At 61.9% G+C, this 112,299-nt stretch carries 102 protein-coding genes and 1 riboswitch (2 of these 103 cut by a window edge); of the genes, 45 read left to right on the forward strand and 57 right to left on the reverse strand.

Translation table 11 applies throughout. From position 1 onward, the window contains the following. Positions 1-857 carry the 3' portion of a FecR family protein gene (locus tag ACZRMO_RS07380; RefSeq protein ID WP_463972398.1) on the forward strand. 91 nt of this gene lie to the left of the window's left edge, so the window shows 857 of its 948 coding nt (coding positions 92-948); the start codon falls outside the window, past its left edge; the stop codon is at positions 855-857. A gap of 132 nt (positions 858-989) precedes the next feature. Beyond that, positions 990-3,431, forward strand: coding sequence for a TonB-dependent siderophore receptor (locus tag ACZRMO_RS07385; protein WP_463972399.1), 2,442 nt, complete (start codon positions 990-992; stop codon positions 3,429-3,431). 299 nt (positions 3,432-3,730) lie between these two features. Here ACZRMO_RS07385 and ilvD read toward each other — a convergent pair whose 3' ends face one another. Continuing rightward, positions 3,731-5,572: a dihydroxy-acid dehydratase gene (ilvD, locus tag ACZRMO_RS07390; protein WP_017734762.1), complete on the reverse strand. Its 1,842-nt coding sequence runs from the start codon at positions 5,570-5,572 to the stop codon at positions 3,731-3,733. Positions 5,573-5,849: 277 nt separating this feature from the next. On the opposite strand from ilvD, the gene ACZRMO_RS07395 reads away from it, so the two are divergent. Beyond that, positions 5,850-7,583, forward strand: coding sequence for a DUF4153 domain-containing protein (locus ACZRMO_RS07395; RefSeq protein WP_463972400.1), 1,734 nt, complete (start codon positions 5,850-5,852; stop codon positions 7,581-7,583). On the opposite strand, the gene ACZRMO_RS07400 is transcribed toward ACZRMO_RS07395, so the two are convergent. Then, complete coding sequence (locus tag ACZRMO_RS07400) at positions 7,558-8,733, reverse strand: MFS transporter (RefSeq protein ID WP_463972401.1); 1,176 nt, start codon at positions 8,731-8,733, stop codon at positions 7,558-7,560. The two genes, ACZRMO_RS07395 and ACZRMO_RS07400, sit on opposite strands and share 26 nt — an antisense overlap. Positions 8,734-8,962: 229 nt before the next feature. Beyond that, complete coding sequence (locus ACZRMO_RS07405) at positions 8,963-10,159, reverse strand: class I SAM-dependent rRNA methyltransferase (RefSeq protein ID WP_017734765.1); 1,197 nt, start codon at positions 10,157-10,159, stop codon at positions 8,963-8,965. 267 nt (positions 10,160-10,426) lie between these two features. Between ACZRMO_RS07405 and ACZRMO_RS07410 the strand changes: the two genes are divergently transcribed. Then, positions 10,427-11,239 (forward strand): HDOD domain-containing protein, encoded by an 813-nt coding sequence (locus tag ACZRMO_RS07410; protein WP_463972495.1) that lies wholly within the window; start codon positions 10,427-10,429, stop codon positions 11,237-11,239. 22 nt (positions 11,240-11,261) lie between these two features. Further along, the gene (mutM, locus tag ACZRMO_RS07415; RefSeq protein ID WP_463972402.1) at positions 11,262-12,074 is read left to right on the forward strand and encodes a bifunctional DNA-formamidopyrimidine glycosylase/DNA-(apurinic or apyrimidinic site) lyase; all 813 of its coding nucleotides are present in this window, start codon (positions 11,262-11,264) and stop codon (positions 12,072-12,074) included. A 133-nt stretch (positions 12,075-12,207) separates the two neighbouring features. Here mutM and ACZRMO_RS07420 read toward each other — a convergent pair whose 3' ends face one another. The 5 genes from ACZRMO_RS07420 to ACZRMO_RS07440 all read right to left on the reverse strand — a co-directional run bounded on the left by ACZRMO_RS07420 (position 12,208) and on the right by ACZRMO_RS07440 (position 17,020). Continuing rightward, entirely contained in the window at positions 12,208-12,459 is a 252-nt protein-coding gene (locus tag ACZRMO_RS07420; RefSeq protein ID WP_017734768.1) for a YfhL family 4Fe-4S dicluster ferredoxin, read from the reverse strand. Between the two features lie 216 nt (positions 12,460-12,675). Continuing rightward, complete coding sequence (gene coaD, locus ACZRMO_RS07425) at positions 12,676-13,155, reverse strand: pantetheine-phosphate adenylyltransferase (protein ID WP_003176711.1); 480 nt, start codon at positions 13,153-13,155, stop codon at positions 12,676-12,678. A 103-nt stretch (positions 13,156-13,258) separates the two neighbouring features. Continuing rightward, on the reverse strand, positions 13,259-14,854 hold the full coding sequence (locus tag ACZRMO_RS07430; protein ID WP_463972403.1) for a GMC family oxidoreductase: 1,596 nt from the start codon (positions 14,852-14,854) through the stop codon (positions 13,259-13,261). 164 nt (positions 14,855-15,018) lie between these two features. Next, positions 15,019-15,564 (reverse strand): twin-arginine translocation pathway signal protein, encoded by a 546-nt coding sequence (locus ACZRMO_RS07435; protein WP_463972404.1) that lies wholly within the window; start codon positions 15,562-15,564, stop codon positions 15,019-15,021. A gap of 28 nt (positions 15,565-15,592) precedes the next feature. Then, the gene (locus ACZRMO_RS07440) at positions 15,593-17,020 is read right to left on the reverse strand and encodes a coniferyl aldehyde dehydrogenase (RefSeq protein WP_124526775.1); all 1,428 of its coding nucleotides are present in this window, start codon (positions 17,018-17,020) and stop codon (positions 15,593-15,595) included. A gap of 147 nt (positions 17,021-17,167) precedes the next feature. Here ACZRMO_RS07440 and ACZRMO_RS07445 point away from each other — a divergent pair, with 147 nt between their 5' ends. Together ACZRMO_RS07445 and ACZRMO_RS07450 are read left to right on the forward strand one after the other, a co-directional pair. Continuing rightward, the gene (locus tag ACZRMO_RS07445; RefSeq protein ID WP_463972405.1) at positions 17,168-17,839 is read left to right on the forward strand and encodes a TetR/AcrR family transcriptional regulator; all 672 of its coding nucleotides are present in this window, start codon (positions 17,168-17,170) and stop codon (positions 17,837-17,839) included. A 33-nt stretch (positions 17,840-17,872) separates the two neighbouring features. Beyond that, on the forward strand, positions 17,873-18,727 hold the full coding sequence (locus tag ACZRMO_RS07450) for a sulfurtransferase (RefSeq protein ID WP_463972406.1): 855 nt from the start codon (positions 17,873-17,875) through the stop codon (positions 18,725-18,727). Between the two features lie 120 nt (positions 18,728-18,847). Here the strand turns inward: ACZRMO_RS07450 and ACZRMO_RS07455 are convergent, their stop codons facing one another. From ACZRMO_RS07455 to ACZRMO_RS07470, 4 genes are all read right to left on the reverse strand, one after another. Continuing rightward, complete coding sequence (locus ACZRMO_RS07455) at positions 18,848-19,843, reverse strand: hydrolase (RefSeq protein WP_463972407.1); 996 nt, start codon at positions 19,841-19,843, stop codon at positions 18,848-18,850. Between the two features lie 161 nt (positions 19,844-20,004). Further along, positions 20,005-20,622: a 16S rRNA (guanine(966)-N(2))-methyltransferase RsmD gene (rsmD, locus tag ACZRMO_RS07460; protein ID WP_124526771.1), complete on the reverse strand. Its 618-nt coding sequence runs from the start codon at positions 20,620-20,622 to the stop codon at positions 20,005-20,007. Further along, positions 20,622-22,112, reverse strand: a complete 1,491-nt coding sequence (locus ACZRMO_RS07465) for a M16 family metallopeptidase (RefSeq protein WP_124526770.1) — start codon at positions 22,110-22,112, stop codon at positions 20,622-20,624. Before ACZRMO_RS07465 ends, rsmD begins: the two co-directional genes overlap by 1 nt. Continuing rightward, on the reverse strand, positions 22,105-23,460 hold the full coding sequence (locus tag ACZRMO_RS07470) for a M16 family metallopeptidase (RefSeq protein ID WP_124526769.1): 1,356 nt from the start codon (positions 23,458-23,460) through the stop codon (positions 22,105-22,107). The genes ACZRMO_RS07465 and ACZRMO_RS07470 overlap by 8 nt, the downstream gene beginning before the upstream one ends. A gap of 234 nt (positions 23,461-23,694) precedes the next feature. Here ACZRMO_RS07470 and ftsY point away from each other — a divergent pair, with 234 nt between their 5' ends. The 4 genes from ftsY to rpoH all read left to right on the forward strand — a co-directional run bounded on the left by ftsY (position 23,695) and on the right by rpoH (position 27,751). Next, positions 23,695-25,080 carry a signal recognition particle-docking protein FtsY gene (gene ftsY, locus ACZRMO_RS07475; RefSeq protein ID WP_463972408.1) on the forward strand — a complete coding sequence of 462 codons (1,386 nt, stop codon included), beginning with the start codon at positions 23,695-23,697 and terminating at the stop codon, positions 25,078-25,080. Continuing rightward, the gene (gene ftsE / locus ACZRMO_RS07480; protein WP_017737950.1) at positions 25,077-25,748 is read left to right on the forward strand and encodes a cell division ATP-binding protein FtsE; all 672 of its coding nucleotides are present in this window, start codon (positions 25,077-25,079) and stop codon (positions 25,746-25,748) included. Before ftsY ends, ftsE begins: the two co-directional genes overlap by 4 nt. After that, positions 25,745-26,770: a permease-like cell division protein FtsX gene (gene ftsX, locus ACZRMO_RS07485; RefSeq protein WP_017737951.1), complete on the forward strand. Its 1,026-nt coding sequence runs from the start codon at positions 25,745-25,747 to the stop codon at positions 26,768-26,770. The genes ftsE and ftsX overlap by 4 nt, the downstream gene beginning before the upstream one ends. Before the next feature lie 126 nt (positions 26,771-26,896). After that, the gene (rpoH, locus tag ACZRMO_RS07490) at positions 26,897-27,751 is read left to right on the forward strand and encodes an RNA polymerase sigma factor RpoH (protein WP_016972967.1); all 855 of its coding nucleotides are present in this window, start codon (positions 26,897-26,899) and stop codon (positions 27,749-27,751) included. Positions 27,752-27,889: 138 nt separating this feature from the next. Here the strand turns inward: rpoH and mtgA are convergent, their stop codons facing one another. Beyond that, positions 27,890-28,612: a monofunctional biosynthetic peptidoglycan transglycosylase gene (gene mtgA, locus ACZRMO_RS07495; RefSeq protein WP_463972409.1), complete on the reverse strand. Its 723-nt coding sequence runs from the start codon at positions 28,610-28,612 to the stop codon at positions 27,890-27,892. 70 nt (positions 28,613-28,682) lie between these two features. Between mtgA and ACZRMO_RS07500 the strand changes: the two genes are divergently transcribed. From ACZRMO_RS07500 to trmB, 4 genes are all read left to right on the forward strand, one after another. Then, entirely contained in the window at positions 28,683-29,060 is a 378-nt protein-coding gene (locus tag ACZRMO_RS07500) for a DUF423 domain-containing protein (protein WP_207040463.1), read from the forward strand. A gap of 71 nt (positions 29,061-29,131) precedes the next feature. Then, a complete protein-coding gene (thiS, locus tag ACZRMO_RS07505) occupies positions 29,132-29,332 on the forward strand; it encodes a sulfur carrier protein ThiS (RefSeq protein ID WP_026136943.1) in 201 nt (66 codons plus the stop codon). A 52-nt stretch (positions 29,333-29,384) separates the two neighbouring features. Beyond that, positions 29,385-30,179 carry a thiazole synthase gene (locus ACZRMO_RS07510; protein WP_003234615.1) on the forward strand — a complete coding sequence of 265 codons (795 nt, stop codon included), beginning with the start codon at positions 29,385-29,387 and terminating at the stop codon, positions 30,177-30,179. A gap of 8 nt (positions 30,180-30,187) precedes the next feature. Then, positions 30,188-30,913 (forward strand): tRNA (guanosine(46)-N7)-methyltransferase TrmB, encoded by a 726-nt coding sequence (gene trmB / locus ACZRMO_RS07515; RefSeq protein ID WP_463972410.1) that lies wholly within the window; start codon positions 30,188-30,190, stop codon positions 30,911-30,913. Positions 30,914-31,054: 141 nt separating this feature from the next. On the opposite strand, the gene ACZRMO_RS07520 is transcribed toward trmB, so the two are convergent. The 9 genes from ACZRMO_RS07520 to ACZRMO_RS07560 all read right to left on the reverse strand — a co-directional run bounded on the left by ACZRMO_RS07520 (position 31,055) and on the right by ACZRMO_RS07560 (position 37,753). Then, the gene (locus tag ACZRMO_RS07520) at positions 31,055-31,378 is read right to left on the reverse strand and encodes a DUF3392 domain-containing protein (protein WP_010207241.1); all 324 of its coding nucleotides are present in this window, start codon (positions 31,376-31,378) and stop codon (positions 31,055-31,057) included. Positions 31,379-31,396: 18 nt separating this feature from the next. Then, positions 31,397-32,599: a radical SAM family heme chaperone HemW gene (gene hemW / locus ACZRMO_RS07525; protein WP_463972411.1), complete on the reverse strand. Its 1,203-nt coding sequence runs from the start codon at positions 32,597-32,599 to the stop codon at positions 31,397-31,399. Next, positions 32,596-33,192, reverse strand: coding sequence for an RdgB/HAM1 family non-canonical purine NTP pyrophosphatase (rdgB, locus tag ACZRMO_RS07530; RefSeq protein ID WP_176996771.1), 597 nt, complete (start codon positions 33,190-33,192; stop codon positions 32,596-32,598). The genes hemW and rdgB overlap by 4 nt, the downstream gene beginning before the upstream one ends. Then, complete coding sequence (locus ACZRMO_RS07535; protein ID WP_124527316.1) at positions 33,189-33,623, reverse strand: DUF4426 domain-containing protein; 435 nt, start codon at positions 33,621-33,623, stop codon at positions 33,189-33,191. The genes rdgB and ACZRMO_RS07535 overlap by 4 nt, the downstream gene beginning before the upstream one ends. A gap of 21 nt (positions 33,624-33,644) precedes the next feature. After that, the gene (gene metW / locus ACZRMO_RS07540) at positions 33,645-34,265 is read right to left on the reverse strand and encodes a methionine biosynthesis protein MetW (RefSeq protein WP_017735309.1); all 621 of its coding nucleotides are present in this window, start codon (positions 34,263-34,265) and stop codon (positions 33,645-33,647) included. A gap of 7 nt (positions 34,266-34,272) precedes the next feature. Then, positions 34,273-35,412: a homoserine O-succinyltransferase MetX gene (gene metX / locus ACZRMO_RS07545; RefSeq protein WP_463972412.1), complete on the reverse strand. Its 1,140-nt coding sequence runs from the start codon at positions 35,410-35,412 to the stop codon at positions 34,273-34,275. Positions 35,413-35,599: 187 nt separating this feature from the next. After that, entirely contained in the window at positions 35,600-36,187 is a 588-nt protein-coding gene (locus tag ACZRMO_RS07550) for a YggT family protein (RefSeq protein ID WP_463972413.1), read from the reverse strand. Positions 36,188-36,214: 27 nt separating this feature from the next. Beyond that, a complete protein-coding gene (gene proC / locus ACZRMO_RS07555; RefSeq protein ID WP_463972414.1) occupies positions 36,215-37,033 on the reverse strand; it encodes a pyrroline-5-carboxylate reductase in 819 nt (272 codons plus the stop codon). Between the two features lie 33 nt (positions 37,034-37,066). Further along, the gene (locus ACZRMO_RS07560; RefSeq protein ID WP_124527312.1) at positions 37,067-37,753 is read right to left on the reverse strand and encodes a YggS family pyridoxal phosphate-dependent enzyme; all 687 of its coding nucleotides are present in this window, start codon (positions 37,751-37,753) and stop codon (positions 37,067-37,069) included. Positions 37,754-37,810: 57 nt separating this feature from the next. Between ACZRMO_RS07560 and ACZRMO_RS07565 the strand changes: the two genes are divergently transcribed. Beyond that, positions 37,811-38,845 carry a type IV pilus twitching motility protein PilT gene (locus tag ACZRMO_RS07565; protein ID WP_463972415.1) on the forward strand — a complete coding sequence of 345 codons (1,035 nt, stop codon included), beginning with the start codon at positions 37,811-37,813 and terminating at the stop codon, positions 38,843-38,845. Positions 38,846-38,966: 121 nt separating this feature from the next. Here ACZRMO_RS07565 and ACZRMO_RS07570 read toward each other — a convergent pair whose 3' ends face one another. Further along, complete coding sequence (locus ACZRMO_RS07570) at positions 38,967-39,593, reverse strand: C40 family peptidase (protein WP_463972416.1); 627 nt, start codon at positions 39,591-39,593, stop codon at positions 38,967-38,969. A gap of 249 nt (positions 39,594-39,842) precedes the next feature. Between ACZRMO_RS07570 and ACZRMO_RS07575 the strand changes: the two genes are divergently transcribed. Further along, on the forward strand, positions 39,843-40,271 hold the full coding sequence (locus ACZRMO_RS07575; RefSeq protein WP_017737767.1) for an NINE protein: 429 nt from the start codon (positions 39,843-39,845) through the stop codon (positions 40,269-40,271). Between the two features lie 134 nt (positions 40,272-40,405). Here the strand turns inward: ACZRMO_RS07575 and ACZRMO_RS07580 are convergent, their stop codons facing one another. The 7 genes from ACZRMO_RS07580 to gshB form a co-directional block, all read right to left on the reverse strand. Next, positions 40,406-41,677: a dihydroorotase gene (locus ACZRMO_RS07580; RefSeq protein WP_463972417.1), complete on the reverse strand. Its 1,272-nt coding sequence runs from the start codon at positions 41,675-41,677 to the stop codon at positions 40,406-40,408. Further along, positions 41,674-42,678: an aspartate carbamoyltransferase catalytic subunit gene (locus ACZRMO_RS07585; protein WP_124527306.1), complete on the reverse strand. Its 1,005-nt coding sequence runs from the start codon at positions 42,676-42,678 to the stop codon at positions 41,674-41,676. Before ACZRMO_RS07585 ends, ACZRMO_RS07580 begins: the two co-directional genes overlap by 4 nt. Before the next feature lie 23 nt (positions 42,679-42,701). Further along, positions 42,702-43,208, reverse strand: coding sequence for a bifunctional pyr operon transcriptional regulator/uracil phosphoribosyltransferase PyrR (pyrR, locus tag ACZRMO_RS07590; protein ID WP_463972418.1), 507 nt, complete (start codon positions 43,206-43,208; stop codon positions 42,702-42,704). Positions 43,209-43,281: 73 nt separating this feature from the next. Then, entirely contained in the window at positions 43,282-43,719 is a 438-nt protein-coding gene (gene ruvX, locus ACZRMO_RS07595) for a Holliday junction resolvase RuvX (RefSeq protein WP_463972419.1), read from the reverse strand. Further along, on the reverse strand, positions 43,719-44,288 hold the full coding sequence (locus tag ACZRMO_RS07600; RefSeq protein WP_463972420.1) for a YqgE/AlgH family protein: 570 nt from the start codon (positions 44,286-44,288) through the stop codon (positions 43,719-43,721). The genes ruvX and ACZRMO_RS07600 overlap by 1 nt, the downstream gene beginning before the upstream one ends. A 172-nt stretch (positions 44,289-44,460) precedes the next feature. After that, positions 44,461-45,366 (reverse strand): energy transducer TonB, encoded by a 906-nt coding sequence (locus tag ACZRMO_RS07605; protein ID WP_463972421.1) that lies wholly within the window; start codon positions 45,364-45,366, stop codon positions 44,461-44,463. A gap of 77 nt (positions 45,367-45,443) precedes the next feature. Then, positions 45,444-46,397: a glutathione synthase gene (gene gshB, locus ACZRMO_RS07610; RefSeq protein ID WP_448185884.1), complete on the reverse strand. Its 954-nt coding sequence runs from the start codon at positions 46,395-46,397 to the stop codon at positions 45,444-45,446. A gap of 239 nt (positions 46,398-46,636) precedes the next feature. Between gshB and pilG the strand changes: the two genes are divergently transcribed. From pilG to trhA, 8 genes are all read left to right on the forward strand, one after another. Then, positions 46,637-47,044 (forward strand): twitching motility response regulator PilG, encoded by a 408-nt coding sequence (gene pilG / locus ACZRMO_RS07615; protein ID WP_026137140.1) that lies wholly within the window; start codon positions 46,637-46,639, stop codon positions 47,042-47,044. Between the two features lie 46 nt (positions 47,045-47,090). After that, positions 47,091-47,456 (forward strand): twitching motility response regulator PilH, encoded by a 366-nt coding sequence (gene pilH / locus ACZRMO_RS07620; RefSeq protein ID WP_124527300.1) that lies wholly within the window; start codon positions 47,091-47,093, stop codon positions 47,454-47,456. Positions 47,457-47,468: 12 nt separating this feature from the next. Further along, complete coding sequence (locus tag ACZRMO_RS07625; RefSeq protein ID WP_017739428.1) at positions 47,469-47,993, forward strand: chemotaxis protein CheW; 525 nt, start codon at positions 47,469-47,471, stop codon at positions 47,991-47,993. Beyond that, complete coding sequence (locus tag ACZRMO_RS07630) at positions 47,990-50,041, forward strand: methyl-accepting chemotaxis protein (RefSeq protein WP_463972422.1); 2,052 nt, start codon at positions 47,990-47,992, stop codon at positions 50,039-50,041. The genes ACZRMO_RS07625 and ACZRMO_RS07630 overlap by 4 nt, the downstream gene beginning before the upstream one ends. A gap of 185 nt (positions 50,042-50,226) precedes the next feature. Then, positions 50,227-56,046, forward strand: a complete 5,820-nt coding sequence (locus ACZRMO_RS07635) for an Hpt domain-containing protein (RefSeq protein ID WP_463972423.1) — start codon at positions 50,227-50,229, stop codon at positions 56,044-56,046. Then, positions 56,039-56,494, forward strand: a complete 456-nt coding sequence (locus ACZRMO_RS07640) for a chemotaxis protein CheW (protein ID WP_207040479.1) — start codon at positions 56,039-56,041, stop codon at positions 56,492-56,494. The genes ACZRMO_RS07635 and ACZRMO_RS07640 overlap by 8 nt, the downstream gene beginning before the upstream one ends. A gap of 478 nt (positions 56,495-56,972) precedes the next feature. Next, on the forward strand, positions 56,973-57,218 hold the full coding sequence (locus ACZRMO_RS07645) for a DUF6124 family protein (RefSeq protein WP_463972424.1): 246 nt from the start codon (positions 56,973-56,975) through the stop codon (positions 57,216-57,218). A gap of 129 nt (positions 57,219-57,347) precedes the next feature. Next, the gene (gene trhA / locus ACZRMO_RS07650; RefSeq protein ID WP_463972425.1) at positions 57,348-57,965 is read left to right on the forward strand and encodes a PAQR family membrane homeostasis protein TrhA; all 618 of its coding nucleotides are present in this window, start codon (positions 57,348-57,350) and stop codon (positions 57,963-57,965) included. A gap of 53 nt (positions 57,966-58,018) precedes the next feature. On the opposite strand, the gene ACZRMO_RS07655 is transcribed toward trhA, so the two are convergent. Further along, positions 58,019-58,921, reverse strand: a complete 903-nt coding sequence (locus tag ACZRMO_RS07655) for a LysR family transcriptional regulator (protein ID WP_463972426.1) — start codon at positions 58,919-58,921, stop codon at positions 58,019-58,021. Between the two features lie 106 nt (positions 58,922-59,027). On the opposite strand from ACZRMO_RS07655, the gene ACZRMO_RS07660 reads away from it, so the two are divergent. Both ACZRMO_RS07660 and ACZRMO_RS07665 read left to right on the forward strand, forming a co-directional pair. Beyond that, the gene (locus tag ACZRMO_RS07660; protein ID WP_463972427.1) at positions 59,028-60,272 is read left to right on the forward strand and encodes a D-amino acid dehydrogenase; all 1,245 of its coding nucleotides are present in this window, start codon (positions 59,028-59,030) and stop codon (positions 60,270-60,272) included. Positions 60,273-60,368: 96 nt separating this feature from the next. Continuing rightward, positions 60,369-61,208 carry a transporter substrate-binding domain-containing protein gene (locus ACZRMO_RS07665; RefSeq protein ID WP_463972496.1) on the forward strand — a complete coding sequence of 280 codons (840 nt, stop codon included), beginning with the start codon at positions 60,369-60,371 and terminating at the stop codon, positions 61,206-61,208. 145 nt (positions 61,209-61,353) lie between these two features. Here ACZRMO_RS07665 and ACZRMO_RS07670 read toward each other — a convergent pair whose 3' ends face one another. Continuing rightward, positions 61,354-62,073, reverse strand: coding sequence for a 16S rRNA (uracil(1498)-N(3))-methyltransferase (locus tag ACZRMO_RS07670; RefSeq protein ID WP_463972428.1), 720 nt, complete (start codon positions 62,071-62,073; stop codon positions 61,354-61,356). A 135-nt stretch (positions 62,074-62,208) separates the two neighbouring features. After that, the gene (locus ACZRMO_RS07675; protein ID WP_463972429.1) at positions 62,209-63,615 is read right to left on the reverse strand and encodes an adenosylmethionine--8-amino-7-oxononanoate transaminase; all 1,407 of its coding nucleotides are present in this window, start codon (positions 63,613-63,615) and stop codon (positions 62,209-62,211) included. A gap of 250 nt (positions 63,616-63,865) precedes the next feature. Between ACZRMO_RS07675 and ACZRMO_RS07680 the strand changes: the two genes are divergently transcribed. After that, positions 63,866-64,417 (forward strand): cytochrome b, encoded by a 552-nt coding sequence (locus tag ACZRMO_RS07680; protein WP_124527287.1) that lies wholly within the window; start codon positions 63,866-63,868, stop codon positions 64,415-64,417. 32 nt (positions 64,418-64,449) lie between these two features. Then, entirely contained in the window at positions 64,450-65,028 is a 579-nt protein-coding gene (locus tag ACZRMO_RS07685; protein ID WP_159958029.1) for a YceI family protein, read from the forward strand. Positions 65,029-65,084: 56 nt separating this feature from the next. Here the strand turns inward: ACZRMO_RS07685 and ACZRMO_RS07690 are convergent, their stop codons facing one another. The 10 genes from ACZRMO_RS07690 to ahcY form a co-directional block, all read right to left on the reverse strand. After that, positions 65,085-65,825 carry a hypothetical protein gene (locus ACZRMO_RS07690; protein ID WP_463972430.1) on the reverse strand — a complete coding sequence of 247 codons (741 nt, stop codon included), beginning with the start codon at positions 65,823-65,825 and terminating at the stop codon, positions 65,085-65,087. A 16-nt stretch (positions 65,826-65,841) separates the two neighbouring features. Further along, positions 65,842-66,657, reverse strand: a complete 816-nt coding sequence (locus ACZRMO_RS07695; protein WP_463972431.1) for an acid phosphatase — start codon at positions 66,655-66,657, stop codon at positions 65,842-65,844. A 14-nt stretch (positions 66,658-66,671) separates the two neighbouring features. Next, on the reverse strand, positions 66,672-67,475 hold the full coding sequence (locus ACZRMO_RS07700; RefSeq protein WP_463972432.1) for a MipA/OmpV family protein: 804 nt from the start codon (positions 67,473-67,475) through the stop codon (positions 66,672-66,674). An 11-nt stretch (positions 67,476-67,486) separates the two neighbouring features. Beyond that, positions 67,487-68,524, reverse strand: coding sequence for a DUF1254 domain-containing protein (locus ACZRMO_RS07705; RefSeq protein ID WP_463972433.1), 1,038 nt, complete (start codon positions 68,522-68,524; stop codon positions 67,487-67,489). 103 nt (positions 68,525-68,627) lie between these two features. Further along, complete coding sequence (locus tag ACZRMO_RS07710) at positions 68,628-69,611, reverse strand: helix-turn-helix domain-containing protein (RefSeq protein ID WP_463972434.1); 984 nt, start codon at positions 69,609-69,611, stop codon at positions 68,628-68,630. A gap of 149 nt (positions 69,612-69,760) precedes the next feature. Beyond that, the gene (locus ACZRMO_RS07715) at positions 69,761-71,650 is read right to left on the reverse strand and encodes a DEAD/DEAH box helicase (RefSeq protein ID WP_017735707.1); all 1,890 of its coding nucleotides are present in this window, start codon (positions 71,648-71,650) and stop codon (positions 69,761-69,763) included. Positions 71,651-71,872: 222 nt separating this feature from the next. Beyond that, positions 71,873-72,664, reverse strand: coding sequence for a substrate-binding periplasmic protein (locus ACZRMO_RS07720; protein ID WP_463972435.1), 792 nt, complete (start codon positions 72,662-72,664; stop codon positions 71,873-71,875). A gap of 63 nt (positions 72,665-72,727) precedes the next feature. After that, entirely contained in the window at positions 72,728-73,810 is a 1,083-nt protein-coding gene (locus tag ACZRMO_RS07725) for a hypothetical protein (RefSeq protein ID WP_463972436.1), read from the reverse strand. Positions 73,811-73,893: 83 nt separating this feature from the next. After that, positions 73,894-74,739 carry a methylenetetrahydrofolate reductase [NAD(P)H] gene (gene metF, locus ACZRMO_RS07730; RefSeq protein ID WP_124527283.1) on the reverse strand — a complete coding sequence of 282 codons (846 nt, stop codon included), beginning with the start codon at positions 74,737-74,739 and terminating at the stop codon, positions 73,894-73,896. Positions 74,740-74,945: 206 nt separating this feature from the next. Continuing rightward, positions 74,946-76,355 (reverse strand): adenosylhomocysteinase, encoded by a 1,410-nt coding sequence (gene ahcY / locus ACZRMO_RS07735; RefSeq protein WP_463972437.1) that lies wholly within the window; start codon positions 76,353-76,355, stop codon positions 74,946-74,948. Positions 76,356-76,376: 21 nt separating this feature from the next. Then, a riboswitch (S-adenosyl-L-homocysteine riboswitch) is annotated at positions 76,377-76,483 on the reverse strand. 198 nt (positions 76,484-76,681) lie between these two features. Here ahcY and ACZRMO_RS07740 point away from each other — a divergent pair. From ACZRMO_RS07740 to ACZRMO_RS07755, 4 genes are all read left to right on the forward strand, one after another. Continuing rightward, positions 76,682-77,074, forward strand: coding sequence for an acyl-CoA thioesterase (locus ACZRMO_RS07740; RefSeq protein WP_016977737.1), 393 nt, complete (start codon positions 76,682-76,684; stop codon positions 77,072-77,074). A 100-nt stretch (positions 77,075-77,174) separates the two neighbouring features. Continuing rightward, on the forward strand, positions 77,175-79,088 hold the full coding sequence (locus tag ACZRMO_RS07745) for a patatin-like phospholipase family protein (RefSeq protein ID WP_463972438.1): 1,914 nt from the start codon (positions 77,175-77,177) through the stop codon (positions 79,086-79,088). A gap of 55 nt (positions 79,089-79,143) precedes the next feature. Then, positions 79,144-80,040 carry a formate/nitrite transporter family protein gene (locus tag ACZRMO_RS07750; protein ID WP_463972439.1) on the forward strand — a complete coding sequence of 299 codons (897 nt, stop codon included), beginning with the start codon at positions 79,144-79,146 and terminating at the stop codon, positions 80,038-80,040. Between the two features lie 79 nt (positions 80,041-80,119). Continuing rightward, the gene (locus tag ACZRMO_RS07755) at positions 80,120-84,745 is read left to right on the forward strand and encodes a dermonecrotic toxin domain-containing protein (RefSeq protein ID WP_463972440.1); all 4,626 of its coding nucleotides are present in this window, start codon (positions 80,120-80,122) and stop codon (positions 84,743-84,745) included. Here ACZRMO_RS07755 and ACZRMO_RS07760 read toward each other — a convergent pair. Further along, positions 84,739-86,004, reverse strand: a complete 1,266-nt coding sequence (locus tag ACZRMO_RS07760; protein WP_463972441.1) for a cation:proton antiporter — start codon at positions 86,002-86,004, stop codon at positions 84,739-84,741. The two genes, ACZRMO_RS07755 and ACZRMO_RS07760, sit on opposite strands and share 7 nt — an antisense overlap. A gap of 194 nt (positions 86,005-86,198) precedes the next feature. On the opposite strand from ACZRMO_RS07760, the gene ACZRMO_RS07765 reads away from it, so the two are divergent. Beyond that, positions 86,199-86,585, forward strand: a complete 387-nt coding sequence (locus ACZRMO_RS07765) for an MAPEG family protein (RefSeq protein WP_463972442.1) — start codon at positions 86,199-86,201, stop codon at positions 86,583-86,585. A gap of 159 nt (positions 86,586-86,744) precedes the next feature. Here the strand turns inward: ACZRMO_RS07765 and mltA are convergent, their stop codons facing one another. After that, positions 86,745-87,932: a murein transglycosylase A gene (gene mltA / locus ACZRMO_RS07770; protein ID WP_463972443.1), complete on the reverse strand. Its 1,188-nt coding sequence runs from the start codon at positions 87,930-87,932 to the stop codon at positions 86,745-86,747. Positions 87,933-88,061: 129 nt separating this feature from the next. Here mltA and ACZRMO_RS07775 point away from each other — a divergent pair, with 129 nt between their 5' ends. Then, positions 88,062-88,511 (forward strand): c-type cytochrome, encoded by a 450-nt coding sequence (locus ACZRMO_RS07775; RefSeq protein ID WP_028618262.1) that lies wholly within the window; start codon positions 88,062-88,064, stop codon positions 88,509-88,511. A 6-nt stretch (positions 88,512-88,517) separates the two neighbouring features. On the opposite strand, the gene ACZRMO_RS07780 is transcribed toward ACZRMO_RS07775, so the two are convergent. The 5 genes from ACZRMO_RS07780 to ACZRMO_RS07800 form a co-directional block, all read right to left on the reverse strand. Continuing rightward, positions 88,518-88,913 carry a DUF1090 domain-containing protein gene (locus ACZRMO_RS07780; protein ID WP_207040500.1) on the reverse strand — a complete coding sequence of 132 codons (396 nt, stop codon included), beginning with the start codon at positions 88,911-88,913 and terminating at the stop codon, positions 88,518-88,520. A gap of 41 nt (positions 88,914-88,954) precedes the next feature. Beyond that, on the reverse strand, positions 88,955-90,619 hold the full coding sequence (gene ligB, locus ACZRMO_RS07785; RefSeq protein WP_463972444.1) for an NAD-dependent DNA ligase LigB: 1,665 nt from the start codon (positions 90,617-90,619) through the stop codon (positions 88,955-88,957). A gap of 95 nt (positions 90,620-90,714) precedes the next feature. Next, positions 90,715-91,065, reverse strand: a complete 351-nt coding sequence (locus ACZRMO_RS07790) for a hypothetical protein (RefSeq protein WP_124527239.1) — start codon at positions 91,063-91,065, stop codon at positions 90,715-90,717. A 219-nt stretch (positions 91,066-91,284) separates the two neighbouring features. Continuing rightward, positions 91,285-92,475 carry a methionine adenosyltransferase gene (metK, locus tag ACZRMO_RS07795; protein WP_017735693.1) on the reverse strand — a complete coding sequence of 397 codons (1,191 nt, stop codon included), beginning with the start codon at positions 92,473-92,475 and terminating at the stop codon, positions 91,285-91,287. Positions 92,476-92,494: 19 nt separating this feature from the next. Continuing rightward, complete coding sequence (locus ACZRMO_RS07800; protein WP_463972445.1) at positions 92,495-93,490, reverse strand: ArsR/SmtB family transcription factor; 996 nt, start codon at positions 93,488-93,490, stop codon at positions 92,495-92,497. 260 nt (positions 93,491-93,750) lie between these two features. Between ACZRMO_RS07800 and tkt the strand changes: the two genes are divergently transcribed. From tkt to fba, 6 genes are all read left to right on the forward strand, one after another. Further along, entirely contained in the window at positions 93,751-95,748 is a 1,998-nt protein-coding gene (gene tkt, locus ACZRMO_RS07805) for a transketolase (RefSeq protein ID WP_017735691.1), read from the forward strand. A 159-nt stretch (positions 95,749-95,907) separates the two neighbouring features. Beyond that, positions 95,908-96,963, forward strand: coding sequence for an erythrose-4-phosphate dehydrogenase (gene epd / locus ACZRMO_RS07810; protein WP_463972446.1), 1,056 nt, complete (start codon positions 95,908-95,910; stop codon positions 96,961-96,963). 17 nt (positions 96,964-96,980) lie between these two features. Next, the gene (locus tag ACZRMO_RS07815) at positions 96,981-98,144 is read left to right on the forward strand and encodes a phosphoglycerate kinase (protein ID WP_463972447.1); all 1,164 of its coding nucleotides are present in this window, start codon (positions 96,981-96,983) and stop codon (positions 98,142-98,144) included. A 29-nt stretch (positions 98,145-98,173) separates the two neighbouring features. Beyond that, positions 98,174-98,401, forward strand: coding sequence for a hypothetical protein (locus ACZRMO_RS07820; protein WP_124527234.1), 228 nt, complete (start codon positions 98,174-98,176; stop codon positions 98,399-98,401). A gap of 47 nt (positions 98,402-98,448) precedes the next feature. Next, entirely contained in the window at positions 98,449-98,784 is a 336-nt protein-coding gene (locus ACZRMO_RS07825; protein ID WP_463972448.1) for an MliC family protein, read from the forward strand. A 279-nt stretch (positions 98,785-99,063) separates the two neighbouring features. After that, positions 99,064-100,128 (forward strand): class II fructose-bisphosphate aldolase, encoded by a 1,065-nt coding sequence (gene fba / locus ACZRMO_RS07830; RefSeq protein WP_032884050.1) that lies wholly within the window; start codon positions 99,064-99,066, stop codon positions 100,126-100,128. A 72-nt stretch (positions 100,129-100,200) separates the two neighbouring features. Here fba and ACZRMO_RS07835 read toward each other — a convergent pair whose 3' ends face one another. From ACZRMO_RS07835 to ACZRMO_RS07845, 3 genes are all read right to left on the reverse strand, one after another. Continuing rightward, positions 100,201-100,821 (reverse strand): hypothetical protein, encoded by a 621-nt coding sequence (locus ACZRMO_RS07835; RefSeq protein WP_463972449.1) that lies wholly within the window; start codon positions 100,819-100,821, stop codon positions 100,201-100,203. 168 nt (positions 100,822-100,989) lie between these two features. Then, complete coding sequence (locus ACZRMO_RS07840; RefSeq protein ID WP_463972450.1) at positions 100,990-101,283, reverse strand: fructose-bisphosphate aldolase; 294 nt, start codon at positions 101,281-101,283, stop codon at positions 100,990-100,992. A 469-nt stretch (positions 101,284-101,752) separates the two neighbouring features. After that, the gene (locus ACZRMO_RS07845) at positions 101,753-102,418 is read right to left on the reverse strand and encodes a polysaccharide lyase family 7 protein (RefSeq protein WP_463972451.1); all 666 of its coding nucleotides are present in this window, start codon (positions 102,416-102,418) and stop codon (positions 101,753-101,755) included. A gap of 310 nt (positions 102,419-102,728) precedes the next feature. On the opposite strand from ACZRMO_RS07845, the gene ACZRMO_RS07850 reads away from it, so the two are divergent. The 3 genes from ACZRMO_RS07850 to ACZRMO_RS07860 are packed head-to-tail and all read left to right on the forward strand — an operon-like array spanning position 102,729 to position 105,693. Beyond that, entirely contained in the window at positions 102,729-104,834 is a 2,106-nt protein-coding gene (locus tag ACZRMO_RS07850) for a putative bifunctional diguanylate cyclase/phosphodiesterase (protein ID WP_463972452.1), read from the forward strand. 42 nt (positions 104,835-104,876) lie between these two features. Then, positions 104,877-105,377, forward strand: coding sequence for a M48 metallopeptidase family protein (locus ACZRMO_RS07855; protein ID WP_017735682.1), 501 nt, complete (start codon positions 104,877-104,879; stop codon positions 105,375-105,377). Positions 105,378-105,396: 19 nt separating this feature from the next. Further along, a complete protein-coding gene (locus tag ACZRMO_RS07860) occupies positions 105,397-105,693 on the forward strand; it encodes a winged helix-turn-helix domain-containing protein (protein ID WP_124527228.1) in 297 nt (98 codons plus the stop codon). A 115-nt stretch (positions 105,694-105,808) separates the two neighbouring features. On the opposite strand, the gene ACZRMO_RS07865 is transcribed toward ACZRMO_RS07860, so the two are convergent. Continuing rightward, a complete protein-coding gene (locus ACZRMO_RS07865; RefSeq protein WP_124527227.1) occupies positions 105,809-106,261 on the reverse strand; it encodes a GNAT family N-acetyltransferase in 453 nt (150 codons plus the stop codon). Positions 106,262-106,438: 177 nt separating this feature from the next. Here ACZRMO_RS07865 and ACZRMO_RS07870 point away from each other — a divergent pair, with 177 nt between their 5' ends. Continuing rightward, positions 106,439-107,176 carry a substrate-binding periplasmic protein gene (locus tag ACZRMO_RS07870; protein ID WP_124527226.1) on the forward strand — a complete coding sequence of 246 codons (738 nt, stop codon included), beginning with the start codon at positions 106,439-106,441 and terminating at the stop codon, positions 107,174-107,176. A 104-nt stretch (positions 107,177-107,280) separates the two neighbouring features. On the opposite strand, the gene yccS is transcribed toward ACZRMO_RS07870, so the two are convergent. From yccS to dbpA, 3 genes are all read right to left on the reverse strand, one after another. Beyond that, on the reverse strand, positions 107,281-109,464 hold the full coding sequence (gene yccS, locus ACZRMO_RS07875; protein WP_124527225.1) for a YccS family putative transporter: 2,184 nt from the start codon (positions 109,462-109,464) through the stop codon (positions 107,281-107,283). 215 nt (positions 109,465-109,679) lie between these two features. Then, complete coding sequence (locus ACZRMO_RS07880) at positions 109,680-110,858, reverse strand: BaiN/RdsA family NAD(P)/FAD-dependent oxidoreductase (protein WP_463972453.1); 1,179 nt, start codon at positions 110,856-110,858, stop codon at positions 109,680-109,682. Between the two features lie 132 nt (positions 110,859-110,990). Continuing rightward, on the reverse strand, positions 110,991-112,299 hold the 3' portion of the coding sequence (gene dbpA, locus ACZRMO_RS07885) for an ATP-dependent RNA helicase DbpA (protein ID WP_235865629.1). The gene runs 29 nt beyond the window's last position; the window shows 1,309 of its 1,338 coding nt (coding positions 30-1,338); its start codon lies off the right edge, out of view — the gene reads right to left on this strand; its stop codon occupies positions 110,991-110,993.

Below are 112,299 nucleotides of genomic sequence, written 5' to 3' on the forward strand. Positions count from 1 at the left end.
TGGACGCCTTCGCCGCCTGGCTCGGGCAAGGCCAAGCTCAAGATGAAGCCTGGCAGGAAGTGCAAGCGCTGCTCGGCGGCCTGCGTGAGCCGGCCCGGGTGATCCGCCGCGCCGAACAGGCCGCGTGGCGCAAACCGCTGCGGCGTTGGGCCTGTGCCGCCGCTGTGTTGCTGGCGGTTGGGCTGACCGTGCAAAACACGCCCTGGCTCGATCGCCTGCGCGCGGATTATGCGACCGGCACCGGCGAGTCGCGCACGGTGGAATTGGCCGATGGCTCCCAGCTGCAACTCAACACCGACAGCGCGATTCAAGTGCGCATGAGCGGCGGTGAGCGTCAGATTCGTCTGCTGAGGGGCGAAGGTTTTTTCAGCGTGACCAAAGATCCGGCTCGGCCCTTCGTGGTGCAGTCCGGTGATGGCTGGGTCAAGGTGGTCGGCACCCAGTTCAGCGTGGCGCGGCGCGATGCGCAGACGCGGGTGCAAGTGGCCCAGGGCAAGGTGCAGGTCAGTGCGGGCAGCGGCACGCCGGTGTATCTGGAGCCGGGGCGGGCGGTGGAGTATCAGGGCCAGCACCTTGCCGAGGTCCACGGCTTCGACCCGGCCAGCGGTTTTGCCTGGCGCCAGCGGCAGTTGGTATTCCGCCAGCAACCGCTGTCGGAGGTGGTCAGCGAGTTGAATCGCTACTGGCCTGGCAAGACCCTGGTGCTCGGCGATGCGCTGCGCAATCGCGTGGTCTCCGGCGTGTTTGAAATCGACAAGCCTGACGCGGTGATCAAGGCGCTGGAATACACCCTCAACCTGCGCGCCGAGCACTACACCCCGTATTTGCTGGTATTGCGCGAAGGCAAAGCGTCCTGAGTGCAACTTTCTCAAAATATTTTCAGGGTTTTCCCACAGGGCATCGTCCTTGATCACTGAGGCGTAAATAGTAAGCACTCTCAAGTAGTGCGGCGCCGATCACCGACTTTTTTGCACCGGGGAGCACCATCCATGGCACACCGATACGCCGCACGGCCCTTGCTGGCACTGGCCATTTCCATGGCCAGCGGCACCGCACCGCTGTACTTGCAGGCTGCTGAGACCACGCAGGCCCAGACTTACCGCTTCGATATCCCAGGGCAAAGCCTGGATGGCGCGTTGGCGGCGTTTTCGGCGGTGACGCGGATTCAGGTGTTGGTGTCCGGGGAGTTGACCCAAGGCGTGACATCCCCAGGTGTGCGCGGCAACTTGGGCCAGCGCGAGGCGCTTGGCTTGTTGCTGGGTGGCACGGGGTTGAACGCGGCGTTTATCAATGCCGATACCGTGACCCTGGAAAAACCCGTGGCCAGCGGCGGTGCCCTTGAAGTCGGCGCCACCACTATCAGCGCCGAACGCCTCGGGGCTACCACTGAAGGTACAGGCTCCTACACCACCGGCGCGGTGACCCTGGGCAAGGGCGAGCAGAAACTCAAGGACATCCCGCAATCGGTCAGCGTCATGACCCGCAAGCAGATGGATGACCAGAACACCACCAAGCTCTCCGAAGTGGTCAAGCGCACCCCCGGCCTGACGGCGACCAAATCCCCCGGCCCCGGCATGTTTATCTTCTCCCGGGGTTTCGAGATCGGCACCCTGCAATACGATGGCGTTGGCATCCCGCGTAACACCTACACCCTGGGCAGCTACCTCACCGAAAACATGGCGATCTACGACCGCGTCGAAACCCTGCGCGGCCCGGCCGCGTTGCTGCAAGGCGCCAACAGCCCCGGCGGCACCATGAACCTGGTGCGCAAGCGCGGCCAGCAGGCGCCGACGGTGACCATCACCGCCAAGGCCGGTTCGTGGGACCACTACGGCACTCAAGTCGACGTCGGCGGCCCGATGAATGCCGAAGGCACCTTGCGCGGGCGCTTTGTAGCGGATTACGACACCACCGACTCCTTTGTCGACTACGCCGGCGGCTGGAATCAGACGGTCTACGCGGCGGTGGACTACGACTTCACGGCCGACACCACCGTCGGTGTCGGCATCAGCAACCAGAAAGGCCATTCGCGGCCCAACTTCATGTCGTTGCCGCGTTACGCCGACGGCAGCGACATCGGCCTGCCGCGCTCGACCTTTGTCGGCGCCAGCTGGAACCGCAACGTCAACAACCAGACCCAAGTATTTGCCGACCTGGAGCATCGTTTCAACGATGACTGGAAAGTGAAGGCCGCGTTGGTGGCCATGGACGAGCACAACGACGCAACCTACCAGGCGACGTGGGACACAATCCCCAACGGCGGCGGCACCGTGCGTTATATCGATTGGGTCACCGACTTCAACACCAAGAGCCGCGGCGCAGATGTGTACGTCGATGGCAAGTTCGACGGCCTGGGTTTCCAGCAGGAAATGATCCTGGGCGCCAACTATTCCAAGCTCACCACCGACGACCTGTGGGCGCGGGCTGCCACGCCGGGCGCGGATATCTTCAACATCGACCACAACCGCCCGCAGCGCGACAAATACCAACTGTTCAGGGACGGTTGGGGGTCCAAGAGCTGGTATGACGTTCGCCAGAAAGGCATCTATGGCACCTGGCGCGTGAAGCTGCTGGACCCGTTGACCCTGATCGTCGGCGCGCGCACCAGCTGGTATGACTTCTCCTATATCGGCCAGAGCGGTATCAAGGGGACTTATGGTGCGCCTGAAGCCAGCACCACCCAAACCAACGGCAAGGTCACGCCCTACACCGGCCTGGTCTATGAGCTGAATGAGCAATGGTCGGCCTACGCCAGCTACGCCGACGCGTTTGAACCACAGACCAACCAAACCACGTCCCACGCGATCCTCAAGCCCATCGAAGGCAAGAACTATGAGCTGGGGATCAAGGGCGAATTGGCCGATGGCCGCCTCAACACCTCGTTTGCGATCTTCCGCTACGACCAGGAAAACCGCGCCGCCCAGGACCTGCAAGGGCCGATGAACTGCAACGGTTGGTACTGCTCGGTGGCCTCGGGCAAAGTCCGCAGCCAGGGTTTTGAAGCCACGTTGAGCGGCGAAGTACTGCCGGGGTTGCAGCTCAATTCGAGCTACACCTACAACACCACCAAATTCCTCAAGGACGACGACTACGAAGGCAAGATCTTCAGCACCTGGACGCCCAAGCATTTGCTCAAAGTGTGGGGTGATTACCAGTTGCCGGGTGACTGGCAGAAATTCAGCGTCGGCGCCGGCGTGACCGCGCAAAGCAGCACCGAGGCCTACGACCGCACGTTCAGCGTGCCGGGCAACGCACTGTGGGATTCGCGGGTGGCGTACAAGATCAACCAGGAATTCAGCGTGGCGGCGAACCTGAACAATATGTTCGACAAGAAGTACTACATCCCGGCGTATAACGCGAACTGGGGCAGTAACTACTATGGCGACCCGCGTAATGTGATGTTCACCATGACCTACACCCCGCAGTTCTAAAACCCTACATAGAGCCAATGTGGGGGTAAGCCTCAATGCAGTCAGTTAAGGGTTAGAAAGGCTAAAAGCGAACCTGTGGCGAGGGAGCTTGCTCCCGTTGGACTGCGCAGCAGTCCCATCTTTGGGGCCGCTACGCGGCCCAGCGGGAGCAAGCTCCCTCGCCACAGTGCGGTGTTCACCCTTTAACTGACTGGCCTCAGGGCAAGCCAGCTCCCACAGTTTGAACTTCATTGTTGATGGGGTTTTGGCCAGGCAAAAAAATGCCCCGCACTTGGCGGGGCATTTTTTATGGGCGGGGCTTACAGTCCGTCAAGCATCGCCTTGTTACGCACAGCACCCTTGTCAGCACTGGTGGCCAGCAACGCGTAGGCCTTCAGCGCGGTGGTGACTTTGCGCGGACGCTTTTCCACCGGCTTCCAACCCTTCTTGTCCTGCTCGACCCGGCGCGCGGCCAGTTCTTCGTCGCTGATCAACAGGTTGATCGAACGGTTTGGAATGTCGATCAGCACCTTGTCGCCATCTTGCACCAGGCCAATCGCGCCGCCGGCAGCGGCTTCTGGCGAAGCGTGGCCGATGGACAGGCCCGAGGTGCCGCCGGAGAAACGGCCGTCGGTGAGCAAGGCGCAGGCTTTGCCCAGGCCTTTGGACTTCAGGTACGACGTCGGGTAGAGCATCTCCTGCATACCCGGGCCGCCTTTCGGGCCTTCGTAGCGGATGATCACGATGTCGCCTTCTTTCACTTCGTCGGCGAGGATGCCGCGCACCGAGCTGTCCTGGCTTTCGTAGATCTTGGCGCGGCCTTCGAAGACGTGGATGGATTCATCCACACCGGCGGTTTTCACCACGCAGCCGTCGAGGGCGATGTTGCCGTACAGCACGGCCAGGCCGCCTTCTTGCGAGTAGGCGTGCTCGACACTGCGAATGCAGCCGTTTTCACGGTCGTCGTCGAGGGTGTCCCAACGGGTCGACTGGCTGAACGCAGTTTGCGTCGGGATGCCCGCCGGGCCGGCCTTGAAGAAATGATGCACGGCTTCGTCGTCAGTCTGGGTGATGTCCCATTTGGCGATGCCTTCAGCGAGGGTCTTGCTGTGCACGGTTGGCAGGTCGGTGTGCAGCAGGCCACCACGGGCCAGCGAGCCGAGGATCGAGAAGATCCCGCCGGCGCGGTGCACGTCTTCCATGTGGTACTTCTGGATGTTTGGCGCGACTTTGCACAGTTGCGGCACGTTGCGGGACAGGCGGTCGATGTCGCGCAGGTCGAAATCGATCTCGGCTTCCTGGGCCGCAGCCAGCAAGTGCAGGATGGTGTTGGTGGAACCGCCCATGGCGATATCCAGGGTCATGGCGTTTTCGAACGCCTTGAAGTTGGCGATGTTGCGCGGCAGCACCGACTCATCGTTGTCGTGGTAGTAACGCTTGCACAGCTCGACGATGGTGCGGCCGGCCTGCAGGAACAGCTGCTCGCGGTCGCTGTGGGTGGCGAGGGTGGAACCGTTGCCCGGCAAGGCCAGGCCCAGGGCTTCCACCAGGCAGTTCATCGAGTTGGCGGTGAACATGCCGGAGCACGAACCGCAGGTTGGGCACGCGCTGCGCTCGTATTCCGCGACCTTCTCGTCAGAAGCGCTGGAATCGGCGGCGATGACCATGGCGTCCACCAGGTCGAGGCCGTGGGAGGCCAGTTTGGTCTTGCCGGCTTCCATCGGGCCGCCGGACACGAAGATCACCGGGATGTTCAGGCGCAGGGAGGCCATCAGCATGCCGGGGGTGATCTTGTCGCAGTTGGAGATGCAGACGATGGCGTCGGCGCAGTGGGCGTTGACCATGTACTCCACGGAGTCGGCGATGATCTCGCGGCTCGGCAGGGAATACAGCATGCCGTCATGGCCCATGGCGATGCCGTCGTCCACGGCGATGGTGTTGAATTCCTTGGCTACACCGCCAGCGCGTTCGATCTCGCGTGCGACCAGTTGGCCCAGGTCCTTGAGGTGGACGTGGCCCGGTACGAATTGGGTGAACGAGTTGGCAATCGCGATGATCGGCTTCTTGAAGTCGTCATCCTTCATCCCCGTGGCACGCCACAGTGCGCGGGCGCCGGCCATGTTGCGGCCGTGGGTGGATGTTTTCGAGCGGTAATCTGGCATGGAGCACTCCGGGCGGCTAATCGGTATCAAAAGGGAGTGAGCTTCTATTGACGTCTGGAACACCCGAAAAATGGCCGTGTGTCCGGAAGTTGCCACTCGCGTCGCGGGATCGCCGCTTGCTTGGGCCTCGAGCTCATAAACCCGCCGGGGGATGACTGGCGATGAATAGGGCCGATTCTACACCGCTGGCGGCTGGAGGGAACGGGGCAATACAGGGCCTGCGGCTTTGTTTAGACTGGCGGCCTTTTTTGTCCCTCCCCACTCCAAAGGAACTGGAATGCCCGGTATCAATCGTTTTCTTGGGTTCTATCTGCTGATCGGCCTGGTCCAGGGAATCGCCTTCTATTACTCCGACCAGCTTTATCGCTTAAACGAAGCGCTGTTTTTTGTCACCTACACCCTGGTCCTGGTAGGCGGCACCACCTTGCAGTTGCTCGGGGAAAAAGCCCGACACTGGCGTTCGTTGTTGCCGACGCTGGTGTTCACCCTGCTGATGGGCGGCATGACGCTGTGGGTGTGTTATGGCGTCGAGCATATCGGCGACAAGCGTTGGGCGATCAACTCGTGGTTTATCAGCGTGGTGGTGCTGAGCTACGTCTGCGCCAGTTTCCTGTTTGCCTGGCCCTCGGCCAAAGGCGAGCGCTGGCGCTATGAAGACCTGTTCCAGCAAGCCTGGAACAGCGTGTTCATCGTGCTCTACGCGCTGATCCTGGTGGCGCTGTTCATGGCGTTGCTCAAGCTGTGGAGCCGCCTGTTCCTGATGCTGGGCATCGAGTTTTTCGAGCGGCACTTCTGGAGTGAGTTGTTCCTGTGTTTCGCTCTGCCGCTGGTGTTCGCACTCGGCATGTATTTGGCGGCGCGCAGCGAGAAGGTCATTGGCCAGATGCGCAGCATGCTGCTCAGCGCCTGCGGTTTGCTGCTGCCGTTGATCGCGCTGATCAGCGTGCTGTTTACCTTGGCCCTGCCGTTTACCGGGCTGGGGCGGATCTGGGCCACGGGCTACTCCACGCCGATTTTGCTGGTGCTGGCCGGTGCACAGTTGTTCCTGCTCAATGGGGTGTTCCAGGATGGCCGGCAGCCGCGGCCCTATCCCCAGTGGCTGACGCGGTTTATCGAGTTGAGCTTGTTGTGCCTGCCGGTCCTCGCGGCGCTGGCGTTTTATTCGAGTTGGCTGCGGGTCGAGCAATACGCGTTGTCGCCGCAACGTTTCATCGCGTTGGCGGCGGCGTTGTTGTGTGGTTTGTATGGCCTGGCGGCGGTGTGGGCGGTGGTGCTGCGTTCGCCGGTGTGGCTGGGCAACTTGCGCGTGACCAACCCGGCACTGGCGTTGCTGTTTTGTGCGCTGGTGGTGTTGATCAACACGCCGTTGCTCAACCCGGTACAGATCAGTGTGAATGATCAGGTGCAACGCTTGCTCGACGGGCGCACCAAGGCCGAGGCTTTTGATGCGCACTACCTGCGATTTGGCCTGGAGAAGGCCGGCGAGGAGGCTTACGCCCGGTTGCAGGAGGATCTGGATAAAGAGCGCATTCTTGACGCAGACTCGCGCCGCATCTTGCGCGAGCGAATGGACGACACGGCGCTGAGTTTCAGCGAGCAATACGCCAAGGAGCGCGCCCAGCGGCCCAAGGCCGAACTGGAATGGATCGGCCCCAAGCCCAAGGGCAGCGAACAGTTTGCCGAACTGAGCCTGGATACCGACTCACCGTGCGAGTCCAACTGTGTGTTGTGGGCGGTGGACCTCGACCTGGACGGCCAGCCCGAAGTGCTGGCGATTCCGAACACCGGCTACCGCCACGACTTCAAGCCACCGCGCATCTTTGCCCTGGACGAGAAGGGCAAGTGGGACGATCGCGGCCCGTTGGTCTGGACGCAACTACCGGACGGTTATGTGGACACCGAGACGCTGATCCACGACATCCGCATCGGCCGGATCGAACTGGTCAAGCCGCGTTACCGGCAACTGCAGACCAGTGACATGCTGCTCACGCCGGTAATGCGTGAGCCGTAGTCTGCCGGTTGGTCAGCAGCCCCCAGAGGCTGAGTACGATAAAACTGAGGGCGATGGTCAGCAGCAGATGCTCGCCCGCCTGGGCCAGCGCCGCGCTGCTGACGGCGGCGGTGAGAAACATGATGCTGTTGCCCGCCGACGCCGCCGTGCCGGCGCTGCTGGAAAACAGCAGCATCGCTGCGGAAATGGCTGCAGGTCGCACCAGGGTCACGGCCAGCGCGCTGATCAGCATCGGGATCAGCAAGGTCACCGTGGTGATGGCGTGCAGGCTGACCATCAATGTCAGCAGTAACCCGGCAATGCTCAGCAAGCCGAGGCCGATGTTGATCTGCCGGGACAGCGTGATGCGCTTCTGCAAATACGACGCCGCGACGCCGCCGAGCAGGTAGGCCACGCCGTACACCATCAGCACCAGCGCGTATTGGTATTCGGAGAGCTGCAGCGTGTCCATGAAGATCAGCGGTGTCACGCTGATCAGCGCGAAGTAGCAGGCGAACACCAGCGCGGCAATCCACCAGTAGCGTAGGAAATCACGATTTTTGCCGACGGCTTTCAGCGTGCCGATGATGGAAACGGCGGCACGGTGCGGGCTGGCAGACTTGGACGGCAGGATGCAGGCCGCGTGGATCAACATGCCCAGGGCCATCAGCGCGAACCCATAGAAGCTGCCTTGCCAGTCGAAGGTGGTTTGCAGCCAGGAGCCGATCAGCGGTGACAGCGCGACAAACGAGCCGCTCAAGGTCATGTAATACAGGCGCACGCGGGCGCGGTCTTGCTCGTCGAACAGGTCTTCCACCAGCGCGTGGCCCAGTACGAAAAATCCACAACCCATGGCCTGCACACTGCGAAACAGCAGGAAGCTCAGGTAGTCCGGCGCCAGTGCGCAACCGGTGGCGCCGAGGATCGACAGGCTGATGCAGCCAATCAGCACTTCCTTGCGTCCCCATTTATCCGACAGCGGGCCGGCGACCAGTTGGGACATCGCAAAGACCAGCGTGAACAGGCTGATGGACAGCGCGACGTCGGCGGTGGGCGTATCGAAATGGGCGGACAGGGCGGGGAAGGAGGGCAGCAGGATATTGATCGGGAAGAAGCTGATCAGGGAGATGCAGGTGATGAGGATGAAGCGCGAGAGGGTGGGCCCAGACATTGTTTTTGTTTTCCGGAGTTGAACCAGAAACCGATACTAGTCTGCGGAAAATGGAATTCAATCAAAACCGTGAGGAGATCTTCCGTGCGCCGCAAAACAATGTGGGAGCGGGCTTGCTCGCGAATGCGGTGTGTCAGTTACAGAGTTGTTAACTGACAGACCGCATTCGCGAGCAAGCCCGCTCCCACACAGGCCCGCTCCCACATTTTGATCTGCGTTCTAACTCTACTTAGCTGTTAGGCAGCAGGCGGCACGTAATGCTCTTTATGTACCGCGTCTCGGCAATCGCCGGGTGCACCGGATGGTCCGGGCCCTGGCCGCCACGTTCCAGCATCTGGATATTACGGTCCAGGTGGCGGGCGCTGGTCAGCAGGATGTTTTGCAGGTCGTCTTCCGGCAAATGCATGGAGCACGAAGCGCTGACCAGGATGCCGTCCTTGCTGAGCAGGCGCATGGCTTGCTCGTTCAGGCGACGGTAGGCGCCTTCGCCGTTCTTCATGTCTTTTTTGCGTTTGATGAAGGCCGGTGGGTCGGCGACGATCACGTCGAAGCGTTCTTCGCTGGCTTTCAGTTCTTTCAACGCTTCAAACACGTCGCCTTCGATGCAGGTCATCTTCTCGGCAACGCCGTTCAGCGCGGCGTTGCGCTCCACGCCGTCGAGGGCGAAGGCGGAGGCGTCGACACAGAACACTTCACTGGCGCCAAAGGCCGCGGCTTGCACGCCCCAGCCGCCGATGTAGCTGTACAGGTCGAGCACGCGTTTGCCTTTGGCATACGGGGCCAGGCGCGCGCGGTTCATGCGGTGGTCGTAGAACCAGCCGGTTTTCTGGCCCTGAATCACCGGGGCTTCGAATTTCACGCCGTTTTCTTCCAGCGCCACCCACTCTGGCACCAGGCCGAACACGGTTTCGACGTAGCGGTTGAGGCCTTCGGCGTCGCGGGCGGCGGAGTCGTTCTTGAACAGAATGCCGCTTGGCTTGAGCACTTGGGTCAGTGCGGCGATCACGTCTGCTTTATGGGCTTCCATGGTCGCCGAAGCGATCTGCACCACGAGGATGTCGCCGAAACGGTCAACCACCAGGCCTGGCAACAGGTCGGAGTCGCCGTAGACCAGGCGGTAGAACGGCTTGTCGAACAGGCGGTCACGCAGGGACAGGGCGACGTTGATGCGGTGCACCAGCAGCGACTTGTCCAGCGGCAACTTGATGTCGCGCGACAGCAGGCGCGCGCAGATCAGGTTGTTCGGGCTCATGGCCACGATGCCCAGGGTCTTGCCGCCGGCCGCTTCCAGGATAGCCTGGTCGCCTGCCTGGAAGCCGTGAAGTGGGGTGGCGGCCACGTCGATTTCGTTGCTGTAGACCCACAGGTGGCCGTTGCGCAAACGACGATCGGCGTTGGCTTTGAGACGCAGGCTTGGCAGGGACATGACGTCGCTCCGGAAAAAAGAGCGGGAGTATACCTGTTGCGGCGCGGTTCATGTGGGAGCTGGCTTGCCTGCGATGCAGACGGCGCGGTGTATCTGACGTACGGCGGTGAGGCCATCGCAGGCAAGCCAGCTCCCACATTGGATCGGGTTTTTGAGGTGTCGGTCAGGTTCCCATAGAGGTTAGAATCCTCGCCTAGTCCAGAGTAAGTACTTATGTCCCAAGAGCTATCCGCCGAACAGATCCAACAGGCCCTGCAAGGCATCAGTGTGCCGCCCCAGCCGCAGATCATGGTGGATCTGCAGATGGAGCAGTACATGCCCGACCCGGACCTGGAAGTGATCGCCCGGTTGATTGCCCAGGACCCGGGCCTGTCCGGCGCATTGCTGAAGATCGTCAACTCGTCGTACTTCGGCTTGAGCAACAAGATCGCCTCGATCCAGCGTGCGGTGAACCTGTTGGGCAGCCGTTCGGTCATCAACCTGATCAACGCGCTGTCGATCAAGGGCGAGATGAGCGATGACACCATCGTCACCCTCAACCGCTTCTGGGACACCGCCCAGGACGTGGCCATGACCTGCTTGACCCTGGCCAAGCGCACCGGCGCCCAGGCAGTGGACGAAGCCTACGCCCTCGGCCTGTTCCACGATTGCGGCGTGCCGCTGATGCTCAAGCGTTTCCCCAATTACATGGCGGTGCTCGAAGAGGCCTATGCCAGCGCCGGCCCCGACTGCCGCGTGGTGGATACCGAGAACAATGCGTTCAACACCAATCATGCCGTGGTCGGCTACTACACCGCCAAGTCCTGGCGCCTGCCGCAGCATGTGACCGACGCCATCGCCAACCACCACAACGCCCTGGCGATTTTCAGCGATGAATCGTCGCGCAATCCGCAGCTGAAAAACCTGCTGGCAATCCTCAAGATGGCCGAGCACATCTGCTCCTCCTACCGCGTGCTGGGCAACCAGGCGGTGGACCATGAGTGGAATGCCATCAGCCACCTGGTGCTGGACTACGTGGGCCTGTCGGACTACGACTTCGAAAGCATGAAGTTGTCGATCCGCGAACTGGGCGCACACTGACCCTTCCGTTTACGAGGTACCTATGCCCGAGTTGCCCGAAGTCGAAACCACCCGGCGCGGTATCGCACCGCACCTGGAAGGCCAGCGCGTCAGCCGCGTGATCGTGCGCGAGCGGCGCCTGCGCTGGCCGATCCCGGAAGACCTTGATGTGCGCCTGTCCGGGCAGCGCATCGTGTTGGTGGAGCGGCGGGCCAAGTACCTGTTGATCAACGCCGAAGTGGGCACGCTGATCAGCCATTTGGGCATGTCAGGCAACCTGCGGCTGGTGGAAGTCGGGCTGCCGGCGCTCAAGCATGAGCATGTGGATATCGAACTCGAATCCGGCCTGGCCCTGCGCTACACCGACCCACGGCGTTTTGGCGCCATGCTCTGGAGCCAGGACCCGCACAACCACGAACTGCTGATCCGCCTGGGGCCCGAGCCGTTGACCGACCTGTTTGATGGCGAGCGCTTGTTCAAACTGTCCCGTGGCCGTTCGATGGCGGTGAAACCGTTCATCATGGACAACGCGGTGGTGGTGGGCGTGGGCAATATCTATGCGACCGAAGCGCTGTTTGCGGCGGGGATCGATCCGCGTCGGGAGGCGGGCGGTATTTCGCGGGCGCGTTATTTGAAGCTGGCGATCGAGATCAAACGCATCCTGACCGCCGCGATCGAGCGGGGCGGTACGACATTGCGCGACTTTATCGGTGGGGATGGGCAGCCGGGGTATTTCCAGCAGGAGCTGTTCGTTTATGGCCGGGGGAATGAGGCGTGCAAGGTGTGTGGGACTGAGTTGCGCAATGTGATGCTGGGGCAGCGGGCGAGTGTGTTTTGCCCTAGGTGCCAGAGCTGATTGTATGAACCGCTCGTTCCCACGCTCCGCGTGGGAACGCATCCCGTGACGCTCTGCGTCACCCTTGCAGTGGTGGGACGCGGAGCGTCCATGGCGGCATTCCCACGCGGAGCGTGGGAATGATCAGAGACGCTCAGGCCTTGCCAGTAATCTTGCGGTACTTGTCCATCAACTGCTCTTCCGTCTCCGGATGAGCCTCATCCAACGGAATGCAATCCACCGGGCAGACCTGCTGGCACTGAGGTTCGTCATAGTGGCCGACACACTGCGTGCACAGGTTCGGGTCGATCACGTAGATCTCTTCACCTTGGGAAATGGCAGCGTTCGGGCACTCGGGTTCGCAGACGTCGCAATTGATGCAATCGTCGGTGATGATCAGGGACATGGAAACTCCTGCCAGGGCTGTCAGCCAGGGCATCTGAAAACTAATGCGCGCAATTGTGCCGCATTGGCGCCCGCAGTGCGAGCCTGTGGCAAACCCTAGCGACGAGCGCAGTCCCTGTGGCGAGGGAGCTTGCTCCAGCTGGGCTGCGAAGCGGCCCCAAAATCCTGGGAGCGCTGCGCACTCCAGCGGGAGCAAGCTCCCTCGCCACAGTGAGTCTTACTTCTTGAAGCGCAACGTCAGCGCATCGGCCACGGCGGGGTGGACGAACTTGGTGATATCTCCGCCCAAAGCGGCGATTTCACGGACCAACGTCGAGGAAATGAACGAATAACGTTCCGACGGCGTGAGGAACAGGCTTTCCACGTCCGGCGCCAGTTGGCGGTTCATGTTGGCCAGCTGGAATTCGTATTCGAAGTCCGACACCGCGCGCAGGCCGCGCAGGAACACATTGGCGTTCTGCTCTTTGGCGAAGTGCGCAAGCAGCGTGGAAAAACCCACCACTTCCACGTTGGGCAGGTGCTTGGTGACCTCGCGCGCCAGTTCCACGCGCTGTTCCAGGGGAAACAGCGGGTTTTTCTTGGGGCTGGCTGCGACCGCGATGATCACATGGTCGAACAAGCGCGAGGCGCGTTCGACCAGATCGCCATGGCCTTTGGTAATCGGGTCGAAGGTACCTGGGTACAACACTCGGTTCATCGCGTCGTCCTGGCGGAGTCCGTTGGGGAACCGGATGGTATCGCAGCCATCCCGGTCGGCCAAGTCAACTTATGTAGAAGAAACCACGATAGACCGTGTTTTTTCACGCCGTTTTCAGACGTTCGGCCAACGCGGTCGCCAGTTGCGCGGTCAATCCATACACCGATAATTGCGGGTTGGCCCCAATGCTGGTGGGGAACAGCGAACCGTCGTGGATCGACAGGTTGCGCAATTGATGATGGCGCCCGAGGCTGTCAGCCACTGCATTTTTCGGGTCTTCGCCCATGGCGCAACCGCCCATCACATGGGCGCTGCCCAGGCAGGTGCGGTGCAGTTCCAGGTTGAGTTCGTCGATCATCGTGCGGGCTTCGCCCAGGGTTTTCACGTAGCGCGCATCATGGTGCAGCGGCTTGACCGACTTGGCGCCCGCCGCGAACTGGATCTCGGCCATGCTGTGGAAGGCCCGGCGCAGGCCGTCCCAGGCGTAGTCCGAAACCTGATAGTCGAGCACCGGCGTGCCATCACCGCGCAAATCCACGGTGCCACCGGGGCTGTCGGGGTGAAAACCGTCCCGCAACAGCGCGAGCATGGCGTGGGTGTTGGGCAATTGGCTCATGTCCAGGGCGTTCTGTTCGCCGTAGCCGCCCAGCAGGGTGCTGGCCAACGCTGGATGTAAGGGCGGCGCCTCCAACTTGTACGACATTTTGCCGGTGGTGCCGTCCTGCCACTGGAAATGGTCGGAATAGATCGACTGCGGCGCACCATAGAACGGGTTGATCACTTCGTCGAACAGCCCAGCAGAGAAATTCACCAGGTGCAGAAAAGTGCGTTTGCCCACCCGCGAATGCGGGTCGGGGGCATCCGAGCGCATCAGCAGCGCCGGGCTGTTGATACCGCCGCCGGAGAGCACGTAGTGCTTGGCTTTCACCGTAATCTTGCGACCGGTCGGTGCCACGCACAGATCGTCCATGGCCACGCATTCCAGGCTGCTGATGGTGTCGCCGCTGTACTTCAGGCGTTCAGCGCGGGCCAGGTAGAGCAGCTCGCCGCCGGCTTCCAGGGTGGACGGGATGGTGGTCACCAACATCGACTGCTTGGCGTTGACCGGGCAACCCATGCCGCAATACCCCAGGTTGAAGCAGCCACGCACATTGCGCGGGATCACATGCCAGCTGTAGCCAAGCTTTTCGCAGCCTTTGCGGATCACGTCGTTATTGGGGTTGGGCGGCATAGCCCACGGCGCGATGCCCAGGCGTTGCTCCATTTTTTCGAACCACGGCGCCATCTCGGCGCTGCTGTGGCCCTTCACCGCGTATTCGCTGGCCCAGTGGGAAAGGGTGGCGTCCGGCGTGCGAAAGCTCGACGTCCAGTTGATCAACGTGGTGCCACCCACCGCCCGGCCTTGCAGGATGGTGATCGCCCCGTCCTTGCTCATACGGCCGATGCCTTCCTGGTACAGGCTGGTGTAGGCCTCGTCCTCGAGCAGCTTGAAATCGCTGCTGGTCTTGAGCGGGCCTTCTTCGATCAGCAGCACCTTGTAGCCGGCGGCGCTGAGGATCTCGGCGGTGGTGCCGCCGCCGGCGCCACTGCCGATGATGGCGACGTCGGCTTCCAGGGTCAGGTCGCTGTCGAGGGCGGCGCCGTTGTGGGTTTTCCAGCCACGGGCGAGGCCATCACGGAACAGATCGGGTACGGGCATGGGCGTGCACTCTTGTTGTTATAGGTGTCGGTCGCTACGAAGTTGCGATCTAAATGTGGGAGCGGGCTTGCTCGCGAAAGCGGTGTATCAGTGACGGATTATTTGACTGACCCACCGCTTTCGCGAGCAAGCCAGCTCCCACAGTTTTGATTGGGTTATCAAGGCTAGATCTTGGGAGGCCCGGGATAGCCGCAATGGGCCCAGGACGCCGGCTGGAAGTACCACGCCATGATCACCAGCTTGAGCAACGAACCCTGGCCCATGCGCAGCAGGTTCAGGTAGCTGTTCTCCCAGCGATGCAGGAAGTTGCGGATCTGTTCGCTGCTGGCGTTTTCCCAACTGCCCCAGATTCCGGTCAACGGCCCACGGGTGATGCCCATGCCCAGCACGTCAAACAGTTGCTGGGTGAGCTTGAACATCTCCGGCGACAGGCGTTGCAGGCTGAAATCAAGCTTTTTCAGGGTGTCTTCGATCCCGCGGGTGACGGCCTCGGCGCTGGCCACGCCTTCGAGCAGCACCGGGATCACGGCGCGCAGGAACGGCAGGTCACTGCTGCGCAACATCACAAAGCCGCTGGCGGGCGTGCTGCTGGAGCAGCCGCTGAGGCTGGCGCCGAGCCCGGCGGTGGCCAGGAAAGCGCTGGCGCACAGGCCGATTTTCAAGACGCCGCGCCGTGACAGCGCGGGTGTTTCAGTCAGGCTGGGGTTCATTTTTATTGTTATCCCGAGAGTGGTGTTATCAGCGGATAAACAGCTTCTGGATCAACGTCTGGATCGCCTTGCCATAAGGCGGGTAAATCAACTTCGCCGCGTTCAGGCGTTGTTTCACCAGCACACCCTTGGCTTTGCTGAACGTGAGGAAACCTTCGTGGCCGTGGTAGTGACCCATGCCCGAGGGGCCGATGCCGCCGAACGGCATGTCGTCCTGGGCCACGTGCAGCAGGGTGTCGTTCAGGCACACGCCGCCGGAATGGGTCTCGTGGAGCACGCGGTTCTGTTCGCCCTTGTTGTAGCCGAAGTAATACAGGGCCAGCGGGCGAGGGCGCTGGTTAATGTAGGCAAACGCCTGGTCAAGGCCGCGATACGGCACGATCGGCAGCAGCGGGCCGAAGATTTCGTCCTGCATCACCGTCATGTCATCGCTGACATTCAGCAACAGGCTGTGGGCCATGCGCCGTGCCTGGCCCTGATCAAACAGCGGGATCAGGGTGGCGCCCTTGTCGGTGGCGTCCTTGGCATAGGCGTTGAGCCGCGCCAATTGCCGTTCGTTGATGATGGCGGTGTAGTCCGGGTTGTCGGCCAGGGTCGGGTAAAACCCGCGAATCGCTTGGGTGTAGGCCTCGACGAAGCCCTCCACGCGATCTTCCGGCACCAGCACGTAGTCTGGCGCCACGCAGGTTTGCCCGGCGTTCAAGGCCTTGCCGAAGGCGATGCGTTCGGCGGCGTCCTTGAGCGGTACATCGGCAGAGACGATGGCCGGCGACTTGCCGCCCAGCTCCAGGGTGACCGGCGTGAGGTGTTCGGCCGCCGCGCGCATCACATGCTTGCCGATGCTGGTGGCGCCGGTGAACAGCAGGTGGTCGAAGCGCAGCCTGGAAAACGCGATGCCCATATCGGCCTCGCCGAGCACCACACACACAAGGTCTTCGGGGAAGATCTTCGCCAGTAGCGTCTTGAGCAATTCGCCGGTGGCAGGCGTGGATTCGCTGAGCTTGAGCATCACCCGGTTACCCGCCGCCAACGCCCCAACCAGCGGGCCAATGGCCAGATACAGCGGGTAGTTCCACGGCACGATCACCCCGACCACGCCCAGCGGTTGGTAGATGACTTTGGCGGACGCGGGCTGGAAGGCAATGCCCACGGCGCGGCGCGAGGGTTTCATCCAGCCTTTGAGGTGTTTGCTGGCGTAATGAATGCCATGCAGGCTGGGCATCAGTTCGGCGAACAGGGTTTCGTCGGCGCTGCGGTGGCTGAAATCCTGGCTGATGGCGTTGATCAACGCCTGGCGTTCGTCGCTGAGCAGGTCACGCAGGGCCTTGAGCCATTGCTGGCGTTGGCCGGCTGGCGGCATCGGGTTGGCCGCGTAGGCGCGTTGTTGGGCGTCGAACAGGTCCTGGAGGTGTTCCAGCGCCTGGGAATCTTGCAGGTAGGCAACGTTGGCAGACATGGCGCAGTTCCCGGTTGTTATAGGTCTGCCTGGATTTTTAGAGTCATTGCTCTAAATTGTCAAATAACATTGCAGCAACATGCAGTTTTATCCCGGCCTGGATAGGCCGTAAGATGCCCCATCACGTGTATAGAAGCTGATTCCCCTATGGCACCACGAGTAAAGACCAGCGAGCGCATTGTGCAAACCAGCCTGGAGCTTTTTAACCAGCAGGGCGAGCGCAGTATCAGCACCAACCATATTGCTGCCCATATGGAAATTTCCCCGGGCAACTTGTACTACCACTTCCCCAACAAGCAGGCGATCATCGCCGTGCTGTTTCGCGAATACGAAGCCCTGGTGGACAGTTTCCTGCGTCCGCCCCAGGGGCGCGCCGCCACCGTTCAGGACAAACGCTTCTACTTGCAGGCCTTGCTGGCGGGCATGTGGCGCTATCGTTTCTTGCACCGCGACCTTGAACACCTGCTGGAAAGCGATCCGGAACTGGCCACCGGCTACCGGCGTTTTTCCCAGCGCTGCCTGATCCAGGGCAATGCGATCTACCGGGGGTTTGTCGACGCAGGCATCCTCAATATGGACCCGATCCAGACCGAAGCCCTGACCCTCAACGCGTGGATCATCCTCACGTCGTGGGTGCGCTTCCTGTGCACCACCAATGAAAATTCCGACCGCTTGAGCGCCGAGGCGATCAAGCGCGGGGTGTATCAGGTGCTGGTGCTGGAGGCCGGGTTTGTCACGCCCGAGGCCAAGGACGCGGTAGACGCGTTGTTCAAAGAGTTTTACGTGCCGTTGAATCAGGCACTGGAAGAAGTGAAGTAGGACCTTTCCCGAATCTGTCCACAGGAGTCCGTCATGCCGCTTGCCCAACTGATCAGCCCCCAGCCATTGGCCGAGCGCCAACAGTCGCCCGGGCTGGTGATCCTTGATTGCCGCTTTGCCCTTGAAGACCCGGATTATGGGCGTTGCAGCTACGCCGAAGGGCATATCGAGGGCGCGCAATACGCCGACCTGGAGCGCCACCTCAGTGGGCCGGTGACCAAGGGCGTGACCGGTCGTCACCCGCTGCCAGCCGCGCAGACGTTGGTGCAGCAACTGCGGGCGTGGGGCATCAATGCCGACACCGACGTGGTGCTGTATGACGACGGCCCCGGCGCGTTTGCCGCCCGGGCGTGGTGGTTGCTGGCGTGGTTGGGCAAGCGTGACGGTGTGTTTATCCTCGATGGCGGCCTCAAGGCCTGGCATGCCGCAGGTTTTCCATTGAGCCTGGATGCGCCGGTGATCGAGCCCGGCACGTTTGCCGGCACGCCGGATAATCATTTGTTGCTGGACGCCGAGCACCTGCAAAAACGCCTGGGCCAGCCGGGTTTGACCCTGATTGATGCCCGCGCCCAGCCGCGCTTTCGCGGTGAGGTGGAGCCTATCGACCCGGTCGCCGGGCATATTCCGGGGGCGCAGTGTGCGGCGTTCAGTGAAAACCTGGGCAGCGATGGGCGTTTCCTGCCGGTTGGGCAGCTCAAGCAACGGTTTGCTGATCAGTTGAAAGGCCGTTCACCTGATGAGCTGGTGGCGTATTGCGGTTCGGGGGTGACGGCGTGTCATAACCTGTTTGCCTTGAGCCTGGCGGGGTATCCGTTGGGCAAGTTGTATGCGGGGTCTTGGAGTGAGTGGATTACTGATCCACAGCGGGCGATTGCGACAGGCGACTGAGTTTTTCGACCTGTAAACACGGTCGAAATGTGGGAGCTGGCTTGCCTGCGATAGCGGTGTGTCAGCTACCCATGCATCAACTGACACACCGCCATCACAGGCAAGCCAGCTCCCACACTTTTAATTGTGTTGTGTCAGTAGCCATTGGGGGATGCGGTGTTCGAGGTAGTAGCTTGGGCGCTTGAGCGATCCGCCGACAAATCCCACGTGACCGCCTTTTGCCAGTAATTCAAATTCGGTGCAGTCCGCTAACTCGCTAGCCTCAGGCAAGCTGTGAGCAAACACAAACGGATCATCCACCGCATGAATTATCAGCGTCGGTGTACGAATCTCGCCCAGGTAATAGCGACTCGACGCGCGGCGATAGTAATCCTCGGCACTGAGAAACCCATGCAACGGCGCCGTCACCCGCCCATCGAAATCCCAGAACGTGCGCATCTTCTCCAGCGAACCCAAGGCCTCCAGGGTCTTCAGCCCGTCCGCGCGGCCGTCCTGCAAGAACCGGTGCTGCTTGACACGGATATACGCCAGCATTTCACGCATGAAGTGCTTCTGATAAACCCGCGAAAAGCCCAGGCCGATACGGTCCGCGCATTGATCCAGGCGAAACGGCACCGACACCGCCGCCGCGCCCTGCAAGCCCGATGCCCTGCCGGTTTCACCCAGGTGCTTGAGCAACACATTGCCCCCCAGCGAATAACCCACCGCATACAGCGGCGCCAACGGTCGTTTGGCCCGTAGATGAGCAATCGCGGCGGCGAGGTCTTCGCTGGCGCCCGAGTGATAGCTGCGCGCCAACAGATTCGGCTCCCCCGAACAGCCACGCCAGTTCAACGCGGCGCTGGCCCAACCTTGGCTGGCGAGGGCTTTTTGCAGGCCGGCCACGTAGGGCGAGTTGGATGAACCGGTCAGCCCGTGCAGCACCAGCACCAACGGCGCTCGCGCGTCGTGGGGGCCGTGCCAGTCGAGGTCGAGGAAGTCGCCGTCTTCCAGCCACAGGCGCTCGCGTTGGCGTTCGATGTGGGTCGTGGGGCGCCACAGCGGCCCCCACAGCGTTTGCAGGTGGGGGTTGCCGAGGCCGAAGGCGGGGGTGAACAGGTCGGAAGAAGGCTGCATGACACGCTCGGTGGCAAGTGAACTCACTGTGGCGAGGGAGCTTGCTCCCGCTGGGCTGCGCAGCAGCCCCATCAAGAACACCGTATGTATTCAGTCATAACACTGTTGCCGGTTTTGGGGCTGCTTCGCACCCCAGCGGGAGCAAGCTCCCTCGCCACAGGTTAGGCGGCGCTTTCGACCAAACGGTGCCACAACGCGTAATACACCCGGCCGGACTTCTGTTCCCGGTGCAGGCGCCAGGCACCCGGCAGGCCGAGTGTGGAAGGCGCGGTCTCGCTTTCAGTGTAGATCCACGCATCCGGCGCCAGCCATTGGCGTTCTTCCAGCAGCGCACACACGGTCGGCAGCAGGTTCTGGTTGAACGGCGGGTCGAGGAACACCACGTCGTACTCGCTGGCCGGCTGGGTTTCCAGGTAGCGCAGGGCATCGGCGGTTTGCACCTGGCCGTTGGTGCAGCGCAGGGTGCCCAAGTGTTCCTTGAGGCTGGACACCGCCACGTTGCTTGCATCCAGCGCCTGGGCCTGGGCCGCGCCACGGGACAGCGCCTCGAGGAACAGCGCGCCGCTGCCCGCGAACGGGTCCAGCACCTTGGCCCCGCCGATGTACGGCGCGAGCCAGTTGAACAGGGTTTCACGCACGCGGTCTGGCGTTGGGCGCAGGCCCACGACGTCGGGGAAGCTCAGCTTGCGGCTGCCCCATTCACCGCCAATGATGCGCAGTTGGCCCACACCGTTGTGTACGTTGTGGACGGGTTTTTTCGGGCGAGATGAACTGGCCATTAATGCTCCGGAACCCCGAGCGGCTGCTCGGCGGGTTTATCAGTGGGGGGCGGTAGTGGCTTTTGCGCAGTGGTCGGGCCGGCGGTCACGATGACCATCTTGTCGGCGCTCAAGTGTTTGTTCATTGCAGCCTTGACCTGCTCTACGGTCAGGGCCTGGGATTGTTTCATGAAATCTTCCAGATAGCTCAGCGGCAGGTTGTAGAAACCCATCGCGCCCAGCTGCCCGACGATATCGGCATTGCTCGCGGTAGACAGCGGGAAGCTGCCGGCCAGCTCGCGCTTGGCGTCATCCAGTTCCTTCTGGGTCGGGCCGGTCTTCAGGTAGTCAGCCACCACCTCCTCAACCAGGCGCAGGGTGCCGCCGCTCATTTCGGCGCGGGTCTGCAGGTTGATCATGAACGGGCCGCGCACCTGCATCGGTGAGAAACCGGAGTAAACGCCGTAGGTCAGGCCGCGTTTCTCGCGCACTTCACTCATCAAGCGCGTACCGAAGCCACCGCCGCCGAGGATCTGGTTGCCCAGGGACAAGGCCGCGTAGTCCGGGTCGGCGCGGTCGATGCCGAGTTGGGCGAACAGCAAGTGCGTCTGCTTGGACGGAAACTCGATATGGCTCAGGCCGGCTTTAGGCTCGGTCGGCTGGGCGATCTTCGCCAGTGCCGGGCCTTTGGGCAGCGATGCCGACACCTTGGCTGTCATGGCTTCGGCTTCGGCGCGGGTCAGGTCGCCGACCACCGCAATCACCGCATTGCCAGCGGCATAGGCCTTGGCGTGGAAGCCCTGCAACTGCGCAAGGTTGATCTTCGGCACGCTCTCGGGCGTGCCTTCACTTGGATGCGCGTAAGGGTGGTCGCCGTACAGGCGCTTGAACAACTCCAGGCTGGCCAGCTTGGCCGGGTTCTGCTTCTGGTATTCGAAGCCGGCGAGAATCTGGTTCTTGATGCGCGCCAGGGAGTCGGCCGGGAAGGTCGGCTTGCCGATCACGTCATCAAACAGCGACAGGGCCGCGTCACGCTTGTCGCCGGCGCTCAGGCTGCGCAGGGACACCAGCGCCATGTCGCGGTAGGCACCATTGCCAAAGTCGGCGCCCAGGCCTTCGAAGTCGCGGGCGATCTGGCTCACATCCTTGCCCGGCACGCCTTCGTTGAGCATGGCGTTGGTCATCAGCGCCAGGCCCGGCACGTTGCCGTCCTGGCTGCTGCCGGCGGCGAACAGGATACGCAGGTCGAACATCGGCAGTTCATGGGCTTCGACGAACAGCACCTTGGCACCTTCGGCGGTGGTCCAGGTTTGCACGTCGAGCTTGCGGTTGGTCGGCGCCTTGCCGTCCAGCTCGGCCAAGGATTGCAGCTTATTGGCCGACTGGGCCTTTTCCAGCGCCGGGCTGGCGATGGATTCGCTCGGGCGCAGGAAGTACACGGCGCCGGCGGCGATCAGGGTGACGGCGATCAGGCCGGGGAAGATCAGGCGGCTGCTTTTGCGATCACTCATGAGCGGTCTCCTCAGGCAGGACATGGGCGACGCTGAGGCGTTCGCGGGTGAAGTAGGTGCGCGCGGCTTTCTGGATATCTTCCGGGGTCACGCTTTGCAGGTCGGCAAGCTCGGTGTCCATCAGCTTCCAGGACAGGCCGACGGTTTCCAGCGAGCCGATGGCCGTGGCCTGGCTGGTGATGGAATCACGCTGGTAGACCAGGCCGGCAATGACCTGGGCGCGGATGCGTTCCAGCTCGGCGGCGGTGGGTGGCTTGGCCTTGAGTTCGTCCAGCAGGCGCCACAGGCCGGCTTCGGCTTGGGCGATGGTCTTTTTCTTCTGCTGGTTCGGCGTGGCCGACAGGGTGAACAAGGTGTCACCACGGGTGTAGGCGTCGTAGTTGGTGGAGGCGGCGGAAACCAGCTCTTCACCGCGCTCCAGCTGCTCGGAGATACGTGCGCTGTAGCCGCCATCCAGCAGGGCGGAGATCAGGCGCAGGGCCTGGACCGAACGTTTGTCTTCGGCGGTGACCAGGCCCGGCACGTTGAAACCGAGGATCACGCTGGGCAGTTGGGTCTGTACACGCATGGTCAGCAGGCGTTCGCCGGGCTCGGCCAGCTCCATCGGCACCTTGGCCGGTGGCACGTCACGCTTGGGGATCGGGCCGAAGTAGCGCTGGGCCAGGTTCTTCACCTCGTCCGGGGTGACGTCGCCGACCACCACCAGGGTGGCGTTGTTCGGCACGTACCAGGCTTGGTACCAGTGGCGCAGCTCTTCGACCTTCATGCGCTCCAGGTCAGCCATCCAGCCGATGGTTGGCGTGTGGTAGCCGCTGGCCGGGAAGGCCATGGCCTTGAAGCGCTCGAAGGCTTTGGACATGGGATTGTCGTCGGTGCGCAGGCGGCGTTCTTCTTTAATGACCTCGATTTCGCGGCTGAACTCGTCGGCCGGCAGGCGCAGGCTGGCCATGCGGTCGGCTTCGAGTTCGAAGGCGACGCCCAGGCGGTCACGGGCCAGCACCTGGTAGTAGGCGGTGTAGTCGTCGCTGGTGAAGGCGTTCTCTTCGGCGCCCAGGTCGCGCAGGATCAGCGAGGCTTCGCCTGGGCCGACCTTGGCGCTGCCCTTGAACATCATGTGTTCCAGGGCGTGGGACAAACCGGTCTGGCCCGGGGTTTCGTAGCTTGAACCGACCTTGTACCAGACCTGGGAAACCACCACTGGCGCGCGATGGTCTTCGCGTACGACGACCTTGAGGCCGTTATCCAGGGTGAATTCATGGGTGGGTTGTGGATCGGCAGCCAAGGCTGAAAGAGGCAGACAAACTGTGCTGAACAGCAGGCCTGCGGCGCGGCGGGCTAGAGCATTCATTCGTTTTTAAACCTGTTGGGCTGCCCGCTTGGTCTTAGCGTCGGCGGGCGAGGAGGTGCTAGGATACTGGTCGGATTTACGGACGGCCACTGCGGCAGTCCTGTTAAGGCCCTATTTAGGCCTTACAAGATGTTGCGCATGAACGAGCTGGCTAAAAAACAGTCTGTTACGCATCGAATTTTATTTACCGACGCGCCCCTCTGGCGCGTCGCTACCTTGAGATAGCCGTCCTCCATGTTTGGTTCCAACGACGACAAGAAGACCCCAGCTGCGGCTGGCGAGAAGAAAGGCCTGTTCGGATGGCTGCGCAAAAAGCCGCAGGAAACCGTCGTCGAACAGCCACAGGTTCAACCTGAGCCTATCCCAGAGCCCATCGTAGAAGCCGAACCGGTCGTAGAGACCCCGGCGCCAGTGGTGTTGCCGCTGGTTGAACCGGTGTTGCAGCCGGTGGTTGAGGCCGAGCCGGCGCCAGTCGTTGAGCCAGAGCCAGAGCCAGAGCACAAGCCATGGCCCGAGCTGCCCGTGGCAGAAGAGCCGGTGGCGCTGGTTGAAGATGTACAGGCTGAACACGTCGCACCACCGATCCCTGCCGTGGTTGAACCGGTGGCTGTGGTGGTTGAAGCCGCGCCAGTCGTCGAAACAGCCGTTCCTGCTGTGGTTGAGCCCGAACCGGTTGCCGCCGAAACCAGCAAGACCGGCTTCTTCGCCCGTCTCAAGCAAGGCCTGAGCAAGACCAGCGCCAGCATCGGCGAAGGCATGGCCAGCCTGTTCCTCGGCAAAAAGGTCATTGATGACGAGCTGCTGGAAGACATCGAAACCCGTCTGCTCACCGCCGACGTGGGCGTCGAAGCCACCGCCGTGATCATCCAGAGCCTGACGCAGAAGGTCGCGCGCAAGCAGTTGACCGACGCCGACGCTCTCTACAAATCCCTGCAAGCCGAGCTGGCCGCCATGCTCAAGCCGGTGGAAGCACCGCTGGTGATCACCCCGAACAAGCCGTTCGTGATCCTGGTCGTGGGCGTCAACGGCGCCGGCAAGACCACCACCATCGGCAAGCTGGCCAAGAAGCTGCAGTCCGAAGGCAAGAAAGTCATGCTGGCGGCGGGCGACACCTTCCGCGCCGCTGCGGTAGAACAGCTGCAAGTGTGGGGCGAGCGCAACAAGATCCCGGTGATCGCCCAGCACACGGGCGCCGATTCCGCCTCGGTGATCTTCGATGCCGTGCAAGCCGCCAAGGCGCGCAACATTGATGTGCTGATCGCCGACACCGCCGGTCGCCTGCACACCAAAGACAATTTGATGGAAGAGCTGAAGAAAGTCCGCCGCGTGATCGGCAAGCTCGACGCAGACGCCCCGCACGAAGTATTGCTGGTGCTCGACGCCGGCACCGGGCAGAACGCCATCAGCCAGGCCAAACAATTCAACCAGACGGTGCAACTGACCGGCCTGGCATTGACTAAGCTCGACGGCACGGCCAAGGGCGGCGTGATCTTCGCCCTGGCCAAGCAGTTCGGCCTGCCCATTCGTTATATCGGCGTCGGTGAAGGTATCGACGACCTGCGTACCTTTGAAGCCGAACCCTTTGTCCAGGCACTTTTCGCCGAGCGGGAGCGTCCATGATTCGATTCGAACAGGTCGGTAAACGCTATGCCAACGGGCATGTGGGCTTGCATGAGCTGAGCTTTCGAGTGCGTCGCGGCGAATTCTTGTTTGTCACCGGGCACTCCGGCGCCGGTAAAAGTACCTTGTTGCGCCTGCTGCTGGCCATGGAACGCCCGACCACCGGCAAACTGCTGCTGGCCGGCCAGGACCTGGCCACCATCAGCAATGCGCAGATTCCGTACCTGCGCCGCCAGATCGGCGTGGTGTTCCAGAACCACCAGTTGCTGTTCGATCGCACGGTGTTCAACAACATTGCCCTGCCGTTGCAGATCCTCGGGCTGTCCAAGGCCGAGATCGTCAAACGCGTGGACTCGGCCCTGGAGCGCGTGGCGCTGTCGGACAAGACCGACCTCTATCCCGGCGACCTGTCCACCGGCCAGCAACAGCGCGTCGGTATTGCCCGCGCCATCGTCCACCGCCCGGCCTTGCTGCTGGCGGACGAACCCACCGGTAACCTCGACCCGCGTTTGGCCGCAGAAATCATGGGCGTGTTCGAAGACATCAACCGCCTGGGCACCAGCGTATTGATCGCCAGTCACGACCTGGCGCTGATCGCCCGCATGCGCCACCGCATGCTGACCCTGCAACGCGGCCGCCTGATCGGTGACGGGGAGGCTGGCGTATGAGTGCTACCCGCAGCCCTAAAGTCTCCGAACGCGTGGCGCCGAAACCGGCCGACCCGCAACCGCAGAAAAAGAAAAAACACGACGAAGACGACGGCCCGGATTTCGGCACGCTGCTGCGCGCCTGGATCGAAAGCCACCGCGCCAGCCTGCTGGACAGCCTGCGTCGCCTGGGCAAGCAGCCAATCGGCAGCTTTTTCACCTGCCTGGTGATGGCTGTGGCCCTGAGCCTGCCGATGGGCTTGTCGCTGCTGCTGAACAATGTGGAGCGCCTCGGCGGTTCCTGGCAGCGTGCGGCGCAGATTTCGCTGTACCTCAATATCGATGCCAGCACCAAGGAAGGCGAAGGCCTGCGTGACGACATCAAGAACCTGCCGGGCGTAGCGGATGCCGAGTACATCAGCCGCGACCAGGCCCTTGAGGAGTTCCAGCAACAGTCCGGCCTGGGCGAGGCGCTCAAGGAGCTGCCGCAGAACCCGCTGCCGGGCGTGGTGTTGGTGACGCCGAATGAAGTCGACAAACCTGCATTGGAAGCCCTGCGACAAAAACTCGCAGAGATGCCCAAGGTGCAACAGGCGCAACTTGATCTAGTCTGGGTGGAGCGCCTGGCGGCGATCCTCAAGCTGGGTGACCGCTTTGTGTTCGGCCTGACGGTGCTGTTGGTGTCTGCATTACTTTTGGTGATAGGTAATACCATTCGTCTTCATATTGAAAACCGTCGCACCGAGATAGAAGTGATTAAACTGGTCGGCGGCACGGACAGCTATGTGCGTCGGCCTTTTCTGTACATGGGCGCGCTTTATGGCTTCGGCGCCGGGATTTTGTCCTGGGGCGTGCTGGCATTTGGCTTGGACTGGCTGAACGACGCGGTTGTCGGGCTGGCTGGCTTGTACGGCAGTGATTTCGCCCTGGCGGGCGTGCCGGTAGCCGATGGTCTGAGTCTCTTGCTTGGCGCAGTGCTGTTGGGGTATATCGGTGCTTGGATTGCGGTCGCTCGTCATTTACGCGAGCTGGCACCGAAGTAGTTAATGTCAGATTAATGTGGTTTCGTTTGTATTGACCGTATCAGTGGTTTAGGGAACTTGTCCTACGGTTCCCGGTCAATTTTCGCAGTGCTGAACTGCACGAGTTATGTAAGTCGGAGGTTTCGTATGACCACTTCTTTGCAACCTGCTTATGCTCTGGTCCCAGGTGCAAACCTGGAGGCGTATGTGCACACGGTCAACAGCATTCCATTGCTGACGCCCGAGCAGGAGCGTGAACTGGCCGAGAGTCTCTACTATGAGCAGGATTTGGGGGCGGCTCGGCAGATGGTGCTCGCCCACCTGCGTTTTGTTGTACATATCGCCCGTAGCTATAGCGGCTACGGCCTGGCGCAGGCTGACCTGATCCAGGAAGGCAACGTCGGCCTGATGAAGGCGGTGAAACGCTTCAACCCTGAAATGGGCGTGCGTCTGGTGTCGTTTGCCGTGCACTGGATCAAGGCGGAAATCCACGAGTTCATCCTGCGCAACTGGCGCATCGTGAAAGTCGCGACCACCAAGGCCCAGCGCAAACTGTTCTTCAACCTGCGCAGCCAGAAAAAACGCCTGGCGTGGCTGAACAACGAGGAAGTCCACCGCGTGGCCGAAAGCCTCGGCGTGGAGCCCCGTGAAGTGCGCGAGATGGAAAGCCGCCTGACCGGCCATGACATGGCCTTCGACCCAGCCGCCGAAGCGGATGACGACAGCGCCTTCCAATCGCCGGCCAACTACCTGGAAGACCACCGCTACGACCCGGCGCGTCAACTGGAGGATGCGGACTGGAGCGACAACTCCAACCACAACCTGCACGAAGCGCTGGAAGTGCTGGACGACCGCAGCCGTGACATCCTCTACCAGCGTTGGCTGGCAGAAGACAAAGCCACGCTGCACGACCTGGCGCAGAAGTACAACGTGTCGGCCGAGCGGATTCGTCAGCTTGAGAAGAGCGCGATGAACAAGCTGAAACTGTCGATCGCTGCCTAAAGCGCGGGTTTCGAAACCAACACGATCGAAATGTGGGAGCGGGCTTGCTCGCGAAGACGGAGTCTCAGTCGCCAGAAATGTTGACTGATACACCGCTTTCGCGAGCAAGCCCGCTCCCACATTTGTTTCTGTGTTGTGTCAGTCGGACCAGGGGGCTTTGCGGGCGTTGTTGAGCTCAAGCAAGTAGCCATCACCCCCCAACTGACTCATCTGCTGACGAATCCACGCCGCGCGCCGTGCCACATACGCCGTCGGATGGCTGGCACTCCACACCCGCGGGTTGGGCAGCACCGCCGCCAGATAGCTGGCCTGTTGGCGGGACAGCGCCTTGGCACTCACGCCAAAGTGGTGCCGCGCCGCCGCTTCTGCGCCAAACACGCCTTCATCCCATTCCACGCTGTTGAGGTACACCTCAAGAATCCGCTGCTTGGGCCACAGGATTTCGGTCAGCGCGGTAAACCAGGCCTCCAGGCCTTTGCGCAGATAACTGCGGCCGGCCCACAGGAACAGGTTTTTCGACACCTGCTGGCTCAAGGTGCTGGCGCCGCGAATCGAACCGCCGCGCTCGTTGTGCAGGATCGCCGCCTGGATCGCGCCGAAGTCAAAGCCCCAGTGCTGCGGGAAGCGCTGGTCTTCACCGGCCATCACCGCCACTTTCAGCTCGTCGGAGATCTCATCCCACGGCACCCAGGTGCGTTGCAGGTCAATGGGCTCGCCGTCGAACCAGGATTCGATCTTGCGCTCTACCATCAGCGCGGTGAACGGCGGCGGCACGACACGCAACAGCAGCACCAGCAGGACACTGCCGATGGCAAACCATTTCACGACTTTGAGAAAACGACTGAAGAGGAGACGCAGCATAGAGATGGCTTGGCCGAACCCGTTGAGCGGGCCATTATACAGACCCTGCCCCTTGTGACTGGAGTTCCTCATGCTGCGTGGCTTTCTGATGTTGGCGGCCTTTTTCGGCTTCACCGGTGTCGCCCTTGGCGCCTTCGCCGCCCATGGCCTGAAAAACCGCCTGAGCGCCGAATACCTGGCGATCTTCCACACCGGCGTCACCTACCAACTGGTGCACACCCTGGCCCTGTTCGGCGTGGCGCTGCTGGCGGCGCACCTGCCGGGGCGTTTGGTCACGTGGGCAGGCGTGTCGTTCGTGGTCGGCATCCTGCTGTTCTCCGGCAGCCTGTATGTGCTGACCATGACCGGCATCAGCAAGCTCGGCATCATCACTCCGTTTGGCGGCCTGGCGTTCCTGCTCGGCTGGTTCCTGCTGGGCCTGGCGGCGTTCCGCTTGCAAGCCGCCTGACCAAGGGACTTGGGTCAGCCACGTTGATCGGGCTAGAATGCTGGCCCCTAAAAACGATGGCGGCCCGCGGCATGCGCATTCAGTTGAACGGCGAACCCTTTGAACTGCCCGACGGTGAAACCGTTGCGGCCCTGCTGACCCGCCTGGACCTGACCGGGCGTCGCGTCGCAGTGGAGCTCAACCTGGATATCGTCCCGCGCAGCCTGCACGCCGAGACCGCGCTCAGCGAAGGTGACCAGATCGAAGTGGTCCACGCCATCGGCGGCGGCTAGTCGCGCAACTTCCTGAATTCTGCAGAACCTCACCCCATTCCGAGGATTTCCCATGAGCATCGTTCGTAGCGACAAGCCCTTCGTCCTGGCCGGTCGTACCTACCAGTCCCGTCTGCTGGTCGGCACCGGCAAGTACCGCGACATGGAAGAAACCCGCCTGGCCATCGAAGCCTCGGGCGCCGAGATCGTCACCTTCGCCGTGCGCCGCACCAACCTGGGCCAGATCGAAGGCGAGCCGAACCTGCTCGAAGTGCTGTCGCCGGATCGCTACACCTTCCTGCCGAACACCGCCGGCTGCTACGACGCCATCGAAGCCGTGCGCACCTGCCGCCTGGCCCGTGAGCTGCTCGACGGCCACAACCTGGTGAAGCTGGAAGTGCTGGCCGACCAGAAAACCCTGTTCCCCAACGTGATCGAAACCCTCAAGGCCGCCGAGACGCTGGTCAAGGAAGGCTTCGACGTGATGGTCTACACCAGCGACGACCCGATCATCGCCCGCCAACTGGCAGAAATCGGCTGCATCGCCGTGATGCCGCTGGCCGGCCTGATCGGTTCCGGCCTGGGGATCTGCAACCCGTACAACCTGCAGATCATCCTCGAAGAAGCCAAGATCCCGGTGCTGGTGGATGCGGGCGTGGGCACTGCCTCCGACGCGACCATTGCCATGGAGCTGGGCTGCGACGCGGTGCTGATGAACTCGGCCATCGCCCACGCCCAGCAACCGATCATGATGGCTGAAGCCATGCAACATGCGATCGTCGCAGGCCGCCTGGCCTACCTCGCCGGGCGCATGCCGAAAAAACTCTACGCCAGCGCCTCTTCGCCGCTGGATGGTCTGATCAAGTAAGAGCCATGATGACTGAATCAAACGAAACGCCGAACACCGTGGAAGAGGGCGACGAGTCCAAGCACCGCCGCATCAAGAGTTTTGTGATGCGCGCCGGTCGCATGACCGAAGGCCAGCAAAAGGGCCTGGAGCAAGGTACGCCGCTGTTCGTGTTGCCGCTGGCGGATACGCCGGTGGACTACGACCAGGTGTTCGGCCGTTCGGCCCCGCGTTCCCTGGAAATCGGCTTCGGCATGGGCCACTCCCTGCTGGAAATGGCTGCGGCCGCGCCGGAGCAGGATTTCATCGGCGTTGAAGTGCACCGCCCGGGTGTGGGCGCGCTGCTCAATGGCGTGCTGACGCAAGGCCTGACCAACCTGCGGGTCTACGACTGCGACGCGATTGAAGTGCTCAACCGCTGCATCGCCGACAACAGCCTCGACCGCCTGATGCTGTTCTTCCCGGACCCATGGCACAAATCCCGTCACCACAAGCGCCGCATCGTCCAGGCCTCCTTCGCGGAACTGGTGCGCAGCAAGCTGAAAGTGGGCGGCATCCTGCACATGGCCACCGACTGGGAACCGTATGCGGAATACATGCTGGAAGTGATGGATGTAGCGCCTGGCTATCGCAACCTGGCCGAAGACGGCAAATGCGTGCCGCGCCCGGCCGAGCGGCCGATCACCAAGTTCGAACGTCGCGGCGAGCGACTCGGGCATGGGGTGTGGGATTTGAAGTTCGAAAAGCTGGCTTAACCAGCTAGAAATTTGAAATGCAATCAACTGTGGGAGCGGGCTTGCTCGCGAATGCGGTGGATCAGTCGACAACTTCAGTGACTGATACTCCGCATTCGCGAGCAAGCCCGCTCCCACATTTGCTTCTCGGTGTGCTCGGGGTCAGCGGCGGTCGGCGACTACGCCAATCAGTACCAATACAACCACTAGCACCGGCGCCAGGCTGTAGTTATTGAACTGGCTCAACCCCCGCACAATCCACGGCGTGGCGTAGATCAACGCCGCACCGCTGCCAATCATGCACAGCAACGCCATCAACGGGACGCGCAACGCACCGGCCACGCTGCCCAGGCGGGCTTCGACCCAGCCCTTGATGTCGGCACCAAACAGCACCAGCAAGCAGCCCACCAGGGCCAGGGAGATTTCCGATAGGTTGCTACGGCTCCAGCGGGATACGGTGGCGAGCAGGTCGAGTACCAAATCCATTCGATTTCCTTAAGAGCTTCAGCTCAAAAACGTCTGCAACAGGTCATTGAGAAAGAGTTGCCCGCGGTCGGTCGCCGCCAGGCGTGACGGTTCGACCTGCATTAAGCCACTTTGTTCGGCCTCGCGACGGCCTTCATCCAGGCTGGCCAGGTCCAGGCCGGTGCGCTCGGCGTACAGCTTGGCTTCGACGCCTTCGGTCAGGCGCAAGGCGTTCATCAGGAACTCGAACGGCAGCTCCTCATTGGTCAGTTCTTTCGCGCCGGCCTGGAAGTTTTTCGCCGGGTTGAGGTAGTCCTTCGGTGCGCGGGTCTTCCAGGTGCGCACGATGCGCCCGTCCGGATGGCTGAGCTTGCCGTGAGCGCCGGCGCCGATGCCGATAAAGTCGCCAAAGCTCCAGTAGTTCAGGTTGTGCCGCGCCGGGCGACCCGGTTGGGCATAGGCTGACACTTCGTATTGCGCGTAACCATGCTCGGCAAGTAGCGCCTGGCCGGCTTCCTGGATGTCCCACAACGTGTCGTCTTCCGGCAGCGCAGGCGGCTGGTTCCAGAACACCGTGTTGGGTTCCAGGGTCAGCTGGTACCACGACAAATGCGTCGGCTTCAGCGCGATGGCCTGGCGCAGGTCGCTCAGGGCGTCGTCCAGGGACTGATCGGGCAAGCCGTGCATCAGGTCCAGGTTGAAGTTGTCGAACCCGGCCTGGCGCGCCATGCCCGCCGCGCGTACGGCTTCGTCGCCATTGTGGATGCGGCCCAGGGCCTCGAGTTTTTCCTGCTGGAAACTCTGGATGCCGATGGACAGGCGGTTGATCCCCAGCTTGCGGTACGCCACGAACTTCTCTTGTTCGAAGGTGCCGGGGTTGGCTTCCAGGGTGATCTCGATATCGCCGGCAAACGGGATGCGCGCTTCCACGCCCTTGAGCAAGCGGCCCAGGGCCGCCGCACTGAACAGGCTCGGCGTGCCGCCACCGAAGAAGATCGAACTCAGTTCGCGACCGTAAACGGCGTGCAGGTCTTGATCGAGGTCGGCCAGCAGCGCGTCCACATACTCTTCCTCCGGCAGCACTTTGCTGGCGGTGTGGGAGTTGAAGTCGCAGTAAGGGCATTTGCGCACGCACCACGGAATGTGGATGTACAGCGCCAGGGGCGGCAGCAGGGGCAGGGCCGCCCGTGGAGTTTGCGCGCCGCCGTGGATCAGCGGCTGCGCAGAGGTGTTTTGGGTCATTTCAGGCTCAGGCGTTGGCGCAGCAAATCCATTGCGCGGGCGCGGTGGCTGATCTGGTTCTTGTCGGCCGGGCTCAGTTCGGCGCTGGAGACATTGCGCTCCGGCACCCAGAACAGCGGGTCGTAGCCAAAGCCATGCTCACCGCTGGCCGCATGCAGGATGCGCCCGTGCCACAGGCCTTCGCACAGAATCGGTAACGGGTCGTCGGCGTGGCGCACCAGGGCCAGCACGCAGACGAACTGCGCGCCACGCTCGGCGTCCGGCACGTCCTTGAGGGCGTCCAGCAGCTTGGCGTTGTTGGCCGCGTCGCCCTTGCCATCGGCATAACGCGCCGAATAGATACCCGGTGCGCCGCCGAGGAAGTCCACCGCCAAACCCGAGTCGTCGGCCAGCGCCGGCAGGCCGGAGATGCGTGCAGCATTGCGCGCCTTGAGGATGGCGTTCTCGACGAACGACAGGCCGGTTTCTTCCGGCTCTACCTGGCTGAACTCGCCAATCGAGCGCAATTGCACCGATTCGCCGAGCATGGCCTGCAGTTCCTTGAGTTTGCCGGCGTTATGGCTGGCCAGTACGAGTTGGGTGAGTTTCATCATTCGGCCGGGAACTGTTCTTGGTTGAATTGGAAGCTATGGGCTTTGCCGCCGGTTTCAACGTTGATGGTAAACGTCTTGTATTCACGCTGCGTGACGGAGTAGGGCGCGAGGTAACTGACCCCGCTTTTCTCGGTAATCTGCTTGAAGGTCAGGACCTCGCTCTTGCCGCCCAGGTCCTTGATGGTGCCGGTCACTTGCGCCGCTACTGGGGCAACGCCCTTGATCACGGTCACGTTGATCAGGCCCTTCTCCTTGCTGCGCACCACGCCGATCTTCTGGGCGGTTTCCGGTGGCAGGAAGCTGGAGGTGAAGGTGTTGTAGTGAACGGTGATGTCACCGAAGTCTTTCTTGCGGTTAGCGTCGATAGAGTCCGCTGCGATGGCGCTGGTGCCCAGGCACGCGGTCAATAGAAAAATAGCCAAGCGACTCATGATCATCCCTCTTGAAAATGATTAGACGGCAATCTTGTGGTCGGTCAGGCCAGGGCTGCTGACCCGGTAGATACCAATTTCGCCCAACAGGTTGGGCCATAGTTTACTCGCCCAGCCGTGGCGGTGCTGTTGATCGACGGCAAGGCGGTTGATCACCTTGGCTTCGCGTTCGCCACACAGGGCTTCGAAGTCTTCGAAGGTGCAGAAGTGGATGTTGGGCGTGTTGTACCACGTGTACGGCAGGAAATCCGAGACCGGCATGCGGCCCTTGGTGGCCAGGTACCAACGGCAACGCCAATGCCCGAAGTTGGGGAAGGTGATGATGCACTGGCGGCCGACGCGCAGCATTTCGTCGAGGATGCGATCCGGATAGTGCACCGCTTGCAGGGCCTGGGTCATCACCACGATATCGAAGCTGTTGCTGGCAAAGTTGCCCAGGCCCTTGTCCAGGTCCTGCTCGATCACGTTGATGCCCTTGGCCACGCACTGGGCGATGTTGTCCGGGTCGTTTTCCAGGCCGTAGCCGGTGACTTGCTTGTTGTCCCGCAGCCAGCTCAGCAGTTCGCCATCGCCGCAGCCCAGGTCGAGCACGCGGCTGCCGGCGGGGATCCAGTCTTGGATGATGTCCAGGTCGGCTCTCATGGCTTTCTCACAATACGATTCGGTTCATGTAGTTGCTGAACGCTTGCAGGTAGCGCGGGATCGGGATCAGGAAGGCGTCGTGGCCTTGCGGAGCGTCGATCTCCAGGTAGCAGACGTCTTTGCGTGCGGCCATCAGGGCATCCACCAGTTCACGCGAGCGCGCTGGCGAGAAGCGCCAGTCGGTGGTGAACGACATCACGCAGAACTTGGCCGTGGCGCCTTCGAAGGTTTTTGCCAGGTCGTCGTCGTGGTTGGCGGCCGGGTCGAAGTAGTCCAGGGCCTTGGTCATCAGCAGGTAGGTGTTGGCGTCGAAACGCCCGGAGAACTCCTCGCCCTGATAACGCAGGTAGCTTTCCACCTGGAACTCGACGCTGTGGAAGTCGTAGTTGAGCTTCTCGCTCTTGAGGCCACGGCCGAATTTTTCGCCCATGGAGTCATCGGACAGGTAGGTGATGTGCCCGACCATCCGAGCCAGCATCAGGCCACGCTTGGGGATCACCCCGGCTTCCTGGAACGAACCGCCGTGGAACTCGGGGTCGGTGAGGATCGCCTGGCGCGCCACTTCGTTGAAGGCGATGTTCTGCGCCGACAACTTCGGTGCCGAGGCGATGGCCAGGCAATGGCGCACGCGGTCCGGGTAAGTGATGGTCCATTGCAGGGCCTGCATGCCGCCCAGGCTGCCACCGATCACGGCGGCCCACTGGTTAATGCCCAGCAGGTCGGCCAGGCGCGCCTGGCTGTGCACCCAGTCTTCCACGGTGAGCACCGGGAAGTCGGCGCCGAACGGCTTGCCGGTTTCCGGGTTGAGGCTGCTGGGGCCGGTGGAACCGTTGCAGCCGCCGAGGTTGTTCAGGCTGACCACAAAGAACTTGTCTGTGTCGATGGGCTTGCCGGGGCCGATGCAGCTGTCCCACCAACCAGGTTTACGGTCGTCGGCAGAATGGAAACCGGCGGCGTGATGATGGCCGGACAGGGCGTGGCAGATCAGCACGGCGTTGCTGGCCGTGGCGTTCAGTTGGCCGTAGGTTTCGTAAATCAGGTCATAGGCAGGCAGCGAACGGCCACAGGCCAAGGCCAGCGGTTCGCTGAAGTGCGCCACTTGGGGCACGACCAGTCCAACAGAATCGGGGGGGAAGGCAGCTGGCATCGACCCTGCTCTCGTTTAAATGAGGCGTAAGTCTAAAGAGCGGGGCCGATAGCGGCAAGCAAACCCTTCCCGGCCGATCGTTCCCACGCTCTGCGTGGGAACGCCGCTTGTGACGCTCTGCGTCACGCGATGGGACGCAGAGCGTCCAGGCTGCATTCCCACGCGGAGCGTGGGAACGATCAGCGGGTCAGATCAGCCCGAACAGCATTTTGGGCATTGCTGCAAAGTCAGCCAGGTACGGGATCACCCAGCCCTGGATCAGCTGGATCGCGATAAACGCGAAGATCGGCGAGATGTCCAGGCCGCCCAGGTTCGGGATCAAGCGGCGGAACGGCGCCAGCACCGGCTCGGTGATCTGGTACACCAGCTCGGCGCCAGGGCTGCGGCTGCCCGGTGCGACCCAGGACAGGATCACGCTGATGATCATCGACCAGAAGATGATCTTCAAAAACAGCGAGAAGATACCGATCAGCGCCCATGGCAACAGCAGCACGGTGTAGGGCAGGAAGCCCTTGAGCAACAGCACCACGGCAAACAGCACGATCTGCAGCAGCAGCGCCAGCACCAGCGACGACATGTCCAGGCCGAACATACTCGGCACGATCCGGCGCAGCGGCTTGAGCAGCGGCTGGGTGGCCTTGACCACGAATTGGCACAGCGGGTTGTAGAAGTTCGCCCGCACCAGTTGCAGGATAAAACGCATCAGCACGATCAGCAGGTACAGGCTGCCGAGGGTCTGGATGATGAAAATAAGCGCGTCATTAAGGCCAAGCATGTTTGATTCCTTGATTGGGACGACTCTTTATTTGCCCAGCTGCTCGGCCATTTCCGCCGAACGATGTGCTGCGGCACCCAGTGCTGTTTCCACCAGGGCTTCAAAGCCCCCGGCCTGGAAGGATTCGATGGCGGCTTGCGTGGTGCCGCCCGGCGAGGTCACACGGCGGCGCAGTTCGGCGGCGTCGACGTCGCTGGTCACGGCCATTTTTGCTGCGCCCAGTGCGGTTTGTTCCGACAGCTGTTTGGCGATTTCCTGCGGCAAGCCCAGCTTCACGCCGGCGGCGGTCATGGCTTCGATCAGCAGGAAGAAATACGCCGGGCCGCTGCCGGACACGGCGGTGACCGCATCCAGTTGCTGCTCGGTTTCCAGCCACAGGGCGATGCCCACGGCGGACAGCAGTTCCTGGGCTTGATCCCGTTGTGCGGCGCTGACTTCGGCGGTGGCGTACAGGCCGCTCACGCCCTGGCGCAGCAGCGACGGGGTGTTGGGCATGCAGCGCACGATCGGCTGGGCGCCGAGCCAGTTGTTCATACTGGCGCAGGTAATGCCAGCGGCGATGGACACCACCAGTTGCTGCGGTTGCAGGCTCGGGCGCAGGCTTTCGCACACGGCTTTCATGGCCTGCGGCTTGACCGCCAGCACGATCACATCGACGCCCTGGATGGCTTCGGCGTTGTCGGCGAAGGTTTCGATACCGTGCTCGGCGCTGACGCGGGCGCGGGTGTCGGCACCCGGGTCGCTGGCGCGGATCTGCGTGGCATCCAGGCCCTTGGCCCGCAGGCCACCGATCAGGCTGGCCGCCATGTTACCGGCGCCGATAAAGGCAATACGCGTGTTGCTCATGACAGGTCCTTATTCAGTGAAAAGTCAGCCATTTCACGGCTGGCCGTAGTCGCGGGCGCCAAACAGTGCAGTACCGATCCGCACCCAGGTGGCGCCTTGGGCGATGGCTGACTCAAGGTCGTGGCTCATGCCCATGGAAAGTGTGTCGAGCGGCAGATTCAAACCGGCTTGCAGCTCACGCACGGTGGCAAAGGCTGCATCTTGCGCGGCACGATCTTCAGTCGGCTCGGGAATCGCCATCAAACCCCGCAGTTGCAAGCGCGGCAGGGCACTGATCGCCTGGGCCAGGGCCGGCAGGTCGGCGGGCGTACAGCCGGACTTGCTGGCTTCGCCACTGACGTTGACCTGGATGCAGATGTTCAGCGGTGGCAGGTCAGCCGGGCGTTGTTCGGACAGGCGTTGTGCGATTTTCAGGCGTTCCACGGAATGCACCCAAGCGAAGTTCTCGGCGATAGCGCGCGTCTTGTTCGATTGAATGGGGCCGATGAAGTGCCAACTCAAGGGCAGGTCGGTTAATTCGGCCTGTTTGCCCAAGGCTTCCTGCAGATAGTTTTCGCCAAAATCGCGCATCCCGGCGGCGTAGGCTTCACGCACGGCCTGGGCGGGTTTGGTCTTGCTCACGGCCAGCAGGTGGACGCTGTTTGCGTCACGCTGGGCGGCGTCGGCGGCGGCGCGGATACGCTGGCTAACCAGCTCGATGTTGTCTGCTATCGTGGACATTCAAGATGCGCCCGTGGACATGGAGTCCGCGGCATTCTACTGGAAATGGAAAGCCCTATGGATATCACTGAACTGCTGACGGCAGGCGTACGTCGTGGCGCGTCCGACCTGCATTTGTCGGCTGGCCTGGCGCCGATGCTGCGTGTGGATGGCGAGGTCTGGCCGCTGGATTGGCCGGTGCTGTCTGCGCCCCAGGTGGCGGATCTGCTCAGCCCTTTGCTCAATCAACACCAGCAAAAGGATTTCGAAACATCTCTTGAAACGGATTTTGCCTTCGAGCTGCCGGGCGTGGCGCGGTTCCGGGTGAATGTGTTCCAGCAGGATCGCGGCATGGGCGCGGTGTTTCGCACCATTCCCCATGAGGTCCAGAGCCTGCAAAGCCTGGGCCTGGGGGAAGTCTTCCAGCGTATCGCCCAACTGCCCCGTGGCCTGGTGCTGGTCACCGGGCCGACCGGTTCGGGCAAGTCCACCACCCTGGCGGCGATGATCGACTACCTCAATCAGCATCGGCGCCAGCACATCCTCACCCTGGAAGACCCCATCGAATTTATCCACAGGCCAAAAAACGCGCTGATCAACCAGCGCCAGGTGCACCGTGATACCCACAGCTTTTCGGCGGCGTTGCGCTCGGCGCTGCGGGAAGACCCGGATGTGATTCTGCTGGGCGAGCTGCGCGACCTGGAAACCATCCGCCTGGCCCTGACGGCAGCAGAGACCGGACACCTGGTCTTTGGCACCCTGCACACCGCATCGGCGGCCAAGACCGTGGATCGGCTGGTGGATGTGTTTCCGGCAGGGGAAAAGGCCATGGTCCGCTCGATGCTGGCGGAGTCGTTGCAGGCGGTGGTGTCCCAGGTGCTGGTGAAAAAACTCGGCGGCGGGCGCGTGGCGGCTCACGAGATCATGCTGGGCACACCGGCGGTTCGCAATTTGATTCGTGAGGACAAGGTGGCGCAGCTGGTCTCGGCGATCCAGACCGGCGGGGCGTTGGGCATGAAGACGCTGGATATGAGCTTGAAGGCGCTGGTGGGCGAGGGGCTAGTCAGCCGGGAGGATGCGCGGGAGAGGGCGAGGGTGCCCACAGACATCTGATCGCTCCCACGCTCCGCGTGGGAATGCCGCCCTGGACGCTCCGCGTCCGCTCTTAAAGGTCGTGACGCAGAGCGTCACAGGATGCGTCCCCACGCGGAGCGTGGGAACGATCGGGGGCTGATCAGCGTTGCACAACCCGCAGGTTGTTCTGCTCTTTCGGCAAAACGCGCTTGGCAATCACGTAGTTCTTGTTCCAGAACGGTTTCTTCAGCGTGTCGATGCTCACCGACTTGCCGCGACGCGGTGCGTGGATAAAGCGGTCGTTGCCCAGGTAGATGGCAACGTGGTTGACCTGGCGGCTCTTCAGTTTGAAGAACAACAGGTCGCCCGGCTTCAAGTCCTTGCGATCAACCTTCTGCCCGTGGCCGGCGGCCATGGCATTGGAAGTGCGCGGCAGGTCTACTGCGGCAACGTCGTTAAACGCATATTTCACCAAGCCGCTGCAATCGAACCCTTTACTTGGGCTGCTGCCGCCCCAACGATAAGGGGTACCGAGCACGTTGACGGCGCGGCTGAGGACATTGCTGCTTTGCTTGGTGTTGACGCCGACCAGGCCGTTAGCGTGGGCCTTGCTCAGTTGAGTCGGGCGGTTGACGGTCAGTTTGACCGCTTTGCTGGTGCCGGGTGTGCTGTGAACTTTAGGGGTGAAACCATTAACGTTCGGAAGTCGTTGCTCACGATTGGTGGCGTGGGCGGCCAGTGGCATTAATAGGCAAATGGTTAGCCATGTCTTGAAAAATGGTCGCATTAGGCGTGGCTCTTTTTGGTTTGCGCGCAACTTTATAACAGCTTTTTGTGTCGTTATAAGGCCGTTTGTCGATTGAACCTTGGGGTCAAAGTCAGCAAAAACGCGACGAATCGCCGCAATTGTCCTACACAAGTCAGGTGGCATAAGGCTTTGCGGGAGGGAAGATACCATCGGCCACACGTCGGGCGCCCGTAAAAAAGTCACAAAGAAAATGAAAATATTTATCTATCGAGGCAAAAGAGGTACGCCATGAACACCTATCGGCAAGATGTTTCGCAGCACGACACGCACAGTAAGGTGATCGGTTACCTGCTCTGGATTTTTGGATTTACCGGCGCGCACCGCTTCTATTACGGCAAACCGGTGACCGGCACGATCTGGTTTTTCACCTTCGGCCTGCTGGGCATTGGCTGGCTGATCGACCTGTTCCTGATCCCGGCCATGGACCGTGAAGCCGACCTGCGGTTTACCGCCGGGCCCATCGAATACAACGTGGCCTGGATTCTGTTGACGTTCCTGGGGGTGTTCGGTGTGCACCGCATGTACCAGGGCAAATGGATCACCGGCCTGATCTACCTGCTGACCGGCGGTTTGTTCCTGGTGGGGGTGCTGTATGACTTCTGGACGTTGAATACGCAGATTTCGATCCGCAATGCCGAGCGCAATGGCGGCCGCTGATGATCGTTCCCACGCTCCGCGTGGGAACGCCGCTTTGGACGCTCTGCGTCCGCTCTTGAAAGCGTGGCGCAGAGCGCCACAGGATGCATTCCCACGCTGAGCGTGGGAACGATCACATTTGAATGTGGGACTTGTCAGGCCTGGTAGGTGATCCGGCCATCGACCAGGGTGTAACGCACCGCCGCCGGCAGGCTATGGCCGATGAAAGGGCAGTTTTCGCCCTTCGACAGCCAATGCTCGCCCGCCACGGTGGAGCTGGCCGGGTCAAACAGCACCACGTCCGCTGCCGCACCCACTGCCAGCTTGCCTGCTGGCAGGCGCAACGCCTCGGCCGGGCCAGCGCTCAGACGTGCCAGTAGCGTCGGCAAGTCCAGCAGACCTTCTTCCACCAACGTCATCGCCAACGGCAACAACAGCTCAACACTGCTGATCCCCGGCTCTGTCGCGCCAAACGGCGCCAGCTTGGCATCCCGTTCGTGGGGCTGGTGGTGGCTGGAAATCGCCGAGACCACACCGGATTTAACCGCCGCCCGCAAACCGTCGCGGTCTGCACGGGTGCGCAGCGGTGGCTGCACGTGGTACAGGCTGGAGAAGTCGATCAGCGCCTCGTCCGTCAGAATCAGCTGATACAACGCCACATCCGCCGTCACCGGCAAGCCACGGGCCTGGGCCTGGGCGATCAGGGCCACACCGCGGGCGCTGGTCAGTTGGCTGAAGTGCGCGCGCACGCCGCTTTGTTCCACCAGCAGCAGGTCGCGGGCCAGGGCCACGGTCTCGGCGGTCTCGGGGATGCCCGGCAGGCCGAGGAAGCTGGCCACGGCGCCTTCATGGGCCAGGCCGCCTTCGGCCAGGTCGCGGTCCTGGGAGTGGAAGATCACCGTCAGGTCGAAGGTGGCCGCGTATTCCAGGGCGCGGCACAGGGTGCGGGTGCTGCGAAAGCTTTCCAGGCCGTTGCCGAAGGCCACGCAACCGGCGTCGCGCAGGGCGATCAGTTCGGCGAGTTGTTCGCCTTCCAGGCCTTTGCTCAGGGCACCGATGGGGAACACTTTGCAATTGCCGGCTTCACGGGCGCGGTCGAGGATCAGCTCGGTCACCGCCGAGGTGTCGAGGATCGGCTTGGTGTGCGGCGGGCAGCACAGGCTGGTCACGCCGCCGGCTGCTGCGGCGCGGGTTTCGCTGATGATGCTGCCTTTGCGGCTGTAGCCTGGCTCGCGCAGGGCGACGTTGAGGTCCACCAGGCCAGGCGCGGCCACCAGGCCTTTGGCGTCGATGGTCTCAAGCGCGTTGAAACCTGCGGGCGCAGCGCCGATGGCGATGATCTTGCCGGCTTCCAGGTGCAGATCGGTAACTTGATCCAGGCCACTGGCCGGATCGATGACGCGGGCGCCGAGGATGCTGAGCTTCACTGGGCGTTCTCCTGCTCGAATTGACGTTGCGCGGTTTGCCCGCTCATGGCCATGGACAGCACGGCCATGCGGATGGCGATGCCGTAGGTGACCTGGTTCAAGATCACCGATTGCGGACCGTCGGCCACCGCCGACTCAATCTCCACGCCACGGTTGATCGGGCCCGGGTGCATCACGATGGCATCCGGCTTGGCGCCGGCCAAACGTGCGGTGGTCAGGCCGAACAGACGGTAGAACTCGCCTTCGCTTGGCAGCAGGCCACCGGACATGCGCTCGCGTTGCAGGCGCAGCATGATCACTACGTCCACATCCTTGAGGCCTTCAGCCATGTCGGTGTAGACCTTCACGCCGTACTGCTCGATACCCACCGGCAGCAGGGTTTTTGGCGCGATCACGCGGATGTCCGGGCAACCCAGGGTTTTCAGGGCGAGCATGTTCGAGCGTGCGACCCGCGAGTGCAGGATGTCGCCGACGATGGCCACCGAAAGGTTTTCAAAGCTGCCCTTGTGCCGACGGATGGTGAGCATGTCGAGCATGCCCTGGGTCGGGTGGGCGTGACGGCCATCGCCGCCGTTGATGATCGCCACCTGCGGGCACACGTGCTCGGCGATGAAGTGCGCGGCGCCGGAGTCGCCGTGGCGTACCACAAACATGTCGGCAGCCATGGCTTCGAGGTTGCGCAGGGTGTCGAGCAGGGTTTCGCCCTTGCTGGCCGACGAGGTGGACACGTTCAGCGTGATCACGTCGGCCGACAGCCGTTGGGCCGCCAGTTCAAAGGTGGTGCGGGTGCGGGTGGAGTTCTCGAAGAACACATTGCAGATGGTCTTGCCGCGCAGCAGCGGGACCTTCTTCACCGCGCGGCCACCGACTTCGAGGAACGAGTCGGCGGTGTCGAGGATTTCGGTGAGCAGTTCGCGGGGCAAACCGTCGAGGGACAAAAAGTGTTGCAACTGACCCTGAGCATTGAGCTGCAGCGGGCGCTTGGCATCTAGAGGCGTCATCGCGGGGACTCTTTACAAGGGGTTTAAAGGGCGAGGTCTTGCAGTTCGAGTTCGAGCGGCGTGGGACCGGACAATTTTACCCGCTGGTGGGGGGCAAGCGACAGCGTGGCGCCGACCACATCCGGGCTGATCGGCAATTCGCCAGCGTCCAGGTCCAGCAGGCACACCAGCGTCACGCTGGCCGGGCGGCCGTAGTCGAACAGTTCGTTCATGGCGGCGCGGATCGTGCGCCCGCTCATCAGCACGTCGTCGATCAGCACCAGGTGTTGGCCTTCGATTTCGAACGGCAGGGCCGACGGGCGTACTTGCGGGTGCAGGCCGTTCTGGCTGAAGTCGTCGCGGTAGAAGGACACGTCCAGGGTGCCCAGGGGCGAATCGCTGCCCAGTTCTTCCAGCAATGCCTGGGCGACCCACACACCGCCGGTGCGAATGCCGATGAAGCGTGGCTCGCTGATGGCGCGGTGTTGCAGATGGGCCGTGAGGCTTGTGGCCATCTGGCTGATCAGTTCGGCAGGGTTCGGCAAGCTCATGGTGGCTCCTTCAAGGCCTTGGCGCAGGCAAGGTCTGGGCTCAAACGTAAAAAGACGCGGCAAGCCGCGTCAGTCAGGATTCAAATAAAGCGGTGTTTTCATCCAGCCAACCTTGCAGCAGCAAGGCGGCGGCGATGGCGTCGACGGGGTTGTCGCGGTAACTGCCCTTCTGCCCGCCACGGCCTTTGCGTTCTCCTTTGGCTTCAAAGGTGGTGAGGCGTTCATCGTGGGTATAGAAGGGCAGGTTGTAGCGGCCATTGAGGCGTCGGGCGAATTTTTCGGCGCGCAGGCACATGTCGCTGGGGGTGCCGTCCATGTTCAGGGGCAGGCCGACCACCACGGCGTCGGGCTTCCACTCCTTGATCAGGGCTTCGACCTGGTTCCAGTCGGGTATGCCGTTCTGGGCTTTCAGGGTGCACAGCTCGCGGGCCTGGCCGGTGATGACCTGGCCGACCGCTACGCCGATCTGTTTGGTGCCGTAGTCGAACCCGAGGATCAAACGCAAAGCCATCAGGCGTGCCCCGCCTGGCTGGTCAGCAGGTTGAGGTTGACGCGCAGCTTGGCGGCCGCTGCCTCCAGGCGCAGTTCGACGGGGGTGTTGAACAGGATATCGGCGTCAAACGGGCAGCTCAGCCAGGCGTTGCTGGCCAGTTCCGCTTCCAGTTGCCCGGCTTCCCAGCCGGCATAACCGAGGGTGATCACGCTTTGCTCGGGGCCGACGCCGTCGGCGATGGCGAACAGCACGTCCTGGGAGGTGGACAGCGACACGCCGTCAAGGTCTACCGTGGCCTGGAACTTCCGCCCGGTGGGGTGCAGCACAAAGCCGCGATCGGTCTGCACCGGCCCGCCGATGTAGATCGGCACATGCTGGCAACGGGCCGGCGGGTCGATCTCGGGGCGCAGTTGCTCAAGAATATCCGCCAGGTTCAGGTCTTGCGGGCGGTTCACCACCAACCCCATGGCACCATTGGCCGTGTGCTCGACGATGTAGGTCAAGGTCTGCGCAAAGTTCGGGTCGGCCATGTGGGGCATGGCGATCAGGAATTGGTGCTTGAGGTAGGTCGGGCTGACGTTTTTCATGTCCGCTAGTGTGGCGTTGGAGGGGCGAACTGACAAGCCGCGCGTTGGAAGATCATTCCCACGCTCTGCGTGGGAATGCATCCTGTGACGCTCTGCGTCACGCCTTTGTAGCGGGACGCGGAGCGTCCGGGGGGGCGTTACCACGCAGAGCGTGGGAACGATCTGTCGGCAGTCAGTTGCTGGAGAGGCGGTCGCCTTTGGCGAACTTCCAGGTGCGGATGATTTCCAGGCGGTCGATGTCGTTCAAGTCGCCGGTAAACGGCGCAAACGGTGCGGCCAGGCGCACGATGCGTTGGGCGGCCTGGTCCAGCAGCGGTTGGCCGGACGACTCCAGCACCTGCACTTCATATAACGAACCATCGCGGTTGATCGACACCAGCAAGCGCAAATTGCCATAGATCTGCTGGCGCCGGGCTTCGTCCGGGTAGTTGAGGTTGCCGATGCGCTCGACCTTCTTGCGCCACTCGTCCTTATACCAGGCGCCCTTGTCGCGCATGGTCGAGGCCGCGTTCAGGCGGTAGATGCGCGGGCGCTTGGCATAGAGCTGTTGTTCGTTGGCCAGTTCGGCTTCGAGGCTGGAGATCTGGTCGGACAACTGCGAGCTGTCGAAAGTCGGCGCCGGTTTGGCGGGCTCGGGTTTTGGCTCGGTCTTGGCTTTTTCCGGCTGGGTCGGGGCTTTTTGCGGCTTGGGGGCCACGGTGGTCACAGTGGCCTTGGGTGCAGCCTGCTTGACCTCGGGCTTGGGCGTCGGTGGCGGGGTGACCTTATTCACCTTGTTGTCCTGGAACGGCGCCACTTCGGTGGTCTTGGGCACCGCTTTCTTGTCCAGGGTGCCGCTGCCTTGCTGGTTGTCCTGGGCGAGAAAGTCGGCTTTTTCGGGCGCCTTTTCGCTCTTGAACGTGGCGAGGGTGATTTCCAGGGTGCGGGTGATCTGCTTGGGCTCGACCATCGTGAAGCCCACGCCAAGGAGCAGGGCCAGGTGAATCAACGCCGCGAGAAAGAGGGTAAATCCGAGCCGATCAGCCGGGCGCACGCCGCTGTGGGAGAGTTCGGGGGGCAGATCGGACGGGAGTGTCATGACAAAGGAACCAACATCGCGCGTTTCACAGGTGGCGCATGATAACGCAATGTTGGTTTGTGTCCGGCTGTTCTATGTCACTTGGCTTGTAGCTTGCGCTCGATGGCGGCCATCAGCATTTCGCCGATATTGGTGCCGAACGCGTTGTCGATCTCGCGGATGCAGGTCGGGCTGGTGACGTTGATTTCGGTCAGGTGCTCACCGATCACGTCCAGGCCTACAAACAGCAGTCCCTTTTCCCGCAGGGTCGGACCCACTTGCGCAGCAATCCAGCGATCCTTGTCCGACAACGGCCGCGCTTCACCACGGCCACCGGCCGCCAGGTTGCCCCGAGTCTCGCCGGCTGCCGGGATGCGCGCCAGGCAGTAATCCACCGGCTCGCCGTCGATCATCAGGATGCGCTTGTCGCCGTCCTTGATCGCTGGAAGGTAGGCCTGGCCCATGATCTGCTGGGTGCCCAGGGCAGTCAGGGTTTCGAGGATCACCGACAGGTTCGGGTCGCCGGCGCGGTGACGGAAGATCGAGGTGCCGCCCATGCCGTCCAGCGGCTTGAGGATCACATCACCGTGCTTGGCGGCAAATTCACGCAGCACGTCGGCGCGGCGGCTGACCACGGTCGGCGGCGTGCATTGTGGGAACAGCGTGGCGAACAGCTTTTCATTGCAGTCGCGCAGGCTCTGCGGCTTGTTGACGATCAGCACGCCAGCGCGTTCGGCCTGCTCCAGCAGGTAGGTGGAGTAGACGAACTCCATGTCGAACGGCGGGTCCTTGCGCATCAGGATCACGTCGAGGTCGCTCAGCGGGCTGTCGACTTCGTCCTGCAGTTCGAACCACTTCTCCGGGTTGGCAAACACCTGCAGCGGGCGCATGCGTGCGCGGGCCTCGCCGTCGCCCTGGTACAGGTCGCGCTGTTCCATATAGAACAGGGTCCAGCCGCGGGCCTGGGCGGCCAGGAGCATGGCCAGCGAGCTGTCCTTTTTATAGGAAATGCTGGCGATAGGGTCCATGACAATGCCGACGCGAACGCTCATGGGGGATTTCCTCTAGCAAATTAGGGCGCATAAAAGTGGCGTCAGAGTGGCGCTGCGGCTGTTGTGGGTCAAGGAAAAACCACCTGGCCGGTTGCTCGATAGATTGCGCCCGGAGACTGTGCTAAAAAGACTGCCACGGCGCAGCAGCCCTTGAATTCCAAGGCTTGCGGCGCTCATCCTGTGCAACATCAGGCAGTACACACCGAAAACCGATTCGCTGTGGCGATGGTAGAGCAGATATGGAACAGCATTCCAACGCCTTGAGAGTGATGGTGATCGACGATTCAAAGACGATCCGCCGCACCGCCGAAACCCTGTTGAAGAACGCAGGGTGCGAGGTCATCACGGCCATCGACGGTTTCGATGCCCTGGCGCGGATTGTTGATCATCACCCGCACATTATCTTTGTCGACATCATGATGCCGCGCCTGGATGGCTATCAGACCTGCGCCCTGGTGAAGAACAACCCGGCGTTCAAGTCGATCCCGGTGATCATGCTGTCCTCCAAGGACGGCCTGTTCGACAAGGCCAAGGGGCGTATCGTCGGTGTCGATCAGTTTTTGACCAAGCCGTTCAGCAAGGAAGAACTGCTGGGTGCGATCAAGGCCTACGTGCCTGCCTTCGCCGCAGTAGAACAAGCACACTGACACCGCCCCACAAGGGCCGGCGTCCACCAATGTAGTGGGGAAAACCATGGCACGTGTTCTGATCGTCGACGATTCGCCGACCGAAATGTACAAATTGACCAGCATGCTGGAGAAGCATGGCCACCAGGTCCTCAAGGCCGAGAACGGCGCCGATGGCGTGGCCCTGGCCCGTGACCAGAAGCCCGACGCGGTGTTGATGGATATCGTGATGCCAGGGCTGAACGGCTTCCAGGCCACACGCCAGTTGACCAAGGATGCCGAAACCAGCCACATCCCGGTGATCATCATCACCACCAAGGACCAGGAAACCGACAAGGTCTGGGGCACCCGCCAGGGCGCTCGGGACTACCTGACCAAGCCGGTCGAAGAAGAGACCCTGATCAAGACCCTGAACTCGGTGCTGGCCGGCTGACGGCAGGCGATCATGACCGAGTCGCAAACCGCCTTCGAGCTGTTGCTGGACATCGACCGCCGCTGCCGCTTGCTGGCCGCCGACCTGCCGTCCCAGGAAACCCGCCAGCAGGGTTGGAGCGGGATCGGGTTTCGCGTGGGAGCGCATTGGTTTGTCGCGCCGATGGGCGAAGTTGCCGAAGTCCTGCATGAGCCGCGTTGCACTTTAATGCCCGGGGTCAAGGCCTGGGTCAAGGGTGTGGCTAACCTGCGTGGGCGTTTGCTGCCGGTGATGGACCTGGGTGGGTTCCTCGGCCAGGCGCTGTCCAAGGCGCGCAAGCAACGGCGCGTGCTGGTGGTGGAATACAACGACCTGTTTGTCGGGCTGTTGGTGGACGAGGTGGTGGGTATGCAGCATTTCGCACAAGACGCGCTGTTGGCGAACGCCAGCGCCGGCGCGCCGTTTATCCAGGGCCAGTTCGACGGCGATCAGCTGTGGCAGGTCTTCAGCCCCTTCGCTCTGGCCCAGGCCCCTGGCTTCATGGATGTCGCCGCATGACCACCGCTACCACGCCCAAACCCCAGGCCGGCTCGCGCAGCCGCTCACAGATCATCGTGCTGTTTATCGCGCTGATCGTGTTTATCATGCTGCTGTTCGCCAACTTCGCCTACCTCAACACCCAGTCCACCTACGACAAGCAGTACATCGGCCACGCCGGTGAATTGCGCGTGTTGTCCCAACGCATCGCCAAGAACGCCACCGAAGCCGCAGCCGGCAAAGCGGCCGCGTTCAAACTGCTCGGCGAGGCGCGCAACGACTTCGCCCAGCGCTGGGGCTACCTGAAAAAAGGCGACCCGCAAACCGGCCTGCCCGCCGCACCCAGTGCGGTACGCGCCGAGATGCGCGCGGTGCAGACCGACTGGGAAGCGCTGCTGAAAAACACCGACGCGATCCTTGCCAGCGAACAGACCGTACTGTCCCTGCACCAGGTGGCCGCGACCCTCGCCGAAACCGTGCCGCAATTGCAGATGGAATCGGAAAAGGTCGTCGATATCCTCCTGCAACGCGGCGCCCCGGCCAGCCAGGTGGCGTTGGCCCAGCGCCAATCGTTGCTGGCCGAGCGCATCCTCGGCGCGGTCAACACCGTGCTGGCCGGCGACGAAACCGCCGTGCAGGCCGCCGACGCCTTTGGCCGCGACGCCAACCGCTTCGGCCAGGTGCTCAACGGCATGCTCCAGGGCAACGCCGGGCTGCGCATCACCCAGGTCGAAGACCGCGACGCCCGCGCGCGTCTGGCGGAGATCTCGGAGCTGTTCGAGTTTGTCTCCGGCTCCGTGGATGAAATCCTCGAAACCTCGCCGCAACTGTTCCAGGTGCGCGCCTCGGCGAGCAATATCTTCAACCTCTCGCAAACCCTGCTCGATGAAGCCTCGCACCTGGCCACCGGGTTTGAAAACCTCGCCAGCGGGCGCACCTTCGACACCATCGGCGGCTACGTCCTGGGTTTGCTGGCGCTGGCCTCGATCATCCTGATCGGCCTGGTGATGGTGCGTGAAACCAACCGCCAGTTGCACGAAACCGCCGAGAAGAACGAACGCAACCAGAACGCGATCATGCGCCTGCTGGATGAAATCGAAGACCTCGCCGACGGCGACCTCACCGTGACCGCCTCGGTGACCGAAGACTTCACCGGCACCATCGCCGATTCGATCAACTATTCCGTGGACCAACTGCGCGATCTGGTCGCCACCATCAACCTCACCGCCGGCCAGGTTGCTGGCGCGGTGCAGGACACCCAGGCCACCGCCATGCACCTGGCCCAGGCCTCGGAGCATCAGGCCCAGCAGATTGCCGAAGCGTCCACCGCGATCAACCAGATGGCGCAATCTATCGACCAGGTGTCGGCCAACGCCGCCGAATCCTCGGCGGTGGCGGAGCGCTCGGTGGAGATCGCCAACAAGGGCAACGAGGTGGTGCACAACACCATCCACGGCATGGACAACATTCGCGAGCAGATCCAGGACACCGCCAAGCGCATCAAGCGCCTGGGCGAGTCGTCCCAGGAGATTGGCGACATCGTCAGCCTGATCGACGACATCGCCGACCAGACCAACATCCTTGCCCTCAACGCCGCGATCCAGGCCAGCATGGCCGGGGATGCCGGGCGCGGTTTTGCCGTGGTTGCCGATGAAGTGCAACGCCTGGCCGAACGCTCATCGGCCGCGACGCGGCAGATCGAAACCCTGGTGCGCGCGATCCAGGCCGACACCAACGAAGCGGTCATCTCCATGGAACAGACCACCACCGAAGTGGTGCGCGGCGCACGGCTGGCGCAAGACGCCGGCGTGGCCCTGGAAGAGATCGAAGGCGTGTCGAAAACCCTGGCGGCGCTGATCCAGAGCATCTCCAATGCAGCGCAGCAACAGACCTCGTCGGCGGGGCAGATTTCCCTGACCATGAACGTGATCCAGCAGATCACCAGCCAGACGTCGTCGGGTTCGACCGCTACCGCCGAGAGCATCGGCAACTTGGCGAAGATGGCCAGCCAGTTGCGCCGCTCGGTGTCGGGGTTCACCTTGCCGCCGGCCAAGCAGGCCGACAATTGAAATGCGATCCCACTGTGGACGCGGACTTATGTGGGAGCGGGCTTGCTCGCGAATGCGGTGTATCAGTCGCCGGATACATCAACTGACAGATTGCATTCGCGAGCAAGCCCGCTCCCACATTTGATCTCCATTTGTCTGGAGATCTTGGCCACACCAGCCACCCACGAATTCTAAGCGGAGCAGTTATGGTTGATCGGCACGACTACGTGGCCCTCGAATGGGTCAAGGGCGACATTGCCGAAACCCTGAAACAGGCCCGTTCGGCGCTGGACGCGTTTGTCGAAACCGGCGACAGCGCCGTCATCGCCCAGTGCCTGGCCGGCATCCACCAGGTGCATGGCGCCCTGCAAATGGTCGAGTTCTACGGCGCGGCGTTGTTGGCCGAAGAGATCGAACACCTGGCCCTGGCGTTCCAGGCCGGGCAGGTCAGCCAGCGCGACGAAAGCATCCGCCTCCTGCAACAAGCCCTCAGCCAACTGCCGCTGTACCTCGACCGCGTACACAGCGCCCGCCGCGACTTGCCGCTGGTGGTGTTGCCGCTGCTCAACGACCTGCGCAGTGCGCGCGGCGAAAGCCTGCTGTCGGAGACCAGCCTGTTCAGCCCGCAACTGCTGTCGATTGCGCCGTTACCCGACGAAGCCCTGGCCCAACGCGCGACGCCCGACCTGCAAACGCAACTGCGCCAATGGCACCAACTGCTGCAACAAGCCCTCGCCGGGTTGCTGCGCGAAGACCATGGCCCGAGCAACCTGGAAGACATGGCGCGGGTCTTTGCCCGCCTCGAAGCCCTGTGCCAGGGCGCGCCGTTGTTGCCACTGTGGCAAGTCACCTCGGCGCTGGTCGAAGGTATGCTCACCGGCGTGATCGCCAACAGCCCGGCGCTGCGCAGCCTGCTCAAGGCCAGCGACAAGCAACTCAAGCGTCTGCTGGCCCAAGGCATTGGCGGCATCAACCAGCCGGCGCCGGATGAGTTGCTCAAGAGCCTGTTGTTCTACGTGGCCAAAGTCACCCGGCCGACGCCGCGCATGCAAAGCCTCAAGGAACGCTACGGCCTGGATGAAGCCTTGCCCGACAGCGCGGTGGTGGACGCCGAGCGCGCGCGGCTGGCCGGGCCGGATCGCAATGCCATGGGCTCGGTGCTCGGTGCCTTGTGCGAAGAATTGGTGCGGGTCAAGGAACGCCTCGACCTGTTCGTGCGCAGTGACCGCCAGCACACCAGCGACCTCGATGCACTGCTCGCGCCGCTGCGGCAGATCGCCGACACCCTGGCGGTGCTGGGTTTTGGCCAGCCGCGCAAAGTCATCATCGATCAACTTGCCGTGGTGCTGAGCCTGGCCCAGGGCCAACGCGAACCCAACGACGCCGTGTTGATGGACGTTGCGGGCGCGTTGCTTTACGTCGAAGCGACGCTGGCGGGGATGGTCGGCACCGTCGAGCCGGAAAGCCGTGAAGAAAGCCGCTTGCCCACCACCGACCTGACGCAGATCCACCAGTTGGTGATCCGCGAATCCTGCCAATGCCTGCGCCAGGCCAAAGAATTGGTGATCGACTGCCTGGAAGCCGATTGGGACAGGCAGCGCCTGGAATCCCTGCCGGAACTGCTCAGCCAGGTGCGCGGCGCGTTGGCGATGATCCCGCTGCCGCGGGCGGCGAGCCTGATGCGCGGTTGCACCGACTACGTCGATGAAGAGCTGATGCTCAATGACATGGCGCCGTCGGCGGACGACCTGGCGCATTTCGCCGACGTGATCAGCAGCCTGGAGTACTACCTCGAACGCATGCTCCAGGACCCCGACGCCGACGGTGAACGGGTCCTGGAAACCGCCACCCAGGCCTTGGCGGCGCTGGGTTACCTGCCGGCGGAAAAACCCTGGCGCCAAGCGCTGGTGGCGCCGGACGGTGCGTTGTCCACCGAGGCTGCGCCGAGCCAGTCGCAGTTCGACGCGCTGGCCAACCCGACGTCGCGCCTCAACCCGCCCGCGCTGCAACGCCCGGGCAGCCTGCTGCCGCCACCGGCCGACGAAGAACCCATCGACGATGAACTGCGCGAAGTGTTCCTCGAAGAGACCGATGAAGTCCTCGAAGTGCTGCACCGCCACCTGGCGAGCGCGGCCGATAAAGCCGCCCTGGGCGAGATGCGCCGTGCCTTCCACACCTTGAAAGGCAGCGGCCGCATGGTCCGTGCCCTGGTCTTGGCCGAGCTGGCCTGGGCCGTGGAAAACCTGCTCAACCGCGTGCTGGAGCGCAGCGTGAACCTTGGCCCAGAGGTGCAACAGGTACTGGATGAAGCGGTGGCCCTGCTGCCGGAGTTGATCGCCGACTTTGCCACCGACGACCAGCACCAGCGCGACGAAGTCGACGCCCTGGCCGCCCGCGCCCACGCGTTGGCCAGTGGCACCGCCGTGCCGGCCGCCGAGCCCCATGACCCGATGCTGCTGGAGATCTTCCGCAACGAAGCGCAGAGCCATCTGGACAGCCTCAACCACTTCCTGCAACAAGCCACCGAACACATGCCGCTGCAAGTCAGCGATGAACTGCAGCGCGCCCTGCACACCCTCAAGGGCAGTGCGTACATGGCCGGCGTGTTGCCCATTGCCGAACTGGCGCGGCCGCTGGATCACCTGACCCGCGAATACAAGGCCCACCGCCTGCCGCTGGACCTGGATGAAGTGGAGCTGTTGCTGGAAGCCGAAGGCCTGTTCCAGCGCGGTCTGCGCCACTTGGACCGCGACCCGCTGGCACTGATCAAAGGCGCGCCGGACCTGATCACGCGCATCCAGGCCCTGCTCGATCAGCAACTGGCCGCCTTGCTCGACGCGCCCAACACCGGCCTGCGCATCAAGCGCGACCCGCAGTTGATCGCCAACTTCCTGGCCCAGGGCATGGACATCCTGCTCGACGCCGAAACCCTGCTGCGCCGCTGGCAACAGCATCCCGGCGAGCGTCAGGAACTCACCGCGCTGCTCGATGAGCTGACCACGCTGGGGGAGGGCGCGCACATCGCCGACCTGCACGCCATCGACGAACTGTGCGAAGCCTTGCTCGACCTGTACGGCGCCGTGGAAGAGAGCAGCCTGGCAGTCAGCGAGCGCTTCTTCCAGGAGGCCGAACTGGCCCATGAAGCGCTGATCAACATGCTCGACCAACTCGCCGCCGGCCAGGAAATCAGCCCAGTGCCGGCACGCCTGCAAGCCCTGCGCGAGCTACTGGACGAAGCCCTCGACCCGTCCGCCACCGGCCTGGTCAAAAGCGACGGCAGCCGTGCACTGAGCATCGCCGAACTGGGCGCCGCCACGGCGCAGCTGGAGCAGGACACGGCGGTGGACGATGAGATCGTCGAGATCTTCCTCGAAGAAGCCGTGGACATCCTCGACAGCGCCGGGCAGTCCCTCAAACGCTGGCTGCTGGAGCCCGACGGCGTCGCGCCGCTGTCGTCGCTGCAACGGGACATGCACACCCTCAAGGGCGGCGCACGCATGGCCGAAATCGCCCCGGTGGCCGAGCTGGCCCATGAGCTGGAAGGCCTTTACGAAGGCTTGGTGGACCGCCGCTACAGTTACTCCGCCGAGCTGTCCCAGGTGCTGATGGCCTGCCATGAACGCCTGGCCTTGCAACTGGACGAACTGCAACAGCAGCAGCCCCTGAGCGACAGCGCGGAGCTGGTGGCCAAGGTGCGGGCATTGCGCCAAAGCACGCCACCGGCGCCTGTGGTGCAGGCCGTGGAAAGCCCCGGCGCGGACCCTGAACTGCTGGATATTTTCCTCGAAGAAGCCGCCGATATCCTCGACAGCTCCGGCAGCGCCTTGCTGCGCTGGCAGGCCGAGCCGGGCAACCGCCAGGAAGTCGAAACCCTGCTGCGTGACCTGCACACCCTCAAGGGTGGCGCGCGCATGGTCGAGATCGGGCCGATTGGTGACCTGGCCCACGAGCTGGAATTTCTCTACGAAGGCTTGTCGGCCGGCTTGCTGGCGCCGTCGGCGGAATTGTTCGCCCTGCTGCAAGGCTGCCACGACCGTTTGGCGCAGATGATCGACGCGGTGGCGGACGGCTTGCCGGTGGGCTCGGTGGACAAACTCATCGAACGCATCAAAAGCCTGGTGCACCCGAGCACCGAGCCGGTGGTGCCAGTGGCGTTGCCGGCGAACAAGGCTGAGGCGGTGGTGGATCCTGCGGCCGACATGGTGAAGATCTCCGCCGAGCTGCTGGATGACCTGGTCAACCTGGCAGGCGAAACGTCGATCTTCCGTGGCCGCATCGAACAGCAGGTCAACGATGCGCGCATTGCGCTGAGCGAGGTGGAAACCACCATCGAGCGCATGCGCGACCAACTGCGCCGCCTTGATACGGAAACCCAGGGCCGCATCCTCAGCCGCCAGCAGGCCGAGGCCGAGCGCCTGGGCTATGAAGAATTCGATCCGCTGGAAATGGACCGTCATTCACAGTTGCAGCAACTGTCGCGGGCGTTGTCCGAATCCGCTTCCGACTTGCTCGACCTCAAGGACACCCTCGACCGGCGCAACAGCGATGCCCACGACCTGTTGCAGCAACAGGCGCGCATCAACACCGAGTTGCAAGAAGGTCTGATGCGCACGCGCATGGTGCCGTTCGAACGCATGTTGCCGCGCCTCAAGCGCATCGTGCGCCAAGTGGCGGGTGAGTTGGGCAAGGACGTGGAATTCATCGTCGGCAACGCCGAAGGCGAGATGGACCGCAATGTGCTGGAACGCATGGCGGCGCCGTTGGAACACATGCTGCGCAATGCGGTTGACCATGGCCTGGAATCCCGCGATGCGCGCCTGCTGGCGGGTAAACCGGAGAAGGGCCGTATCACCCTGGACCTGACCCACGAAGGCGGCGACATCGTCTTCGACATGCGCGACGACGGCGCCGGTGTGCCGCTGGAAGCCGTGCGGCGCAAGGCGATCAAGCGCGGCTTGCTTGCGCCGGACCAGGAGATCAGCGACCGCGATGTGTTGCAGTTCATCCTGCAGCCGGGGTTTTCCACGGCGGAAAAGATCACGCAGATTTCCGGGCGCGGCGTGGGCATGGACGTGGTGCATGAAGAAGTGCGCCAACTCGGTGGCTCGATGTTTATTGAGTCGACGCCGGGCGTGGGCGTGCATTTTCGCATTCGCCTGCCGTTTACCGTGTCGGTCAACCGCGCGTTGATGGTGCAGTGCGCGGACGATCAATACGCGATCCCGCTCAACACCATTGAAGGGCTGGTGCGGGTCATGCCCCATGAGCTGGCTGGGCACTATCAGCAAGACCCGCCGCGTTATGAATACGCCGGCCAGCGCTACGAACTGTTTTACCTGGGCGACCTGCTGCACACCGTCGGCCGCCCGAAACTGCTCGGCCAGTACCAGCCGGTGCCGGTGCTGTTGGTGCAGTGCAACGAGCGGCGGGTGGCGGTGCATGTGGATGCCATGGCCGGCACGCGGGAGATCGTGGTCAAGGGCCTGGGCCCGCAGTTTGCCGGGGTGCAGGGCTTGTCCGGCGCGACCATCCTCGGTGACGGCCGCGTGGTGCTGATCATCGACTTGCTCGCCCACATCCGCGCCCGCCAACCGGCCTTGCCGGCGCAGGCGGTGGATGCGCCGCTGGTGCTCAACGACCCGCTGAAAAAACGCCCGCTGCTGGTGCTGGTGGTGGACGACTCGGTGACCGTGCGCAAAGTCACCAGCCGCCTGCTGGAACGCAACGGCATGAACGTGCTGACGGCCAAGGACGGTATCGACGCCATCGCCGTGCTCGAAGAACACACCCCGGACCTGATGCTGCTCGACATTGAAATGCCGCGCATGGACGGCTTCGAAGTGGCCATCCAGGTGCGCAACGACCCGCGCCTGATGCGCCTGCCGATCATCATGATCACCTCGCGCACCGGCCAGAAACACCGCGACCGCGCCATGGCCATCGGCGTCAACGACTACCTCGGCAAGCCGTACCAAGAGTCGGTGCTGCTGGAAAGCATCGCCTACTGGAGCAAGTCCCATGCTTGACCACCGCACCAGCCAACTCACCGGCCTGCTGCTGCCATTGGCCGACCGTCATTTGGTGCTGCCCAACGTCGCCATCGCCGAGTTGATCGACTACCAGCGCGGCGAACCGGCCAGCGATGCGCCACCGTGGTACCTGCGCCAAGTGACCTGGCGCGACCAGCAATTGCCGCTGATCAGCTTTGAAGCGGTGTGTGGTGACGCGGTTATGACGGGGGAGCGTTCGCGGATCGTGGTGTTGAACACCTTGGGTGGGCGGCCGACGTTGAAGTTTATTGCGCTGGTGATCCAGGGCATTCCGCGCTCGTACAAGCTCGATAGCCAGTTGAGTTATGTGGATGTGCCGTTGTGCGCGCTGGAACTGGCGGCGGTGCAGGTGGGGGAGCATGTGGCGAAGGTGCCGGATTTGTTGGGGTTGGAAGCGCTGTTGGTGGAATCCGGCCTGGCCTGATCTCAAGCCCTGTGAAGATCGAAATGTGGGAGCTGGCTTGCCTGCGATAGCGGTGTATCAGATGTTGATGCACTGGCTGACATGCCGCTATCGCAGGCAAGCCAGCTCCCACAGTGGATCTTCACAAGGCTTGAGTGCTGTGCGACGTTGGGCGATGCCTCGGATTTTTCCTGCAAGATTTTGGGCCAGGCATGAACTTGTCGTGTGCAGCGGGCGCGCCTAGTCTTCGTCCCGTCATCGCAAAAAACGGTGACACGGACGTGCAAGTCCGGTTTCATATCGGCGCACTAACGCCCATAGCCTTTCAACGGGCGTTTTTCATGCCTGCTGTATTTGTTATGGCGGCTGTGCGTGGGAGATCCCTCGGGGTCTGCCGGGGTCCGATATGCCCGGTCTTGCACACCTGCGCACGGCTGCCACCTTTATTCGCGTGCAAGCGGAAGAGGGCAGTCTCCATCACATATCGGAGCTGTAAATCATGATCAAACCGACCCCCAATCCCCCCACCCACCTCTTCACCGTCAACCCTCACCAAGACACCGAAGCACTGCTGGTCAACGCCAGCGAAACCTTGTCGTCCCTCAACGCCATGACCTGCAACCTGGCCTTTGACCTGGACGTCTCCCAGCGCGCAATCATGCTCGGGATCCAGCAAATGGCAGAGCTTGGGCAGTTGTTGGTGGATCGAGCACTGGAACAGATTTCCCCTTCCTCTGCGGCTTAACACTTGAGCGTTCCCAAAAAGGGACTCATCGGTCCCTTTTTGGGACTCTTTGGCTAGCCCCTTGCACTCTCCCTCACAACGCTAGACCCTTGCCCCTCATCGCTAACGGGATTTGGAGGTCAGTGGCGCATGTATCATGGTGAACGATTCAACGCCTGGAGCCATTTGCTCGGCGCGGTCGCGGCCTTTGCCGGGGCGGTGTGGATGTTGGTGGTGGCGAGCCTGGATGGCAGCCCCTGGAAGATCGTCAGCGTGGCGATTTACGGCTTTACGCTGATGGTGCTGTACAGCGCGTCCACCGTGTACCACAGCGTGCAGGGGCGGCGAAAAGAGATCATGCAGAAGGTCGATCACTTTTCGATCTATCTGCTGATCGCCGGCAGCTATACACCGTTTTGCCTGGTGACCCTGCGTGGCCCGTGGGGCTGGACGCTGTTCGGGATTGTGTGGGGGCTGGCGGTGATTGGCATCCTGCAAGAGATCAAGCCGCGTTCCGAGGCGCGCATCCTGTCGATCGTGATTTATGCGGTGATGGGCTGGATTGTGCTGGTGGCGGTCAAGCCGCTGATCGCGGCGCTGGGAGTGGCGGGGTTTACCTGGCTGGCGGCGGGTGGGGTGTTGTATACCGTCGGCATCATCTTTTTTGCCCTGGAGGATCGGCTGCGGCATTCCCATGGGATCTGGCATTTGTTTGTGATTGGCGGGAGTTTGCTGCACTTCGTGGCGATCATGCGTTTCGTGCTCTGACGGCCGACTCGGTCAAAATGTTGGGTCTTCATCAGGCATTAAGAATGCTGTTCTTAGAGGCGTTGCAGTATTTCCTGGGCGCGTTTGCCGAAGATCTCCAGCAGTTTGGCCTGCATATGCGGAGGCGGCTCATCGGCACGGGTCAGGGCGTACAGGGTGATCGGCAGCGGCGGCATGAGGGAGCGGATGCAGGTGGTGGCGGTCGAGGCGCCGAAGGCGGTGAAGGGGTCGATGACCGTGAGGCCGACACCGGACTCCACCATCGCGCGGGCCAGGGAGTAGGTTTGTACGGAGAGGTTCACGCGCGGCGGCGGGTCGACGTTTTCCAGATACCTGTCCAGTTTGGCCGCCAGCGGATCGGCGTTGGAAAGACCAATCAAGGGCGCGCCTGCCAGTTCGGCCAAAGGCAGGGGCTTGCCTGTCTCGTCCTGCGGCCAATGATCCTTGGCGGCCAGCACCACCATCGCGCCTTCGGCCAGCACTTGCGTGGTCAACCCCGGATGGCCGGAGACGCTGAGGGTCAGGGCCAGGTCGATTTCCCGCATCAACAGCTGCTGGGTCAGCTCCCGGCTATGGTCGCTGGACAATTCGCAGGTAATGTCAGGGTATTCGCTCTGCCACTCCAGGATGGCCGGTGGCAGCAGCGACAGCGCCAGCGCCGGGATTGCACCAATGCGCACACGTTGTCCAGGCCGACGATGCAGGCTCTTGGCTAGGCGCTGCACACCCAGCAGGCTTTCGGTGACTTTTTCTACTTCGCTTCCCAGCGCCAGGGCCTCTGGCGTGGCTTGAAGCTTGCCTCGGACCCGCAGGAACAACGGAAAGCCCAACTGCAACTCGGCGTGCTGCAAGACTTTGGTCACCGCCGGCTGCGAAACATGCAACAACTGCGCAGCGGCGCTGATGGAGCCGGTTTGTCGGATAGCCTGGAAAATCTCGATGTGACGCAAGCGCATGGCAGGTCCATAACCTTTATCTATAGGGTTGATAGATTTATTCATTGTTCAGCGGTTGTCACCCAAACCTACTCTGCAAATCGTATCAATGCATGTAGGTGATCAAATGACAAAGCAAGTGTGCATCATTGGTGGTGGGGTGATCGGTCTGGCGAGTGCCTACGCAATGGTACGTGCTGGGATGGACGTCACTGTGATCGAAGGGCAAGACACCTTGGGCAGTTCCACCAGCTTCGCCAACGGTGGTCAGTTGTCTTATCGATATGTCACACCGTTGGCCGACGCGGGCGTTCCCTTGCAAGCGCTTGGCTGGTTGCTGAAGGGGGATTCTTCTCCGCTCAAGTGGAGACCACGTCTCGACCCGCACCAATGGCAATGGTTGGCGTCATTTTTCGGGGCCTGCCGCTCTTCGGTCAATCGTGCCAGCTCTGAGGAATTGCTTCGCCTGGCGTTGTTCAGCCAGGACACTCTGCAGTCCTGGCGTCAGGAGGATGGGCTGGACGGTTTCGACTGGCGGCGCAATGGCAAGTTGTTGGCTTTCCGCTCCCTGGACAGCTTTGAGCGCGCCCGACAAAAGCTGCGGGACCCGCTTCAACAGCAAGTGCTGTCGGCCGAAGATTGCTGCAGATTGGAGCCTGAGCTGACGCCGGGCACCTTTGTCGGTGGTATCTATCACCCGACCGAAGAGGTGGCGGACTGCCATGCCTTTTGCCAGCGCCTGGCTGCGCGCCTGGAAGCCTCGGGGCGCTGCCGCTTTCTGCTGGGGCGCAAGGTGCTGCGTATCCATGAGGCGTTCGGTTCGATTGTGGCCGTCGAACTCCAGGATGAAGTATTGCCTGTAGAGAATCTGGTACTGGCGGCCGGCCACAACAGCCGGGACCTGGGCTTGCCCGGCCTGCGCCTGCCTCTCTATCCGCTCAAGGGCTACAGCATCAGCGTTCCCATCGGCGCGGAGCACAAGGCGCCGAACATCAATGTGACCGACTTCGACCGCAAGACCGTATACGCCCGCATTGGTGAACAACTGCGTGTGGCGGCTATGGTCGACATGGTGGGCTTTAACGTCGCGCCGGAACCCAAGCGCCTGGAAGCGATAAAACGCATGGCCCGCCAGACTTTCCCTATGGGTGGGAATTATGACGCTGCTGTTGAATGGGCAGGAATGCGGCCTGCTATGCCCAATGGTTTGCCATTGATCGGCGCGAGCGCCTATCAAAACCTGTGGTTGAACCTCGGGCATGGCGCTCTGGGTTTCACGCTCGCCTGTGGCAGCGGACAACTATTGGCGGAAATGGTAGATGCGCAGCTGACCTCCATCGACACTGGAGTATTTCTTCCCAAGGTTGCCTGATCTGTTTACGGAGAACTAATGCGCAGGACGTTTCTGGCTCATCCGTTTTTTGGTGTTTGTCTATGTGTGTTGGTAGGGGGCGGCGTGCCGCCAGCGATGGCGACGGAGCTGACAGGAGCGCTGGCTAAAATCGCTGCGAGCCAGAGAATCTCACTGGGGTACCGGGACGGGTCGATGCCGTTTTCCTACATGGTAGGTTCCAGTGGTAAACCCATGGGCTATTCGGTAGACCTGGCGCACAAGATCGTCCAGCGTATTGAGCAGAAAACCGGTGTGGCCAGCCTTGGCGTGGATTACAACCTGGTGACGTCCCAGACGCGCATCGCGCTGGTGCAGAACGGCACCGTGGACCTGGAGTGCGGCTCCACGGGGGTGACTGCCGAGCGGCAGAAGCAGGTAGCGTTTTCCTACGGGTTTATCTATGTGAAGGGCCAGTTGCTGACCGGCAAGGACAGCGGCATCAAAGGCTTTGCCGACCTGGCGGGCAAGAATGTGGTCACCACGGCCGGTACCACCAACGAGCGGTTTCTCAAGAGCTATAACGCCGAGCACAAAGCCAATATCTTCGTGATCAGCGCCAAGGACCATGGCGAAGCGTTCAAGATGCTGGAGACGGGCCGCGCGGCCGCGTTCTATATGGATGACGCATTGCTCTACGGCGAGCGTGCCAAGGCCAAGGACCCGCACAACTGGGTGGTGGTGGGCGAGGAGCAATCCCGGGAAATCTACAGCTGCATGGTGCGCAAGGATGACCCGCAGTTTCTCGCGGTGGTCAACGAGACCCTGGGTGATCTGTACCGCAGCGGCGAGATCAATGGGATTTACCAGCGCTGGTTTGAACAGCCGATTCCGCCGAAAGGCTTAAACCTGGAGTTTCCGATGACCAGTGAATTGAAGGCGATTATTGCCAAGCCGGTCAGTGATCCAGTGGAGTGATGGGGTGATTTGGTAACCCAATCCAAATGTGGGAGCTGGCTTGCCTGCGATAGCGGTGGGTCAGGCAGCGAAGATGTTGGCTGGAAGACCGCCATCGCAGGCAAGCCAGCTCCCACAATTTGATTGGGTTTGCAAAGGGAGAGGGTTAGAAATCACCCCATAGCTGTTGAGCGACAGCCAATGCCACCACTGGCGCAGTTTCAGTACGCAACACCCGCGGCCCAAGGCGCGCAGCGTGGTAGCCAGCCGCTTGGGCGACTTCCACTTCATTGTCCGTCAACCCACCCTCAGGTCCGATCAAAAACGCCAGGCTCGACGGCTTGGCATGGCTGACCATCGGCTCCGCCACCGGGTGCAACACCAACTTCAAATCCGCTTCGGTCTGTTTCAACCAGTCTGCCAGCAGCAGCGGTGGGTGAATCACCGGCACCGTCGAACGCCCGCATTGCTCGCAGGCACTGATCGCCACCTGGCGCCAGTGCAGCAGGCGTTTGTCGGCGCGTTCGTCCTTGAGACGTACTTCACAGCGCTCGCTGAAGATCGGCGTGATCGCGTTGACGCCCAGTTCGGTGGCTTTCTGAATCGCCCAGTCCATCCGCTCGCCACGGGACAGGCCCTGGCCGAGATGGATGTGCAGGGGGGATTCGGTCTGGCCGTTGAAGCGTTCGGTGAGTTGCACGGTGACGCGCTTTTTGCCGACTTCCAGCAGGCTGCCGAGGAATTCCTGGCCGGAACCGTCGAACAGTTGCACGGCGTCGCCTTCGACCATGCGCAGTACGCGACTGATGTAGTGCGCCTGGGCTTCGGGCAGCTCAACGTCGCCGAGGCTCAGCGGGGTGTCGGTGAAAAAACGGGACAGTCTCATTTCTGTTCTCTGCAAAATTCTGTGTAGGAGCTAGGTCACTGTGGCGAGGGAGCTTGCTCCCGCTGGGCTGCGTAGCGGCCCCAAGATTTTGGGAGCGCTTCGCACTCCAGCGGGAGCAAGCTCCCTCGCCACACATCAACCGGGGTCGCGGAAATCTGGGTGGAAGTCCTTCGGCACCGCAACACTGACGCTGCTGTTGGTGGCGATATCGATCCCTTCACTGGCCACTTCGGCCAGGAAGTCGATCTGCTCCGGTGTAATCACGTACGGCGGCAGGAAGTACACCACGCTACCCAACGGCCGCAACAGCGCGCCGCGTTCCAGGGCGTGTTCGAACACCTTCAGGCCACGGCGTTCCTGCCACGGGTAGGCAGTCTTGGTGGCCTTGTCCTGGACCATCTCGATAGCCAGCACCATGCCGGTCTGGCGTACTTCCGAGACGTGGGGGTGGTCCACCAGGTGCGCGGTGGCGCTGGCCATGCGCTGGGCCAGGGCCTTGTTGTTTTCGATGACGTTGTCTTCTTCGAAGATATCCAGCGTCGCCAACGCCGCCGCGCACGCCAGCGGGTTGCCGGTGTAGCTGTGGGAATGCAGGAAGGCGCGCAGGGTCGGGTAGTCGTCGTAGAAGGCGTCGTACACGTCGTCGGTGGTGACCACGGCCGCCAGCGGCAGATAGCCGCCGGTGAGGGCCTTGGACAGGCACAGGAAATCCGGGCGGATGCCGGCCTGTTCACAGGCGAACATGCTGCCGGTGCGGCCGAAGCCCACGGCGATTTCGTCGTGGATCAGGTGCACGCCGTAGCGGTCGCAGGCTTCGCGCAGCAGCTTGAGGTACACCGGGTGATACATGCGCATGCCGCCGGCGCCCTGGATCAGCGGTTCGATGATCACGGCGGCGACGGTGGCGTGGTGCTCGGCCAGGGTCTGTTCCATTACCTGGGCCATCGTGCGCGAGTGGTCCTCCCAGCTAACGCCCTCGGGACGCAGGTAGCAATCCGGGCTGGGCACTTTGATGGTGTCGAGCAGCAGCGCCTTGTAGGTCTCGGTAAACAGCGGCACGTCGCCCACCGACATCGCGGCGATGGTTTCGCCGTGGTAGCTGTTGGTCAGGGTGACGAAGCGCTTTTTGTCTGGCTGGCCACGGTTGAGCCAGTAGTGAAAGCTCATTTTCAACGCGACTTCGATGCAGGACGAACCGTTATCGGCGTAGAAGCACCGGGTCAGGCCCTCAGGTGTCATCTGCACCAGACGCTCGGACAGCTCGATCACCGGCTGGTGGCTGAAACCGGCCAGGATCACATGCTCAAGCTGATCGACCTGATCCTTGATGCGCTGGTTGATGCGCGGGTTGGCGTGGCCGAATACGTTGACCCACCAGGAACTGACGGCGTCGAGGTAGCGCTTGCCTTCGAAGTCTTCCAGCCACACGCCTTCGCCCCGTTTGATCGGGATCAGCGGCAGTTGCTGGTGGTCTTTCATCTGGGTGCAGGGATGCCACAGCACCGCGAGGTCGCGTTGCATCCACTGGTTGTTCAAGCCCATCGTTCGTCTCCTCGAAGCCACAATCGCGCAAGCCTATGCAATGGGCGGCTGTGTCACAACCCATTACGGATGAATTGGCAGTAAACGCAGGACGGTCTGTCACGTTTCTTCGGGATAGTCCTTAATCCATGGTTAATTTACGCTGCATAACCTCAAGATCAGATTAATCGATACTTCAAAGCGAAATTTTGCGCTTTCATTCGATAGGTAACGCGCTAGTCTTGGGCGCAGTTCTTACGGGATTAAGTACATGCAGTTACGCAACTCTCCGGCCCGCTATGGCTGGGTCAGCATGGTTTTGCACTGGGGCGTGGCCCTGGTGGTGTTTGGCTTGTTCGCGCTGGGTTTGTGGATGGTCGGCCTCGACTACTACAGCGCCTGGCGCAAAGACGCACCGGACCTGCACAAGAGCATTGGTATCACGCTGTTCGCCATCATGCTGGTGCGTATCGTCTGGCGCCTGGTCAGCCCGCCACCGCCACCGTTGGCCAGTTACAGCCGCATGACCCGTCTTGGTGCCGCGTTTGGCCACGCGTTCCTTTATTTCGGGCTGTTTGCCGTGATGATTGCCGGTTACCTGATTTCCACCGCAGACGGTGTCGGTATCCCGGTGTTTGGTCTGTTTGAGATTCCTGCCGTGGTTTCCGGGCTACCGGACCAGGCAGACACCGCCGGCGTGGTGCACTTGTATCTCGCCTGGGTATTGGTGGTCTTCGCCGGCTTGCACGGCGTGGCCGCACTGAAACACCACTTCATTGATCGTGATGTGACCCTGACGCGAATGCTGGGGCGCAAAGCCTGATGTTCAACCTCGACTCACAAGGAATAGAAAGCATGTTGAAAAAGACTCTCGCCGCTCTGGCACTTGGTTCTGCGCTGTTGTCCGCAGGTTCGGCGATGGCTGCTGACTACAAGATCGACAAGGAAGGCCAACACGCCTTCATCGATTGGAAAATCAGCCACCTGGGCTACAGCTTCATTCACGGTACCTTCAAGGACTGGGATGGCACGTTCAGCTGGGATGCCGCCAAGCCTGAAGCCAGCAAGATCGCCGTCGATGTGAAAACCGCCAGCCTGTGGTCCAACCACGCTGAGCGTGACAAGCACATCGCCAGCAAAGACTTCCTGGACGTTGCCAAGTTTGCCGATGCCAAGTTCGTGTCTACCGCGGTTAAATCCACCGGCGACAAGACAGCTGACGTGACCGGCGACCTGACCTTCCACGGCGTGACCAAGCCAGTGACCTTCAAGGCCACGTTCAACGGCGAAGGCAAGGACCCGTGGGGCGGCGAACGTGCTGGCTTCAACGCGAAAACCACGGTCAACCTGAACGACTTCGGCATCAAGGGCCCAGGTCCTTCTTCGCAGACCGTTGACCTGGACATCTCGCTGGAAGGCGTGAAGCAGAAGTAAGGCTTCGCCCCTGACAAAAAAGCCCCGACCTTTACAGGCCGGGGCTTTTTTTGTGTTCAGAATCGCCCGCTGATCCCCAGCAACGGCCCTTTCTGCACGATGTCGTAGACAAACCCGTCATGGCGATAATTCACGCCCATGGCCCGGTAACCGGCCACCGCCGAAAAACCGGGCAAGAACTCCCAGCCCGCCAGCGCGGCGAGGTCCCAGTCTTCCCGGGACTGCCCGGCGCCGGCCATGCCCCAGGCGGACAGCCAGAAACGATCGTTCACGGCATAGTGTCCACGCAGCCCGGCCATGGCGTCTGCCCATGTCGCGTTGTCAGAGCCCGATGAGCCGCCAGCGTATCCGCCGTGCAGGCTGAGGGTGGTGCCGCTGTACCAGACACGCATGCCCCCGGCGACATCCAACCGACGGTTGTCATCACCCCACAGGGTGTACCCGCCGCCGAGGAACCCGGAGGCGGTCTTGCTTTCTACCTCAAGTTTGCCGCCGGCCGGCAGGCGGTTGCGCGTATCGGTGTCGATGTACATCAGGTCGGCGAGGATGCTGTAGGGGCCGCGCCGCGCTTCGCCCATGAGCATCACCGACATATCCACGGTCTTGGCGATGTCGGAGAAGCCGGACTGTATAAACTGGGTGCCGGTGCCGCTATGGCCCACATGACCACGGATGCCGGCGCCCCATACGTAAGGCCCGCCGTTGAAGGTCCAGTCATTGCTGTCTGCCGCCAGGGTGGGGCCGGCGCTGGTCAGGGCGCCCGCCAGCAGTGCCAGCCGCCAAGTGTTGCTGCGCATGTTGGTGTTTTCCCGATCAGTGCTGAGTCAGCGAGAGCGCCACGCCCTCGGCCGCGCAGTCTTGTGTAGGTTTCAGGCCGGCTTTTTGTGCGGCCTTGACCTCTTCCTTCGCGGCCGCCAGGTCGGCGAGGAATGCCGGATTGCTGTGCAGGCTCGCCACGGTTGCAGCGCCCATGATGCGGCCTGCATCGACGTCGCTCTGCCAGTGTGCGTCGCAGATCACTCGGCTCTGGCCAAAGGACAAGCCGCGAGTCATCAGTTCGGTGGCGCGTGTTGGCTGGATCTCTGCCAGTAACAGGCCCCAGGCCCAACCGGCGGCGGAGTGGCCGGACGGCCAGGAGCCATCGGTGCGCAGCAGTGGCTCCATGTCTTTGCGGCAGGTGCCTTCGTTATGCACTACGAAAGGACGGGTGCGGTTGTAGGCATTTTTCCCGGCGTAGGTGGAGCCGCCGGCATCCGTGAGGGTGCGCTGCATCAGGGTGTACAGATGCGGCGTGGTTTTCTCGGTGATCGGTGTGCCCATCGCGCAGGAGAAGGCTTGCGCCGGGCCGGGGAAGGCCAGCTCTGCATCGGCGGCGGCGAGTGTCTCCCGGGCCGTGCCACGCAGGGCCAGCGCGGCGCGGCGTGCTTCTTCGTCCCGCGCCAGCGCCGCAGAGTCGGGCTTGGGTGGGGCGCCCAGTAGCGCCAGGCGCAAGGGCAAGTTCTTTGTGTCCAGATAACCCGGGGCCAGTTTGAAGTGAGGGTCGGTGATGGTGGTGACGGCCTCGTCGGCCAGCACCAGCCCTGAGCAGAGCAGGCCGGCCAGCGCCAACGGTTTATGCAGTGTGTTCATGGCGTGGTCCCTGCTCAGAACTGGTAAAGGGCATTCAGGTAGGCGCCGGCGCCGATGTTTTCACCGGTCAGCGGGCTGTTGCGGGCATCGCCGACCAGGGCGTAGGTCTTGATGCCGCCTTCCAGTGCCAACTGGGGTTGCCATTGCCAGGTCAGGCCGAGCTTCAAGGTCACGTCGCGCATGCCGCCACCGGGGTGGTATTCGTCGAAGCGGGTGCGTGCGGCTTGCTGGGCGGTGACGCCGTAACGGGCCATCATGTCGCTGTCATTGCCCCAGGTCCCGTACAGCGTCGAGTCCAGGGTCAAGCGCGGCGACAGCAGGTACGCCGTGGCGAACCCGGCTTCCAGGTACTTGCTCCGGCCCAGGCTCTCGCCACCGTAGTTGCGGCTGTCGGCAGCTTGCAGGCCGCGCACGAACAGGCGCCCGGCCGGTAGTGTCCAGTAGGCTTCGGCCCCGACCAGGGCCGTGCTGTCCAGGTTGCCCATGCCCTTGAGGTAGTCGTCGCGCCCGTCCAGAGTGTGGATTCTTTCCTTGCGCCCCTGGTCGTAACCCAACAGCAGGGCGACACCGAACGGCGCCAGCCCCGGCAAGTCCCAACGCAAGCCGTCGGGGAATGCGGCGGTGAACTGGCCCCAGTTTTCGGTGGGCAGGACGGCCTTGAACTTCAGCGACGGGAATGCGGCGTAATGTGATGAGCCTTCGTACAGCGGGCCAACGGCGAGGCCGCCGCCGACGGTCACCGAGGGCTCGTTTGCATGGGCCGGCAATGCCACCGCACAGGCGAGCGTCGCAGCGCTGATGAGTAACGGTGTTTTCATGGCGTCTTTCCTCACTTGAGTACAACGGGCTGTGGCTGAGGAAACTGCCATTGGCCATTGAGTATTTCTGCACGGGGCTGATACAGCCGCACGGTGTAGTTCCAGCCGGGTGGGGTCGACAGGCAGTTGGCGACCTTGCCGTCGCAACCACCGAACTGAATGACAATCGAGCCATCCGTACTTTTCTTGGCGGTGAGATTGTTCAGCGAGTAGGCGTCATAGGGGTTCTTCTGGAAGTAACCGTCGGCGTTATACACACTGACCGACCAGAAGCTGTTGACCGGCACGTCCCCAACCTTGAGCCGATATACCGTTTTCCCATCGTTCTTGGGCATTACGCCGCCGAGGTAGATGGCGTCCTTGGCCGGGTTGCCGCCCCAGCCAGTCGCTGTGCCGATCAGATGGTGAATCGGATTGACCATGCCCTTGGGGCCGAACGACTGGTTGTAGTCGGGAATCGTCGCACCCAGGACCGCGAGGGCGTCACGCAGTTTTTTCTGGCTGAGCGGGTCCCACTTGGGCACGACGAACTCGCCGGCCTGGGCCTGGCTGACCTGGATGGCGTCCTGCAGCGCGTGCACCTGATCGAGGTCTTTGCGGTCCGTGGGGTCGAAGAACAGGCGCACGGCGACAAATACATAACGTGTGCCGACCGCCTCTTTGGTCAGCGTGCGGCTGCCGGCGCCGTAGAAAACGGCGGGCACGTAGTGGTCTTCGTTAATCACGGCGGTGGACATGAAGCGCTCGCCAGCCTCGGGCAAGGTGAGCGTGACGGGGCCGGCATCCAGGTCGAAGACGGCCGACGAGTACAGCGTGTCCCGATTCATCCGCACGACGTTCTGGGCGTCGATGGGCACCGGCTCGCGGGTGTGGACAAACCGGCCAAATGCGTCACTGGCGACGATCTTGCCCAAGTACAGATCGGACTCGGCCCGCACAAAGTTGTCGACACCGACCGGTATCGTCGCGTCAGCGGAAGCCTGCGCGTGCGCGCTCCCAAAAGCCGCCAGCATCAGTGCAACGATGCCGGCCTTGGATGAATAGGACATTGATACTCCGGGTCTTATAAGTTGGCATTGCCGCCAAACTTTATAAGAACACCCCGGGGGAAACTTGCCATTTGGTGCCAAAAACAGGCGCCTGAAGAGGCGGTCAGCGCGCCTGTTGCAGGGCCGCGCGATAGCGTGACGGCGGGCTGCCGCTCCAGCGCTTGAAGGCCCGCGTAAAGTGCGCCGGATCGCTGTAGCCGACCATGTAGGCGATCTCGGTGGCGCTGTATTTACCGGTGGCGAGCAACGCAAACGCTTCGCTGCGGCGTGTCTCATCGCGCAGTGCGTCGAAGTCGATGCCGCAGTGTTCCAGGCGACGTTGCAAAGTCCGCACCGAAAGCCCGATTTTTCGGGAGATGGTCAGCAGCTTGGACTGTTCCTGGTCTGCAATCTGCTGGGCGAGCACATCGGCGGCGTCGGCGGTGGATTTCAGGGCCTGGGTGGTTTTCCAGGCGGCATCGCGCACTGGTTGCAGGGGGATTTCGAGCAACTCACGGTCGAATTCGATCATGTTGTACGCAGCGTTCATCACCAGGTTCGGCCCCAGGTATTCTTCCAATGCCTCGTCGCCGAGTTCTCGCGGGTTTTGCAGATGGACGCGGATGGCGCCGGGTGCGCCGGCCATCAGTGGAACTTTTCTCAGTACCGCCAGGGTGCCGAAAATCACTTGCTTGGGGTCCGCGCCATGGTGGCCGGTGAATTGCTGGATCAGCCGGGTGGTGCGGCCTTCGGTGAGGATGCTGACTTCGCTGCCCTGGTGCAGCAGGTCCGTATGCACCGCCGCCGAGGCGCACGCCTGGGCGAGGTTGGCGGAGCCCAGGATCAACTCACCCCAGATGCCGGTGGCGCGCACGTCAGTCAGGTGGCCGATGGTCGCGCCGCCGAACGGGTCCTGGGCGGCAGCGGCCATCTCGTTGGCGATGTGAAAACACGCCTCGCGGGGCACCCAAGCCTCGGGGTTTTGAAACACCTGGGGCGAGATATCAAAGCGCCGGAAGAACTCCAGCGGCGACACACCGCGCATGCTCAGGTAGGGCGCGATTTGCCGCAGGGTACTGAGTTTGATCGCGGGCGAGGCAGTCGTCATGGGTAGCGTCCCAGCCAGTCGGGGTCAGTGATGGCACTGCTGATGGCCCAGTAGACACGATGGTAGCGCCAGTGACAAGGCGATCCATGGCGCCAAATTGCAGGCACAAAAAAGCCCCGGTTCTCACGAACCGGGGCTTTTTATTCAACTCAGCGGTTGCGGGTCAGCAGCGCTGGTTTTTCACCACGAGGGCGGCCTGGCAGTTGATCCAACTGCTCAGGTGTCGGGAAACGATCAGCCTTCGACTCCTTGTGGATGATCTTTGGCGCCGGGCCACCGCGCGGGTTCTGCACCGCTGGCTCGGACGAACGAGGCTGGTCGTCACGGGCTGGGCGGCGGTTGTTGCTGCGCGAGTCTTCGCGACGGGCCTGGCCATCACGTGGCGCACCGCTGCGTGGGCCGCTGCGCTTGGCCGGTGGCGTACCGGTGGTGCCGCCGCTGCTGTTGCGCGGGGCGTTCTGACGACCGCCTTGCGGCTGGCCGCTACGTGGAGCACCAGCGCCTGCGCCCTGTGCCGGGGCGCCTGGACGACGGCCACGGCCTTGGGCTGGTTTGGCTTGGGGCACGTAGTCAACGCGGTTGCCGAAGTTGTCCACGTCATCGTCGAGGAACTCGTCCGGGGCACGGTCAGCGGCGGCGCGGGGTGGCTGTTGGCTCGGCTGACGCTGTTCGCGGGCCGGGGTGCCTTCACGTGGCTTCTGCTCGCGGGCTGGGCGTTCGCCACGGCCGTTGGTCGGCGCTTTGTCTTTGCCGCCCTTGTCCTTGCCCTTGTCGCGACGGCCACCGCCACCACCGCCGCCGTTCGGACCATCGCCCTTCGGACCGCGTGGGTTGCGTGGGTTACGCACGTCTGGACGTTCGCGCACTTCTGGCTTTTCAGCCTCTACGGCGCTGGCATCGAAGCCCATCAGGTCGCCGTCGGCGATTTTCTGCTTGGTCATGCGTTCGATGCTTTTCAGCAGTTTTTCTTCGTCCGGCGCAACCAGGGAGATGGCCTCGCCCGAACGACCGGCACGGCCGGTACGGCCGATACGGTGCACGTAGTCTTCATCGACGTTTGGCAGCTCGAAGTTGACCACGTGTGGCAGTTGGTCGATATCCAGGCCGCGGGCGGCGATATCGGTGGCGACCAGGATGCGCACGCTGCCGGCCTTGAAGTCGGCCAAGGCTTTGGTGCGCGCGTTCTGGCTCTTGTTGCCGTGGATGGCGACGGCGGTGAGGCCGTGCTTGTCCAGGTACTCGGCCAGGCGGTTGGCGCCGTGCTTGGTGCGGGTGAACACCAGCACCTGTTCCCACGCGCCGGCGGTGATCAGGTGCGCCAGCAGCGCACGCTTGTGGCTGGCAGGCAGGCGGAACACGCGTTGCTCGATACGCTCGACCGTGGTGTTCGGCGGCGTGACTTCGATGCGTTCCGGGTTGTGCAGCAGCTTGCCGGCCAGGGCGGTGATGTCGTTGGAGAACGTGGCTGAGAACAGCAGGTTCTGACGTTTGGCCGGCAGGCGCGCTAGGACTTTTTTCACGTCATGGACAAAGCCCATGTCGAGCATGCGGTCGGCTTCGTCCAGCACGAGGATTTCCACGTGGGACAGATCGACGCTGCCTTGGCCGCACAGGTCGAGCAAACGACCCGGGCAGGCAACCAGTACGTCCACACCACGGGACATGGCCTGAACCTGTGGGTTCATGCCAACGCCGCCGAAGATGCAGGCACTGACGAACTTCAAGTCGCGGGCATACAGCTTGAAGCTGTCGTGCACCTGGGCGGCGAGTTCGCGGGTTGGGGTCAGGACCAGTACGCGCGGTTGGCGCGGGCCGTGACGCTGGGATTTGTCCGGGTGACCGTTGGGAAACAACCGCTCCAGAATCGGGAGGGCGAAGCCGCCGGTTTTACCAGTACCTGTCTGAGCCGCAACCATCAGGTCGCGACCTTGCAACACGGCGGGAATGGCCCGCTGTTGCACCGGAGTAGGCTCGGTATAGCCCGCTGCCTCGATGGCGCGGACTAAAGCCTCGGAGAGACCGAGGGAAGCAAAGGACATGAGTAATCCTGTTTTAGTTAGGGCTTGGCCCAAAGGGATAATCTTGCCGGGCGTGAATGACGCTTAGGGGAGCGTTATCCCGTCCGGTCCTGCTGCGTCTGGCGGGCACTCCACCGGCTCGCGCGGGGCTGAAAGCTGCGCAGTAGCGGGGTTGGGTGCCTTTTTCAAGACCTCAGCGGCCGGGCGTAAGCCTGGCGGAAAGGCCGGAGTATAACAGAGCAATCACGGCGCGCTGCTTTCCTGCTGCTCAACGGCGTGTTCAGCGGCCGTAATGGCTTGGAATCCGCCATATTTGGCGCTCAAGGCGATGTACGCGGGCTCCTGCTTGAAGCGCTTGAGTTCGGCGGCAAAGCGCTGCACCAGCAGGTCCATGCCGGCGCCACGGCGCACCGCGAGGAATTGCTGCTGGCGGCTGACCACCATCGGCGCCTGGCTGACTTTGCCGTCCAGGCCCAACGCCTTGATCACGTGCTGGCCGACGCGGCGGTCGGTAATCACCAGATCGATGCGCCCCAGCAGCAATTTGCCGAAGTTGGCTTCGTGGCTGGGGGCCGGTTCGCGGTTGAACAAGCCGGAGTCGCTGAATGCACCGCCATACAGGTAACCCGGCGAAGTGCCGACGGTCAGGCCGCGCAGGTCGTCGAGGCTGTTGGCGGGGTGAGGGTGTTCGTTGGCATAGAACAGCACGAACTCGACTTCCGACAGCGGTTCGCTGGGGTAGAGCAACTGCGTGTCGCGCTCGTGGCTGTGGAAAATATCCAGCGCGCCGTCGGCGTGGCCTTGGTCGAGCATCGCCAGGCAGCGCTTCCAGGGCAGGAACTGCCAGTCGACATCGACCCCCAGGCGCTGGAAGACGATCACTGTGGTTTCGTAGTCCAGCCCGCGCATGCTGCCCTGGTCGTCGTAGACATAGGGCGCCCAGGGCTCGGTGACAATGCGCAGTTTCTCGCCATAAGCCGCCAGGCTCAGGCAAGTGAAAAGGGCAGCGGTCGCAAGCTTCAGGATGACGGGCATGCCTTGAGGTTACGACGCCCAAGCCCTAAAGAAAAGCTCTGGCACAAGCATCTGCGGACCGCGCTATTTTGTCGGCGAGGTCATCAAGTGCTCATAGATCGCCGCGCGGCGCTCGCCCAGAATCAGACGCACCAAGGGGTTGGCGAACCAGTGCTCCAGTTGGTGAGCGTCCACCGGGCACTTCTGCCGCTCAGCCTGGTTTTGCTTGGCCTTGTCCCACCAAACCGGGCCGCACGCCTGGTCGAACTCGTTTTCGTGCTCGTAGCAGCCGTAGAGGATTTCACGGATGAACTGCTGCTTGCGCTTGGGCAGGGCCAGGGTGATCAGCTTGTACATCAGGCGTTGCAGGCGCGGTGGGCGCGGCAGGTGGGCAGAGACCTTGCGCGTGTCGGCCAGGGCGTGAGCGCTGGTCGGGGCGGCGGCGTGCTTGGCGATCCACGCCTTGACCTTGGCGCGGAACAGCTGCTTGCGGCTCCAGTAGTGGTGGATCAGGTCGGGGCACTGGCGCACGTTGACCGTGCGGTAGGCGACTACCGACAGGCAGAACTCTTCCAGGGTGTAGGCGCCGTTGGCCAGGGGGAACAGCTCGTCCATCAAGGCGATGGAGCGGTCCAGCAAATGCGCGTCCTGCTGCGCCAGGCCCATCACGCCGGAGTTGAGCAGCGGCATGTCGTCATCGGCCAGGCCCTTGTCTGCCAGGATTTTGGCCAGGGCGCTGTACAGCACGCTTTCGCGGTTGTCGCCGTACTTGGCGTGGAATGCGTTGCACAGCACGGTGCCGGGCGCGACGCGGTCGAACAGGGCCATGGGCGAGTCGTGGAAAAACGTGTCGGTGTCGATCAGCAGCGCGCGTTCCGAGGTTTCGAGGACCTGGCGCAACAGCACATGCTTGGTACGGAAATGGTAGCCGTGGGGCTCGCTCCAGCGTTGGCGGGTGGCGTCGTCCAGGGTGTGGACGTGCACCGGCAGGTCGCGATAGGGCTCGGGGTTGTCGCTGAATACCTGGATGTCCAGGGGCAAATCATGGGTGCCGCCCAGGTGGGACAGGGCACTGGCGATGCTGAATACCGCTTCCTGATGGTAGGTCTCGGCGCCGAATACCAGGTAAACCAGCTGCGGGCGGGGAGTCGGGGATGCTGTATTCATGTACTGCTGGCTTCCATTCCGGGAGTATTAAACGACAAAGGCCCTCGCGGTAACGAGGGCCCTGGTGCAACTGCGAACAGACCTTAGCGGGGCAGCTTGAGGTTGTTCCAGATTGCCAGGCTAGGATCGGCCTGGTTGAGGGTATAGAAGTGCAGGCCGGGTGCGCCACCTTGCAACAAACGCTCACACATTTCGCTGATGACCTGCTCGCCGAACGCCTGGATGCTCTTGACGTCGTCGCCGTAGGCTTCCAGTTGCTTGCGTACCCAGCGTGGGATCTCGGCGCCGCACGCGTCGGAGAAGCGCGCGAGCTTGCTGTAGTTGGTGATCGGCATGATGCCCGGCACGATCGGGATGTTCACACCCATGGCCCGTACACGCTCGACGAAGTAGAAGTAGCTGTCGGCGTTGAAGAAGTACTGGGTGATCGCGCTGTCGGCGCCGGCGTTGGCCTTGCGCACGAAGTTCTGCAAATCGTCTTCGAAATTGCGTGCCTGGGGGTGCATCTCCGGGTAAGCCGCCACTTCGATATGGAAGTGGTCGCCGCTTTCTTCGCGGATGAAGCTCACCAGGTCATTGGCGTAGCGCAGCTCGCCGCTGGCGATGCCCATGCCGGACGGCAGGTCGCCGCGCAGGGCGACAATGCGCTTGATGCCGGCTTGCTTGTATTGGGTCAGCAGGCCGCGCAGGTCGGCCTTGCTGTCGCCCACGCACGACAAGTGCGGAGCGGCGGGAACTTTGACTTCGCTTTCCAGCTGCAACACGGTGTTGATCGTGCGGTCACGGGTCGAGCCGCCGGCGCCGTAGGTGCAGGAGAAGAAGTCGGGGTTGTAGCTGGCCAGCTGCTTGGCAGTCGCCATCAGTTTTTCATGCCCAGCATCGGTCTTGGTCGGGAAGAACTCGAAGCTGTAGCGACGGTCTTGGGACATGGTCGTATCCTTGGAAACTCGAAACTGGAAGGCTTGTGTGGGAGCGGGTTTGCATGTGGCGAGGGAGCTTGCTCCCGCTGGAGCGCGCAGCGCTCCCAAAATCTTGGGGCCGCTTCGCAGCCCAGCGGGAGCAAGCTCCCTCGCCACAACAAGCCCGCTCCCACATAAAGCCCGCTCCCCTTGAAAGGGAGCGGGCCGCAGGCAAATCAGTAGCGGTAAGCGTGCGGCTTGAACGGACCTTCAACGGTCACGCCGATGTAGTCGGCCTGGGTCTTGGTCAGTTGAGTCACCACGCCGCCGAAGCCGCGGACCATTTCCAGGGCCACTTCTTCGTCGAGTTTCTTCGGCAGTACTTCCACGGTCAGGCGCTCGGCTTTCTGGGCTGGCGACAGGTCGGCGTATTTCTGCTCGAACAGGAAGATCTGCGCCAGTACCTGGTTGGCGAACGAGCCGTCCATGATGCGGCTTGGGTGGCCAGTGGCGTTGCCCAGGTTAACCAGACGGCCTTCGGCCAGCAGGATCAGGTAGTCGTCGTTCTGTGGGTCGAAATCGCCGGCGCCGGTACGGTGAACCTTGTGTACCTGTGGCTTCACTTCTTCCCATGCCCAGTTCTTGCGCATGAAAGCGGTGTCGATCTCGTTGTCGAAGTGGCCGATGTTGCAGACAACCGCGCGCTTCTTCAGGGCTTTGAGCATGTTCGCGTCGCAAACATTGACGTTGCCAGTGGTGGTCACGATCAGGTCGATCTTGCCCAGCAGGGCTTTGTCGATGCTCGCTTCGGTGCCGTCGTTCTGGCCGTCGATGAACGGCGAAACCACTTCGAAACCGTCCATGCACGCTTGCATGGCGCAGATCGGGTCAACTTCGGAAACCTTAACGATCATGCCTTCCTGACGCAGGGACTGGGACGAACCCTTACCCACGTCACCGTAGCCGATCACCAGGGCTTGCTTGCCCGACAGCAGGTGGTCGGTGCCGCGCTTGATGGCGTCGTTCAGGCTGTGACGGCAGCCGTACTTGTTGTCGTTCTTGCTCTTGGTCACCGAGTCGTTGACGTTGATGGCCGGGATTTTCAGCTCGCCCTTGGCCAGCATGTCCAGCAGGCGGTGTACGCCGGTGGTGGTTTCTTCGGTCACGCCGTGGACGCGGTCGAGGATCGCCGGGTATTTCTTGTGCAGCAGCTCGGTCAGGTCGCCGCCGTCGTCGAGGATCATGTTGGCATCCCAAGGCGCGCCATCCTTGAGGATGGTTTGCTCCAGGCACCACTCGTACTCTTCTTCGGTCTCGCCTTTCCAGGCGTAAACCGCGATACCGGCAGCGGCGATGGCAGCAGCGGCCTGGTCTTGGGTCGAGAAGATGTTGCAGGACGACCAACGCACTTCGGCACCCAGGGCAACCAGGGTTTCGATCAGCACGGCAGTCTGGATGGTCATGTGGATGCAGCCGAGGATCTTCGCGCCCTTGAGCGGTTGCTCGCCAGCGTATTTGCGGCGCAGACCCATCAGGGCTGGCATTTCGGATTCGGCGATAAAGGTTTCGCGACGGCCCCAGGCAGCGAGGGACATGTCGGCGACTTTGTAGTCGGTGAAATCTGCAGGCGTGTTGACAGCGCTCATAGAGAGCCTCCATTCGTAGTGTGCGAATGGGCGCCGTTGTGCGTTTAGTATCTGGCCAGGTGATAACGGCCGGACAACGCCCCATCCGAGCCTGACAGGTTGAACCTGCTGCAGCGCCCCTCGGACAGGTGGCGGGAAAACGGTAACAATTTGATATGACCGTTTTGAAACGGCGCCGATTATAGCCGTGTGCGCCAGACTTCCCAAGCCTTTCTGTCGGACACATGAAGATCCCTCATGGGTGTGATAGGCAATGCCTCATAGAGCTCTGGCGCGGCCTCTGCCATGATGACGCCCATCATTCGGCAAGACGCTTTGGAGTGACCATGAACTTCCACACCCGCAAATGGGTAAAACCCGAAGACCTCAACCCCAACGGCACCCTGTTCGGTGGCAGCCTGCTGCGCTGGATCGACGAAGAAGCGGCGATCTACGCGATCGTCCAATTGGGCAACCAGCGCGTGGTGACCAAGTACATCTCCGAAATCAACTTTGTCAGCGCCTCGCGCCAGGGCGACATCATCGAACTGGGCATCACCGCCACCGAGTTCGGCCGCACCTCCATCACCCTGACCTGCGAAGTGCGCAACAAGATCACGCGCAAAAGCATCCTCACCGTGGAGAAAATGGTCTTCGTCAACCTCGGCGAAGACGGCTTGCCGGCGCCCCACGGGCGTACCGAGATCAAGTACGTGAAGGATCAGTTCCAGGACGAGTAACCCCTGCGCGGGTCTGATTTGCTTTACCAGATCATTCCGCACGGATCTTTCCCAGGCGCTCTCATCACTCAGGGCTACATCCTGAAGAGAGAGCCTGTGTATGAAAGTGTCCAGTTCGCCTGTCCAGATCCAACCCCTGTCACCTCGGAAAATCGACCATGACGTGAAGGCGCCTCTGGTCGAAGGCGTAGGCCCACGCAAGTTGAGCCTTTACCGTCATAGCGATGGGCGAGTGGAGGTGGTTGTGTCACCGCCGCCGCCCAGTCACCTGGTGCTCAGCGGCGGTGGTGCCAAAGGCATTGCCTTTCCGGGGATGGTGCAAGCGCTGGAAGAGGGCAAGAAGCTGCAAGGTGTGAAGGTGATTTCCGGCTCGTCTGCCGGGGCGATTTCCGCCACCTTGCTCGCCAGTGGCCTGGGCGCCAAGGCGTTCGGCGAGTTGTCGAACAGCGTCGACCTGCCCAGCCTGCTCAACAGCAAAGACCCGGTAACGGCCTGGCTGCAAACGATCAGCACGCAGCTCGGCAAACTTGCCGGGCGCCTGCCTGGTGCGGGCGGCAACATTTCCCAACTGTTGCTGACCATGTTGCCGCGCCTGCAAACCGAGGCCTCGCCCCTTGAAGAGATGATGCGCAATGAGTCGCGCAAATCGATCCTGGCCCATATCGCTGACATGCCCAGGGAAACCCGACCCGCCGAAGTCATGAAGATTGCCGACAGGCTGAGCGCCGGTGGCGCGCCGACCTTTCGTGACCTTGAGGTGTTGAACCGCCATATTCCGGCGATCAAGCAACTCAACATCACCGGCACCGGTATGTTCGACGGCCGTCCGCAATTGGTGGTGTTCAACGCCAGCCTGACCCCGGACATGGATATCGCCCGCGCCGCACGCATTTCCGGTTCGCTGCCGGGGTTGTTCAAGAGCCCGCTAGAGCAAGGCCATGGGTTCCAGCAAGTGGCTGAGACCACGGCTTTCCAGGACGGTGGGCTACTCGCCAATACGCCCGCGCCTGGCGTGATCGGGCAGCCGCAGCCGCAAGGCCCGTTGAACCAGCCTGAGTCCTTGGTCGTCAAGTTCGAGTCCGAGGAAACCACTCCGAAAAAAAGCGGCGGATTTATCAGCAATATCGTCGATAAAGTTACCGGTACGCCACACACCGCTGCCGCGGCTTATCAAGAAGAGCGACTCAAGGCGTATGCCGACCAGACGGTGACCCTGCCACTGAACACGGACAAAGGCGACTTTCGCGGCATGTTCAACGGCACCGTCAACTTCACCATGACGCCCGAACAGAAACAGCACTTGCAGGCGAAGGCCCACCAGGCGGTGACGGCGCACCTGGAGACACGGGAAAAGTCGCGTGAGAAGTACTCGTTCGCGTCCATGGAGGACGCTGTCCTGGCGATGGATGACTCTTTGCTGGCCAGCGTGCAGGAACCGTTGGAAAAAGACCCGGCAGCTGCGGATGCATTGATGTTTCGAAAGGGCGCGCAGCAGACGTTGCAAGCCTTGGACAGCGCCGTCAGCGAGGCCAATCGGGCCAGCGACGTCTTGATGATCACCCCGCAGATCGCGGTGGCCCTGCGTAACCTGGACGCACTCGCCCGTCGGCCTGAGCACGTCGAGTGGTTGGGGCAGCGCCTGAATGCGGCGGGCCAGCACAATTTTCAGCAGTTGATGCAGGTGGCGGCGAAGGCTGCGGCGGGCACGCCGATGTCGAAGGTGATGACCAGTGCCGTCGCCGAAATGAAAAGGCGCGATATCGCGGTGAAAGCCGAGAACTTCACCCGGGAGGTCATCTACCCGTCGCTTTACCGCCCGGGCCAGCCGGCGTCCAACGTTGAACTGTTGCACCGTGTAGCCCTCAAGCTGTCCAAGGCCACCACACCGGGCGAGTTCAACGCCGCGCTGGAAGACATCGTCCAGAACTATAAGGCGCGCAATAAACCCTGGGGCAAGCCGTTCAAATCCACCACCGTGGAAATGGCCAAGGCCTGGCGCATACCGCTTAAATGAACAGTCACCGTCGTCGCGTGTCGTAGCTTAAGGCACCCCTTGGACGCACGTGATCATGGCCACTCAAGCAGACGGCAAGACCCCCAATCTGTCGCAGGAAGAGCAGCACGACGTCGACAAGAACCAGCCGCCCCGCGCGGCGGTTCTGCATGAAATCATCCGGACCCAGGGCGACCAGGAGCTGGAGCGCAATGTGGCAGCGTTGTGGTGGTCGGCGCTGGCCGCCGGCTTGACCATGGGCCTGTCGCTGATGGGCATGGGGCTGCTTAATTCGCGGCTGCCGGACGGCGAAGAATTCAAGGTGATCGCCAGCTTCGGCTACTGCGCCGGCTTCCTCGCGGTGATTCTTGCGCGTCAGCAGCTGTTCACCGAAAACACCCTGACCGCTGTGTTGCCGGTGATGAGCAAACCAACCCTGGCCAATGCCGGGCGCCTGTTGCGTTTGTGGACGGTGGTGCTGGTGGGCAACCTGTGCGGCACCTTGCTGGTGGCCTACGTGATGCTGCACTTGCCGATCTTCGACACCAAGACCGACCTGGCTTTTTTGGAGATCGGTCGCAAGGTCATGGAAAACGACCCCGGGCAGATGTTCGCCAAGGGCATTGTCTCCGGCTGGATGATCGCGACCATGGTGTGGATGATCCCGTCGATGGAAAGCGCCAAGCTGTGGATCATCATCCTGATCACCTACCTGATGGCCCTTGGCGACTTTACCCACATCGTCGTCGGCTCGGCGGAAGTGTCCTATCTGGTGTTTGCCGGCGAGCTGGCGTGGAAGGACTTCTGGCTGGTGTTCGCCGGGCCGACCTTGGCCGGCAATATCATTGGCGGCAGCTTTATCTTTGCCTTGATCAGCCATGCGCAGATCCGCAGTGAAAGCAGCCTGCCGGGCAACAAGGTAGCGGACCCAAGGCATCCTCCGCCTGAAAAGCCATCGGGTGGTATCCGCTAGCCACCCTGGGAGAGCGATGAGTCGGCACGCTGCCACGGCGGGTCGACTTCAGGGCCCGCGTCTTCTCAAGGACGTACCCATGCTCAACATGCCTCATTCGCTTTACCACCTGACGCTCTTGCAGCGGGCAGCCAGGGACATTCAGGCGCTGTTTGCAGGCCGATCCTCGCTGCAAGTGATCGTTGCACAAGACTTGCAGCGCACCTTGCGGGCCACGTTTCCTCAGGTGGCCGTTACCGATAGGGTTCCGCTGTTGCTGGCACCGCGTTATCGCTACCACGACAAAACCATCAGTGTTGCGCAGCCCCAGCTTTGCACGTTGGTTGACGCGTTGATCAACCGTTTCGTCGACGGTGTCTGGGTTGACTACACCCAAGGCCAACAGTTGATCGCGCAGCCGGGTAGCACGCCGCTCAAAATCTCTCCGTTGAAAAACCTGGATGCTCAAGATGCCGTCAACCAGCGCGGGCCGCTGTTGCTTGAGGTGTGCCAGCAGGCCTTGATCGATGACTGGACTGAGCTGTCCATCGCAGCGCGTAGCCGCTTCGAATCACTGTCCCTGCTGTTGAAAGAGACTTTGCGACAATTCAATGTACCCACGCTGGTGGCAGACCCCGCCCACCGCCAAATGATCAATGAGGTCCTGCGCATGCCGGACAACAACCTGCGCAGCGGCACGACCCGAGCCTATCTGGTGGACCAGTGGGGAGAGGCCGGCAGCAAGTACCTGGAATTGTTGCGCGGCATGGTGATCATCGGCCCGGCGGGCACCGGTGAGAGACTCCTGCTTTTTACTCTGGGTGCTGGCATCGAAGTGTTTGCCTCGCGTGATGCGCTGGGCACTGCGTTGCGCACGCGCCTCAGCGGGCTGGCTTCAGGGCGTGAGATGCAATGGCGGCTATACGAGCCACGTTGCAATATTTTCGACGGATTCGCCCTGAGCTTTCTGGCCAAACAATTGAGTGACCTGCAATTGGGTGTTGTGTTGGGGCGTCAGTCACGTTACTGGAGCGCCGCTTTGCTGGATCGGGTGCAATGGCTGGCCACGGGGGATTTCGACAGCCTGCGCATCGCCGACAACCCCGCCCTGAGCCGACTCTACGGCGCGTTGCCGCAATGGCTGAAGGGTGCCAGCCGCGAAGTACGTGGGGAGTTTTCCCAGCTGCTGCGCAGGCTGGGTATGTTGTTCAAACAACCCAACTGGCGTTTTTTCGATGACGGTGTGCCGTCGCTGTTGGTCTTTGCCCGACAAGCGCTGATGGCAGCTTATCCCACACCGTCCAACGTTGAGCCGGACGACGTAATCGTCACGATCCATACAATCAGGGGGGTATCTGCCGCCGGTGGTTTTCCGGTCAAGATCATCACCACGCTGCTCAAGGTCGCGCTGGAAAACCTGGCCAGCTTGCCGGGGGACGCTATTCAGGTTTCGTTGCGCAACGGTGATGCGCCGCCCAAATGGTTGACGCCAAGTGCGATCAAGCGCTTGGTGAACCAGGTCGACATTGGTGAAAACTATCCGAAGCAGGTGTCGCTAAAGCTCAAGGATTCACCGCCCGAGGTGCTGTGGCGCAGTCGCAGTTTTATCGAGCAATTGCGTCTTGAACTGCCAATGCTGGCGCTGGAGTTCTACAGCCGTGGCGAATGGGGGTTCAGCCGCAAAGGTTATGAAACCGTGGCGACGGTCCTGCAGGAGCAGGCCGCCGCGCGTTACCTGGGCGATCAGGTCATCGTTCTCAGGCCCCTGGCGTTCAAGGTCAGTGCCTCTGCGGAGGCGGATGTGGTGATGAACATGTTTGTCTTTGGGCCGCGCTCGCTCGATGCCGGCCCGGTGGTGCTGTTTCGCCCGATGGCGCGGCCCAAGCTGATGGAGTTCGCCAGCCGGCACGATCTGCTTATGGCCATCGAGCAGCCAGGCGCCTTGCAGCAACAGGTGCTTGGATGGATGAGTGCCGATGCACGTGCGACCTACCAGGGCAATGGTTTTGTTGTCCCTCATTTCAACACCCTTGATGGCTTGGCTCTTCTGATCGATGCGTTGACCAGCGAACCGGCGATGCTGGCCAGTGAAGAGGTGCAGGGTGACTACGGGCAGCATCTGTATGAAAGCCAGGTTCAGGCGGTGCTTGAACAGGCGGACAAACAGTCGGTGTCCAACCGCGAATACCTCTGGGCCCGGCGTATGGAAGGGCTGTCCTTGGGGCTGAACAGTGTCATGCCGTTGGTAACGGGGCCGTTGGCCATCGCCGGATGGTTGCAGGTGGCCTGGGCCGTGCACGAACAAATTGCCCAGGTGAACGAGGGCGAGAATAACGATCAAGGCGGTGCGCTGGTCGGTTTTTTCCTGAATATGGCGTTGGTGCTTATGCATTACGCCAGTGATGTCCTGGATACCGTCAGGCGCGAGGATGGGAGGGCGGAGGAAGGTGGCGTAGACACTCTCCCGGAAAACGCAGGTCAATTCGACATAGACACACCGGCGATGGGCACCCTGCAAGTCCAACTGCCGGATATGGACGCCGGGCTCGATGCGAGTGCGCCGCTCACGCCAATCGACTATAGCTGGCTAGCGGCCTCCAGTCGGCTGACGCCCTCCCAGGTAGCGGACTTGCAAACCCTCAGCCTGACCAAGCCAGCTGATGCAACCCAGGCAACCAGTGGAGCAACGTCCGGGCTTTGGCGCAGCAATGGTCAATGGTACGCCGAGGTCGACACGTATTGTTTCAGGGTGAACGTTGAACGCGACAGCGTGCGGGTGGTTGGTGCCAACGGTCGCTGGGGGCCGTGGCTAAAACCCACTGCAAAGGGGCAATGGGCCCTGGACCTGCGTTTGCGTTTGTTGGGCGGCGCGAGGGGCCAGGCTTCTCCGACCAGTACTCATGCCAGCGAACTGACGACGCAGTTCGACGCCCTTCATGCGCAGTTTATCGGGGCCCGAATGCCAGGTGACGGGGTAATCACGACGCTGCGCGCAGAAAAAAACCTGAACAGCCGTCTAAACGCCATCGAGCGCAAAAATGACAGTGTGGCCTTGATGCAGCAGCGCGCGAAACTGTTGGTGGAACTCCTGCAGCAGCGCCGTCTTGCAGGTGTCGTGAAAGATTACGCGCAACTGCTCCATGGCTTTCTGGAGAGCCAGGTGCGCTGCCTGCGTTTCCAGGTCGAATTGATGGCGCTTCGGCGTATCACGCTTTACGAGCAGTTAACCAACCTTAGCGGCTTCAAGCCGCTCACATTGAGCGAAGTTGCCAAGCGCACCGTTCCCAAATCGATGCGTGCCGGCCTCGATCTATTGGTGAAGACACATGAGCGGGCAGTCGCGTTGTGTCGCGAACAGCGCGTTGCCTACGAGGCGATTCTCGACACGGTGCGTGCGGACGATACACCGCTCAGCGCGTTGGATACCCCTGACTGGCACGACAAAGCGTCGATTGTGGCCTGGTGGGAGGCCGGGTTGCGGCCATTGGTGCTGCGTTGTTTGAAAGCCCGGGCCGAAGCTCCCGGAATGGAGGCGCTGAGCCTGCTGGAGGATGTCCACCTGCGGTGCCGCTTGAAGCTGTCCAGTTATCGCCAGCTCTCTACCGACCCGGGCTACGGCTTCGTGCAGCGCAGGCATTTGATGAATGACGTCATTGATGAGCTGGCCTGGTCGGATGCGCGGTTGGCGCGGGTTGCCGGCACCCCCAATAGTTTTATTGAGTCAGGGGCACTGGAGGACTACCGCAACTACATCTGTGGTATCCGAGAGGAAATACTGCAAGACCTGTCAGGTATCTATGAGGAGCATTACGATAATCAAGCGGTGCTATCGCCTTTTGAGGGGCGTGTGTCGGAGCGGATCATCCAGAGTCGTCATTACGGCAGGCTGATCGCAACCTTGAGCAGCCCCTCGAACAGCGGCGGGGAATCGATGGATTTTGTCGACCCCTACACCCAGAGGGTTTACGCGAGCTTCGTCAGGAAAGTCGAAACGAACGGCGATACGGACTGGGTGTTGCGGGCGGTCAACGACGCTCAAGTCGCCCAGGCGAAGCCACTGAGTTACATCAGCAGCCTGCTATTGGTTCGCCGTGGCACTGCCGCCATTGAGGCGTTGCCTGCCTTGGAGCAGAGCAGCCGGATTGCACCTCGAGCGGTGCGGGCAGGCCTGGAGCTGTTGGCTGAAGAAATGCTGATGAAGGTGCAGCGTACCAGCGAGCCTCTTAGTCAAGAGGCGCAGCATGACCCACTACAGCGGTTACTGGAGAAAGAATTGACAGACAAGGCCAACGAGCTGATCCGGGCTGGCCGGGAGGCTTATCAACGCATGGTCTTGAGCCGCGAACCTACGACCGTCGGGATCGCGGACTTGTTGGCTGAAGGGGTCATCGAGATCAAGGCGGTGAGCGGTACCACGCTTAAGTCTGGCGTCGGCGTGTCACCGGTGTTTCGCAGCTTTTACATACAGAAGGTCACGGAGAGTAGCGTGCCCCCGGAGGTCCTCTGGTTTGCCCATTTCCATTACCCCGCCGGACATACCGGAGGGGCAATGGGTTTCTACTTTGCTCATCTCAAGCCCGCCGGTAGGGCAGTTACCGGTTTCCAGCAGCAACTGCGTGCGGCACAGGGGCAACCCGAACGGTTACTCGGTCTCTACCGCACCATCATCGAGCGGGATGTCGCACAAACGCTGTTTTTCAGCCGTGAGGTTTCCCTGGCTCAATGAGTCGAGGCGTCCTGCACAACGTTGGGGTCATCACGGGTCACGCGCTTGACCAGCTTGCCGATGCTCAACCCCTGCAGCAGGATCGACGACAGCACCACGATGTAGGTGATGCTCAGCAGCAGGTCACGCTCGGGGCCCAACGGCAGTGCCAGTGCGAGCGCGACCGAAACCCCGCCGCGCAAGCCGCCCCAGGTCAGGATGCGGATCGTGCCACGCGGCACTGTGCGCCAGCGGCGTAGCAGCAGGATCGCCGGGGCTACCGTCAGCAGACGCGAAAGCAGGATGGCCACCGCGAGCAAGCAGGCAGCGAACACATGCAGCCAGTTGAACGGCAACAGCAGCAACTCCATGCCGATCAAGGCGAACAGCAAGGCGTTGAGCATGTCATCGAGCAACTCCCAGAAACCGTCGAGGTAGCGGCGGGTCATGTCGTTCATTGCCAGCTTACGGCCCAGGTTGCCGATGATCAGGCCCGCGACCACCATCGCAATCGGTGCCGAGACGTGCAGTTCGGTGGCCATCGCCGAGCCGCCGATCACCAGGGCGAGGGTCAGCATCACTTCGATCTGGTGCTGCTCGATGCTCTTGATCATCAGGTACACCAGGTAGCCGATCAGGCCGCCGAACACCACGCCGCCCAGCGCTTCATGGGCGAACAGCATGGCTGTAGCGCCTACCGTGGGTGTCTCGCCTAACTGTGCGATGCCGAGCAAGACGGTAAATACCACCACTGCCGTGCCGTCGTTGAACAGCGACTCGCCGACGATGGTGGTCTTCAAGGGCTTCGAGGCATTGGCGGTACGCAATACGCCCAATACCGCAATCGGGTCGGTAGGCGAGATCAGCGCGCCGAACAGCAGGCAGTACAGGAAGCTTACGTGCCAGCCAAACAGGGCAAAGATGTAATACGCCAGGCTGCCGATCACCACGGTGGCGATCAACACGCCAAAGGTCGCCAGCAGGCCGATGGGCCAGCGGTAGCTGCGCAGGTCGCTCAGGTTGACGTGCAAGGCACCGGCGAACAGCAGGAACGAGAGCATCCAGTTCATCAGCAGGTCGCCGAAGTCGATCTGGCCGATCAATTGCTGGATGCGTTCTTCCAGGCCTGGGTAACCGATAAAGCTCAGGCCTTGCAGAATCAGGGAAAACAGCAGGGCCGTGACCATCACACCGATGGTGGGCGGCAGGCCGATAAAGCGGAAATTCACATAGGTGAGCAGGGTGGTGAGGCATATGAAGGCGGCGACAAGTTCAAGCATCCGGGGTCCTTGGAAGTTGGGTGTGGGTTTATCAGTGGGTGGATGGACCGCAGCAGCGGCGTGATGTTGCAAGGCAAACGCTAATTGGCTGATAGAACCTTTGCGGGTGTAGCGGTTCATAGCGGGGGAGTGCGGCTTGCGATGTTTAGTGCTAAAACTCTAATTTCTGTTTGAAAACAAAAAAGGAATCAGTGATGACGGTGGCCTTCTGGTGTGTGTTGATCGCAATTTTCCTGCCTTACCTGTGCACGGGTGTGGCCAAGTTCAGCGGTGGTAAGTTCGGCCCTCGGCAGAACCATGACCCGCGCGCGTTCCTGGAAACCCTCGATGGGTTTGCCAAGCGCGCCCACAACGCTCAGCTCAACAGCTTTGAAGTTACCCCGGCGTTTGCGGCGGCGGTGATCATCGCGCACCTGGCCGGTACGGCGGAGTTGGTGACGATCAATGTGCTGGCGGTGTTGTTTATCACCAGTCGCCTGTTGTACATCATTTGCTACGTGGCGGACTGGGCGATCCTGCGTTCGCTGGTGTGGTTCGTGGGGATGGCGTTGATTGCGAGTTTCTTCTTCGTCTCTATCTAACGGTCGGCATAAACCCCCTGTAGAGGGGGATCATCTGTGGCGAGGGAGCTTGCTCCCGCTGGAGTGCGAAGCGCTCCCAAGATTCTGGGGCCGCTGCGCAGCCCAGCGGGAGCAAGCTCCCTCGCCACAGCAAGCCCTCTCACCCTATCAAGCCCGTTCCTAGAGTGTTTCCGGCACTTGTGGCAATGCCGCGCCCTTGGGCCACAACATCCAGATCTGCCCCTGCTGCTTCATATTCCCCGCCAGCTCACCTGCCGCTGCACCGGTGCCCCAGAACAAGTCCGCACGCACTTCGCCGGTAATGGCGCCACCAGTGTCCTGCGCGGCCACGGGCCTGGCGATGGGCGAGCCATCCGGTTTGGTGGTCGATAGCCACAACAGACTGCCCAACGGAATCACCTTGCGATCCACTGCCACGCTGTAGCCGGCAGTCAGCGGCACGTTGAGCGAGCCGCGTGGGCCTTCGTTGCTGTCGGGGCGGGCGCTGAAGAACACGTAGCTGGGGTTGCTCGCCAGCAGTTCCGGGATACGCTGCGGATGGGCCTTGGCCCAGGCGCTGATGGCGCCCATGGTCACGTCTTCTTTCTTCAGCTCGCCTTGTTCTACCAGCCAGCGGCCGATAGGGCGGTAGGGATAGCCGTTCTGGTCGCCATAGCCCACACGCAGTTGGCGCCCGCCGGCCAATTGGATGCGGCCCGAGCCCTGGATTTGCAGGAATTGCAGGTCCATCGGATCGGTCAGCCAGGCGATCGGCTTGGCGGTCGAGCCTTGGCCGTTGATGGCGCTGGCATCGTCGTAAGGCTTGAGCACGCGACCTTCCAGGCGACCACGCAGGCGCTTGCCCTTGAGTTCGGGGTAGATGCTTTCCAGGTTGACGATGATCAGGTCATCCGGCACGCCGTATACCGGCACATGCGCCTTGGCCGTCTGGGTCAGGCTGCCGGGGTAGACCGGTTCGTAGTAGCCGGTGATCAAGCCGTTTGGCGAGTTGTCTGCCGAACGCAGGCCAAACACATCCAAACGCTCCTTGAGGAAACCCCGCACGGCCACGGCATTCGCCGGCACGCTGGTCGCCGCTGCGCAGGTCGCGCCCCAGATCGGGTCGGCCTTGAGGCGTTGGCAGGCGCTGCGCCAGGATTCAAAACCCGCCAGCAAGTCACTGTCGGACACTGCCGGCAACGCGTCCCACGGTGCGCTGACATAAGTGGCAACCGCGTGGGGTTGAGCGGGCTCAGGCTTGAGCGGCTCGTTGCCTGTTTCTTTACCCGCGTCACAGCCGGCCAGCAGCGCGATCATCGGCAGAGCCCACGCCAGACGGCGGGCCCAGGGGGTGGAGGTGCCATTCATACACGCAATTCCTGAAGCGATTGCCCACGCGGTGACGTTTGCGGGCAACCCTTATTATTAATAGGGCTATTGGTCTTTACGGGCGGGGCGAGGATACTGGCCGCCGTTTCCCGTGACCCTGAAGCCACCATGACTTTTAAAAGACTGACCGTTGTATTGCTGGCCTGCCTGACACTGTCCGCCTGCGGCGGCGTTGATCCGAATTCGCCCCTGGGCCAGCGCAAGGCGATCTTCAAGCAGATGCTCAAGACCGGCGAAGACCTGGGTGGCATGTTGCGTGGGCGCATCCCGTTCGACGGCGCGAAATTCGCCGAGGGTGCGGTCAAGCTGGACGCGTTGTCCCATGAGCCCTGGAAACATTTCCCGAGCGTGCGTGAAGAAGATCACACCAGCGCCAAGGACGATGTCTGGCAGAAGCAGGCGCAATTCCAGCAATTGGCCCGCGACCTTGAGGCGGCCACCGGTGAATTGGTGACCGCAAGCCAAGTGCAGCCTTACAAGGCCAGCAACCTGGGGCCGGCGGTGCAGAAAGTCGAAGATGCCTGCAGCGCCTGCCATAAACAGTTCCGGGACCACTGACCGGTATTACTTGTCGAGGTCTTCCACCGCGTCCTGCAATTCCTTGCGCGACTGAGCGAGCTTGTCCTTGCGCTTGTTGATCTTCTCGGCATCGCCTTTTTTCATCGCTTTGTCGAGGTCGGCCTGACGGCGGCTGACTTCGTGCTTGGCGTCGAGCACCTTGTTTTCCCGCTCTTTCTTCAAGGACGCGTCGGTACAATTGGCGGTGACTTCGCTCAGGGCTTTTTCCAGCCCGGCTTGCTGGGCGCTGTTGCCGTGGGCCTTGGCCTGTTCGATCTGGGCGCTGATGGCTTGGCGCTTGGCGGCGCAACCGGTGAGTTGTGGCGCTTCCTGGGCCGCCAACAGCGGCGTGGCCATGAAGGTTGCGACGGTCAGCAGGGCAAAAGGGGCGAGAAATTTCATGTGGGGCTCCAAGGTCGCAATCTGATGACGAGGCAGAGGGCTCAAAAGCCGTCTATCCCCGCCACGCGTAATGTTTCAGCCAAGGCCTGTACCTGCGGGTCGCGAAAAAAAGCGCTCAATTGCGCCGCGCGGCCCGGGCCGATGCCGTCGATGGCCAGCCAGGCCTGGGTGTCTCTGGCGACCAGCGTTTGCCAGCCGCCTTCCAGGTTGTTACGTGCCGCAGGCGGTACGCCGAGGGCTTTCAGCCATTGTGCAAAGGGCCGTTGCCGTGCGCTGTGCAGGCTGTCGAGCACCCGTGCACGGCTGCGATCACCGAAGCCATCAATGTTAGCAAGCTCTGCCGCATCCAGGGTCAACCAATCAAGAAAGCCTGCGATTAGACCGGCCTGGATCAATACGTTCCAGGTCTCGGCGCCCAAATGGGGCAACGACAGGCCCTGGTTGCCGCTGAGCCAGGTGAGGCGGGCCAGCAGTTGCTCTTCGCAGCCTGGGTCCAGTTGCCAGCAACTCAGGGCGTGAAAGTCCGAGGGGTCGGGCACTGGCAGGTCGACCCGTGTGGTATTGCGCAGAATCACCTGGTCCAACCGTGGGATCACCTGGCCTGCCAGGCTGATGGACACTTGGTCGCCGGGGCGTATATCCAGGGCTTGCCAACGTTTCAATGAGCCGACGCTGACGCGGGTGATCTGCCGGTCATCCAGCCACACGGGCTCCAACTCGAGGATGGGCGTGATGCGCCCAGTGCGCCCGATGTTGAAGTGGACCTTGCGCACCAGGGCCAGGGCTTGGCTGATCGGATACTTCCACGCGACCGCCCAATACGGCGCGCTGGTTTTCCAGCGCACGGCGGGCGCGCGCATGGCCTGGTGCAGCACCACGCCATCGCTGGCGAAGGGCAGTGGGTGGTCATACCAATAGGTGCGCCAGTGCGCGGCGTCGTTGATGTGCTGGACGGGCTGGCTATAGCGCTGGGCGTCGGGGAAACCCCAGCGCGCCAGTGCGGCCAAGCGTTCGGTGAACGAGGTCGGCCCCTCGGGCCAGGCCCACACAAACAGGCCGATACGGGCGGCTTCGGTGTCGCTCAGGTGCTGGCGGTTCATCAGGCCCGCCACCTTGCTGCGCGCATTGAGCCCGCCGCGAGCCGATTGCACATGATCGTGCAGGCGCCAATAGAGTTCGCCTTGCAGCACCAGGTCAATGGGCTCCGGCAGTTGCGCGACAATGCCCGGGATCTTGCGGGCCGAGGTTGACCAGTCCTGGCCCAACGCGCCGTCACCGCGGCTGATCACCTGGCTCAGTTGGCCCTGGCGATACACCAGGGTCACGGCGACGCCATCGACCTTGGGCTGGATCCAGACGTCCTGGCGTGTACCCAGCCATGTGTCGACGGCCTGTTCATCCAGCAGTTTTTCCAGGCCGGTGTGGGCGACCGGATGGGGCAGGGTGCCCCGTGAACTGGCCAGCGGGTTGTCGGTTATTGCGGCGGTTCGGGGTAAACACTGACGCCAGCGGGCCAGGCGCTGGCGGGCCTGGTCGTAGAGTTCGTCGTTGACCGGGGATTGGCCGAGCCGGTGGTAACTGTCATCCCACCGGCGTATCTGTTCGGCCAGGGTATCGACCTGTGTGCGGGCGTCATCCGGGCAGTTTTCGGCCCAGGCTGAACAGGCCAGCGCGCTGAAGAGCAGAACCATCAATCGTCGCATCATGAGCATCCTTGCTCGGAAGGGACGCCCAGCCTAAATGATCCACACGCCCACAAAAAAGCCCCGACAGTGCGGGGCTTTTTACCGGGTGTTTCTGCTTACTTGAACAGACCGCCCAGGGCTTTCACGGCGTCGTTCTTATCCGCCTTGGCTTCGGTGGTTTGCTGCTTGGCATCCACTTTGGCCTGGCCTTCGGCGAGTTTGTCACAACCTTTGTTGACCTGATCCTGCGCAGCTTTATAGGCCTTGACCGACAGCGTGTCGTTCTTGGCTTCAGCGGCATCGATCTTGGCTTGCAGATCTTTGGCGTGTTGCTGGCAGTCGCCGGTTTTGCCACCCAGCTGGGAGCTGAGGGCGCCACTCAGTGCGCTCAGGTCGGTACCGGCGTGAGCTGGCAGGGCGAACAGGCTGAGCAGGAGAGCGGCAGGGGCGAGCGTGGAGATGCGCATGAAAAACCTCAATGTTCGATTGCTTGCGCGCTGGTGAATCCCGGGCTGGCGCAAGGCAATATCCAAATAAGGTGAAGGGCCCGAGAGGGCGCGGATTCTAGAGGGCCATTATTTGGCCTGCAAGGTTTGGATCCAAAAAATGTGAAGATCGCCGCGAATCATGTGGCAAAAAAAAGCCCCGCCGGTTGAACCCGGCAGGGCTTTGGGTGCTGCGGGTGCTTACAGGCCGGCAGCGACGCGCAAGTCGTCGGCGCGGTCGGTTTTTTCCCAGGTGAACGTGGTGAAGGTGTCGTCGCCGACGGTCTTCTGTGCAGGCGTGCGACCGAAGTGGCCGTAGGCTGCGGTTTCCTGGTACATCGGGTGCAGCAGGTCGAGCATGGTGGTGATGGCGTACGGGCGCAGGTCGAAGATCTCACGCACCAGCTTGACGATCTTGTCATCGCTGATCTTGCCGGTACCGAAGGTATTCAGCGAGATCGACGTAGGTTGGGCCACGCCGATAGCGTAGGAAACCTGAATCTCGCAACGCTCGGCCAGGCCGGCCGCGACGATGTTCTTGGCCACGTAACGACCAGCGTAGGCTGCCGAACGGTCAACCTTGGAAGGGTCCTTGCCGGAGAACGCGCCGCCGCCGTGACGGGCCATGCCGCCGTAGCTGTCGACGATGATCTTGCGACCGGTCAGGCCGCAGTCGCCCACTGGGCCACCAATGATGAACTGGCCAGTCGGGTTGATGTGGAACTGGGTGTCCTTGCTCAGCAGTTCGGCCGGCAGCACGTGCTTGACGATCAGCTCCATCACGCCTTCGCGCAGGTCGGCGTAGGACACGTCCGGGTTGTGCTGGGTCGACAGCACGACGGCGTCGATCCCGACAACTTTGCCGCCCTCGTAGCGGCAGGTCACCTGGGACTTGGCGTCCGGGCGCAGCCAAGGCAGCAGGCCGGATTTACGGGCTTCGGCCTGGCGTTGTACCAACTGATGCGAGAAGGTGATCGGTGCTGGCATCAGCACGTCGGTCTCGTTGCTGGCGTAGCCGAACATCAGGCCCTGGTCGCCGGCACCCTGATCTTCAGGCTTGGCACGGTCCACACCCTGGTTGATGTCGGGGGACTGCTTGCCGATGATGTTCATCACGCCGCAGGTGGCGCCGTCGAAACCGACGTCGGAGCTGTTGTAGCCGATGTCGGTGATCACATCACGGACGATCTGCTCCAGGTCAACCCAGGCGGTGGTGGTCACTTCGCCAGCGATGATCGCTACACCGGTTTTCACCAGAGTCTCGCACGCCACACGGGCGAACTTGTCTTCAGCAATGATGGCGTCCAGCACCGCGTCAGAAATCTGGTCGGCGATTTTGTCCGGATGCCCTTCAGACACGGACTCGGAGGTGAAAAGGGAGTATTCGCTCATCTCGATGTTTTCCTGATATTTACCGATGGTGAGTGTCGCCAGCCGGTCGCTGAAAATGGCGGACCTGGATCTGGAAACCATTACGTAAACCTACATAGAGGCTTTCCCCGGGAACGAGTCCCGCAGCGGTGGCCCAACGGGCCAGATCGTCCTGTTCAAAACCCAACCAGAGATCACCGCAGGCCTCCCTGGCCCAATTCTGGTTGTGGCTGCATAAATCCGTAACCAGCAGGCTACCGCCGGGGTGCAGCAGCCCGGCCATTTGCTTGAGGGCGTCGGCGGGGGCGGCGAAATGGTGCAAGACCATGTTCAGCACCACGCAGTCGGCCTTGATCGATGCGCTATTGAGTGCATCAGCCAGTTGCAGCGTGACATTGCCCAAGGCTTCGCGCTCACACAGCTGGCGCGCCAGTTCGAGCATCGCCGGGCTATTGTCCAGCGCAGTGACTTGCTGGAAGCGTCGCGCCAGCTCCGGCAGGAAACCGCCATCGCCAGGGCCGACTTCCAGCGCCGTGGCCTCATCACTGAAGCTCAGCTTGTCCAGCAGCGCCAGTACGCTTTCGCGGTATTGGGCCAAACCGGCGATCAGATCCTGTTGGGCGCGAAACTTCTCGGCGACCCGTGAGAAAAAGTCCTGGCTGGCCGCCGCGCGTTGCCCGTGGACCTGGCCGATGCGGGCTTGCACATCGCCCGGCAGGCCCAGGCTGTCCACTTCGTCGAGCAGGGCCGCGTGCAGCTTGCCGCCCAGCAGTTCGGTGTGGGGCAGGGCGCGGCGGTAGAAAATCGCATTGCCCTCGCGGCGGGTCGCCACCAGATCGGCCTGGGCCAGTACCTTCAAGTGGTGGCTCATGCCCGACTGGCCGATGGCAAAGATCTGCGCCAGTTCCAGTACGCCAAACGAGTCGTTGGCCAGTGCGCGCAGCACGTTCAGACGCAACGGATCGCCAGCGGCCTTGCACAAGGCTGCCAGTTCATCGCCGTCGTCGGGACGCAGGGAGGGCACGGGTAGATTCATAATGGCCAGCAGTCTAGAGACGGGGGGTAATCCTCGCAAGGTCAATATCAAAAAGTTTTGATATTGATCGATAAGTGGCGGTTATAAGCGACCGCGATAACCTTTAGACGAACGGGTGACCGGTTTCTGCAAGGGAATGGCGCCCCAAGCACAGGAAAAACCGCTCAAGTGACTATCTGTCATTGCCCGCAAGCGGTGGCTGAGGGAAAATGCCGGTCCTTTTTTCCGTTTCTTTTATACAAGCCCCCAGGAGATCAGCGATGCCCAGCCGTCGTGAGCGTGCCAACGCCATTCGTGCCCTCAGCATGGATGCCGTGCAAAAAGCCAACAGCGGCCATCCCGGTGCCCCGATGGGCATGGCGGATATCGCCGAGGTACTTTGGCGTGACTACCTGAAGCACAACCCGACCAATCCATCGTTCGCCGACCGTGACCGCTTCGTGCTGTCCAACGGCCATGGCTCGATGTTGATCTATTCACTGCTGCACCTGACCGGCTACGACGTCACCATTGACGATCTGAAAAGCTTCCGCCAGCTGCACAGCCGCACCCCGGGTCACCCGGAATTCGGCTACACCCCAGGCGTCGAGACCACCACCGGTCCCCTGGGCCAAGGCCTGGCCAACGCCGTTGGTTTCGCGCTGGCGGAAAAAGTCCTGGGCGCGCAGTTCAACCGCCCTGGCCACGACATCGTCGATCACCACACCTATGTGTTCCTGGGTGATGGCTGCATGATGGAAGGCATTTCCCACGAAGTCGCTTCCCTGGCCGGTACCCTGGGCCTGGGCAAGCTGATTGCCTTCTACGATGACAACGGCATCTCCATCGACGGCGAAGTCGAAGGCTGGTTCACCGATGACACCCCGAAGCGTTTCGAAGCCTACAACTGGCAGGTTATCCGCAACGTCGACGGTCACGACCCGGAAGAGATCAAGACCGCCATCGACACCGCGCGCAAGAGCGCGCAGCCGACCCTGATCTGCTGCAAGACCACCATCGGCTTCGGTTCGCCGAACAAGCAAGGCAAGGAAGACTGCCACGGCGCCCCACTGGGTGACGCGGAAATCGCCCTGACCCGTGCTGCGCTGAAGTGGAACCACGGCCCGTTCGAAATCCCGGCCGACATCTACGCCGAGTGGGATGCGAAAGAAAAAGGCCTGGCCACCGAAGCCGAGTGGGACCAGCGTTTCGCTGCCTACTCCGCCGAATTCCCGGAGCTGGCCAACGAACTGGTCCGTCGTCTGGCCGGTGACCTGCCTGCCGATTTCTCGGAAAAAGCCTCGGCCTACATCGCCGAAGTCGCGGCCAAGGGCGAGACCATCGCCAGCCGTAAAGCCAGCCAGAACACCCTGAACGCCTTTGGCCCGCTGCTGCCTGAGATCCTCGGCGGTTCGGCTGACCTGGCCGGTTCCAACCTGACCCTATGGAAAGGTTGCAAAGGCGTATCGGCTGAAGACGCCAGCGGCAACTACATGTACTACGGCGTGCGTGAGTTCGGCATGAGCGCCATCATGAACGGCGTGTCCCTGCACGGCGGCCTGGTGCCTTACGGCGCGACCTTCCTGATGTTCATGGAATACGCGCGCAACGCCGTGCGTATGGCTGCGCTGATGAAGAAGCGCGTGATCCACGTCTACACCCACGACTCCATCGGTCTGGGCGAAGACGGCCCGACGCACCAGCCGGTCGAGCAACTGACCAGCCTGCGTACCACGCCGAACCTGGACACCTGGCGCCCAGCCGACGCGGTGGAATCCGCCGTGGCCTGGAAGCACGCTATCGAGCGCAAGGACGGCCCTTCGGCGCTGATCTTCTCCCGTCAGAACCTGCAACACCAGGTGCGTACCGACGCGCAGATCGCTGACATTGCCCGTGGCGGTTATGTGCTGAAGGACTGCGACGGCGAGCCGGAGCTGATCCTGATCTCCACCGGTTCCGAAGTGGGCCTGACCGTTCAGGCGTACGACAAGCTGACCGAGCAAGGCCGCAAGGTTCGCGTGGTTTCGATCCCGTGCACCAGCGTGTTCGACGCCCAGGACGCTGGCTACAAGCAATCGGTTCTGCCGTTGCAGGTCAGCGCGCGTATCGCCATCGAAGCGGCTCACGCCGACTACTGGTACAAGTACGTGGGCCTGGAAGGCCGCGTGATCGGCATGACCACCTACGGTGAGTCGGCGCCGGCGCCAGCGTTGTTCGAAGAGTTCGGTTTCACCCTGGACAACATCCTGGGTCAGGCTGAAGAGCTGCTGGAAGACTAAGGCTGTAAATTGGGGTGGCGGTACCGGCGCCTTCGCGAGCAAGCCCGCTCCCACACTTGACCGAGTTCCAGCATGAGAATGCGGTCAAAATGTGGGAGCGGGCTTGCTCGCGAAAGCGGTCTGACAGTCACCCCTTTACCCAAGGTAATCGAGAACCCCATGCCTCAACCGCGTCCCTACAAAGTTGCACTCAACGGCTACGGCCGCATTGGTCGTTGCGTCTTGCGTGCTCTGTTCGAGCGAGGGCCGGCTGCCGGGTTTGAAATTGTTGCGATCAATGATCTGGCCGATATGGCCAGCATCGAATACCTGACACGCTTTGACTCCACCCACGGCCGGTTCCCCGGCGAAGTGCGGGTCGAGGGCGATTGTCTGCATATTAATGGCAACTGCGTGCAGGTCCTGCGCAGTGCCACCCCCGAAGGCATCGACTGGAAAGCACTGGGCGTCGACCTGGTGCTGGAATGTTCCGGTGTCTATCACACCCGTGCCGATGGCCAGCGTTTCCTCGACGCCGGCGCACCGCGTGTGCTGTTTTCCCAGCCGATGGCCAGCGAGGCGGATGTCGACGCCACCATCGTCTACGGCATCAACCAGGATTGCCTGACCGGCGCCGAGCTGCTGGTGTCCAACGCGTCCTGCACCACTAACTGCAGCGTGCCGTTGTTGCGCCTGCTGGATCAGGCGATCGGCGTGGATTACGTGTCGATCACCACCATTCACTCGGCGATGAACGACCAGCCGGTGATCGACGCCTACCACCATGAAGACCTGCGCCGCACGCGTTCGGCGTTCCAGTCGGTGATTCCGGTGTCTACCGGCCTGGCGCGTGGTATCGAGCGACTGCTGCCGGAACTTGCCGGGCGAATCCAGGCCAAAGCGGTACGGGTGCCGACGGTGAACGTGTCCTGCCTGGACATCACCATGCAGACCGTGAGCGACACCGATGCCGTGGAGGTCAACCGGATCCTGCGCGACGCCGCCACCAGCGGCCCGCTCAAAGGCCTTTTGGCCTACACCGAGTTGCCCCACGCCAGTTGTGATTTCAACCATGACCCGCATTCGGCGATTGTCGATGCCAGCCAGACCCGCGTTTCCGGCCCACGGCTGGTGAACATCCTGGCCTGGTTCGACAACGAATGGGGCTTTGCCAACCGCATGCTGGATGTTGCAGGCCATTATCTGCACATCGCTTCTAAACAACCTCAACAGTAATTCAGGAACTGCGACCCATGACCGTGTTGAAGATGACCGACCTCGATCTGCAAGGTAAGCGCGTACTGATCCGCGAAGACCTCAACGTCCCAGTCAAGGACGGTGTTGTCACCAGCGATGCGCGAATCCTGGCCTCGCTGCCGACCATCAAGCTGGCCCTGGAAAAAGGTGCGGCCGTGATGGTCTGCTCCCACTTGGGTCGCCCGACCGAAGGTGAGTTCTCCGCCGAAAACAGCCTCAAGCCTGTAGCCGATTACCTCAGCAAAGCCCTCGGCCGTGACGTGCCGCTGGTGGCTGACTACCTGGCTGGCGTATCCGTTGCGGCCGGCGATATCGTGCTGTTCGAAAACGTGCGCTTCAACAAAGGCGAGAAAAAGAACAGCGATGAACTGGCCCAGCAATACGCGGCGCTGTGCGACGTATTTGTGATGGACGCCTTCGGCACCGCGCACCGTGCCGAGGGTTCGACCCACGGCGTGGCCAAGTTTGCCAAGGTTGCCGCCGCTGGCCCGTTGCTGGCGGCTGAACTGGATGCACTGGGCAAGGCCCTGGGCGCGCCGGCGCAACCGATGGCCGCCATCGTTGCCGGTTCCAAGGTCTCCACCAAGCTGGACGTACTCAACAGCCTGAGCCAGATCTGTAACCAACTGATCGTTGGCGGCGGCATCGCCAACACTTTCCTGGCCGCAGCCGGTCACCCGGTGGGCAAGTCCCTGTACGAACCGGACCTGCTGGATACCGCCCGCGCCATTGCCGCTAAAGTCAGCGTGCCATTGCCGGTAGACGTCGTCGTCGCCAAGGAATTCGCCGAGAGCGCCGCCGCCACCGTCAAGCTGATCGCTGACGTGGCCGACGACGACATGATCCTGGACATCGGCCCGCAAACCGCAGCCAACTTCGCTGAACTGCTGAAAGCTTCCCAGACCATCCTGTGGAACGGTCCGGTCGGCGTGTTCGAGTTCGACCAGTTCGGCAACGGCACCAAAGTGTTGGCCAAGGCCATTGCTGAAAGCTCGGCGTTCTCGATTGCCGGTGGTGGCGACACCCTGGCGGCCATCGATAAATATGGCGTTGCTGATCAGATCTCCTACATTTCTACCGGTGGCGGCGCGTTCCTCGAATTCGTCGAGGGCAAAGTGTTGCCGGCCGTTGAAGTGCTGGAAACCCGAGCCAAAGGCTAAAGCGGGTGATGCGGAAAAGGAGCCTTCCCATGATCAAGTCGTTGGCACTGGTGATTGCAGCGGGCCTGTTGGCCGGCTGCGGCAGCACGCCAAATGCGGCGCCCGAGGCCGGAACGCCTGGGGTGCAGGCGAAAAAAAGCTGCTACCAGGCTGACTGGCAAGCCGAGACCATGCCGGTGATCAACAAGCGCATCGGCAATGAGCGGCTGGAGAAATACGACGCCGCGCCCAACGGTCAGGAACAGGGTTGTCCTTGACGGGTCTGATCAAATGGCGGCCAACGGTCGCCTCACGAGGATTGGCAATGAAAGGCGTTTTCGCCCTGGCAGCCCTGGCCCTGTTGGCCGGTTGCAGCAGCATGAACATGTTCGACAGCAAGGCAGAAACTGCCGACAAGTGGACCACCTGGACTTGCGACAGCAAGGCCGAGGTCAACTGGCGCTTTGCCAATGCGGCTAAATCCGAGGTGGATGTTCGCCTCGGCGGTTCTGATCAGGTCTATCGCCTGAAACAAGACGTGGCCGCCTCGGGTGTGCTGTACGCCAACGACCAATTGGCGTTTCACACAAAAGGTGAGGAAGGCCTGGTTTACTGGGTTGCCACCGATGATTTGATCGGGCGCGGCTGCAAAGCCCAATAAGAACTCGGTCTCAAGACAAATGAGATTCAAATGTGGGAGCGGGCTTGCTCGCGAAGACGGTGTGTCAGTTGATGCATCTGGTGGCTGACCCTCCGCTTTCGCGAGCAAGCCCGCTCCCACAGTAAATCCGGTTCCAAAGTGGCATCAGTTGCGAGCCGGACACTGCAATAACGATTCAGCAGACCAGGTTTTACAGCCTGACCTGCAATAACTTGAATAGCAGCCGCCGCTACGGCAGGCTTGCACGATTAACGACCCTCGACCGGGAGAGACAACACAATGGCACTTATCAGCATGCGTCAAATGCTGGACCACGCAGCCGAGTTCGGCTACGGCGTCCCAGCCTTTAACGTCAACAACCTTGAGCAGATGCGCGCCATCATGGAAGCCGCTGACAAGACCGACTCCCCCGTGATCGTCCAGGCTTCGGCCGGTGCCCGCAAATACGCCGGCGCGCCGTTCCTGCGTCACCTGATCCTCGCGGCCATCGAAGAATTCCCACACATCCCGGTGTGCATGCACCAGGACCACGGCACCAGCCCTGACGTGTGCCAGCGTTCCATCCAGCTGGGCTTCAGCTCGGTGATGATGGACGGTTCCCTCGGCGAAGACGGCAAGACCCCAACCGACTACGAGTACAACGTACGCGTTACCCAACAAACCGTCGCCCTGGCCCACGCCTGCGGCGTGTCGGTTGAAGGCGAGCTGGGCTGCCTGGGTTCCCTGGAAACCGGCATGGCCGGCGAAGAAGACGGCATCGGCGCCGAAGGCGTGCTGGATCACAGCCAGATGCTGACCGACCCGGAAGAAGCTGCTGACTTCGTGAAAAAGACCCAAGTTGACGCCCTGGCCATCGCCATCGGCACCAGCCACGGCGCCTACAAGTTCACCAAGCCACCTACCGGTGACGTGCTGGCCATCGACCGCATCAAGGAAATCCACAAACGCATCCCCAACACCCACCTGGTGATGCACGGCTCTTCCTCGGTACCGCAAGAATGGCTGGCGATCATCAACCAGTACGGCGGCGACATCAAAGAAACCTACGGCGTACCGGTTGAAGAAATCGTCGAAGGCATCAAGCACGGCGTGCGCAAGGTCAACATCGACACCGACCTGCGCCTGGCGTCCACCGGTGCGATGCGTCGCCTGATGGCTACCAACCCGAGCGAGTTCGACCCGCGTAAGTTCTTTGGTGCCACCGTGACTGCGATGCGTGATGTGTGTATCGCCCGTTATGAGGCGTTTGGTACTGCGGGTAATGGTTCGAAGATCAAGCCGATCTCCCTCGAAGCCATGTACCAGCGTTACCTGAAAGGTGAGTTGAACGCCAAGGTGAACTGAGCCTTAAGCGTTTAAAAAGAAGCCCGCAGCGATGCGGGCTTTTTTGTGGGCGTTTCAGTGGCAGCGTTTGGACTAAGTTGCGTTTGTATACAGGGTGTTACTCCATGCTGAGAAAGTACTGCCGTTGTCACCTGTGTACCTGACGACGACATTGATCGGGCCCGGTCTTACATTGCCTAGCCCGCCCGAAAAAAAACCGTCGGGGCGTGTCGGGATGGAGCCCAGGAAAACGCCCGTACCAGCTTCGTGTACATCGACTCTTGTATAAGGCATGGCGGTGCCTTCAACAAATACCGAGGAATTGTTGCCCAATAAATTCGTTATCACAGGATCTGAGTTCTGGCCGGTTGCGGGAGTAGCGGCATCGGGATGCTCTCCGTTAGTGATCGCCCAATCGCTCACGTTGCCGTCATTAGGGATAGGCAACCATATTCCGAAGACGCCGTAGATATCAGCATACCCGCTACTGACGTTTGTCCATGTGGGCACCGCACCCACGAATTCTTTGTGCCATACGTAAAGAGCGGCGTTGGGCTGGGCGGGCGAGGTAGCACCGCCGATATTTGTATCTGCACCGCTGTTGGTTGAAAGTCTGAACTGATGGAGAGCCATGACCGGTACCTCGTAGCAATGTGAATGGGGGCAGCTTGTAACGCCTGAAGACGCCAACAGAGCCATATTCAGTTCCTCCATTCCTTGTGTAACCTGTGACATTCACCAGTTTTTTATATTTTCTCGCTATTTCCAAGCGCGTTTTTCTGTCCTTTAACCGGCTTATGGCATGCATTGAGAGTTAAACAGAGATCGCTGGCAACCAAAAAGCCCGCAGTGATTACGGGCTTTTTGGTGCGTGGGATTCGATCAGGCGGCTTCAGGTGTTGTGAATCCCCGGTGCTCGATGACGCGGAACACATCACTGACGTCCTGCACCAGAATGCGCGCCGTGTTCGTCACATTGTTCAGGTCGCGCTCGGCGAAGTCCGGCAGGCTGGAGCAGGCCATCAGGTTGAGGTGCTCAAGGGCGGCGTTGAGGCGTTCGCGTAGGCAGGCGTGGAGGTCCGGCAGCGGGGCGTCGCTGTCGATCAACAGGACGGGGTTGTCGGTTGCGTTTTCGGTGCAGGGGTAGAAGCGGCGGGGTGGATGCTGTTGTGTCATGGCAAATACTCCTCGTATCAAGAAGGACTACCGCCGTTCGCTGCGAAACGAAATGGGTGGTAGCTGTGTGCGGGTTCGCAGACCGAGGATACGAGGAACCCGGCAGATCCGAAGATCTCCCACACACAGCCACCATAAAACAGACGACGGGCGCCGAAGCGCTCATCATTGTATTCATGATGCTTGGTTACACACGTATCGTTAGGGCTGCGAAACCCTATCGCCGTTCAATGCCGGCGACGGGGCGAACTATATGCGGGGTATCGACTTGCCGCAACGGCCCTGTAGGACGCAGAACCCCTGTGGGAGCCGGGCTTGCCCGCGATGGCGGTGGGCCAGCCACCGAAGATGTTGCCTGATACACCGCCATCGCGGGCAAGCCCGGCTCCCACAGGGATTATTCGCGTGTTCAAAAAGGTGATTGATCTCTGGCTCGTTAGGACAAGGCCTACACGATAGTGAGCGAGGCTCAGTCGTGATCAATATCCAGCTTGGCAAACGTCACCCGCGCGCCTTCCTTGCTATCCCCACTGTTGTCCTGCACATACACCCCCGCCTTGAAATACAACGGCTTGGCCCCCCACGCCGCACCAATGCGCTCATTCCACTGCCCATCAGCGGCATACACACTGAGCAGCCCGGCTTTATTCAAATTAATGACATAGGTAAAGCTTTTCTCCAACGGCACATTGGACGCCACGGTAATCACCCGGCCCTCGCTGTCATCCGGTCGCATGCGTACCTTGGCGACGATATTGCCGGTCTGGGTCTTCTCCTTGAATTGGTATTCCAACTTGATCAGCGGCTTCTGGCTGTCATAGGCATGGATCTGCCCGATAACCACTTTGCCGGAGGAGGGTACCTGGTTGACCTCCAATGTGGCCCGCAGGAAGTTGTTCGCGTCCGGGTAGGTCCAGTTGCGCAAGCGCCCATCGGCGTAGGTCTCACGCAATTCGCTGCGTGGGTAAATGGCGTTTTCCGTGCGGGTGCCGGTGACGGGGGTCCAGAATTGCACGTTGCTGCCTTCGGCCTGGAAGTACTGGTCGTTGAAGCCGCTCATCAGCTTCGGCGTGTCGATGGTCGCGGGGGGCGACCCGACCGGGATGCTGAGGTTCCAGGTGGAAAGATCGATCATGGTGTAGGCCTTATACAGGAGGTGAAGGCTTTGGCCCGTGGGCCAGACGGGTTCTTTATAGGCGGTGGTCCCGCGGTTGTTAAACATTTTCTGACGATTTATTGGCGCCAAATGAATGCCAAAAAGCCATGTTTCCCATGAACCGTGGCCTGTAGGGGTTGACCGTTAGTCGGCTTCCTGAGCTTTGAGTCAATGATGGCACCCACGTCACTTCTGCTTTGTAGGAACCGGGTCTAGAGTGAGCCCTCAGGGTTTGTCCGGGTTTTCTCTCAAAAATGACCGGAATGGCTCCTTAAGGAAGAGACGTAGCATGGATTGCGCTCCACATAACGGCGATGGCAGTTCGGTTCTTCTGGTGGTCGATGACTACCCGGAAAACCTCATCAGCATGCGCGCGCTTTTGCAGCGCGAAGACTGGCGGGTAATGACCGCCGCTTCCGGGCTGGAAGCCCTGGAATTACTGCTGGCCCACGAAGTCGACCTGGTTTTGCTCGACGTACGCATGCCCGGCATGGACGGGTTTGAAGTGGCGCGGCTGATGCGCGGCAGCCAACGCACGCGCATGACGCCGATTATCTTCCTCACCGCTCACGCCCAATCTCCCGCCGCGGTGCTGGAAGGCTATGCCAGCGGTGCGATCGACTACCTGTTCAAACCCTTCGATCCGCATATCCTCAAGCCCAAGGTGCAGGCGCTGCTGGAGCACCAGCGTAATCGCCGGGCGTTGCAGCGCTTGAGCCACGACCTGGAATCGGCCCGCGCCTTCAATGCGTCGGTGCTGGACAACGCCGCCGAAGGCATCCTGGTGGTGGGTGAGGGCAGCGTGATCCAGTACGCCAACCCGGCGATCTCGCGGCTGCTGAATGCGACGATGGCCGAGTTGCAGGGTGAGAGTTTCTTGAGCTTTCTGCAAAAACCCCATGTGCCCGCCTGGCTGAGCTTCCCGATGTACGAGGCGTATTGCAACGGCGAGACCTGGCGCCAACACGACGCCATTTTGCGCACCAGTCGCGGCCAGCAGGTGCCGGTGGCTTTATCCAGCGCGCCACTGCCCAGCGAGCAGAAGGCCATGGTGGTGACGGTGCTGGACATGTCCGAAGTGCGTCACCTGCACCAGCAACTGGAGTTCCAGGCGGTTACCGACCCGTTGACCGGCCTGCTGAACCGGCGCGGCTTCCACCAGGCGGTGGAGAGCACCCTGTTGCGCAGCGAGCGTAACGACCACGCGCTGGTGTTGTTGTACCTGGACCTCGATGGTTTCAAACGGGTCAACGACTCGTTGGGGCACGACGCGGGGGATCGGGTGCTGCGCTGGGTGTCGGAGCAAATGCAGGCGTGCTTGCGTTCCGGTGACATTCTGGGGCGCATGGGCGGAGATGAGTTCACCGCCTTGCTGGAGGTGGAATTCCCCGAGCAAGCGGCCAAGATTGCGGAAAAACTCATCGAACGCGTGTCGATCTGCCAACAGATCGAGGGCCTGGATGTGATGCTCGGGGTGAGTATCGGTATTGCCACCTTCCCCGATTGCGGCGCGGACTTGAGCGGCCTGCTGCGTGCAGCGGACATCGCCATGTACGAAGCCAAGCGCGCGGGACGTCAGCAGTATCGTTATTACGACCAGGAAATGAACGGCCGTGCCCGCTCACGGCTGATGCTCGAAGACAGTGTGCGCACGGCCATCGAGAACAAGGACTTCACCCTGGTGTACCAGCCTCAGGTGTCGGTGGAGGATGGGCGCTTGCGGGGTGTCGAGGCGCTATTGCGCTGGCAGCACCCTAGCGTCGGTGATGTGCCGCCGGGGCTGTTTTTGCCACTGCTGGAAGAGGCGCGCCTGATCAGCCAGTTGAGCGCCTGGATCTACCTGCAAGTCGCGGCCCAGCGCCAGGCGTGGCAATCGACCTTCGACCCGGAGCTGGTGTTGAGTGTCAGCCTGAGCAGCAACCAGTTCACTATGCCCAACCTCGCGGCCCAGCTGCAGCAGGTGCTGGAGCGACATGGTTTGCAGGGGCGCCAGCTGGAGGTGGAGATTGGTGAAGACAGCTTGACCAGCAACCTGGAAGAGTCCGCCAAGCAACTCAAGCTGCTGCGCCAGATCGGGGTGCGGATCGCCCTGGATGACTTCGGCATGGGCCATTGTTCCCTGGCCCACCTGCGTGACCTGGATTTCGACACCCTCAAGCTCGATCCGCAGTTGGTCTCGCGCCTGCCGGATTCGCCGCGGGATGCGGCGATGGCGCGCAGCATCATCGAGCTGTGCGGGCATTTTGATGTGCTGGTGGTCGCCGAAGGCGTGGCGACGCAGGCCCAGGCCGAGTGGCTCAAGGCCAATGGTTGCCCGTTTATCCAGGGGCCGTGGGTGGCGCAGCCGTTGATGGCGCACGAGATCGTGGCCTGGACGCCCCCTCGCCTGGGCTGAATTCGCTACACTGGCGGCCATTCGAACCCTGTTGCAGACCCCATGACCGCGCTGAAATACCTCCAGGCCTATCCCGCTGCGCTCCAGGAGCAAGTGCGCCAATTGATCGCCAAAGACCAGTTGGGCGCCTACCTGGAGCAGCGTTACCCCGAGCGCCACGCCGTGCAAAGTGACAAGGCCCTGTACGCCTATGCGTTGGCCTTGAAGCAGGAGCACCTGCGCAACGCGCCGGCCATCGACAAAGTGCTGTTCGATAACCGCCTCGACCTGACCCACCGTGCCCTCGGCCTGCACACCACGATTTCACGGGTGCAGGGCGGTAACCTGAAGTCGAAGAAAGAGATCCGCATTGCCGCGCTGTTCAAGGACGCGGCGCCGGAGTTCCTGCGCATGATCGTGGTACACGAGCTGGCGCACTTTAAGGAATCGGACCACAACAAGGCGTTCTATAAACTCTGCGACTACATGATGCCGGGCTACCATCAGGTGGAATTCGACCTGCGGGTGTACCTCACGTATCGCGACCTGCAAGGCAAACCCTGAGCGCACAAGGCGATTGACCATGGATGTGAGCAAGACCAAGAGCAGCTTCTACCGCCGCCTGTATGTGGCGTATCTGATCGACAGCGGCCTGGCCAGCAACGTGCCGGCGCTGACCGACGTGACCGGCATGCCCCGGCGCACGGCGCAGGACACGATTGCGGCGTTGGCCGACTTGGACATCGTGTGTGAATTCGAACAGGAAGACGGTGCGCGCAACCATGCGGGGCAGTATCGGATTCGCAGCTGGGGGGCGATTGATCGGGGGTGGATTGCTGAGAATCTGGACTCGGTGAAGCGGGTGTTGGGGTATCCCTGAAGTTTTGTGGTGAATGATCTGACGCCTTCGCGAGCAAGCCCGCTCCCACATTCGATCGCATTCCAAATGATGTACGCGGTTAAATGTGGGAGCGGGCTTGCTCGCGAAGAGGCCCTCAAACCCGCCGCATACCTATATGCGGAATGTCATCCTCCAGATACTCTTCCCCCGCCACCACAAACCCATACCGCCCGTAATACCCCTGCAAATGCGCCTGGGCCGACAGAAAAATCGGCGTCTCGGGCCAGATATCGGCAATGCGCTTGAGCGTCTCTTCCATCATCTGATGCCCCAGCCCGGTGCCGCGCGCTACGGGCGCCACGATCACCCGGCCGATCACCACGTCACCGCCCTGGGACTCCGGGTCCAGCAGGCGCAGGTAGGCCACCAGCTCATCATCTTTCCAGGCCATCAGGTGGTGGGTGTCACCGCCCAGGTCCTGCCCGTCGATGTCCTGATAAACGCATTTCTGCTCGACGACAAACACCTCGCCCCGCAGGCGCAGGATGGCGTACAGCTGTTCCTTGCCCAAGTCAGTGTGATGTTTGCAGACCCAATCGACTGTCATGGCGAAATCTCTTATCAGTAGGTGTTCTGGATAGTAAGCGCGGCAGCCGATTGTGTCTAAATCAGCTGTTTTTTGTGAGTGAAATCAAATTGCCATCACTGAGTGCATTCGCCGCCCGTTTCTTTGTGTAATCTTGAGCTACTGTTAGAACCTCTGGGCCCGCCAAGGACGTTGAGCATGCCGCGATTGTTTCGTGCCGTTGCTTTGATTGGAGTGTTGTTGCTGGCCCAGCCGGCGTTTGCCCAGCGTTTACGCCTGGTCGCGGATGCCTGGCCACCCTTTACCGATGCCACCTTGATCAATGGCGGCCTGGCCACCGACATCGTCAGCACGGCCCTGGCCCGTGCAGGCTACGCCAGTGATTTCGAACAGGTGCCGTGGGCCCGCGCGCTGATGGGCGTGGGCGACGGGCGGTATGACGTGCTGGTCAACGCCTGGTACGACGATGCCCGCACGCAACTGGGGCAGTTCTCCGGCGAATACCTGCTGAACCGCGTGCGTTTTATCAAGCGCCGCGACGATCCCATCGAGTTCAAAGATCTGGCGCAGTTGCACGACTACCCGATTGCGGTGGTGCGCGGTTATGCCTATTCGGCGGCGTTCGACGGCGATGTGCAGTTGCAGAAAGTGCCTGTGCACAACTTCTCCATGGCCGTGCGCATGCTTGCGGCGCAGCGGGTGCGGCTGACGGTGGAGGATGAATACGTAGCGCGGTATTACTTGGCGCGTGAATCGCTAAAGGTGCGCAATGCGGTGGAGTTTCTACCTACGCCGTTGAGTGAGAACAGCCTGCATATTCTGGTGAGCCTGAAGAACCCCGAGCATGCGCAGATCGTGGCTGGGTTTGATCGGGAGATTGCGCGGATGAAGGATGATGGCAGTTATGCGCGGTTGATGAAGGCGCATGGGATGTAGTGTCTGGAAGGGCCTCTTCGCGAGCAAGCCCGCTCCCACATTTGACCGAGTACACCCCTTGGAATGCGATCAAGTGTGGGAGCGGGCTTGCTCGCGAAGGCGATTTAAGCCTCGCCGGTTTCTTTGATCAAATGCGCAGCCAGAGTCCGCAACGGCCCCAACTGCCGACAAATCAACGCCAACTGCGTCTGCACCAACCGCTGCCCTTCATCAATCTCATCCGGCATCTGCTCCAGCTCCGCCGCCAGCGCTTCCTCGGCGTCACTCTGGATCGCAATCGGCTGCTTGTTCGCCAGCCCGGTAGCGATTTCATCGATGCTCGCCGCCAACGTATTCCCGGCGCCATCGATCAAATGCTCACGCACCTCCGCCGGCAGCTGGGTTTCGCGGTGGGCGCCGAGCCCCGACAAGTAGCTGAGCAAGGTGTGGGACAGCACCAGGAAGCGGAAGCCCACATCGGCCTCCTTACGGAAGTGCCCCGGCTCCATCAGCATGTTCGCCAGGGTCGTGGACAGCGCCGCATCGGCGTTGTGCGCGTTGCGTCGCGCCAGGCGGTAGGCCAGGTCGTCGCTTTTGCCGGCGGCGTATTGCTGCATGATCTGGCGCAAGTAGATGCTGTTGCAGGTCAGGGTGTTGGCCAGCACTTTGTTCAGGCGGCGGCCTTGCCAGTCCGGCAGGAACAGGAACACCGCCAGGCCCGCGATCAGGCTGCCGAGCAGGGTATCGAACAAGCGCGGCAGGAACAGCCCGTAACCATCACCGACCTGGTTGAAGCAGAACAGCACCATCAGGGTGATCGCCGCCGTGGCCAGGGTGTAGCGGGTGGTGCGGTTGATAAAGAACACCAGGCCGGCGGCGATGGCGAACATCGACTGCACCAAGGGGCTCGGGAACAGATCGAACAGCGCCCAGGCCACGGTGAGGCCGATGGCGGTGCCGATGATCCGCTGGCCGAGCTTGCGCCGGGTGGCGCCGTAGTTCGGCTGGCACACAAACAGCGTGGTGAGGATGATCCAGTAGCCCTGGGACGCGTGGATCGCGTGCAACATGCCGTAGCCGACCGTCAACGCCAGGGACAGGCGCAGCGCATGCCGAAACAGTAGCGACGTCGGCGTCATCTGCGTGCGCAGGCGCGTCCACATTTCCTTGAGGTTGCGCGGCGCACGGTCCAGCAGGTTGCTGTCGGTGGCATCCGCCAGGCGGTCGGGGTTGCTCGCATCGCCCAGCAGGCGGTCGAGGGTGGACAGGTTGGCCGCCAGCGCGCGCAACGAACGCAGGAGCCCGCGCCACGCCGGGTTGCTCTGGATGCGCAGGTGTTCCAGCGATGCGTTCAAGTCGCCCAAGGCTTCGGCGAAGCTGTCGTCATAGATGAACGGCTGGCGCAGCTGGATCGACTCGGCCAGGGTCTGGCAGGCCTTGCCCTGCTGGCGCAGCAGGCGCTGGCAGCGGAACAGCACGTCGCTGTGGAAGAAGGCTTCGGCCAGGGCGTTGTAAGGGTAGTGCGATGAGCTGGCGCGTTCGTGGATGTCCTGGGCGAGGAAGTACAGCTTGAGGTAACGACTGACCTTGGAACCCGGTCGACCATTGCCCACGCGGTGCAGGATGATTTCCTTCGCCGCATTCAGCGCGGCGACCACCCGGCCGTTTTGCTGGGCCAGTTCCAGGCGGCGCGCTTCCACATCCAACTGGCGGATCGGTTCGAACAGCGAGGATTTGAGCTTGAGGTAACGCCCCAATTCACGAAACAACCGCGCCAGGCTCTGCTGCACCGGCTGGTTGGAAAACAGCGCCTGCCACAGCACCGACAGCGCGCCATACCAGGCGGCACCGGCCACCAGCAGCAGCGGCTCATGCCAGAAGTCCGAGACCGCGCCACCGCGCTGGTCCACGCCGATCATGGTGTACACCGAGAGGATCAATGTCGCCGAGGCAATCGCGCCATAACGTTCGCCGAGGGCGCCAAGCATGGTCAGGCAGAAGGTGGCCAGGGCCAGGGAAATCGCGAAGATCCACGGATAGGGGAACAACAGCTCCACCGACAGCGCGGCAATGCTGAAACACACCAGCGTCACCGCCAGGGCGTTGAGGCGGCCTTGCCAACTGTCATCGGTCTCGGCCAGGGCGCTGGCGATAATCCCCAGGAACAGCGGGATCAGCAGCGTCATCTCATCCTGATACCAGCACAGCGCCATGCTGCCGGTGAGGGCGATGAATACCCGGATGCTGTAGCTGAATTTATCCAGCGCCCAGAGACGGCGCAGGGACTGCTTGAACGAGGTCGATGACATGAAGGCTGGAGTCTTCCGGGACGATGCCGTTAAGTTGGCGCATCAGTGACGCCACGGCAAGGGTCGCGATCACATCTGCTGGCAATTATTTCAGCAACACCACATAACAATGTGGGAGCTGGCTTGCCTGCGATTGCGACGGTGAATCCACCACCGCTATCGCAGGCAAGCCAGCTCCCACAAGGGATTGCATTTCAAGGGTTGAAGCCTTGGTGTCAGGCAAATTGCGCGGCGGCGTAGCCCGAAGCCCACGCCCACTGGAAGTTGAAGCCGCCCAGGTGACCGGTCACATCCAACACTTCACCGATAAAGTACAGGCCAGGGCTTTTCAGGGATTCCATGGTCTTGGACGACACTTCCCGCGTATCCACCCCGCCCAACGTCACTTCGGCCGTGCGATAACCCTCAGTCCCGGCCGGCACCAGCTGCCAGTTGCCGAGTTTCTGCGCGATATCGGCAATCTCGGCATGGGTGTACTGCTTCATCGGCTTGGACACAAACCAGGTTTCCGCCAGCAGGTTGGCCATCTTCTTGGTGAAGATCTCCCCCAGCAGGGTTTTCAGCTCGCTATTCGGGCGTTCGGCCTGTTGCTGTTGCAACCAGTCGTGGGCGTCGTGGTCGGGCAGCAGGTTGATCTCCACCGTGTCGCCGGACTCCCAGTACGAAGAAATCTGCAAGATCGCCGGCCCGCTCAAACCCCGGTGGGTAAACAGGATGTTCTCGCGAAAGCTCTGGTCGTTGCAGCTCACCAGGCAATCCACCGAGGTGCCGCTCAACTCGCCACACAAGTCCTTGAGCTGATCGGTGATGGTGAACGGCACCAGACCGGCGCGGGTCGGCAGCAGTTCATGGCCGAACTGCTTGGCCACTTGATAACCAAAACCGGTGGCGCCCAGTGTCGGAATCGACAGCCCGCCAGTGGCGATGACCAGGGATTCGCAGCGCAGCTCACCCAAGGTGGTCTGCAGCTGGTAGCCGCCTTCGACTTTGGCGATCTCCTCGATGGACGTGTCCAGGTGCATGTTGACGCCGACCTGGATGCACTCGTCGAGCAGCATGCCGAGGATGTCGCTGGATTTGTTATCGCAGAACAGCTGGCCGAGTTTCTTCTCGTGGTACGGCACGCCGTGCTTGGCCACCAGCCCGATGAAATCCCACTGGGTATACCGCGCCAGGGCGGATTTGCAGAAGTGTGCATTGTGCGAGAGGAAGTTGGCCGGCTCCGTGTACATATTGGTGAAATTGCAGCGGCCACCGCCGGACATCAGGATCTTCTTGCCGGCCTTGTTCGCGTGGTCGATCAACATCACCTTGCGCCCACGCCCGGCGGCGGTCAGTGCGCACATCAAGCCTGCGGCGCCGGCGCCAATGATCACAACTTCGGTCGAGCGCAAAACGGTGTCCTCAAGTTCATCAGATCGTTCCCACGCTCTGCGTGGGAATGCCGCATTGGACGCTCTGCGTCCGCTTAGTGACGCGGAGCGTCACGGGATGCGTTCCCACGCGGAGCGTGGGAACGATCAGGGTCAGAGGATCCGCACGCGCAACGAACGGCCCTTGATCTTGCCGTCATTCAAACGCTGCAACGCCTGCTTGGCGATCCCACGCTCCACGGCCACAAACGCCTGGAAGTCAAAGATCGCGATCTTGCCAACCTGCGCCCCCGGGATCCCGGCTTCACCGGTCAATGCACCGAGGATGTCACCTGGACGCACTTTGTCTTTACGCCCGGCAGCGATGCACAGGGTGCTCATGACTGGCAGCAACGGGCCACCGCTTTGCGGCTTGAGGTTGTCCAGTTGGTCCCAGTTCAGCGGCGACTTTTGCAGTTGCTCGATGGCCTGGGCGCGGTGTGCTTCGGACGGTGCAACCAGGCTGATGGCAATCCCGGTCTCGCCGGCACGGCCAGTACGACCCACGCGGTGAATGTGGATTTCCGAGTCACGGGCCAGTTCGACGTTGATCACCATGTCCAGCGCGTCAATGTCCAGGCCGCGTGCCGCCACGTCAGTCGCAACCAGCACCGAGGTGCTGCGGTTGGCGAACATCGCCAGTACCTGGTCACGGTCGCGCTGTTCCAGGTCGCCATGCAGGCCGACGGCAGAAATGCCCTTGGCCGTCAGGTGGTCCACGGTTTCCTGCACTTGCTGCTTGGTAAAGCAGAACGCCACGCACGACGCGGGGCGGAAGTGCGCCAGCACCTTAGTCACCGCGTCCATGCGCTCTTCCGGCGAGATCTCGTAGAAACGCTGCTCGATCTGGTCGTCGGAGTGGAACGCCTCGGCCTTCACTTGCTGCGGCGCGCGCATGAACTTGGAGGCCAGCTGCTTGATGCTCACCGGGTAGGTGGCCGAGAACAGCAGGGTCTGGCGGCGTGGCGGGGTCTTGCTGATGATGTCTTCGATGGCGTCGTAGAAGCCCATGTCGAGCATGCGGTCGGCTTCGTCGAGGATCAGCGTGTTCAAGCCGTCCAGTACCAGCGAACCCTTGCGCAGGTGCTGCTGGATACGGCCCGGGGTGCCGACGATGACGTGGGCGCCGTGTTCCAGCGAGGCGATCTGCGGGCCGAGGGACACGCCGCCGCACAGGGTCAGGACCTTGATGTTGTCTTCGGCACGGGCCAGGCGGCGGATTTCCTTGGCGACCTGGTCGGCCAGCTCACGGGTCGGGCACATCACCAGGGCCTGGCAGCCGAAGTAGCGTGGGTTGATCGGGTTCAACAGGCCGATGCCGAACGCAGCGGTCTTGCCGCTGCCGGTCTTGGCCTGGGCGATCAGGTCCAGCCCCTTGAGGATCACCGGCAAGCTTTGCGCCTGGATCTGCGTCATCTCGACA

The sequence above is a fragment of the Pseudomonas sp. B611 genome (assembly GCF_055407965.1).

What these genes read in the sequence shown, in the direction of transcription:
- ACZRMO_RS07385 (WP_463972399.1), top strand. Translation starts at nt 990, where the DNA reads ATGGCACACCGATACGCCGCACGGCCCTTGCTGGCACTGGCCATTTCC.
- ilvD (WP_017734762.1), bottom strand. Translation starts at nt 5,572, where the DNA reads ATGCCAGATTACCGCTCGAAAACATCCACCCACGGCCGCAACATGGCC.
- ACZRMO_RS07395 (WP_463972400.1), top strand. Translation starts at nt 5,850, where the DNA reads ATGCCCGGTATCAATCGTTTTCTTGGGTTCTATCTGCTGATCGGCCTG.
- ACZRMO_RS07400 (WP_463972401.1), bottom strand. Translation starts at nt 8,733, where the DNA reads ATGTCTGGGCCCACCCTCTCGCGCTTCATCCTCATCACCTGCATCTCC.
- ACZRMO_RS07405 (WP_017734765.1), bottom strand. Translation starts at nt 10,159, where the DNA reads ATGTCCCTGCCAAGCCTGCGTCTCAAAGCCAACGCCGATCGTCGTTTG.
- mutM (WP_463972402.1), top strand. Translation starts at nt 11,262, where the DNA reads ATGCCCGAGTTGCCCGAAGTCGAAACCACCCGGCGCGGTATCGCACCG.
- ACZRMO_RS07420 (WP_017734768.1), bottom strand. Translation starts at nt 12,459, where the DNA reads ATGTCCCTGATCATCACCGACGATTGCATCAATTGCGACGTCTGCGAA.
- coaD (WP_003176711.1), bottom strand. Translation starts at nt 13,155, where the DNA reads ATGAACCGAGTGTTGTACCCAGGTACCTTCGACCCGATTACCAAAGGC.
- ACZRMO_RS07430 (WP_463972403.1), bottom strand. Translation starts at nt 14,854, where the DNA reads ATGCCCGTACCCGATCTGTTCCGTGATGGCCTCGCCCGTGGCTGGAAA.
- ACZRMO_RS07435 (WP_463972404.1), bottom strand. Translation starts at nt 15,564, where the DNA reads ATGAACCCCAGCCTGACTGAAACACCCGCGCTGTCACGGCGCGGCGTC.
- ACZRMO_RS07440 (WP_124526775.1), bottom strand. Translation starts at nt 17,020, where the DNA reads ATGTCTGCCAACGTTGCCTACCTGCAAGATTCCCAGGCGCTGGAACAC.
- ACZRMO_RS07445 (WP_463972405.1), top strand. Translation starts at nt 17,168, where the DNA reads ATGGCACCACGAGTAAAGACCAGCGAGCGCATTGTGCAAACCAGCCTG.
- ACZRMO_RS07450 (WP_463972406.1), top strand. Translation starts at nt 17,873, where the DNA reads ATGCCGCTTGCCCAACTGATCAGCCCCCAGCCATTGGCCGAGCGCCAA.
- ACZRMO_RS07455 (WP_463972407.1), bottom strand. Translation starts at nt 19,843, where the DNA reads ATGCAGCCTTCTTCCGACCTGTTCACCCCCGCCTTCGGCCTCGGCAAC.
- rsmD (WP_124526771.1), bottom strand. Translation starts at nt 20,622, where the DNA reads ATGGCCAGTTCATCTCGCCCGAAAAAACCCGTCCACAACGTACACAAC.
- ACZRMO_RS07465 (WP_124526770.1), bottom strand. Translation starts at nt 22,112, where the DNA reads ATGAGTGATCGCAAAAGCAGCCGCCTGATCTTCCCCGGCCTGATCGCC.
- ACZRMO_RS07470 (WP_124526769.1), bottom strand. Translation starts at nt 23,460, where the DNA reads ATGAATGCTCTAGCCCGCCGCGCCGCAGGCCTGCTGTTCAGCACAGTT.
- ftsY (WP_463972408.1), top strand. Translation starts at nt 23,695, where the DNA reads ATGTTTGGTTCCAACGACGACAAGAAGACCCCAGCTGCGGCTGGCGAG.
- ftsE (WP_017737950.1), top strand. Translation starts at nt 25,077, where the DNA reads ATGATTCGATTCGAACAGGTCGGTAAACGCTATGCCAACGGGCATGTG.
- ftsX (WP_017737951.1), top strand. Translation starts at nt 25,745, where the DNA reads ATGAGTGCTACCCGCAGCCCTAAAGTCTCCGAACGCGTGGCGCCGAAA.
- rpoH (WP_016972967.1), top strand. Translation starts at nt 26,897, where the DNA reads ATGACCACTTCTTTGCAACCTGCTTATGCTCTGGTCCCAGGTGCAAAC.
- mtgA (WP_463972409.1), bottom strand. Translation starts at nt 28,612, where the DNA reads ATGCTGCGTCTCCTCTTCAGTCGTTTTCTCAAAGTCGTGAAATGGTTT.
- ACZRMO_RS07500 (WP_207040463.1), top strand. Translation starts at nt 28,683, where the DNA reads ATGCTGCGTGGCTTTCTGATGTTGGCGGCCTTTTTCGGCTTCACCGGT.
- thiS (WP_026136943.1), top strand. Translation starts at nt 29,132, where the DNA reads ATGCGCATTCAGTTGAACGGCGAACCCTTTGAACTGCCCGACGGTGAA.
- ACZRMO_RS07510 (WP_003234615.1), top strand. Translation starts at nt 29,385, where the DNA reads ATGAGCATCGTTCGTAGCGACAAGCCCTTCGTCCTGGCCGGTCGTACC.
- trmB (WP_463972410.1), top strand. Translation starts at nt 30,188, where the DNA reads ATGACTGAATCAAACGAAACGCCGAACACCGTGGAAGAGGGCGACGAG.
- ACZRMO_RS07520 (WP_010207241.1), bottom strand. Translation starts at nt 31,378, where the DNA reads ATGGATTTGGTACTCGACCTGCTCGCCACCGTATCCCGCTGGAGCCGT.
- hemW (WP_463972411.1), bottom strand. Translation starts at nt 32,599, where the DNA reads ATGACCCAAAACACCTCTGCGCAGCCGCTGATCCACGGCGGCGCGCAA.
- rdgB (WP_176996771.1), bottom strand. Translation starts at nt 33,192, where the DNA reads ATGATGAAACTCACCCAACTCGTACTGGCCAGCCATAACGCCGGCAAA.
- ACZRMO_RS07535 (WP_124527316.1), bottom strand. Translation starts at nt 33,623, where the DNA reads ATGAGTCGCTTGGCTATTTTTCTATTGACCGCGTGCCTGGGCACCAGC.
- metW (WP_017735309.1), bottom strand. Translation starts at nt 34,265, where the DNA reads ATGAGAGCCGACCTGGACATCATCCAAGACTGGATCCCCGCCGGCAGC.
- metX (WP_463972412.1), bottom strand. Translation starts at nt 35,412, where the DNA reads ATGCCAGCTGCCTTCCCCCCCGATTCTGTTGGACTGGTCGTGCCCCAA.
- ACZRMO_RS07550 (WP_463972413.1), bottom strand. Translation starts at nt 36,187, where the DNA reads ATGCTTGGCCTTAATGACGCGCTTATTTTCATCATCCAGACCCTCGGC.
- proC (WP_463972414.1), bottom strand. Translation starts at nt 37,033, where the DNA reads ATGAGCAACACGCGTATTGCCTTTATCGGCGCCGGTAACATGGCGGCC.
- ACZRMO_RS07560 (WP_124527312.1), bottom strand. Translation starts at nt 37,753, where the DNA reads ATGTCCACGATAGCAGACAACATCGAGCTGGTTAGCCAGCGTATCCGC.
- ACZRMO_RS07565 (WP_463972415.1), top strand. Translation starts at nt 37,811, where the DNA reads ATGGATATCACTGAACTGCTGACGGCAGGCGTACGTCGTGGCGCGTCC.
- ACZRMO_RS07570 (WP_463972416.1), bottom strand. Translation starts at nt 39,593, where the DNA reads ATGCGACCATTTTTCAAGACATGGCTAACCATTTGCCTATTAATGCCA.
- ACZRMO_RS07575 (WP_017737767.1), top strand. Translation starts at nt 39,843, where the DNA reads ATGAACACCTATCGGCAAGATGTTTCGCAGCACGACACGCACAGTAAG.
- ACZRMO_RS07585 (WP_124527306.1), bottom strand. Translation starts at nt 42,678, where the DNA reads ATGACGCCTCTAGATGCCAAGCGCCCGCTGCAGCTCAATGCTCAGGGT.
- pyrR (WP_463972418.1), bottom strand. Translation starts at nt 43,208, where the DNA reads ATGAGCTTGCCGAACCCTGCCGAACTGATCAGCCAGATGGCCACAAGC.
- ruvX (WP_463972419.1), bottom strand. Translation starts at nt 43,719, where the DNA reads ATGGCTTTGCGTTTGATCCTCGGGTTCGACTACGGCACCAAACAGATC.
- ACZRMO_RS07600 (WP_463972420.1), bottom strand. Translation starts at nt 44,288, where the DNA reads ATGAAAAACGTCAGCCCGACCTACCTCAAGCACCAATTCCTGATCGCC.
- ACZRMO_RS07605 (WP_463972421.1), bottom strand. Translation starts at nt 45,366, where the DNA reads ATGACACTCCCGTCCGATCTGCCCCCCGAACTCTCCCACAGCGGCGTG.
- gshB (WP_448185884.1), bottom strand. Translation starts at nt 46,397, where the DNA reads ATGAGCGTTCGCGTCGGCATTGTCATGGACCCTATCGCCAGCATTTCC.
- pilG (WP_026137140.1), top strand. Translation starts at nt 46,637, where the DNA reads ATGGAACAGCATTCCAACGCCTTGAGAGTGATGGTGATCGACGATTCA.
- pilH (WP_124527300.1), top strand. Translation starts at nt 47,091, where the DNA reads ATGGCACGTGTTCTGATCGTCGACGATTCGCCGACCGAAATGTACAAA.
- ACZRMO_RS07625 (WP_017739428.1), top strand. Translation starts at nt 47,469, where the DNA reads ATGACCGAGTCGCAAACCGCCTTCGAGCTGTTGCTGGACATCGACCGC.
- ACZRMO_RS07630 (WP_463972422.1), top strand. Translation starts at nt 47,990, where the DNA reads ATGACCACCGCTACCACGCCCAAACCCCAGGCCGGCTCGCGCAGCCGC.
- ACZRMO_RS07635 (WP_463972423.1), top strand. Translation starts at nt 50,227, where the DNA reads ATGGTTGATCGGCACGACTACGTGGCCCTCGAATGGGTCAAGGGCGAC.
- ACZRMO_RS07640 (WP_207040479.1), top strand. Translation starts at nt 56,039, where the DNA reads ATGCTTGACCACCGCACCAGCCAACTCACCGGCCTGCTGCTGCCATTG.
- ACZRMO_RS07645 (WP_463972424.1), top strand. Translation starts at nt 56,973, where the DNA reads ATGATCAAACCGACCCCCAATCCCCCCACCCACCTCTTCACCGTCAAC.
- trhA (WP_463972425.1), top strand. Translation starts at nt 57,348, where the DNA reads ATGTATCATGGTGAACGATTCAACGCCTGGAGCCATTTGCTCGGCGCG.
- ACZRMO_RS07655 (WP_463972426.1), bottom strand. Translation starts at nt 58,921, where the DNA reads ATGCGCTTGCGTCACATCGAGATTTTCCAGGCTATCCGACAAACCGGC.
- ACZRMO_RS07660 (WP_463972427.1), top strand. Translation starts at nt 59,028, where the DNA reads ATGACAAAGCAAGTGTGCATCATTGGTGGTGGGGTGATCGGTCTGGCG.
- ACZRMO_RS07665 (WP_463972496.1), top strand. Translation starts at nt 60,369, where the DNA reads ATGGCGACGGAGCTGACAGGAGCGCTGGCTAAAATCGCTGCGAGCCAG.
- ACZRMO_RS07670 (WP_463972428.1), bottom strand. Translation starts at nt 62,073, where the DNA reads ATGAGACTGTCCCGTTTTTTCACCGACACCCCGCTGAGCCTCGGCGAC.
- ACZRMO_RS07675 (WP_463972429.1), bottom strand. Translation starts at nt 63,615, where the DNA reads ATGGGCTTGAACAACCAGTGGATGCAACGCGACCTCGCGGTGCTGTGG.
- ACZRMO_RS07680 (WP_124527287.1), top strand. Translation starts at nt 63,866, where the DNA reads ATGCAGTTACGCAACTCTCCGGCCCGCTATGGCTGGGTCAGCATGGTT.
- ACZRMO_RS07685 (WP_159958029.1), top strand. Translation starts at nt 64,450, where the DNA reads ATGTTGAAAAAGACTCTCGCCGCTCTGGCACTTGGTTCTGCGCTGTTG.
- ACZRMO_RS07690 (WP_463972430.1), bottom strand. Translation starts at nt 65,825, where the DNA reads ATGCGCAGCAACACTTGGCGGCTGGCACTGCTGGCGGGCGCCCTGACC.
- ACZRMO_RS07695 (WP_463972431.1), bottom strand. Translation starts at nt 66,657, where the DNA reads ATGAACACACTGCATAAACCGTTGGCGCTGGCCGGCCTGCTCTGCTCA.
- ACZRMO_RS07700 (WP_463972432.1), bottom strand. Translation starts at nt 67,475, where the DNA reads ATGAAAACACCGTTACTCATCAGCGCTGCGACGCTCGCCTGTGCGGTG.
- ACZRMO_RS07705 (WP_463972433.1), bottom strand. Translation starts at nt 68,524, where the DNA reads ATGTCCTATTCATCCAAGGCCGGCATCGTTGCACTGATGCTGGCGGCT.
- ACZRMO_RS07710 (WP_463972434.1), bottom strand. Translation starts at nt 69,611, where the DNA reads ATGACGACTGCCTCGCCCGCGATCAAACTCAGTACCCTGCGGCAAATC.
- ACZRMO_RS07715 (WP_017735707.1), bottom strand. Translation starts at nt 71,650, where the DNA reads ATGTCCTTTGCTTCCCTCGGTCTCTCCGAGGCTTTAGTCCGCGCCATC.
- ACZRMO_RS07720 (WP_463972435.1), bottom strand. Translation starts at nt 72,664, where the DNA reads ATGCCCGTCATCCTGAAGCTTGCGACCGCTGCCCTTTTCACTTGCCTG.
- ACZRMO_RS07725 (WP_463972436.1), bottom strand. Translation starts at nt 73,810, where the DNA reads ATGAATACAGCATCCCCGACTCCCCGCCCGCAGCTGGTTTACCTGGTA.
- metF (WP_124527283.1), bottom strand. Translation starts at nt 74,739, where the DNA reads ATGTCCCAAGACCGTCGCTACAGCTTCGAGTTCTTCCCGACCAAGACC.
- ahcY (WP_463972437.1), bottom strand. Translation starts at nt 76,355, where the DNA reads ATGAGCGCTGTCAACACGCCTGCAGATTTCACCGACTACAAAGTCGCC.
- ACZRMO_RS07740 (WP_016977737.1), top strand. Translation starts at nt 76,682, where the DNA reads ATGAACTTCCACACCCGCAAATGGGTAAAACCCGAAGACCTCAACCCC.
- ACZRMO_RS07745 (WP_463972438.1), top strand. Translation starts at nt 77,175, where the DNA reads ATGAAAGTGTCCAGTTCGCCTGTCCAGATCCAACCCCTGTCACCTCGG.
- ACZRMO_RS07750 (WP_463972439.1), top strand. Translation starts at nt 79,144, where the DNA reads ATGGCCACTCAAGCAGACGGCAAGACCCCCAATCTGTCGCAGGAAGAG.
- ACZRMO_RS07755 (WP_463972440.1), top strand. Translation starts at nt 80,120, where the DNA reads ATGCTCAACATGCCTCATTCGCTTTACCACCTGACGCTCTTGCAGCGG.
- ACZRMO_RS07760 (WP_463972441.1), bottom strand. Translation starts at nt 86,004, where the DNA reads ATGCTTGAACTTGTCGCCGCCTTCATATGCCTCACCACCCTGCTCACC.
- ACZRMO_RS07765 (WP_463972442.1), top strand. Translation starts at nt 86,199, where the DNA reads ATGACGGTGGCCTTCTGGTGTGTGTTGATCGCAATTTTCCTGCCTTAC.
- mltA (WP_463972443.1), bottom strand. Translation starts at nt 87,932, where the DNA reads ATGAATGGCACCTCCACCCCCTGGGCCCGCCGTCTGGCGTGGGCTCTG.
- ACZRMO_RS07775 (WP_028618262.1), top strand. Translation starts at nt 88,062, where the DNA reads ATGACTTTTAAAAGACTGACCGTTGTATTGCTGGCCTGCCTGACACTG.
- ACZRMO_RS07780 (WP_207040500.1), bottom strand. Translation starts at nt 88,913, where the DNA reads ATGAAATTTCTCGCCCCTTTTGCCCTGCTGACCGTCGCAACCTTCATG.
- ligB (WP_463972444.1), bottom strand. Translation starts at nt 90,619, where the DNA reads ATGATGCGACGATTGATGGTTCTGCTCTTCAGCGCGCTGGCCTGTTCA.
- ACZRMO_RS07790 (WP_124527239.1), bottom strand. Translation starts at nt 91,065, where the DNA reads ATGCGCATCTCCACGCTCGCCCCTGCCGCTCTCCTGCTCAGCCTGTTC.
- metK (WP_017735693.1), bottom strand. Translation starts at nt 92,475, where the DNA reads ATGAGCGAATACTCCCTTTTCACCTCCGAGTCCGTGTCTGAAGGGCAT.
- ACZRMO_RS07800 (WP_463972445.1), bottom strand. Translation starts at nt 93,490, where the DNA reads ATGAATCTACCCGTGCCCTCCCTGCGTCCCGACGACGGCGATGAACTG.
- tkt (WP_017735691.1), top strand. Translation starts at nt 93,751, where the DNA reads ATGCCCAGCCGTCGTGAGCGTGCCAACGCCATTCGTGCCCTCAGCATG.
- epd (WP_463972446.1), top strand. Translation starts at nt 95,908, where the DNA reads ATGCCTCAACCGCGTCCCTACAAAGTTGCACTCAACGGCTACGGCCGC.
- ACZRMO_RS07815 (WP_463972447.1), top strand. Translation starts at nt 96,981, where the DNA reads ATGACCGTGTTGAAGATGACCGACCTCGATCTGCAAGGTAAGCGCGTA.
- ACZRMO_RS07820 (WP_124527234.1), top strand. Translation starts at nt 98,174, where the DNA reads ATGATCAAGTCGTTGGCACTGGTGATTGCAGCGGGCCTGTTGGCCGGC.
- ACZRMO_RS07825 (WP_463972448.1), top strand. Translation starts at nt 98,449, where the DNA reads ATGAAAGGCGTTTTCGCCCTGGCAGCCCTGGCCCTGTTGGCCGGTTGC.
- fba (WP_032884050.1), top strand. Translation starts at nt 99,064, where the DNA reads ATGGCACTTATCAGCATGCGTCAAATGCTGGACCACGCAGCCGAGTTC.
- ACZRMO_RS07835 (WP_463972449.1), bottom strand. Translation starts at nt 100,821, where the DNA reads ATGGAGGAACTGAATATGGCTCTGTTGGCGTCTTCAGGCGTTACAAGC.
- ACZRMO_RS07840 (WP_463972450.1), bottom strand. Translation starts at nt 101,283, where the DNA reads ATGACACAACAGCATCCACCCCGCCGCTTCTACCCCTGCACCGAAAAC.
- ACZRMO_RS07845 (WP_463972451.1), bottom strand. Translation starts at nt 102,418, where the DNA reads ATGATCGATCTTTCCACCTGGAACCTCAGCATCCCGGTCGGGTCGCCC.
- ACZRMO_RS07850 (WP_463972452.1), top strand. Translation starts at nt 102,729, where the DNA reads ATGGATTGCGCTCCACATAACGGCGATGGCAGTTCGGTTCTTCTGGTG.
- ACZRMO_RS07855 (WP_017735682.1), top strand. Translation starts at nt 104,877, where the DNA reads ATGACCGCGCTGAAATACCTCCAGGCCTATCCCGCTGCGCTCCAGGAG.
- ACZRMO_RS07860 (WP_124527228.1), top strand. Translation starts at nt 105,397, where the DNA reads ATGGATGTGAGCAAGACCAAGAGCAGCTTCTACCGCCGCCTGTATGTG.
- ACZRMO_RS07865 (WP_124527227.1), bottom strand. Translation starts at nt 106,261, where the DNA reads ATGACAGTCGATTGGGTCTGCAAACATCACACTGACTTGGGCAAGGAA.
- ACZRMO_RS07870 (WP_124527226.1), top strand. Translation starts at nt 106,439, where the DNA reads ATGCCGCGATTGTTTCGTGCCGTTGCTTTGATTGGAGTGTTGTTGCTG.
- yccS (WP_124527225.1), bottom strand. Translation starts at nt 109,464, where the DNA reads ATGTCATCGACCTCGTTCAAGCAGTCCCTGCGCCGTCTCTGGGCGCTG.